The sequence below is a fragment of the Streptomyces sp. NPDC096193 genome, assembly GCF_040302905.1.
Lineage (GTDB): Bacteria > Actinomycetota > Actinomycetes > Streptomycetales > Streptomycetaceae > Streptomyces.
Window position 1 is genome coordinate 1 of the sequence record NZ_JBEOSJ010000019.1, and the last position, 113,400, is coordinate 113,400.

Sequence of the window (113,400 nt, forward strand, 5' to 3'; positions counted from 1 at the left end):
CCCTTTCCCCAGGCGCCTGACTCCATCGCCTATGAAACGGCAGTGACCCACACCCCTCAAGCTTCGCTGAGAAACGCTCAGCCTGTACTGCAACGTGGCCTGCAGGGCCACACCCGCCGCGATCTGGGTGGTGTCCGGGCCGATGCCGCGGCCGAGACCTGTCCGTCCGTGCCCGCCAGGCCCGCCACGGAGCCCGACCACCACGTCACCGACGCCGTGGCCGCTCCCCAGGGTCCCGGCCGACGTCCCGGTGGCACCGGTGCCTATGAGGGCGGCTGCCGGCGCGAGGCCGGTCAGCAGGCGGGCGGCGATACGCATGGGGTTCCTCCGGGAAGCACGGTGCGACGGGGGTCGTCTTCTTCGAGGTAAGGCGCAGCGCGCGTCCCACGCCTGCTGATGCGGCATCAGATATGGGGCCATTCCCGGCGTGTCGCGCTGGACAGTGGCGGTTGTCGCAGGTCAGGGCGGGCCGTGGTGAATCGCGGTCGCCCGGACTGAATGGGTGACGCGGACGGGCCCGTGCCGCCGGTCGCTTGCTGCGGGCTGCGCGCCCCGGGGCCGCTCGTCTCCGGCGGCGGACTCGGGCGCGTGCGCTGTCCGGGGCCGATTCCGCCCGCGACCGGCATGGAAGAATCTACCCAGTGCTCGCCCGCGACGGCCTGAGTGCCCCGCCGGAGGGCCGGTCCCTCGCCGACGAACTGCGCGCCCTCGCTCCCGTCGCTCGTGGTTGCTCGCGTCCGGCCCGCGTGCCACGTCCCCGACGCCCCGTCGCGGCAGGCCCGAGCACCCCCGCCACACCCCCCGGCGCGCCCGCCGCCCCCGCCCGCTTGACCTCAAGCAAGCTTGAGGTACCACGCTCGTGGCATGGACCTCATCACGCAGCAGAATCCGCAGGCAGCCACGTACACGGACGCCTCCCGCGCCGTCCCCCTCCGGCTCGCCGTCATCCTCGCCAGCAACCGGCAGGGGCGCTTCGGGCCCGTCATCGCCGAGTGGTTCCTGGCCAACGCACGGCAGCGGGAGGACTTCGCCGCCGAGCTCGTCGATCTCGGCGAGGTGGACCTCCCCACCGCCATCTCCCACGATCCCTCGCCCGCCGTCCGCGCCGAGCTCGCCAAGGTCTCGCCTGTCCTGGCCGGCGCCGACGCCGTCGTCGTCCTCACACCCGAGTACAACCACTCCTTCCCCGCGTCCCTGAAAGCGCTCGTCGACTGGCACTTCACCGAATGGCAGGCCAAGCCCGTCGGCTTCGTCTCGTACGGCGGCATGTCCGGCGGGCTGCGCGCCGTCGAGCAGCTGCGGCAGGTCTTCGCCGAGATGCACGCCGTGACCGTCCGCGACACGGTCTCCTTCCACAACGCTCGCGGCCACTTCGACGACGAGGGCCGGCACCGGGACCCGGCGGCCCCCGACGCCGCCGCAAAGGCGATGCTGGACCAGCTCGCGTGGTGGGGCCGCGCTCTGCGGACGGCCAAGTCGGCACACCCGTACACGGGCTGACCCCGGCGGGTGGCGGTGCGCGGGCGGGGCTCCCGTACCGTGGGCCGCACCGGCCCGGCAGGGGCCGTGAGGCCCCGCCCGTGAGTACCCCCGAAGCGATCGGAGTCCGCCTGTGGCCCTGGCACTCACCGTTCTGACCACCACCGACAGCGCCGCCAAGGCGGAGGAGCTGGCGCGCGGAGCCGTGGCGGCACGGCTCGCCGCCTGCGCGCAGATCTCCGCGCCGGTCACCTCCGTCTACCGCTGGCAGGACGCGATCGAGACCGCGCAGGAGTGGCAGATCCTGTTCAAGACGTCCGAGGAGCGCTACCCGGCGCTGGAAGCACATCTGCGGGCGTCCCACGACTACGAGACGCCGGAGATCATCGCCACCCCGGTGGTGGCCGGCAGCGCTGCCTACCTGTCGTGGATCGACGCGGAGACCTCGGTTCGATGAACGGCCAGGGCCTGCCCTTCTTCGTCTACGGCACCCTCCGGCCGGGGGAGTGCAACCACCATCTGTTTCTGCACGGCCCCACCGCCGCCGAGGAACCGGCACGGCTCCCCGGAGCGGTGCTCTACGACGGCCCCGGCTACCCGTACGCGGTCGAGTCGTCCTCCGCCCTCGGTGCCTCCGGCGTCGTGGGCGACCTGCTGACGGCCGGGCGGGGGGAGTACGGGGATCTGCTCACCGTGCTCGACCGGCTGGAGGAGTACGTCTCACCCGGCCACCCGCGCAATCTGTACGAACGGGTCGCGCTCGACGTGCTGCGCCCGGACGGCACGGCGGTACGGGCGTGGGTGTACGTAGCGGCACGGGACGTGGCAGGCAGGCTCCGCGCGCACGGCACCGCCATCCCCGGCGGCGACTGGTGCGTCCGCGCGGTCGGCTGACGACGGCCCCCGGCCGCTTCGTCCGCGAGGGCGGCTGCTCCCCGGCCCTCGGCCCCCGGGCCGCCCCGCTCGGCTGACCCGCCCCTCGGCCCCCGGGCCGTCCGGTCGGCTGACCCCGCCCCGGGCCCGCCCGGTCGGCTGACACCCCGGTGGACGCTGCCCCGGCCGAGGGCGCTACCCCGCTTCCGGCGCCCCGGGCCCGGCCACTTCCCCGGCGCCCACCTGCTCCACCTGCTCCACCCGCTCCAGCCGTACCGCGCACACCTTGAACTCCGGCATCCGGGACGTCGGGTCGAGCGCCGGGTTCGTCACCGAGTTGACCCGGCCCTCGCCCGGCCAGTGGAACGGCATGAACACGGTGTCCGGCCGGATGCCCGTGGTGATCCGCGCCGGCCCGACCGCCCGCCCCCGTCGCGAGACGACGGCGATCCGGTCGCCCTCGACCGCCTCCAGGCGTTCTGCGAGCAGCGGATGCAGCTCCACGAAGGGCCCCGGCGCCGCCGTGTTGAGCTCGTCGACCCGCCGGGTCTGGGCCCCGGACTGGTACTGGGAGACGACCCGGCCGGTTGTCAGCAGCACCGGGTAGTCGTCGTCCGGCTCCTCCGCCGCGGCCCGGTGCGTGACCGGTACGAACCGGGCCCGCCCGTCGGGGGTGGCGAACCGGTCGAGGAACAGCCGGGGCGTGCCCGGGTGACGCATCTCCGCCGAGTCCTCCGGACAGGGCCAGAACACCCCGTCCTCCTCCGCGATCCGGCGGTACGTGATGCCCGAGTAGTCCGCGGGTCCGCCTGCGGACGCCCGCCGCAGCTCCTCGAACACCTCCTCGGGGTCCGCCGGGAAGCCCTTCTCGTGGCCGAGCAGCGCGGCCAGTGCGCCGAGGATCTCGAGATCGCTGCGAACGCCCGGCGGCGCGGACACCGCGCGGCGGCGGAGCAGCACCCGACCCTCCAGGTTCGTCGTCGTCCCCGTCTCCTCGGCCCACTGCGTCACCGGAAGCACGACGTCCGCCAGCGCGGCCGTCTCGGAGAGCACCACGTCCGCGACCGCGAGGAAGTCCAGCGACCGCAGCCGCTCCTCCACATGGGCGGCCCGGGGCGCCGACACCACCGGGTTGGAGCCCATCACCAGCAGCGACCTCACCTCGGTGCCGAGCGCGTCGAGGAGTTCGTACGCGCTGCGGCCCGGCCCCGGCAGCGACTCGGGCGCCACACCCCACACCTCGGCCACATGCGCGCGGGCCGCCGGGTCGTCCAGCTTGCGGTAGCCGGGCAACTGGTCGGCCTTCTGGCCGTGTTCACGGCCGCCCTGGCCGTTGCCCTGCCCGGTCAGACAGCCGTAGCCGGACAGCGGACGCCCGGCCCGGCCCGTCGCGAGGCACAGGTTGATCCAGGCGCTCACCGTGTCGGTGCCCTTGGACTGCTGCTCCGGGCCGCGGGCGGTGAGGACCATCGACGACGAGGCGTCACAGAACAGGGCGGCCGCCGCGCGCAGTTGCGGCACCCCCACCCCCGTGATCCGTTCCACCAGCTCCGGCCAGTACGCCATCGCCGCGGACCTGGCCTCCTCCCAGCCGCTCGTGCGGTCCGCGATGAACGCCTCGTCCGTGCGCCCCTCGGCCACCACCAGATGCAGCAGGCCGAGCGCCAGCGCCAGATCCGTGCCGGGCCGGGGCGCGAGATGGAGGTCCGCCTGCTCGGCCGTGCGCGTGCGGCGCGGGTCGATGACGATCAACGTGCCGCCGTTCTCCCGCAGTTCCGTCAGGAAGCGCAGGGCCGGGGGCATGGTCTCGGCCGGATTGGAGCCGACGAGCACCACACAGCCCGTCCGCGGAATGTCCTCCAGCGGGAACGGCAGTCCCCGGTCCAGTCCGAACGCCCGCTGATGCGCGGCAGCGGCCGACGACATGCAAAAGCGCCCGTTGTAGTCGATCTGCGAGGTGCCGAGCACCACCCGGGCGAACTTCCCGAGCGTGTACGCCTTCTCGTTGGTGAGCCCGCCGCCGCCGAACACACCGACCGCGTCCCGGCCGTGGGCGGCCCCGGTCCCCAGCAGCCCTTCCGCGACCCGCTCCAGTGCCTCCTCCCAGGTAGCCGGTTCGAGCCTGCCGGTGGCAGGGGACCTGACCAGGGGCCCGGTCAGGCGCACCCGGGAGGAGAGCAGTGCGGGGGCGGTCCGGCCCTTGCCGCACAGCGCGCCCCGGTTCACGGGGAAGTCCGGCCGCTCCACCACCCGCACCGTCTCCTCGCCGGCCCCGGGGGCGCGCAGATTCATGCCGCACTGGAGGGCGCAGTACGGACAGTGCGTCGCGGTGAGCGGGGCGGCGGGGGCGGTGAGCTCGGACATACGCCCAGCGTGCGCGGCCTCTGTTACACCAGCCCTCGTGCCCCATTACAGCCGGGGTACGCGGCCCTCCGCATGCCCTGCCGCGTCCTGTGAGGCGCCCCTGTCGCCGCGGCCGATCAGGCGCGGCGGCCCAGCAGCGCGAGCAGTCTGGCCTGGTGGCTGTGGGCCGGCGGCGGCTCGATCGGCGGGGCGAACAGTCCGGACGCCTCCAGCTCGGACGCGTACGGACTCACCTCGTCGAGAGCGAAGGCCACCAGCGCGTCCGGCAGCTGCTCGGACGCGCCGATCGCACGGGACAGGTCCCAGCTGTGCACGATCGCGTCCGTGGTCATCTGCGCACAGTAGGCCACCGCGGGCGTCTCGCCGTAGGAGAGCCGTACCGTCCGCTCCAGCGCGCCGGGCTCCGCGAACGCCTCCCGGGCGGCGCGCGCCGCCGCGTCCCAGCTCCGGCGCGGATGTGCGCCGAGGACATCGCCCTCGTACGCGTCGCCCACATCGTCGAGGTCCGCTTCCTCGACCACCAGATGGGGCACCCACAACTGTTCCGCGGTCAGATGGTTCACGAGATCGCGCACCGACCACTCGGTGCAGGGTGTCGGATCGTCCCACTGCTCCTGGCGCACCGCGTGCACCCGGTCGGAGAAGAGCGCGAGCGCCTCGGTGTGCCGGCTGAGCAGGGTCGCCACGTCGTTTTCCATACCGATCACTGTTGCGCGCCGCGCATCCCGAAGCGAGCGGCCCGCCGTGTGTCACCCGCAGACGATCACCGTCCGGACGCGGCCAGCGCCTCGTGCACACCCTTCTCCTCGGCGCCCAGGAACCGCGGATCGGGCTCGACCGCCGCGTCCAGCGCCGCCTTCCCCGACGCGGCCAGCTCGCGGACTCCGCCGTAGTACCAGGTCACGTCGTGCGGTTCGGAGACCCCGACGCCGTACGACTCGACCCCCGCCGAACGGCACAGCGCGACGGCCCGCCGGATGTGGAAGCCCTGCGTCACGAGCACCGCCCGGTCCACACCGAAGATCTTCTTGGCGCGCACACAGGAGTCCCAGGTGTCGAACCCGGCGTAGTCGCTGACGATCCGCCCGTCCGGCACGCCCCGGGCGGTCAGATAGGTGCGCATGGCGTCGGGCTCGTCGTACTCCGCCCTGCTGTTGTCCCCGGTGACCAGCACGACCCGTACCTTGCCCGCCCGGTACAACCCGGCGGCCGCGTCCAGCCGGTGCGCGAGATAGGGCGTGGGCCGGCCCTCCCACAGGCCCGCCCCGAAGACCACGGCCACATCCTGGGCGGGCACCTCCGCGACGGTCCTCACCCGGCTGTCGGCCACGGCGTGCATCCAGGTCGCCGGGGCGAGAGCGAGCACACAGCCGAGCATCGCCGCCTGCACGAGGCGCCGCCGTGAGCGGCGCGAGCGGGGCGGTCCGGGCAGGCGAGGCATGAGTCGTGATCCCTTCACACCCGGTCAGACGCGGAACGGACCGGATCGGTTCGTTCGGCTGAGGGCTGTCCCGTCTTCCGCGGCGGATCGGCCCACGGCTCGGTACGACGGTCCTGACACCGGCCGCGGAAGGGCGGTGAGGCCGCGGAAAACAGCTGTCACGGCCGTGCAACGGCCCCGCAATGTCGGCCCGTCAGGATCTGTTCATGACGGAGCAGCCACAGCTACCAGACGGCCGGCCACTGCCCCTCGACACCACCGCTCAGCTGCTCTCACGGATCACCGACCAGCTGGGCACCCAACTCGGCCATGTCCGACTGAACGGAACCCGCAGGCTCATGCCCCCGAACGAACGGCCCACCCTCGTCGCCGTCGCCCACGGCAGCCGCGAGCCCCGTGCCCTCCACACCGTCCTCGAGCTTCTCGACCGCGTCCGTGAACTGCGTCCCGGCCTCGACGTACGACTCGGCCACATCGAGCTGAACGAGCCGCTGCTCGGCGACACCCTCGCCGGCCTCGCCCCCGCACCGCACGCCCGGGGCGGCGCGGCCGTCCTCGTACCGCTGCTGCTCGGCCGCGGGTACCACGTCAAGCACGACCTGCCGCAGGCAGCGGCCGCCGTGCCCGGTGCGGACATCCGCGTCGCCGCACCGCTCGGCCCGCACCCCCTGCTGGTGGAGGCGCTCTGCTCCCGGCTCGCCGACGCGGGCTGGCAGCCCGGCGACGGCACCAGCCGCAGCGCCGGTGTCGTCCTGGCGGCCGCCGGATCCCGTGATCCCGATTCGGCGGCCGACGCCCGCAGCACGGCGGAGATGCTCAGCGAACGCCTCGGCGGGGTGCCGGTCGTCGCCGCGTACGCCTCGGCCGCGTCCCCGACGGTCCCCGCCGCCGTCCGCGCGCTCACCGCCCGCGGCCGACACCGCATCGCCGTCGCCTCCTACTTCGCCGCCCCCGGCCTGTTCGCCGCCCGCAGCGCCGCCGCCACACCGTGGATCGCCGCCGCCCCGCTCGGCGCGCACCCCGCCCTCGCCCGGCTGCTGCTCCAGCGCTACGACGAGGCGCTGACCGTCCGGTACGCGGCTCAGCGGCGCGAACTCGCCTCCGTGTAGCCCACCGGGTCGACCGTCCTCCGGCCACTCCGGTTACCTTCGGTGCATGGCAGGCACCACCAGCACCACTCCGCCCGGGCCCGGAACCTACGACGGAAACGGCCTCCACGACGACGGCTACGACGACGCGGCCTCCGCGCGCTGGGCGCCCGAGCCCGACAAGCGTCCGGGGCGCACCGCGTTCCAGCGCGACCGTGCGCGCGTGCTGCACTCCTCCGCGCTGCGCCGTCTCGCCGGCAAGACCCAGGTCGTCACCCCGGGCACCCGCAACCAGGCGTGGGACGCCAGCCCGCGCACCCGGCTGACCCACTCCCTGGAGTGCGCCCAGGTCGGCCGCGAGCTGGGCGCCGCGCTCGGCTGCGACCCCGACCTCGTCGAGGCCGCCTGCCTCGCCCACGACATGGGCCATCCGCCCTTCGGGCACAACGGCGAGCAGGCGCTCAACACGTTCGCCAAGGACTGCGGCGGCTTCGAGGGCAACGCCCAGTCGCTGCGCCTGCTGACCCGTATCGAGCCCAAGAGGTTCGTCCCCACCGACGGCGGCGGTGTCGTCAGTGTCGGCCTGAACCTCACCCGCGCCACGCTGGACGCCGCCACCAAGTACCCCTGGCCGCGCGGCGGTCACCCCACCGACCCCGCCTCGGTCAAGTTCGGCGTGTACGAGGACGACCTGCCCGTCTTCGCGTGGGTCCGCGAAGGCGCGCCGGAACACCGCAAGTGTTTCGAGGCCCAGGTCATGGACTGGGCCGACGACGTCGCCTACTCGGTGCACGACTTCGAGGACGGACTGCACGCCGGCCACCTCGACCCCGGCCTCCTGCTCGCCGAACCGGAGCGCAGCGACATCTGGCAGGTGGCGATCGGCCGGTACGTGCCCTCCGACACCGACCCCGAGGAGCTCGCCGAGGCCCTGGACCGGCTCCTGGAACAGGAATGGTGGCCACATCACTACGACGGTTCGGCCGTCGCGCAGGCCCGCCTCAAGGACGCCACCAGCCAGCTCATCGGCCGTTTCGCCCTCGCGGCCGAGGGCGCGACCCGCCAGGCGTACGGCACCGGCCGGCTCACCCGCTACGCCGCCGAACTCGTCGTCCCCCGCGAGGCGCGCAACGAGTGCGCCGTTCTCAAGGCGGTCGCCGACCGCTATGTGATGCAGCGCGCCGAGCAGGAGACCCTCCGGGCCGACCAGCGCATCGTGCTCGCCGAACTGGCCGAGGCCCTCACCTCCCGCGCGCCCGACACCCTCGACCCGCAGTTCCGCGCCCTGTTCGCCGCGGCCGGCGACGACCGGGCCCGTGCCCGGGTCGTCGTCGACCAGCTCGCGTCACTCACCGACGCGACCGCCCGCAGTCTGCACGCGCAGCTCACGGCCCGCCGCTGAGCGGCCGGAGCGGCCCGCGCGGGATGTCCGGGATGACACGCTCGAAGGTCACCCCCTCTTCCGCCATCACGCTGCGTGCGGGACGCTCGCTGAAGGCTGCGCAGCGTACAAGCAAAAAGGAGGCATCAAGTGGTCGACGCACATCGGACGTTCGTCATCGTCGGTGGTGGTCTGGCCGGGGCCAAGGCCGCCGAGACCCTCCGTGCGGAGGGCTTCACCGGACGCGTGATCCTCATCGGTGACGAGCGCGACCACCCCTACGAGCGCCCGCCCCTGTCCAAGGGCTATCTCTCCGGCAAGGAGGAGCGCGACAGCGTCTTCGTCCACGAGCCCGGCTGGTACGCGCAGGCCGATGTGGAGCTGCATCTCGGCCAGACCGTCGTCGCCGTCGACCGTGAGGCCAAGTCGGTCCGGCTGGGCGACGGCGCCGTCCTCCACTACGACAAGCTGCTGCTGGCCACCGGCTCCGAGCCGCGCCGGCTGGACATCCCCGGCACCGAGCTCGCCGGCGTCCACCATCTGCGCCGCCTCGCCCACGCCGACCGGCTGCGCCGGGTTCTCGCCGCGCTCGGCCGCGACAACGGCCATCTGGTCATCGCGGGCGCCGGCTGGATCGGTCTGGAGGTCGCCGCCGCGGCCCGCGGCTACGGCGCCGAGGTCACCGTCGTCGAACCCGAGGCCACCCCGTTGCACCAGGTCATCGGCCCCGAACTCGGGCAGGTCTTCACCGAGCTGCACAAGGAGCACGGCGTCCGCTTTCACTTCGGCGCCCGCCTCACCGAGATCACCGGCCAGGACGGCGTCGTCCTCGCGGCCCGCACCGACGACGGCGAGGAGCACCCGGCCCACGACGTGCTCGCCGCCATCGGCGCGGCACCCCGCGCCGCCCTCGCTGAAGCCGCCGGCCTCGCCCTCGCCGACCGTTCACACGGCGGCGGCATCGCGGTCGACGCGCAGCTGCGCACCTCCGATCCGGACATCTACGCCGCGGGCGACGTCGCCGCCGCGCACCACCCGCTGCTCGGCTCCCGGCTGCGGGTCGAGCACTGGGCGAACGCGCTGAACGGCGGCCCGGCGGCCGCGCGCTCCATGCTCGGCCAGGACGTCAGCTACGACCGCGTCCCGTACTTCTTCTCCGACCAGTACGACCTGGGCCTGGAGTACTCCGGCTGGGCACCGCCCGGCAGCTACGACCAGGTGGTGCTGCGCGGGGACGCCGGCAAGCGGCAGTTCATCGCCTTCTGGCTGAAGGACCGCCGGGTGCTCGCCGGGATGAACGTCAATGTGTGGGACGTCACCGGACCCGTCCAGGACCTCATCCGCTCCGGTGCCCAGGTGGACCCGGACGCTCTCGGCGACCCGGGCGTCCCCCTCACCACGCTCACGGGATGACGGGAGCAGACAGGAGTGTCACCGCGCCACCGTAGACTTCACGCGTGGCAGGCAGGATCAACGATGACGACGTGAAGGCGGTGCGGGACGCCGTCCCGATCGACGCCGTCGTGTCCGAGTACCTCCAGCTGCGCAATGCCGGCGGCGGCAATCTCAAGGGGCTCTGCCCCTTCCACGACGAGAAGTCCCCCTCCTTCCAGGTCAGCCCGAGCAAGGGCCTGTTCCACTGCTTCGGCTGCCAGGAGGGCGGCGACACCATCGCCTTCGTGATGAAGATCGACCATCTCACCTTCTCGGAGACGGTCGAGCGGCTCGCCGCGACGGCGGGCATCACCCTGCGGTACGAGGAGGGCGGGTACAACCCGAGCCACCAGCGGGGCGAGCGGATCCGGCTGGTGGAGGCGCACAAGATCGCGGCGCAGTTCTACATCGAGCAGCTGGAGAACAGCCCCGAGGCGGAGACCGGCCGCGCCTTCCTCGCCGAGCGCGGCTTCGACCAGGGTGCCGCCCAGCACTTCGGCGTCGGCTACAGCCCGCAGGGCTGGGACCACCTCACGCGCTTTCTGCGCGGCAAGGGCTTCAGCGACAAGGAGCTGATCCTCTCCGGCCTCTCCCAGGACGGCCGCCGCGGCCCCATCGACCGCTTCCGCGGCCGGCTGATGTGGCCCATCCGCGAGATCTCCGGCGACGTCGTCGGATTCGGCGCCCGCAAGCTGTACGAGAGCGACAACGGCCCGAAGTACCTCAACACACCCGAGACGGGGATCTACAAGAAGTCCCAGGTGCTGTACGGCATCGATCTGGCCAAGAAGGAGATCGCCAAGGCCAGCCGCGCGGTCGTCGTCGAGGGCTACACCGATGTGATGGCCTGCCATCTCGCGGGCGTGACCACCGCGATCGCGACCTGTGGCACGGCGTTCGGCGGTGACCACATCAAGATCCTGCGCCGGCTGCTGATGGACAACGCCACCGCCGAGGTGATCTTCACCTTCGACGGGGACGCGGCCGGCCAGAAGGCCGCGCTGCGCGCCTTCGAGGACGACCAGAAGTTCGCCGCCGAGACGTCGATCGCGATCACACCGGACGGGATGGACCCCTGCGAGCTGCGGCTCGCCCAGGGCGACGACGCGGTGCAGAAGCTCGTCGAGACCCGCACCCCGCTCTTCGAGTTCGCGATCCGCCAGGTCGTGCAGCGCCACAACCTGGAGACCCCGGCCGGCCGCGCCGCCGCGCTCGACGAGGCCGCCCCCATCGTCGCGGGCATCAAGAACGTCGCGATCCAGCACGAGTCGGCCGTGCAGCTCGCCGGCATCCTCGGCATCCTCGACACCCAGTTCGTCGTCAAGCGCGTGGCCCAGCTGGCCCGTTGGGCCCGGGACCGGGGCGGCCGCGGCCCGGCTCCCACGCGCCCCTCCGCCCGGCAGCAGGAGCCCCAGGCCCCCGCGGCCCCGTCCGGCCCCGCACTCAACCTCCGCAGCCCGGCCCACCGCACCGAGCGGGAACTGCTCAAGCTGGCGCTCCAGCACCCGGGCCTGGTGTCCCCGGCGTTCGACGCGTACGGCGTGGACGAGTTCACCGCCCCTCCGTACGCCGCGGTCCGCCAGACCATCGCCGAGGCGGGCGGCGCCGAACAGGGCACACAGGACAGCTCCGGCTATCTCGCCCGCGTCCGCGACGCCGCCTCCAACGACACGGTGCGCGCGCTGGTCACCGAACTGGCCGTCGAGGCCGTGCACTCGAAAATCGTCGACGAGACGTACGCGGGCGTCCAGCTCGTCTCGGTCCGGCTGCGCGCCGTGGACCGCCGCATCAGCGAGGTGCAGGGCACGCTCGCCCGCCTCGGCCCGCACGCCGACCCCGAGCAGCACACCGCCGTGGCGAACGAACTGTGGGTCCTCCAGCAGTACGCCCGCTCCCTGCGCAACCGCGGCGCCGACGCCCTCTAGAGCCCGCCGCCCACAGCTGCCGGGCACCGTCCCGGTAACCGTCCGGTCACGCACGGGACTCAAAAAGTCGTCGCACGCCCCTCGTGGCAGCTGTGTGTCGTACCCCACACTGGGGGCGGTGCCTGAGTCCTCGGAGCGCGGCCGGTCCACACCGAGTGGGCCTCTCGACCCCGCGGATCCGCTCATCGTGTACGGGACGGAAAGCGGCCCGGCCGCCCCCGTCCCGCTGCCGTACGCCCCCGATCCGGCAGCGATCACCCTGGAGGTCGCCCCCGTGCAGACCCAGACCCTGACCGAGACCGAGGCTGCCGCCGAGGTCTCCGCGCAGGTCCCCGCCCAGAGCCTGCCCGCACACCATCCCGAGGCCGTTCCCGAAACGGTCGCGGAGACCGTCGTCGAGGACGCAGTGGAAGTACCCGACCCGCCCGAACCCGCCCCCGCCGCCCGAGCGGACTCCAGCGGGCCGTCCTCCGACCTGTTCCGCCAGTACCTGCGGGAGATCGGCAGAATACCGCTGCTCACGGCGGTGGAAGAGGTGGAGCTCGCGCGCCGGGTCGAAGCGGGCCTGTTCGCCGAGGAGCGGCTCGCGGGCACCCCCGACATCGACGACTCCCAGCTCGCCGTCGACCTCGACAAACTGGTCGTGATGGGCCGGATGGCCAAGCGCCGGCTGATCGAGGCGAATCTGCGGCTCGTCGTCTCGGTCGCCAAGCGCTACGTCGGCCGCGGGCTGACCATGCTCGACCTGGTCCAGGAGGGAAACCTCGGCCTGATCAGGGCGGTCGAGAAGTTCGACTACGCCCGCGGCTACAAGTTCTCGACGTACGCGACCTGGTGGATCCGCCAGGCCATGTCGCGCGCGCTGGCCGACCAGGCCCGCACCATCCGCGTCCCGGTGCATGTCGTCGAACTGATCAACCGTGTCGTGCGGGTCCAGCGCCGGCTGCTCCAGGAGCGCGGCTACGAACCCACCGCCGAAGAGGTCGCCGCCCAGCTCGACCTGGCGCCCGAGCGGGTCGGCGAGGTGCTGCGGCTCGCCCAGGAACCGGTCTCGCTGCACGCGCCGGTGGGGGAGGAGGACGACGTCGCCCTGGGCGACCTCATCGAGGACGGCGACGCCGCGTCTCCCGTGGAGTCCGCGGCCTTCCTGCTGCTGCGCGAACACCTCGAAGCGGTGCTCTCCACCCTCGGCGAGCGCGAACGCAAGGTCGTGCAACTGCGGTACGGGCTGGTCGACGGCCGGCCGCGCACCCTGGAGGAGATCGGCCGGATCTTCGGCGTGACGCGCGAACGCATCCGCCAGATCGAGTCCAAGACCCTCAACAAGCTGCGCGACCACGCCTTCGCCGACCAGCTCCGCGGCTACCTGGACTGACACCCCGGACCTCCGGGCAACCGCGGGGCTCCCGCTCTCACTCCACCTCGACGACCGCCTGCGCGAACTGTGCCGCATACAGCCGCGCATAGGCGCCCTCTGCCGCCAACAGGCCGTCGTGAGTGCCCTGTTCGACGATCGAGCCGTTTTCCATGACCAGGATCACGTCCGCGTCCCGGATGGTGGAGAGCCGGTGGGCGATCACAAAGCTCGTACGGCCGTGGGCGAGACGCGCCATCGCCTTCTGGATCAGGACCTCCGTACGCGTGTCGACCGAACTCGTCGCCTCGTCGAGCACCAGGATCACCGGGTCGGACAGGAACGCCCGCGCGATGGTGATCAGCTGCTTCTCGCCCGCGCTCACGCCCGCGCCCTCGGCCCCGTCGTCGCCGAGCACCGTGTCGTAGCCCTCGGGCAGCGTACGGATGAAGCGGTCGGCGTGCGCGGCGCGCGCGGCCTCCTCGATCTCCGCCCGCGTCACGTCCCGCGCGGCGCCGTAGGCGATGTTGTCCGCGATGGTGCCGCCGAACAGCCAGGTGTCCTGGAGCACCATGCCGATACCGGACCGCAGTTCCTCCCGCGACATGTCCGCTATGTCGACGCCGTCGAGGCTGATCCGCCCCGCCGTCACCTCGTAGAACCGCATCAGCAGATTGACCAGCGTGGTCTTGCCGGCGCCGGTCGGGCCGACGATCGCGACCGTGTGGCCCGGCTCCACCGTCAGCGACAAGTCCTCGATGAGCGGCTTGTCCGGGTCGTAGCGGAAGGCGACCTTCTCCAGGGCGACACGGCCGAGGCGCTCCTCGGGACGCCCGGCCGACGGTGCGTCGGCCTCCTGCTCCTCGGCGTCCAGCAGCTCGAAGACCCGCTCGGCGGAGGCGACGCCCGACTGGATCAGATTCGCCATGGAGGCGACCTGGGTCAGCGGCATCGAGAACTGCCGGGAGTACTGGATGAAGGCCTGCACCTCGCCGATCGACAGGGCCCCGGAGGCGACCCGCAGTCCGCCGACGACCGCCACCAGCACGTAGTTGAGGTTCGAGACGAAGAACATCAGCGGCTGCATCACACCGCTGTTGAACTGCGCCTTGAATCCGGCCTCGTACAACGCCTCGTTCTGCTCGGCGAAGTCCCTGGCCGACTCCTCCTGCCGTCCGAAGACCTTCACCAGGGCGTGGCCGGTGTACATCTCCTCGATGTGGGCGTTGAGCGTGCCGGTGGATTTCCACTGCTGCACGAAGTGCGGCTGCGACCGCTTGCCCACCTTCGTCGCCACGAACACCGACACGGGCACGGTCACCAGGGCGACCAGCGCCAGCAGCGGGGAGATCCAGAACATCATCGCCAGCACACCGACGATGGTCAGCAGCGAGTTGATGAGCTGGCCCATCGACTGCTGAAGGGTCTGCGAGATGTTGTCGATGTCGTTGGTGGCCCGGCTCAGCACCTCGCCGCGCTTGGCCCGGTCGAAGTACGACAGCGGCAGCCGGGACAGCTTCGCCTGGACGTCCTCACGCATCCGGTACACGGACCGGTTGATCACCCGGATCGACAGCCGGGTGGAGACCAGCGCCAGCAGCCCGGAGATCACGTACAGCGCGAGCGCCACCAGCAGCACATGACCGACCGCGGTGAAGTCGATGCCCTCGCCCGGCGTGAAGTCCACCCCGGACAGCATGTCCGCGAGTCCGTCCTGGTCCTTGTCCCGCAGAGCGTCGATCGCCTGGGACTTGGTCGTCCCCTCCGGCATGTCCCGGCCGACGACACCCGCGAAGACGAGGTCGGTCGCGCGGCCCAGCACCAGCGGCCCGACCACCGAGAACGCGACGCTCAGCACACCCGCCGCGAGCATCACCCACAGCAGTTTCCGGTCGGGCGCGAGCCGCTTCAGCAGCCGTTTGCCCGAGCCCTTGAAGTTCATGGACCGCTCGGCCGGGCCCATCATCATGCGTCCACCCGGCCCGCTCATGCGGCCTCAGCCTCCGTCAGCTGCGAGAGCACGATCTCCCGGTAGGTCTCGTTTCCCGCCATCAGCTCGCGGTGGGTTCCCGTCCCCACGACCTGCCCCTCGTCCAGGACCACGATCCGGTCCGCGTCACGGATGGTGGACACCCGCTGGGCGACGATGATGACCGTCGCCTCCGAGGTCTCGAGCGTCAGCGCGGAACGCAGCGCCGCGTCGGTCGCGTAGTCCAGCGCCGAGAACGAGTCGTCGAACAGATAGATCTCCGGGCGCTGCACCAGCGTCCGGGCGATGGCGAGCCGCTGGCGCTGACCGCCGGAGACGTTCGTGCCGCCCTGCGCGATCGGTGCGTCGAGCCCGCCGTCCAGTTCGCGTACGAAGTCGGCCGCCTGCGCGACCTCCAGCGCCTGCCACAGGTCTTCGTCGCTCGCGTCGGGCCGTCCGTACCGCAGGTTCGTCGCCACCGTGCCGGAGAAGAGGAACGGCTTCTGCGGCACGAGCCCCACGGTCCGTGCCATCAGCGACGGTTCGAGTTCGCGGACGTCCACCCCGTCGACGAGCACCTCGCCGCCGGTCACGTCGAACAGCCGCGGCACCAGACCGAGCAGCGTCGATTTCCCGCTGCCGGTGGAGCCGATGATCGCGGTCGTCTCGCCCGGACGCGCCGAGAGCGAGACATCGCGCAGCACCGGTTCCTCGGCCCCGGGGTAGCGGAACTCGGCGCTGCGTACCTCCAAAGACCCCCGCCGGTGCAGCTGTCGTACCGGCGCGGTGGGCGGCACCACGCTCGACTCCGTCGACAGGACCTCGTCGATGCGTTCGGCACAGACCTCGGCGCGCGGCACCATCATGAACATGAAAGTGGCCATCATCACGGCCATCACGATCTGCATGAGATACGCGAGGAACGCGGTCAGCGCGCCGATCTGGATGGCGCCGCTGTCGACGCGGTGCGCGCCGAACCAGACCACGGCGACGGAGGAGACGTTCACGACGGTCAGGACGGTCGGGAACATCAGCGCCATCAGCCGGCCGGTGGCCAGGGACACATCGGTCAGTTCCGTGTTCGCCCCGCGGAAGCGGTCCTTCTCGTAGCCGTCGCGGACGAAGGCGCGGATCACGCGGTTGCCGGTGATCTGCTCCCGCAACACCCGGTTCACCGTGTCCAGCCGCTCCTGCATGGTCCGGAACAGCGGCCGCATCTTCTTGACGATCAGCGACACGGCGATACCGAGCACCGGCACCACCGCCAGCAGCACGGCGGACAGGGGCACGTCCTGGCCGAGCGCCAGCACGATGCCGCCGACGCACATGATCGGAGCCGACACCATCAGGGTGAACGCCATCAGGACCAGCATCTGCACCTGCTGGACGTCGTTGGTCGTCCGAGTGATCAGCGACGGTGCTCCGAAGCGACCGACCTCCCGGGCCGAGAAGCTCTGCACCCGGTCGAAGACGGCCGCCCGCACGTCCCGTCCGAGGGCGGAAGCGGTCCGCGCCCCGTAATAGACGGCGCCGATGTTGCAGATGACCTGCACGAGGCTGATGCCGATCATGAGTGCGCCGAGCCGCAGAATGTAGCCCGTGTCACCCTTCACGACACCGTTGTCGATGATGTCGGCATTGAGCGTGGGCAGATACAGAGTGGCGCTGGTCTGCAGCAACTGCAGCGCCACCAGCAGGGCGATGGGTCGTGTGTACGGACTCAGATGGGTCCGCAGCAGTCGTATCAGCACGCGCTGTCTCTCGGGCTCGGTAAGATCGGGGGTCACCCCATCTTGCGGCACTCCACCCCCGAACCCCACGGGTTTGTTTCAAGGAGGGGTCAAGATGTCGGGCCGAAGGCCCCGGGGTGCAACTGCTCCCGCGTCGCGCTGTACTGCTGGCGCACCGCCTGACCGACCGCCAGTTCGTCGCCCGGCTCGAAGAGCTGCGCCGCGGCGTCCTGCCAGACGGGCGGGGACGCGGGGGACAGCATCCCCTGCGAGGCCCCGAGCGCCCAGGCCGCCTGGCGTGCCGCGCCGAGCGCCGCGTAGTCGGCGGGCTGCGGCACGACCACCTGCGCGCCGAAGATCCCGGGGGCCGCGGACTGCACGGCCGGCAACCCGGCGCTCGCGCCCAGCAGAAAGACCCGGCGCACCTCGACGCCGCGGGCGCGCAGCACGTCCATCGCGTCGGCCAGGGAGCAGAGCATGCCTTCGAAGGACGCCCGGGCCAGATGCTCGGGCCGCATCGACTCCCGGCGCAGACCGGTCAGGGTGCCCGCGGTGTGCGGCAGTTGGGGGGTCCGCTCGCCCTCCAGATACGGCAGCAGGACCAGCCCGGAGGAGCCGGGCGTGGACTTCATGGCCAGCGCGGAGAGTTCCTCGAGGCCGTCGAGCCCCAGCAGCTCGGCGGTGCCGCGCAGCGCCCGTACGGCGTTGGAGGTGTGCACCACCGGCAGATGCATGCCGGTCGCGTCCGCGTACGACGTGATCATTCCGCTGGGATCGGCCAGCGCCTCGTGGTGCACCGCCATCACGGAGCCGGAGGCCCCGAGCGAGACCACGGCGTCGCCGACGCCGACGCCCAGACCGAAGGCGGCGGCCATCGTCTCGCCGGTGCCGGCGGAGATCAGCAGACCTTCGGGGGTGGTGCCCGCGGCTTCGGCCGGGCCGAGCACCTCGGGGAGCGCGCACTGATGGCCGAGAGCCAGCTCGACCAGGTCGGGACGGTAGGAACCGGTGCCCGCCGACCAGTACCCGGTGCCGGATGCGCCGCCGCGGTCGGTGGTCCTGCGGACCGGGCGGCCGAGCAGCTGCCACACCAGCCAGTCGTGCGGCTGGAGCACCGCGGCCACGCGCTGAGCCGCCTCCGGTTCGGAACGCGCCATCCAGCGCAGCTTCGCCACCGGGTGAGCGGCCTGCGGCACCGAGCCGACCGCCTCGGCCCAGGGCTGCCGCCCACCGAGTGCGTCGATCAGGTCCGCCGCGGCGACCTGGGCACGCTTGTCGTTGCCGAGGAGTGCGGGCCGGACGAGTCCGCCCTGACGGTCCAGCGGGACCATGCCATGCTGCTGCGCGGAGACGCCGATGGCCTGCACACCTTCGAGCAGGCCACCGGCCGCCGCCTCGCCGAGCGAGAGCAGCCACGCCTGCGGATCGGCTTCGGTGGCCTTGGGCTCCACCGGGTGCGGGGCATAGCCCTGCCGCAACACGGCACCCGTGTCCGCGTCACAGACGACGATGCGGGTGAATGCAGACGAACTGTCCAGACCGGCGACTATCCCCATGGGGGAAGATTCTGCCGCACATGTGGAGCGGCGGCGTCACGTGTTGGTCGTTCCCCATTCGTCCTCCCTGGTGGAGCTGCGCTCCCGCAGGGACCTGACCCGCTCGGAGACCGAATCCGGCATCCGGTCCCCGACCTTGTCGCTCACCGCGTGAAAGGCCTTGCCGGCCACCTCGCGGCCGTTGTGCGCCGCCGACTCCGCGGCATTGCGCACGGCGGGGTTCTGCGACAGCTGGCGCATGGACTTCTTCAGTTGTTCGTAGCGCTCACGGCCGGCCCGTGTGCCGATCACAAAGCCGACAGCCAGTCCGACGACGAACGTGACCTTGTACCGCATGTCTGCCACCCTTCCCTTACGTCGGTGCTGGGCGCCTACCCGTGATCGCCCCTGATCACCCGGGCGCATACCGATTGGCGGAGCACCCCCCTGCTTGCGCTAATGTATGTGTCGCAGCGAGCGCACGCCCTCCGGGACGCTCCGGGTTGGGTACGTTCGGTGCACACGCAGCAATCCCCTGTAGCTCAATTGGCAGAGCAGCCGGCTGTTAACCGGCAGGTTACTGGTTCGAGTCCAGTCGGGGGAGCGCGATCCCCTGTAGCTCAATTGGCAGAGCATTCGGCTGTTAACCGGAGGGTTGCTGGTTCGAGTCCAGCCGGGGGAGCGGATACCGGAACAGGGCCCCGTCGAGGGGTCCTTTTTCGTGTGCCCGAAGGCTTGTCGACGGCTCCTGGAACCGGGCAGCAGGCAGCGCAGTCCTCATGATTGGGCGTTGCCGACCATCCGAGGCAGGAGATCGTATGAGCGGCTATGCTGCGGCAGACGGCGCGCACATTTGTGCGCGACGCGCCGTTAGGGGCGGTAGCTCAGCCGGTTAGAGCAGCGGACTCATAATCCGTCGGCCGTGGGTTCGAGTCCCACCCGCCCCACCCAGGCAGGTCGCTGACCTGCAGAAACGTCTCTCCTTGGAGGGGCGTCGCGAACTCTGACCCAAGTGGTCCGCCGGTCAGAGGGGCTTTCGAGCCGCCGGGCCCAGTTGGTCCCACCCCGGAAAGGCTCTGGGCCGTAGCGACGTAGGTGACGTGTCGCGCCGCACGTCGGGTCACGACGCTGTGGGACAAGGTCCCGCCCCGTCCGAATCCCCGAAGGGGATACGTACGGATGCCGATCCGGAGGCCTCGTCAAAGACTTCCTGGCCCTTCGCGATCGGCGGCATGGGACAGTCCGGCCGGGTGCGGGCCCCAGGGGGTGGGCCCGGGAATCCTCCTTTATATTGCGGATGACACCGATACGGCCTTTCTCCCGGCGAGGCTGCGCCCTACGGCGGAGCCGAGAAAGTCGGACACATGCCTGCCCAGGACAGTCGGCCCGCTGATCTCGTCGTCCGTGATTCCGCCGTTTATACCCTCGACCCCCGCCCGGCCGTGGGCGGAGGCCTTCGCCGTACGCGACGGGAACATCGTCGTGGTGGGCGACGACGCCGACGTCGCGGCCGTGACCGGCTCGCAGACCCGGCTCGTCAACGCCGCGGGCGGCATGGTGATGCCGGGCCTGATCGACGTGCATTCCCATGTCGGCTTCGGCGGTCAGGCGGCTGCCTGGGAGCTCGGGCTTTCGCCGGTGTTCGGGGTGGAGGAGATCCTCGGGGCGGTACGGGACCGGGCCGGCACGCTCGGGCCGGATGAATGGGTGGTCGGTGGCATCGTCATCAGTCCGGTGTTCCAGGCGCTGGGCAACCGGGAGATTGCTGGCGGCGTTGGACGAGGCGAGTCTGGGCAGGCCGGTGATGCTGCGCGACGACTCGCTGCACAACCGGTGGGTGAATTCCCGCGCCCTGGCCATCCTCGGCATCGACTCGTCATCGCCGGATCCGGCGAGCGGGAGTTACGTCCGTGACGACGTGGGCCGCCCGGTCGGACTGCTGCTGGGCCGGCCTTCCACCGATGCCGAACTGGCGGCCCGGCGGAGCTCGGGTGATCCGCACGAGCGGGATCTGCGGTCGGCCCGCACAGCCGTGTCGATCTTCAACTCGGTGGGTGTCACCGCGACGCAGGACGCGGCGACGATGGGGCCTGGCTGGACGTGTTCACCGAACTCGACCGGGCGGGAGAGCTGAATGCCTGGATCGTGGGATCCATGCCGGCCAGGGAGTTCGTCGAGTCCGGGCCGGTGGGCACCGAGTTTGTTCGACACCGCTTCCGCGCGTCGCTCCGCCCATGTCCTGCCGGACTTCGTCAAGGGCGTCCTCGACGGTGTGCCGATGACCCGGACATCGAAGTTCCTCGACGCCTACAAGCCCGACCCCTTCGCTCCCGCAGGCGCCACCGGCGGTCATGTGTGCCCGTTCCACGGCGAGGGGCTGTTCAGCGACGAGGAACTCCTGCAGTTGCTGGAGGCGGCGCTCTCCCGCGGGTTGCACGCCAAGCTGCACGCCACCGCGGACGCAACGGTGCGTCAGGCGCTCGAAGCGGTGGCGGTCATGCGCGAGCGGTACGGCGACGGGCCCGTGTTCCACGTCGCGCATCCGGAGTTCGTCCACCCCGATGACGTGGCACGCTTCGCCGAACTGAGTGTCGTGGCCGACGCCTCGCCTGTGCTGTGGTTGCCCAACCCGATGAACAGCGTGATTGCCCAGCAGGTGCAGGACCACTACATGGAACGCATCTGGCCTCTGCGCGACCTGCACGACGCGGGCACCCTCGTGGCGGCAGGATCCGACTGGCCTGTCGCCATGGAGGTGCCGAATCCGTGGCTGAGCATCGAGACCATGGTCACTCGCCGCAGCCCCGACCCGGTCTTTCCCGGCTCCCTGGCCGCCGACCAGGCCCTGGACCTCGACACCGCGATCCGGGCCCATACCGTCAACGCCGCCCGGGCCATGGGGCTGGCCGAGAGGACCGGGCGTCTCTCACCGGGCATGTCCGCCGACTTCATCGTCCTGGACCGCAATGTCTTCGACGTCCCTGTCGAGCACGTTCACAACACCGAGGTCCGGCAGACCTGGTTCGCCGGTCGTCTCGTCCACACCGCGGCAGCCGACTGAGCATCCGCTGACGGACCGGGGCCGTCGCCGGGACGGTCGCGGCCGGCCTCAAGGCGGTCTTGCTGATCACTTCCAGCTGTCGGAGCCGGGATTCCCGCCCGCCGCGAGAGTCGCGAGCCGGTCCACGTAGTGCGCCCACCCCTCCTTGTGCGCGGCGCATGCCTCGGGGGTCGGCAGACCACTGTGGACGAGGCGGAGCAGGGTGCCGTCGGGCACCGGTTCGAGTGTGATGTCGACCGTCGTGGAGCCGGGCGGGATGGACAGCGTGCCCTCGGTCCAGCCCCATGTGAAGACGAGCCGTTCGGGCGGGTCGATCTCGACGAAGCGGCCCTCGGCGACGTTGTCGCCGGCGATGTTCGTCCGGTAGGCGCCGCCGGGCTCGAAGCTGAACCGGCCGTCCTTGCCCATCCAGAGCAGCCACTTGTTCCGGTCGGTGAAGAAGGAGAACACCGTCTCGGGCCGGGCGGCGATCGGCAGTTCCAGGGTGACCACGTCAGTACTCACGGCCTCGTCCCCTCGGACGTGTCGGACATATGCCGTATTGGCGCAGCGTAGCCAGCCACCGGCCCCCGGGCACCTTCGGGCGACGTGGGGCGGCAGTGCTCCCGTACCCCTTGGGGCATCCTCCAAGGAGGCTGGCATTTGCTACGGAAATAGCCCCCGTGCCTTGTAGATGCGGCCTCATGGTGCCTAACGTGGCGCACATGCAGTCCTACACCATCGGCCAGGCGGCCCGTCTGCTGGGCGTCAGCCCTGACACCGCGCGCCGCTGGGCGGACGCGGGAAGGGTCGCGACCCATCGCGACGACAGCGGCCGCCGCCTCATCGACGGCCGGGACCTGGCCGCGTTCTCGATCGAGGTCGCCCAGAGCGGCGCCGGCGAGGAGGACGTCTCCTACACCTCGGCGCGCAACTCCTTCCCCGGCATCGTCACCGCGGTCAAACTCGGCGACGTCGCCGCCCAGGTCGACATCCAGGCCGGGCCGCACCGGCTCGTCTCCCTGCTGACCAGGGAGGCCGTCGAGGAGCTGGGACTCGAGGTCGGCATGCAGGCCACCGCCCGCGTGAAGTCGACCAGCGTGCACATCGACCGTGCCTGACACGCCTGACCGCTCTCCCGCTCGTCCGGTATCTCCCCCCTTCTTCCCGCAGCGGCGTCGCCCGTCACCGGCGCGGACTGCTCCGAACGCATCACCAGGAGTGTCACCGCATGACTGCCTCGTCCTTCTCCCTCACCCGACGCCGTACCGCGGCCGCGCTGCTGACGGCGGCCCTTCTCGTACCGCTCGCCGCCTGTGGCAGCGACGACAAGAAGGACAGTCCGGCCGCCAAGGACACGTCCGGCTCCACGACCCCCGCCGCGGATCTGACCGTGCTCGCCGCCTCCTCGCTCAGTGACGTCTTCAAGAAGGCCGGGGAGGCGTACGAGAAGTCCCACCCCGGGACGAAGATCACCTTCTCCTTCGCCGGCTCCCAGGAGCTGGCCGCCCAGGTCCAGCAGGGTGTGCCCGCCGACGCCCTGGTCACCGCCGACACCAAGACCATGGACGGCCTGAGGGCCGACACCGGGAAGCCTGCCGTCATCGCCAGGAACCGGCTGGTCATCGCGACCCGTGAAGGGAACCCGGAGAAGGTCGACGAGCTGAAGGACCTGGCCGACAGCAGGCTGAAGGTCGTGCTGGCCGCGCCCGAGGTGCCGGTCGGCCGCTACAGCAAGAAGATCCTGGACGCCCAGAAGATCACGGTGAAGCCCGTCTCCCAGGAACCCAACGTCCGGGCGGTGCTGAGCAAGGTCGAGCTCGGTGAGGCCGACGCCGGGCTCGTCTACAGGACGGACGCCTCCACCGCGGAGGACAAGGTCAACGCGATCGAGATCCCGGACGCGCAGAACGCCGTCGCCGCGTACCCGGCGGCGACGCTGAAGTCCTCCGAGCACGCGGAGGCCGCGGCGGCGTTCGTGCGGTGGCTGAGCACGCCCGAGGCGCAGAAGATCCTTCAGGAGGCGGGCTTCCAGCAGCCGTGACCGTCGCACGCGGCTGCCCCGGCGTGGGGCCGGGCAGCCGCGTGACCGGCCACGGAAGGCCCTGAGGACACGACCAGCACCCCAGGAACCCCGATGAAACGCTTTCGCATCCGCGCCGCCGACGGTGACGCACCCGGCCCGGACGGGCGCTCCGCCGCGGCCGCCTCCCCGACGCCCGGCGGGCGCCCCTCCGTCTCGCGCACGCGCTCCTCCGGCATGCGCACCCCCGTCGCGCTCGCCGTGCCCGCGCTGCTGGCCATCGCCTTTCTTCTGATGCCGCTGATCGGCATCCTCGCGCGTACCGAATGGGCGGGCCTCGTCACGCACCTGACCAGCCCGGGGGTCACCGAGGCGCTCCGGCTGTCGCTGTTCGTCTCCTTCTGGGCGCTCGGCCTGTCCCTGGTCCTCGGCGTGCCGCTGGCCTGGCTGCTGGCGCGGGCCGAGTTCCGGGGAAAGGCGCTCGTACGCTCCCTGGTGCTGCTGCCGATGGTGCTCCCGCCCACCGTGGGCGGTGTGGCCCTGCTGCTCGGGTTCGGGCGCCGCGGACTGCTCGGGCCCTGGCTGGAGGGCACCTTCGGCATCACTCTGCCCTTCCACACCTCGGGCGCGGTGGTCGCCGCGACCTTCGTCGCGATGCCCTTCCTCGTCATCAGCCTCGAAGGCGCGCTCGGCGGACTGCGCCCGGCCTACGAGGAGACGGCCGCCTCGCTCGGGGCTTCTCCGGTACGGGTGTTCTTCACCGTCACGCTGCCGATGGTGGCTCCCGGCCTGATCGCCGGAGCCGCCCTCACCTGGGCCCGCGCGCTCGGCGAGTTCGGCGCGACCATCACCTTCGCCGGGAACCTGCCCGGTTCCACACAGACGCTGCCGCTCCAGGTGTATCTGCTGCTCCAGGACCGGCCGGAGGCCGCGACCTCCGTGTCCCTGCTGCTGCTGGCCATCGCCATGGCCGTGCTGATCGCTCTGCGGGGTCGGTGGACCGGCGGCGCCACGGCGGTCCGCTCCCCGGGCCGTTCGGCGGGCCGGCCCAGTGCCGCCGACGTGGCCGGCACCGCGGTGCGGGTGGACGCCGGCGCCGACCCCGTTCTCCTGGCGAAGGAACTCCCGCCGGAGATCCCGCAGAGGCGGGAGGACTGCTCGCTGGAGGCCGAGGTCAGCGGTTTCGTCGAGCTCGCGCTGAACGCCGGACCCGGCACCACCCTCGCCGTCGTCGGCCCGAACGGCGCGGGCAAGACCACCCTGCTGCGCGCCCTGCTCGGGCTCACCCCGCGTGCCCATGCCGTGCTCCGGCTCGGCGGCGTGGACGTGACCGGGCTGCCTCCGCACCGGCGGGGCGTCGCCTGGGTGCCGCAGAACGGCGCGCTGTTCCCGCATCTGAGCGCGCTCGGCAACACGGCGTACGGGCTGCGCGCCCACGGCGTCCCGCGCGCCGAGGCGCGCCGCAGCGCCCAGGCCTGGCTGGACCGGCTGGGCGTGGGCGGACTCGCACACCGCCGGCCCGCCCAGCTCTCCGGAGGGCAGGCACAACGGGTCGCCCTGGCAAGGGCGTTGGCGGCCAGGCCGCGGCTGCTGCTGCTCGACGAGCCGCTGGCCGCGCTCGACCAGACCACGCGCGCCCAGGTGCGGCACACCCTGCGCCGGCATCTCGACGGTTTCGGCGGTGTCTGTCTGATGGTGACCCACGACCCGGTCGAGGCCGTCTCGCTCGCCGACCGGGTGCTCGTCCTGGAGGAGGGGCGGGCCCTCCAGGACGCCCCGCCCGCGGAGGTCACCCGGCACCCCCGCTCCCCGTGGGTGGCCCGGATGCTGGGCCGCAACGCCTGGACCGGTACCGCCGACGGCAACGGTCTGCGACTGACCGGCGGCGGTTTCCTCGTGATCGCGGAGCCGCTGCCGGCCGGTACCGAGGCACTGGCCGTCATCGCTCCCGAGGCTGTTTCCGTGCACCGCGAAAAGCCGGGCGGCAGTCCCCGGAACGTGTGGCCCGGCACGGTCCGGGAAATCACCGCGACAGGCAGCCGCTTGCGCATTCTCGTCACTTCTTCTCGGGCCCCTGACCTGGTGGCGGAGATCACGCCCCAGGCGGCCGCCGAACTCGGGCTGGCGGACGGCACTTCCGTGTGGACAAGCGTCAAGGCGACTGAGGCAGTCGTCGTCACTTTGTGACCATCCCGATCTGCCGAGCCACATCCCCCACCACGCTGATTTCGCCCGAACGGCCAGTAGTAACAGGGGAGTTGGCGGGAAGCCGACGCGCTGTCGGTATTCGACAACTCGATGCTCGAACGAGAGGTCCGCTGCACTCTTGTCATCGGGGAACCAGTCAACTCCGCGCAAGACCGAAGCAGTTCTTTTCATTGTCGCGGGGCCCCGAATGGCCGCGGTTCGGGAACTCTTGTTCACTGCCCGGCGGTTGTGCCAAGGTGAGCTTCCTCACGTCCGAACGTGGCAGTTTTTGTTCAACCGTTCGAATGGACCGCGGTACAGACCAAGTAGACGCGCACCACCTTTCACCAACCGGAATCCCCGGCCGATTACGGGCCGGGGACGGCACTGCTCAACCCCCCACCGCATTGCCCTGGATGGAAAGACGTCTCATGCAGAAGCCCCGCACTCAGGGTCCCGTCCCACCTGCCCACACCGGTCTCGACCCCGGGGGCTCCGACGAAGGCCTCGCGGCCGCGCTGCGGACCGGCGACGGCGATGCCGAGACCCGCACGGTGGCCGTGCTGCTCGCGAGGCACTGGCAACCCGTCTTCGACTACGCGTCGATCGGCACCCCTTCGGCCAAAGCGGCTTCCATGCTGGCCACGGCGGCGTCCGACAAGGTGCTGGAGAATCTGCGGCACGCGCGAACGACCGCCGCTCTACGGCCCCTTCTGCTGCTCACGGCGCGGCAGACCGCCAAGGCGTGGGCGGCCGACGAGCGGGTCACCGCTCTGCCCGAACTCCAGAATCCCGAGACGGGCCGCACCGTACCGGTCGACATGTTCACTCTGGCCGAAAACCGGGCCCTGGTCGCCAGGTCATTCCAGGCAATGCCCGGCCCCGCCCAATGCCTCCTGTGGCATGTCGAGGTGGAGGCCGAGGGCATATCCGTACCGGCCGGTTTACTGGCAACAGATCCGCGTACCGCGGCCGGGCAACTCGATCAGGCGCGGGAAATCTTCCGGGTGGGCATCCTGCGGTCCCATCTCGAACTCGCGCAGGACAAGGAATGCCGCCACTACAACCGGCTGCTCGATGTATCCCTGCGCCGCGGCGGCACGCTGATACCCGACATCCAGGCGCATCTGGCCACGTGCCGGCACTGCCGGTTCGCCGCCGAACAGCTCGACCACGGCGGCGGCCGGCTCGCCCTTCTGCTGGCCGAGGGACTGCTCGGCTGGGCCGCCCAGCCCTATCTCGATTCCCGGCCCGCCCGGAACAACGCCCGCTACCAGGCCCGGGCCGCCGCCGTGCACGGGCCGGTACGCGGCCCCGGCCGGCACTCGCGCGGCGGACATGCCCGCACGCTGTTCCCCCTCACCTTCCGTGGCCGCCGGATCGCCCTGCCGCAGCGTGGCCGGCGGATCACCCTGCCGGAGCGCGGCCGGGGTGCGGTCCTCACCGGGCTCGGCGTCGTCGCCGGTCTGCTCGTCGTCGCGACCCTCGTCAGCCGGCTGTGGGCGGACGACGGCAGCACCGCGGGTCCGCCGGCCCCGGGCGGCTCCGTCTCCGCGCCGCCCGTGACGGGAGGCAGCGACCAGGCCACCCCGGGACCCCAGCCGTCGACGACGTCGGCCGCCCACCCGACCGGGCCCTTCAGCACACGGCTGCGCAACACCGTGGCCGGTCTGTGCCTCGACATCCGCGACCGGCGCGCGCAGTTCGGCACCGAGGCCACGATGGCCGCCTGCACCACCTCGGTCACCCAGCAGTGGGTCTACGAGAACGACGGACTGCTGCGCAGCGGCGCGGCCCTCGAACTGTGCCTGAATTCCCATGAGCTCGACGGTGTGCTCGTCCTCGGCTCCTGCCCCGAGACCTCGGCTCCCGACGCGTCCGACGTCCGGTACGACCTGACCATCCAGGGCCATGTGGTCCCCCGCTGGAACGAGTCGCTGGCGGTCGTCCCCAGCTCGACCGAGGCGGGGGCCCCGGTCGTGGTCAAGGTCCGCGACGGTTCGGCTGCGCAGCAGTGGGCGACGGACAACGTTGCCGTCGGCACGCCCAGGATGCGCCCGAGCGCCGACGCGCCGAAAACCCAGGAGGTCAACGGCCCCTCGGGGCACGGTCGTTCGTCCTCGCCCGCGGAAGGCGAGCAGCGCACCTCGGAAGGGCGGACGCGTCAGGGCGTGCCGGACGCCGATCTGCGCGGTGTCAGCGACGACGGGGGAGCGGCGGCACCGGAGGGCACCGCCCAGGACGCCACTCTCCCGCACCTGGAACCCGCCCTCCATCAGCTGCCCGCCGCCGTGGGAAGCCTCGTCGAAGCGGTGGACCGCGACCTTCTCGAACCGGCCGGATCCCTCCTCCGTACGGAGGAGGCCACTCCTGCCGGCGGATGACGAGCGGCGGGTCCCGGCCGGGCAGAGTGGTCCCCGCAGGTACCGGGGGAATGCGCGAGCCGGGGCCCCACCTCGGGGGCGGGGCCCCGGCCCGCGCATCCACACCGGGTGACGGCTGGGCGCTGACGGCGGGCCCGGCGCGAGGAGCATTGCGTGACGGCCGGACGGTGACAGCGGGCCTGGCCCGCGCGTCCACACCGGGTGACGGCCGGACGGTGACAGCGGGCCCGGTCAGGAGAACGTGGGCATCTCGCCCTTGGTGTTCTGCAGGTCGATGACCGAGAACACCGCGCCCTGCGGGTCCGCGACCGTCGCCGAGCGGCCGAAGGGGCTGTCCGCCGGTCCGCTCAGCAGCCGTCCGCCGAGCTCGACCGCCCTGGTCGCCGCCGTGTCGCAGTCGGACACGGCGAAATAGACGTCGGCGAACGGCGGCAGCCCGTCGGACGTGCCCTCCTCCGTCTTCTGCCGTCCCGCCACCGGCTCACCGCTGATGCTCCAGAGATGGAAGTCCACGTCGTCGTCCATGCGCTGGACCTCGAAGGGGAAGACGGACGGGAAGAAGGAGTCCGCCTTGCGCGCGTCACGGGTGCGGACGTCGACCCAGGCGTAGGCCCCGGGCTCCCCGGTCTTCTCGAAGCCCTCGTGGGCGGCCGCCTGCCAGGCGCTGAAGAACACACCGCTCGGGTCCTGGGCGCTCACCATGGTGCCGAAACCGCCGACCTCCATGGGCTCCATCATCAGGGTGCCGCCGTACTCCCGGATCCTCGCGGCGGTCGCGGCCGCGTCCGGGGTGGCGAAGTAGAGGTTCCAGGCGGCGGGACTGTCCATGCCCGGCATCTGCGGGGAGAGCGCGGCCACCGCCTTCCCGTCGGAGTAGGCCTGGGTGTAGTTGCCGTACTCCTCCTGACCCTCGCCGAAGGTCCAGCCGAGGAGCTCGGCGTAGAAGTTCTTCGCGGCCTCCAGGTCGAGGAACATCGCGTCCGCCCAGCAGGGCGTGCCTTCCGGTCGTACGGCCATGGGATCCCGGCCTCCCGTCGACGGGCGTGCTTTCCCCTCACGCTATTCGTCCCCGAACACCGCCGCGCGCCGAAGCGGGCACTCCGCACCCGAGGGCCTGTAAGGGGCCCTGAGGCCCGCGGTCATAGACTTCCCGCCATGCCGCAGCCCAGCCCCGCCTCCTCCGCGCGCCCGCGCATACTCGCCGACCTCACCCCGCTGCGCACCTCCGTCCACTACCGTCGGCTCTGGTTCGGCAACACGATCTCCTGGATCGGACAGGGGATGACCACCCTCGCGATCTCGCTCCAGGTGTATGACATAACCCACTCCACCTTCGCGGTGGGTCTGGTCGGGCTGTGCTCGCTCGTGCCGCTGCTGGCCTTCGGGCTGTACGGCGGCGCGATCGCGGACACCGTGGACCGGCGACGGCTCGGGCTCATCAGCGCGAGCGGCTCCGCGGTCCTCTCGGCGGCGCTGGCCGCCGCGGCGTTCGCGGAATTCCACCATGTCTGGTTCCTGTACGGCGTGGTCGCCTTCCAGTCCGTGTGCGCCGCCGTCAACTCCCCGGCGCGCAGCGCGATGATCCCCCGGCTGCTGCCGGTCGAGCAGCTGCCCGCGGCCAACGCCCTCACCTCGATGACCATGACGTCCGGGACACTCGTCGGGCCGATGCTCGGCGGGCTCGTCGTCGGGTTCGCCGGCTACCAGACCGCGTACGCCATCGATGCCGTCGCCTTCTCCGCGTCCCTGTACGCGATGTGGCGGCTGCCCTCGATGCTGCCGGACCGTGCCGAGGGCGCGAAGAAGGCCTCCGTCCTGGAGGGGCTGCGGTTTCTGGCGACCCGGCCGAATCTGCGGATGACGTTCTTCTCCGACTTCTGCGCCATGATCCTCGCCCATCCGCGTGCGCTGTTCCCCGCCGTCGCCGTCATCTGGTACGACGGCGACGCCCGCACCGCCGGTCTGCTGGTCGCGGCCCCGGCCCTCGGCGCGGTGCTCGGCGGGGTGTTCTCCGGCTGGCAGGGGCGGATCCGGCGGCAGGGCCTCGCGATCCTGCTCGCCGTCGGGGCCTGGGGCGCGGCCATCACGGTCTTCGGGCTCACCCGCAATCTGTGGCTCGGACTGCTCTTCCTCGGCCTCGCCGGGTTCGCGGACGCCATCTCGATGGCGTTCCGCAGCACCATGCTCCAGGCGGCCGTGCCCGACGAGTTGCGCGGCCGGCTCCAGGGCGTCTTCCTCGTGGTGGTCGTGGGCGGGCCGCGGCTCGGCGACTTCCTCGCGGGCAGCGCCGCGGATCTCACCTCCCCGTCGGTGACGGTCACCGGCGGCGGCATCGCCTGTGTGCTGGCGGTCTCGCTGCTGGCCCTGCGCTGGCGCGGCTTCGCCCGGTACGACGCACGGGACCCTCAGCCGTAGGCGCGGCCCCGGACCGTGGGGCGGGGCTCATTCCTGCGGGGCGACGATCCCGCGGACGACGCCGAGTTCGACCAGGTCCTGCGGGCGCAAACGCAACTGGTCGGCGGTCCCGGGGACCTGCTCGGGGCGCCGCTTGAGGATCGCGGCGGCGAGCTCGGGTGCGATGACGGAGAAGTAACTGTCGGGCGTGGCCCAGGTGTTGCCGGGCGCGGCGAGCGCGAGGGCGCCGCCCGAACCGCCTTCACCGATGAGGAGGCTGGTGACCGGCGTCCCGGCGCCCGCGACCGCGGCGAACAGTTCGGCGATGGCGGCGCCCGCTCCGGAGCGCTCGGCCGCGGCGTCGTTGGCGGCGCCCGGTGTGTCGATGAGGGTGAGCACGGGGAGCCCGAGCCGGCCGGCCAGGCGCACGACGCGTGCGGCGGTGCGGTAGCCGGCCGGCAGCGTGGCGGTGCCGCACTGCGCGACGAAGGCGACGGCCCGCCCCTCGCGCATCCCCACCCCGCAGAGCATCCCGGGGTCGACCCCGCCGCACCGGTCGCCGCTGAGGGTCCTGCGCGGGCCGAAGTACGCGTCGAGATAGGCCCGGGCGTGGGGCCGTCCCGGTGCGCGGGCCTGGGTGACGGCGTCCCACCCGGTGCGGGGGAGGGACGGCGTCCCGAGCGCGAACGGCGGAGGCACGGGGCCGGACGGCGAGGCCGCACTCCGCGCCTCCGTGCTCCCACCGGTCGTGTCGAAGCGGGCCCCCGCATTCCCGCCGGCCGCCACCGCCCAGAACGACACCGCCTCCCGCAGGTCCTCCGGCGCCACGATCTCGTCGATCTGGCCCGCGGCAAGCTGCGCCTCCGCGGTGTACGCCGACGGGTCCGCGTCCGGGGGCCGCACCCGCGATCCCGCGAAACCGACCTGGGCCGACGGGAGGGCCAGGATCACATCCGCTCCCGCGCCCAGCGTCGCCCAGCCGCCGCCCGTCGTCGGGTCGCGCAGGACCGCGATCTGCGCCACTCCCGCGGCGCGCAGCCGCACCGACGCGGCCGCCACCCGCTGGAGCTGGGTCAGCGCGATCATGCCCTCCTGCATCCGGCTGCCGCCCGTCGCGATCAGCGACACCAGCGGTCGGCCCAGCTCGCGGGCCCTGTCGTACGCCGCCTCCAGCCGGTCGCCGGCCCGGCTGCTCAACGAGCCGCCGAGGAAGCCGAATTCGAAGGAGATCACCACACACGCACGGCCGCCCACCGTGGCCTCGCCGTACACCACGGACTCGGTGGACCCCGTGCGCCGGGCCGCCGCCGCGCGCTGGTCGCCGTACCCCTCCCAGCCGATCGGGCCGTCGGGCGCCTCCCGCTGTCCGTCGAGCGCGCCCTGCCCGTCGACCGGCACCGCCTCGGTGAAGTCGTCGCAGATCAGCGCGATCGCCGCGGGCGCGCTCAGCCGGTCAGCCATGCAGCGCCCGCTTCATGATCTTGCCCATGTCGTTGCGCGGCAGCGCGTCGAGGAACCGCACCGTCCGCGGCCTCTTGTGCGGAGCGAGCTGGGCCGCCACATGATCGGCCAACTCGCCCTCGGTCGGCGGCGACTGGCCGTCCACCGGAACGATCCACGCCACCACCCGCTCGCCCAGATCGGCGTCGGCCTCTCCGGTGACGGCGGCCTCGCGGACGCCCGGGTGCTCCAGCAGCGCGTTCTCGATCTCGCCCGCTCCGATCTTGTAACCGCCGCTCTTGATCAGGTCCGTGGCCTTGCGGCCGACGATCCGCACATACCCGTCCGGGTCGCGCACGGCCATGTCCCCGGTGCGGAACCAGTCGCCGTCGAAGGCCGCCGCCGTGGCGTCCGGCCGGTTCAGGTACTCCGTGAACAGGTTCTCCCCGCGCACCTGGATCTCGCCGATGCTCGCGCCGTCGTACGCCGTGACCGGCGAGCCGTCCTCCTCGACGAGCCGCAGCTCCACGCCCCTCAACGGCACCCCGACCGACCCCGGCCGCGGCTCGCCGTCGACCCGGACGCTCGTGTTCATCAGGGTCTCGGTCATGCCGTACCGCTCGATCACCGGGCGGCCGGTCGCCGTACGGATGCGTGTCTGGTCGTGCACGGGCAGCGCGGCCGAGCCGGACACGAGCAGCCGCGCGCCCGCGAGAACCTTCGCCAACTCCCGGTCGCCGTCGAGCGATTCGGCCAGCCGGTGGTACATCGTCGGCACCCCGAAGAGCATCGTGCCGCCGTCCGTCAGCTCCCGGGTGACGCCCTCGACCGAGAACCGGCCCAGGTGGCGTACCTGTCCGCCCCGGCGCAGCGGGCCGAGGACGCCGAGGATCAGCCCGTGCACATGGAACAGCGGCAGCCCGTGCACCAGCACATCGGCGTCCGTCCACGCCCAGGCGTCCTCCAAAGCGTCCAGGCTCGCCGCGATCGCCCGGCGCGGGAGCACGGCGCCCTTCGGCGCGCCCGTGGTCCCCGAGGTGTAGACGATCAGGGCCGGGTCCGCGGGGGACGGCACCGCGGGCGGCGGTCCCGCGTCGCCCGTCACCGGGATGTCGATACGCTGCAACCGGCCCAGCTCGTCCGGCAGTTGCTCTCCCGCGGCCGCCAGAACAGCCGCCGGTGCGCTGTCCGCGAGGATGTGCGCCAGCTCGCGCTCTCCCGTTCTCGGGTTCAGCGGCACGACGGGCACACCGGCCAGCAGCGCGGCGACCACTCCCACCGCCGTCTCCAGCGTCGGCGTGGCCCACAGCGCGACCCGGGACGCCCCGCCGATTCGTACGGCGAGCGAGCCCGCCGCGCCGGCGAGTTCTCCGTAGGTCAGAGCGCGTTCGCCGAAGCGCAGGGCGGGCCGGTCCGAGCCGGCGGTCAGCGCCGGGAAGAGGTCAGTCACTCGTCGTCCTCCGTCTGATGCAGCGTGTCTGTGCCGCGCTGTGCCGCGTGCCGTCCTGATATCCGCCGTCGCACGCGCCCCGCACACACGGGCCGGTCCTCGCACACACCATTGTCCCCCGCCGGATCACGGCACGGGCTGCGGGACGCCACCCCTGACCGGGACGGTCGACCGGCCCGAGGAGGGTGCCGCGGACTCCCGTACCCCGGATTCCGCCGCCTACCGGGGCGCCTGCCAGGTGACCCGCGTACCGTGCCCGTCGTCCTCGCCGTCATCGGGCCGCCCGTCGTCCGCGACCACCAGCCGCACCCCGGGCCGGCCGTCCGGCAACAGCACGGTCGCGTCCACCTCCACGTCGATCGCGGTGACGTCCGGCCGCCGGTGCGCAGCCGCCAGCGCGCCGCGCAGAGCCGCCAGCAGTTGCTGGTCGGCCGGCTCCCGCACAAGGGCGTCGACCGCGCCCCGGAACTGCACGGACGGCGGGAAACCGAGCAGCGCGGACGCCCCCGCGGTCTCCCGCAGCACCCGGTCGCGGAAGCCCGCCGGGGCCTCGGCGGGCGGTTGCTGGAGCGCGAAGATCGTGGTCCGTACCTCCTGGATCGTGGAGTCCAGCTCGTCCACGGCCCGGCCGAGCAGCTCGTCGCTCCCGTCGCCCGGTGCGCGTCGCCGCGTCGACTCCAGCATCATCTCGGTGGCGAACAGCCGTTGGACGACCAGATCGTGCAGGTCCCGGGCGATACGGTCGCGGTCCTCGTAGACCGCGAGCTGCTTGCGGTTGTGCTGGGCGTCGGCCAGCACCAGCGCCAGGGCGGCGTGCGAGGCGAAGCGGGTCGCCAGCCGCCGTTCGGCCGCGGTGTACGGAGGGCCGTGCCGCCGCCGCGGCAGCGCGAGGGTGCCGATCAGCCGCCCGCCGCTCTGCAACGGCAGCATCATCGACGGTCCGAACCGGCTGCGCACATGGGTGGTCATCCGCGGGTCGGTCGCCGAGTCGTCGATGAACACCGGTTCTCCGCCGAGTAGTTGGACGAGTACCGGCGACCCGGGCGCGATGGTGGTGCCGACGATGTCACCCGGGTCCCCGGCCGTGGAGGCGGCGACGATCTCCATCCCGCCGTCCTCGGTGGGCTGGAGCACGACACCCGCGGAGGCGTCGGCGAGGACGCGGGCCTGTTCGGCGACCGTCTCCAGGGCGTCCTGGGCGCTCTCGCCGGTGAGCAGCGCGGTCGTGACGGCGGCCGCACCTTCGATCCAGCGCTCCCGCTGCCGTGCGCTCGCGTACAGCCGGGCGTTGCCGATCGCGATGCCCGCCTGTGCGGCGAGCATCCGCAGCAGCGCGACGTCGTCCTCGGTGAAGGAGCCGTCACGCCGGTCGGTCAGGCACAGGAGCCCGAAGTCCTGGGTGTGCACCCGGATCGGAACCCGGAGATACGTGTACGTGCCGGGACGGCCGCCGGGAGCGCCGGGGGAGGGCGCCTCGGCGGGGTCGTCGGGGATCGGCAGCCGTGGATCGCGCATGAAGGCGCTGATGAGGCCGTCGTCCCCGGCCGCCAAGGGGTCGGCCCGGCCGTTGTCGGACGACAGGCAGTCCACGTCGTCCCCCGGCCGGGCGGCCGCGCCGACGGTGTAGAGCTCGGTGATCGTCCCGCTCTCGGGGTCGAGGACCCCGAGAGCGCCGTGGCCCGCCCGGGTGAGACGGGCCGCGGAGTCGACGATGTGCTGAAGGGTCGTGTGCAGTTCGAGGTCGGTACCGACACCGAGCACGGCCTCCAGCAGCATCGTCAGACGTCGTGCCGGCTCCGCCTCGCCCACAGCGGGCCGCCTCTCGTCCCGCTCCGCCTCAGGTGGCTTCGGCCCCGGCCAGCGGGTTGAGCACCAACGGCTGGATCTTGCCCTCCAGCATCGCGCCGAGGCCCAGTACGGCACAGATGTCGGGGCGTTCGGCGATCTGCACCGGCATATGGGTGGCCTCGTGCAGCATTTCGTCCAGGCCCGGCAGCAGCGCCGAGCCGCCGACCATCATGATGCCCCGCTCCGCGAGGTCGGCGACCAGGTCGGGCGGGCAGTCCCGCAGGACCTTGCCGATTCCGTCGAGTACCGAGGTCAGCGGGGTGTGGATGGCGTCCCGCACGGCGGCGGTGTCGACCCGCACGGAACGCGCGAGGCCGGTGGCCACGTCGCGCCCGTGGATCTCGGTCGAAGCCGGCCCCTGAGGGGTGAGTCCGTTGCCGCGCAGGGCGAGTTGCAGAGGGCGTACCGACTGGCTCGGCAGCATCAGCTCGTGCTGGTGGCGCAGGTGCTGGATCACCGCGTAGTCGATGGCGTTGCCGCCCACGGGGATCCGCTCGGCGGTGACGATCGCGCCGAGCGAGAGCACGGCGATCTGGGTGGTCGCCGCGCCGCACACGATGATCATGCTCGCGGTCGGCTGCTCCACGGGCAGTCCGCAGCCGACGGCGGCGGCGATCAGGGTGTCGACGAGCTCCACCCGGCGGGCGCCGAGGCCGACCAGGGTCTCGACCGCGGCGCGCTGCGCCAGCGGGTCGCTGTCGTGCGGTGTGCAGGCGGCGGCGCGCAGCCGCGGCTTGCGGCGCAGCTGCCGGCGCAGCTTCTCGCCCAGAAGGTGACGGAGCATCCGCTGGGCCATCTCGATGTCGACGACCGTGCCGCCGGAGACGGGCCGGACGACGCGGATGTAGTCGGGCGTACGGCCCGTCATCTTCTCGGCGAGCGCGCCGACCGCGATCAGCGCGCCCGTACGGGTGTTCACGGCGGCGACGCTCGGCTCGTCGACGACGAGTCCGGCGCCCTTCACGAAGACCCTGGTCCGTGCGGCTCCCAGGTCGACGGCGACATGGCAACGGCGCAACTGCTCAAGACTGACGGTCACGGCAGATCCTCCCGAGTGCGGTTCGTGATGGCATCGTGCGATCGCCGGGTGCGGTGCGCGCGCTGGGTGAGCCGGTCGGGGGTACGAAGCTGACGATCCGCCAGATCTGTGCGGCCATTCGGGGGGTGGGCGTTGTCGGGCCGGGCGGCGTCCGAGCGCCCATGTCGTCGGGTGGCCGGGCCGGTACACCGACCCCCGGGACAGCCCTCACAGCAACCGCTGGAACAACCCCCAGCAGAACTCCGCCACACATGTCTGCCCGTCAGGAAGCGTCAGCCGCAGCTGCCGGCGGGTCGGGGCCGACCCCTCCATCGGGAAGGCCGGGGGAAACGCGCGGGCCGCCTCGTCCACCGTGCACGACCAGGGCTTGAGGTCCTCCGGGGTCCGCAGCTCGGGGCCCGGGACGCCGGGGGCGCGGACCAGCCACTCGTTCCACACCGCTCCGCCGTCCCCGGCCATCACCTCGAAGCGCAGGTCCGGCCAGAGGGGTACGGGCCACTGGACGGCGTCGTACTCCAGGTCGCCGATCCGGCGGCGTTCGGTGCGCTCGGCAGGTCCGAGCACCGAGCGGTAGCGGGCGAGGGCGCCCCGTCCGCGCGGTGCGCGCACCATCGCCTGCCAGCGGCGGTTCGCCTCGCGCATGTCGGCGATCGACGCGCCCATTTCCCGGCGCGCGGCCTCCACCAACTCCGGCTGGTGGTCCCCCATCCGGCGCAGAAGGACCAGTTGGAAGTCGTGAGGTCCGAAGGGTGCGGCTGCGGTCATGTCCGACATCCTGCCCCGCGGACCGGACGCGACGCGTCGTCAACCGGGCGACCGGACGCGCCGCGGAAGTGAAGATTCCACACAAGATCCTCACAGTCTCATTCACCTGCGGCCCACCCCCGCCGCATAATCTGCGGGCGCCATGGATTACTGCTACCAGTGTCGACGGCACCTCAACGGCGCCCTGGCCTGTGCAGGCTGCGGCACTCCCGTCGAGGAGCTCAGGCATCGAAGCCCCAGCGCCCCCGCGGCGGACCACGTCCTCGAGTTGGACGAGGTGTCCGCTCCCGCGGGGCATCGGCGTTCGCGCCGCCAGGCCCCTCCGCGTCCGAAATCCTCGGGTCGGCGGGGGCGCAAGCGGCGTGGCCGCAAGGTGCTCATCGGTGTCGTCGGACTGGTGCTCGCGGCCGGTGCGCTGAGCCTCGCCGAACTGGCCCTGGAGGACCCGGGCGACCAGGGAGCGGCGACGGCCGTGAAGGAGGCGGACAGCGAGGAGACGGAGTTCGCTCCGCAGCCTCCGGAGGCGAACGAGACCCCGGAGGGTCCCGACGGCGTCACCGAGAAGCCGGTCGAGGCCTCGGCCACGTCCGCACGACCCACCTCCACCGTCACCGTCACGGGGACCGCCGGCACCGGCAGTCCGGCCGCGGAGGATCCGGACGAGGGGAACGGTCCGAGGCCTTCGTCGCGCGCCGACGAGCCGTCCGAGCCCGACGAGTCGCCCTCGTCCTCCGCGCAGCCCAGCGAGCCGTCCGGCCCCGGCGACGGGACGCCCACGAACCCCCCGCCCGCTGCCCCCCCGTCGTCGCCGACCCCCACGCCGACCTGCGAACGTTTCCTGTTCTGGTGCGTGTGAGCCGTGTTCGGGTCCCGGTGAGCTGTTCCGGCGGCTGGACCTGTTGCCCGTCCGCGCGCCGAGGTTGCGGGCGGCGCGCTCCCGCGCCCCGGGTTTTCTGTTCCGTGGTATCGGTGCCCCGGGTTCCATGACCCGCGAATCCCCGCCCCGGGACCCCGCCCGGCGCGCGCTCAGCCCGTCGCCGCGGCGTCTTCGCCCAGCATCCGCCTGAGCAGGTCCCGCAGGACGGTCCGCTCCTCGTCCGTCAGCTGCGCCAGCGGCTCGCGGGCGAAGTCCAGCGACTCCCGCAGCCGCCGCGCCGTCTCGAGACCCTCGTCGGTGGGCGCGGCGAGCTTGACCCGGCGGTCGTGCGCGTCCGGCCGGCGCTCCACCAGCCCGCGGCTCTCCAGCCGGTCGACGATGCCGGTGATGTTCGACGGCTCGCACTTCAGCTTCACGGCGATACGCCGCATCGGCATGGGCTCCAGCGTGAGCAGGCCGAGGACGCGCGCCTGCGCGCCGGTCAGCGAGTGCTGGGCCGCGACCTGCTCGTACTCCGTGTAGTACCGGGCCACGACGGAGCCGATGAGGTCGACGACCTCGACGGTCAGGGGGTCGGTACGTGGGGTGGCCATACACGCCAGCGTACCCGCTTACTTGACAACATGAAATATCGGTGCGCATGGTTGTTTCAGGTAGTGAAGCTTTTCTAGGAGGAACGCAGCATGTCCGCACTTCCGGAGACCAGCCGTGAATGGCACCTCGTCGCCCGCCCGCACGGCTGGCCCAAGGCGGAGGACTTCGCCCTGCGTGAGGTACCGGTGTCGGCGCCGGGCGAGGGCCGCGTCCTCGTCCGCAACCTGTACTTCTCGGTCGACCCGTACATGCGCGGCCGGATGAACGACGTGAAGTCGTACACCCCGCCCTTCCAGCTCGACCGGCCCATGGACGGCGGCGCCGTCGGCGAGGTCATCGCCTCGAACGCCGACGGCTTCTCCGTCGGCGACCACGTCCTGCACGGCCTCGGCTGGCGCGAGTACGCGGATGTCCCCGCGAAGCACGCCACCAAGGTCGACGCCTCCGTCGCCCCGCTCTCGGCCTACCTCGGCGTCCTCGGCATGCCCGGCCTCACCGCCTACGCCGGCCTCTTCGACGTCGCCTCCTTCAAGGAGGGCGACGCCGTCTTCGTCTCCGGCGCGGCCGGAGCGGTCGGCAGCCAGGTCGGCCAGATGGCCCGGATCAAGGGCGCCTCCCGTGTCATCGGCTCGGCGGGCTCCGACGAGAAGGTCAAGCTCCTCGTCGAGGAGTACGGCTTCGACGCCGCGTTCAACTACAAGAAGGGCCCTGTCGCCCAGCAGCTGAAGGAAGCCGCCCCCGACGGCATCGACGTGTACTTCGACAACGTCGGCGGCGAGCACCTCGAAGCCGCGCTGTCCTCGTTCAACGTGCACGGCCGCGCCACCATCTGCGGCATGATCGCCCAGTACAACGACACCGAGGCGGCCCCCGGCCCGCGCAACCTGGCCCTGGTCATCGGCAAGCGCCTGCGCCTGCAGGGCATGCTCGTCAGCGACCACAACGACCTCGCGCCGCAGTTCGTGCAGGACGTCGCCGGCTGGATCGCCTCCGGCGAGCTCAAGTACAACGAGACCGTCGTCGAGGGCATCGAGCACGGTTACGACGCCTTCGTCGGACTGCTCCGCGGTGAGAACACGGGCAAGATGGTCGTTTCCCTCAGCCACCAGTGACGCGACCGGCCGTGTTCGCCCGCTGGGGAGCATGCCGGGTGAGGCACTAGGCTCGTACCGAGCCGTCGCGGTCGTGGGCGCGAGTCGCGGCGAACCACAGGAGGAAACCTCTTCATGTCCATTCAGCAGTCCGACGTCCTGTACACCGCTTCCGCCACCGCGGAGAACGGCCGTGACGGCCGCGTCTCCACCGATGACGGCAAGCTCGACGTGGTCGTCAACCCGCCGAAGGAAATGGGTGGTTCCGGGTCCGGCACCAACCCGGAGCAGCTCTTCGCCGCCGGTTACAGCGCCTGCTTCCAGGGTGCGCTGGGCGTTGTCGCCCGCCAGGAGAAGGCCGACATCACCGGCTCGACGGTCACCGCCGAGGTCGGCATCGGCAAGAACGACGAGGGCTTCGGGATCATCGTCAAGATCACGGCGTCCATCCCGAACGTCGACGCCGCCACGGCCAGGGACCTGATCGAGAAGGCCCACCAGGTCTGCCCGTACTCCAAGGCGACCCGCGGCAACATCACGGTCGACCTCGCGGTCTGAGGTCGCGCTTCAGGCACGGCCGAGGCAGTACGCAACGGCCGAAGCAGCACGCACCACCGCGGCCGCACACGAGTGGGTCCGCACGCACGGCTGAGGGCCGCACCCCGTCCGGGGTGCGGCCCTCGGTGCGTGGTCAGCGCGTCAGCAGTGCCCGGCCGACCTGCGCGAACACACCCTTCGGGTGGTCACGGAACAACGGCTCCGTGCCGAACAGCACGACGGGCGCGCCCTTCGCCGTCGTACCGCTGACGACGGATGCCCGGCCCGCGGCCGCCTGCGGTCCGCCGCTGCCGTCCTCCGCCGCCCCCCAGTGGCCGGCCACCAGTGGATTGCCGGTGCCGTACGACTGCTCCGCCCGGACGCCTGCGCCGAGGCCGGTGAACCAGAGCGGGGAGTAGACGAAGGTGTGGGCCGGGGCGCCGCCGGTGAGCGCGCCGCCCCTGTTGGTCACCCGCACCACGCCGTTGGCGTCGCCGTTGCCCTCGACCGCCGTCGCCGGGATCAGCCCGGCCGCCGCGTTGAAGGCCGCACCGGCCGACCCGAGGCCGACCACGCCGACACCGCTCTCGGCGAACGCCTCCCGCGCGGCCGGCGTCAGCCGGCCGTGGTCGACGCCCGTCGACACGTACAGGACATCGGCACGGGACCAGTCGAAGCCCGCGTTCAGGGTGGCGGTCGACACCGGCACCACGTCGAAGCCCATCTCGCGCAGCGCGAACTGCTCGCCCGCCGTCACGGCGGCCGCGACCCGGGTGGGGGCGAGAGGCGCGGTCCCGCGCTCCTTCGTCGCCGAGAAGACGACGCCGAACCGGTCGGCGAGCACGGCCGCCGCCTTGCGCGCCGCCCCCGGCACGATCGCCGCACCGTCGGACGTCCGGCGCACCGCGACCCCCTGGGCCAGCAGCGTGTTGACGGCCGCGAGCTCCTTCGGGTCGTCCAGCCGCAGCTTCAGATCACCGCGCGGCGCGACATAGCCGGTCGGCGCGGCGGCGGCGACCGGACGCGAGACCACGTGCAGATCGCCCCGGGCGACCTTGTCCACCGTCGCGCCCCACAGCAGCCCGAGGCTCCAGCCCGAGATGTCGTACATGGTGGAGACGTCGGCGCTGATGTCCCGCCCCTCGGCCAGGATCACATTGGCCATCCCGCGCTTGGGCTGCCGCAGGTCGACGACGTACGACCCCGCCGGATAGGCCCGGCCCGCCAGCCGGAACGGGCGGACGGCACGCTCCACCCGGACGTCGTTGGCGACCAGGTGGTCCACCAGACGACCCGCGGCGACCGCAGAACGCTGTCCGCGTCCCGCCGGGATCACATACGCCCGCGGGAACGTCGTCGTGTAGACGTCCTCCGGCCCGATACCGGGCACCCCGGGCACGGTCTCGGAGGAGACCGGACGCTGGGCCTCTCCGGCCGCGCCGCGCCGGAACGTCTCGATCTGGTCGGCGATCACCGAGGCGCGGTGGCTGTTCGTGTACTCCAGGGTCGCCCGCATCGCCGCACCCGCGATCGCCGTGTTGATCGCCGCGCGACGGCGCAGCTCGGCGACCGGCAGGCTGTCGTACTGGGCGTTGTTGACGGTCATCGGGAACTCGATGGTGTGCGAGGCGACCGCGCCCTGGAAGGGCATGTACTGCGGTGTGAAGATGGGCGGCCAGTCGTCCCAGCCCTCCTTCTCGTCCCGGAAGGGGATCACGGCGGGCCGCACGCCGTCGGCGGGGGTGTAGCCGAGGCCGTTGACGGCCTTCTCCATGCCGAGCGCGTTGGCGTACGCGTTCTTCAGGAACAGGTCGTACTCGTAGTTCTCGCCGTGCGGCGGTGTCGTCGGCTCGATCAGCGTGCCGTTGACATAGCCGTGCAGGTCCAGCATCACGGCGGGCTGCTTGTCGATGGCGATCCGCCGGATCGCCCGCGACTCCGGCTGGGTCGCGGTGATGAAGTCGCGGTTCAGGTCGAAGCCGTTGGCGTTGGCGCGGGTTCCCGCGATCCGGCCGTCCGGGTTGGCGGTGACGTTCAGATGAACACGGTTCTTCGCGAGCAGCCCCGCGGTCTTCGCGTCCTTGGCCTTAGCCAGCTCCTCGATGAGCTTCAGGGCCGCGTCCGTGCCCTCCCACTCATTGCCGTGGATGTTGTTGTTGATGAACAGGGGAGTCTTGTACGAGGCCTTGATGTGCTTGTCCCGGGCGGCCGCGGCCGGGTTGTTCTCGATCCGTTCCCGCATGCGTTCCTGGTCGCGGGCCTGCCCGGAGCTCTCCGGCGCGGTGACGGTCACCAGATAGAGCTCGTGCCCGCCGGCGGAGTGTCCGGCGACCTCCACGCTCACCCGGTTGCCCAGCTTCTGGAGGGCGTTGAGCCGTGGCGCGAGCGAGTGGTACGGGGCGAGCCCCAATTTGATCGACTTGTCGGCGGGGTTGACGGGCGGCGCGTCGAGGACGGTCCGCCGCGGGTAGCCGGCGTCCTTCCGCAGCCCCGGCGTCGCGCGCTCCAGCGCTCGCAGCGCCCCGGCTCCCACGGGCGTGGAGTCCCGCGCGGTGTCCCGCCCGGCCCCTTCGCGTACGGGGTGCGGCCGCGGTTCGTCGCGTCCCGGCGCCGCGGACGCGGACAGGGGGCTGAGAAGCAGGGCTCCGAGGACGGCTGTACTGGTGGTGAACAGGACTGGTCTGAGGAGTGCCATGAACGGAGGGTCTACCGTGTCGCCGTGCCGGGGGCAACAGATGTCCGGAAGGTGATCGGCCGTTCGCCCCCTCCGCCGCGCGCCGTTCGCCCTCTCCGCCGCGCGCCGGGCGCCCGGCCTGTCCCTCCGGCGGACCGTTAGGCTGGACGTATGCGTGATCTGGTGGTCGGCTTCGGCTATTTGATGAAGGGCCAGCGCTGGGTCGCCGGACACGGCCGCTGGTTGGGCTTCGGGCTGCTGCCCGGCCTGGTGACCCTCGTGCTGTACGCGGGCGCCCTCGTCGGCCTCGGCTACGGCGCCGACGATCTGGTGGGCTGGGCGACACCGTTCGCCGACGGCTGGTCCTCGCCGTGGCTCGGGCTGCTGCGCGGCTTTCTGACCGCCCTCGTCTTCGCCTTCGGCCTGTTCGTCGCGGTGATCACCTTCACGGCCGTGACCCTGCTGGTGGGCCAGCCCTTCTACGAGTCGCTCTCCGAACAGGTCGACCGGAGCGAGGGCGGCCGGGTTCCCGAGTCGGGGCTGCCGCTGTGGCGTGAACTGTGGATCTCCGCCCGTGATTCGCTGCGGGTCGTGGCGCGTGTGGTGTTCTACGGGATTCTGCTGTTCGCGGCCGGCTTCCTCCCGGTCGTCGGGCAGACCGTCGTCCCGGTGCTCGGCTTCGCGGTCTCCGGGTTCTTCCTCGCCGAGGAACTCACCGCCGTGGCCCTCCAGCGCCGCGGCGTCGAACTGAAGGAGCGGCTGGTCCTGCTGCGGGGACGCCGGATGATGGTCCTCGGCTTCGGTGTGCCGCTCACGCTGGCGTTCATCGTGCCGCTCGTCGCGGTGTTCCTGATGCCTGGCGCGGTGGCGGGCGCGACGCTGATGGTGCGCGACCTGACGGGCACGGAGTCCGACGAGCCGTCACCGCGGTCCCCGGCCCCGTACAGCCTCGACAAGGACCGGGGTCTGAACGACGCCGGACGGGGCGGGTTCCGCGCCTGACGGCTGTGGGCCCCCAGGGTTCCGCTGCTGACCCTTTCGGGCTCTCAGGTCTTCGGCTGGGTGAAGCGGATGCTGTTGCCGAACGGGTCACGCAGGCCGCAGTCGATGCCGTACGGGCGTTCGGTCGGTTCCTCGGTGAACTCGACGCCCCTGTCCCGCAGCGTCTTGTACGTCCCGCGGCAGTCGTCCGTGCTGAGGATGAGGGAGCCGCCCATGGCGCCCTTGGCAACCAGCTCGCGGACCTGCTGAGCCGTCTCCTGCGACATCGCCGGAGGGCCGGGCCGCTCCAGCAGGATCTGCCGCTCCGGGTGGCCGGGGACGCTGACGGTCAGCCAGCGCATGAAGCCGAGGTCGACATCGGCGGCGACCTCCAGGCCGAGCGTGCCGACATAGAAGTCGAGGGCCTCGTCCTGGTCGAGGACGTAGATCTGTGAGTGCGTGATGGCGTTGAACATGTCCCTCACGCTACGGGCCGAGGCGGGCGAGAACTTATCCAGAACTGCTCGGTCCGGGGCGTACGCGCATGCCTGCCGGCCCGGGGCCGCCGCTCAGAGGACCGGCCGCGTCCACACCTTCGTGAAGCACGTCGGTACGTCCGCTGGCGCGGCCTCCTTGCGGTACGCCCTCGGCGACCGGCCGACGATGGCACGGAACGTGCGGCTGAAGGTTCCCGGGCTGCCGAAGCCGACCTCGAAGCAGATGTCCGTCACCCTGCGGTCGGTCTCCCGCAGCAGGTACATCGCCCGCTCCACGCGGCGCCGCTGGAGGTAGCGGTGCGGTGTCTCGCCGAACGTGGCCCGGAAGGTGCGCGCGAAGTGCGCCGGGGACACATGGGCGATCCGGGCCAGGGCGGGCACGTCCAGCGGCTGCGCGTACGCGCGGTCCATCGCGTCCCGTGCCCGCAGCAAGCGGCGGTTGGTCTCCTCCGCGGCGCGGCTCACGGCACCCTCACCCCGCTCACCGCGGTCAGCCGCAGGGCACACGAGCGGGGCGGGACCGGTACGGCACTCATGGTGCCACCGTCCGCAGCGACAGCTCGGCGAGCGCGAGCCCGGGAGCGCTCGACGCCGCCGTGGACAGCAGCGCGCCGTCCGGCCCCCACACCGCACTGTCGCCCGGGCACTCCCCGACGCCGCAGCGTCCCACCGCGTTGGCGAGCACCACATACAGACCGTTGTCCCGGGCGCGGACCGGATAGACCGTCGCGAACGAGTCGTTGCCCCTCTCCAGCGCCGAACTGGCCACATACACCTGACAGCCGTCCGCCCGCGCCCGCTCGGCGAGTTCCGGGAAGCGGTTGTCGTAGCAGATGGCCGTCGCGAAGCCGATGCCGTCCAGGGTGAACCGGCCGTCCTCCGAGCCCGCGTCGAAGACATCGTTCTCCGTGCCGTGCACCCGCTGCTTGTCGTAGCGCGTGAGCAGCTCGCCGTCCGGCCCGAGGACGAGCGAGGTGATGGCGGGCCTGCCGCCGGTCGTACGGACCGCCGCGTTGAGGACGGCGGCCGTGCCCCCCGTCCGGCACGCCTCCCGCACGGGGTCGAGCCGCGCGTCGTCCTCCGCGAGCACCAGAGAGGGGTCGGCGGCGAGGAGGTCGGGCTCGTACCCCGTCACCGCCAGCTCGGCGAAGACGACCAGCCGTGCGCCCTGCCCGGACGCCGTGTGGACGAGGTCCCGCACGGCGCGCACATTCGCGCCGATGTCACTGGGGACGGAGCGGAACTGCGCGGCGGCAATCTTCATACGGCCATCATCACCGCCCGGCGGCAGCCCGCACCACGCCTTTCCCGCACCCGGGCGGCCCCGGGTGACGCCCCGCCGGGCCGGGGCGGGGGAGGGGGCCCCTTCAGGAGGACATCAGGAGGCGCCGGCCGCGACCCGGATGATCTCCCGCACCTGCGCGATGATCTCCAGCCGGTTCTTCACGAACACCGGGTCCGTGATCTCCGTCGTGTTGCCCGCGTCGAACTGGAGGACCGGGGTGTGCACATGCCCGCCGGGGATCTTCAGCCCCAGCCTGTCCCGCAGCAGCGTCGCCCGGTAGGCGATCTCGTTCGAGAGGTAGTCGCCGCCGCCGCCCGCCCGCGCGGTCGAGCCCGGTGTCGGGCCGTCCGGCCGGGCCACGGGCGTCGTGGAGCCGGCCGGGATCTCGGTGACCGCCGTGTTGTCGAAGACCGGGAAGGGTCCGGTCTTCGCGGCCACGATCGCCGTGTACGGCAGGGTCGTCGTCGTCCACTGCGGCTGCGTCGCCGGATCGCTCACCGGCACCGTCTCGGTGCGCGAGACGTTCAGGTTGTCGCCGAAGCCTCCCCGCCACGCCCCGTTGGTCCGCTCGATGTCGATCCGGCCCACGCGCCCCTGGCTGACCGTGGTGAACAGGTCCGCCTTCGGCAGCTGCGCGCGCAGGGTGCGCTCGACCGTGCCGTCCGCGAAGTCCTGCCAGCGCACCGGGTAGACCGCCGTCTCGATACGGGCCGGGCCGTCCGCCGTACGGATCCACGTCCCGTCCAGCGCGAGCGCCGTCGCCCCGGACGGGTTGCTGATGCGGATGTCCCGGTCGAGCGTGAAGGGGTCGAAGCCCGTCATCACGATGCGCTTGACGTTCTTGGCCGCCGGGAGGTTCATCGAGTCCTGGCCGCGCGAGGAGCGCTCCAACCGGTCGAGGAGCCGGTCTCGCTGAGCCGTCGTCAGCCCGAAGTCGGGCTCCCACTGCCCGAGTTCCCGTGTCATCGCGAGCCGCGCCCAGTACAGCGGCCGGTCGTCGTCCCGGCTCAGGTCGCCGCGCACCGGACCCCGCCCCTGCGCCCGGTCGACTGCGCGGTCCCACAGCGAGGAGGCGTGCCGTACGACGGCCCGCTCGGCCTGCCGGTACGACCGCGCGTGGCCGAGCGCCCCGGCGAACTGCGGTGCCACCGTGTCGAATCCGCTGCGCCGCAGAATCTCCTGCGGCACCGCCCGGTCCAGCCGGGCCTCCTCCACGGTGACCGCCGCGGGAGCGGGTTCGGCGGCGACGAGCGGCGGAGCCGCGAGGGCGAGGGTCAGGGCGGCGGCGCCAACTATGGTCACTCGCGCACGTATCCGGGACACGGCATTCCTTCCGGCGGGGGTCGCGGAAATACCACCACAGGAGTGCTGCCCTGGCTACCGCCTCATTCCGGCCGCACCGGCCCCAACAGTCGCAGAGACTCCCGAACGCCCCCGGCCCGTCCTTGCGACCTCGCCCGCCGAAGCCCGGCTGCCGGCCGCTCAGGACATGCGGCCGCTCCCCGGTCCCCGGACGATCGGGCCGAGGTGCGGGCCGGGCAGCGGACGGGCCGCTCCGGTACGGGTCCGGCGCAGGTCCGTCCGTCCATCGTGTCCGCCAACACCAACGACACGGTCCACGCGATCGCCGAACGAGCGGCAGAAATGGTCCGGGCAGGTGCGTGACCGGGCCGGCGCGTGCGGGCCCGGCCGGGGAGTTCGCCGTCGACGCCCGCCGTAAGGAACGTGCTCGGCGGCCCCCGCGCGCAGTCCGGCCGTCCTCCGCGAGGCCGGGGTCCCCGACCGGTCAGACCGGCGGACGCACCGCGGTGATGTTGCGGTACGCGATCTCGGCGAGCCGCTCCTGACCGTTCTTGCTCGGGTGGAACCAGTCCCACCGGCTCAACTGGTCGCCGCTGAACCGGTAGTCGAAGACGGCCCCGCCGTCGTAACGGCAGCGCCTGTCCTTGGCGCACACGTCCCTCAGCACGCCGTTGTACGCCTTCACCCGGTCCTGTACCTCGGTCCGACGCTGCTGCGCCTGCACACTCTCGTCCTCGGCGTCGCCCAGCATCGTGGCGCAGATCCCCAGCTTCCAGATCTGCCGGCCCAGCGGATTGGCCCGCCCGGTCGACCACAGCCGCTTCAGGTCGGGCACGCTGGAGACGTAGACCTGGGACTTGGGCGCGGAGCGCCGCAGTTCCCGCAGCGCTCCGGTGAAGGACGTACGGAACTCCTCGACCGGCGTCATGCTCGCCGTGGTGTCCGCGCAGGCGTCGTTCGCGCCGACCATCACCGTCACCAGTTCCGGCTTCCTGGCCGCCGCCCGGGTCATCTGCGCGGGCAGATCGGAGACCTCCGCGCCGGAACGGGCGTAGTTCCAGGCGCGCTCGGCGACGGCGGGCGCGCCCATCAGCCGCAGCGCGAGGCTGTTCACCGTGGCGTCGGAGCCGGTCGCCCAGGACACCTCGGGACAGTCGGAGAGCACCACACAGGCGTCGAAGCCCCGGGTGATGGAGTCGCCCACGGCGGCGATCGAGTCCGGGCTGCGGTCCCACACAGGGGTGGGTGAGGGCCGCCGTTTGGCGGGTGAGCCGTTCGCCCGATTGTCCGACGAGGAGTCACATCCGGTCAGGACGCCGGTCGACAGGAGCACGACGGCCGTCAGTGCCGCCGCCGCTGTACGCACACGGCGGCCTCGTACGGTCTCGCGCATCCCCGTTTCCCCTCCGTATCACCCGTACATGGCGTCCTCGCGGGTGAAAGCTTGGTGCGTACGGCCCCCAGGACCGACATTACGTCACCCCTCGGCCGCCCGCTCGCGGTAGCTTTTCCCCGTCGACCAGAGGCCGCGTGCCCATCGGCCCCGGTAAATTACATCACGTCACATGGTGTCCCTTTTGTGGAGATTAACTCCTGATGCTGTTTACTGAGGCCGCTGGGAATGGCGATCCTCGTCCCACTCTGGAGGTCCCGGTGACGACACGTGGCGTTCTGTACGTTCACTCAAGCCCCCGTGCACTGTGCCCGCACGTCGAATGGGCGGTCGCGGGTGTACTCGGTGTACGGGTCCAGCTCGACTGGATCAGACAGCCCGCATCCCCCGGCACCTGGAGAGCCGAGTTCTCCTGGCGGGGCGAGGTGGGAACCGCCTCGAAGCTGGCGTCCGCGCTGCGGGGCTGGCAGCTGCTGCGCTTCGAGGTGACGGCCGAGCCGTGCGCGAAGGCGGAGGGCGAGCGGTACAGCGCCACGCCCGACCTCGGCATCTTCCACGCCGTCACCGGCATGCACGGCGACATCCTGATCCCCGAGGACCGGCTGCGGGCGGCGCTCGCGCGATCCGTCCAGGGTGAGACGGATCTGGAGGCGGAGATCGCGAAGCTGCTGGGCAAGCCGTGGGACGACGAGCTGGAGCCGTTCCGGTACGCGGGCGAGGGCGCCCCGGTCCGCTGGCTGCACCAGGTGGTCTGAGCCCGCAGCGCACCCGTCCGCGCGGGAGAGCGCCCCGCGCAACCGTCCGCGCACGAGAACGACCGAGGCCCGGCCCCCCGAGGGGGGCCGGGCCTCTTGGTTGTGACGGGCGGTCAGACCGTACGGAACGCCAGGACCACGTTGTGGCCGCCGAAGCCGAACGAGTTGTTGATCGCCGCGATCGTGCCCTCCGGGAGCGCACGCGGCTCGCCGCGCACGATGTCCGCGTCCACCGCCTCGTCCAGGTCGTCGACGTTGATCGTCGGCGGGGCCGTGCGGTGGTACAGCGCCAGGACCGTCGCGACGGTCTCGATGCCGCCGGCGCCGCCCAGCAGGTGACCGGTCATCGACTTCGTGGCGGACACCGCCACATGGTCGAGGTCCGCGCCGAGGACCTGGCGCAGCGCCTTGACCTCGGCCACGTCGCCCTGCGGCGTCGAGGTGGCGTGCGCGTTCAGGTGCACGACCTCCGCGGGCTTGAGGTCCGTCGTCTCCAGCAGGTTGCGCATGGCGGCGGCGATACCGCGGCCCGTCGGCTCCGGCTGCGCGATGTGGTGGCTGTCCGCGGATAGACCCTGGCCCAGCACCTCGCAGTAGACCTTGGCGCCACGCTTCGCGGCGTGCTCCGCCGATTCGAGGATGACGACGCCGGCGCCCTCACCGAGGACGAAGCCGTCGCGGGCCGTGTCGTACGGACGCGACGCCTTCTCCGGCTCGTCGTTGTTCTTGGACATCGCCATCATGTTGGCGAACGCGGCGACCGGCAGCGGGTGGATCGCCGCCTCGGTGCCGCCGGCCACGACCACGTCGGCGCGGCCGGTGCGGATCATCTCCACCGCGTAGCCGATCGCCTCGGCGCCGGACGCACACGCGGACACCGGGGTGTGCACGCCCGCCTGGGCGTTCACCTCCAGGCCGACGTTGGCGGAGGGCCCGTTGGGCATGAGCATGGGCACGGTGTGCGGGGAGACGCGGCGTACGCCCTTCTCCTTGAGCACGTCGTACTGGTCCAGCAGAGTCGTTACGCCGCCGATGCCGGAGGCGATCACGGTGCCCAGCCTGGCGGGGGCGATGCTCTCGTCCTCGCCCGCCTGAGCGGTGAAGCCGGCGTCCGCCCATGCCTCGCGGGCCGCGATCACCGCGAACTGCGCGGAGCGGTCCAGCTTGCGGGCGAGCGGGCGCGGCAGGACCTCGCCGGGGTCGACTGCCGCGGGCGCGGCGATCCGGACCGGGAGTTCGGCGAAGCGTTCGCCTTCGAGCGGCTTCACTCCGGAGCGCCCGGCGAGCAGACCTTCCCAGGTCGATGCGCTGTCGCCACCCAACGGTGTGGTTGCGCCGATACCGGTGACGACCACGGTGCGATTGGTCGAGCTCACAGGAATTCTTTCTCCACGTGTAGGGGGTGCTGAATGTTCACGACGCCACGGTCAGGTGGCGACAGGCGCGTCTCAGGCTCAGGCCTGGTGCTTCGCGATGTAGTCCGCGGCGTCGCCGACGGTCTTCAGGTTCTTGACGTCGTCGTCCGGGATCTTGACGTCGAAGCGCTCTTCGGCGGCGACGACGACCTCGACCATGGACAGCGAGTCGACGTCCAGGTCGTCGGTGAAGGACTTGTCCAGCTGGACGTCCTCGACCGGGATGCCGGCGATCTCGTTGACGATCTCCGCGAGACCGGTGACGATCTCGTCCTGAGTGGCGGCCATGTGGCGCTCCTTCGGTGTGAATCAGAGGGTTGATCTGGGCGGTGCCCGGAAGATCCGGTTGCCTAGGGGAGGGTAACGACCGTGGCTGCGTAGACGAGACCCGCCCCGAAGCCGATGACGAGCGCCGTGTCGCCGCTCTTGGCCTGCCCGGTCGCCAAAAGCCGCTCCATGGCGAGCGGGATCGAGGCGGCCGAGGTGTTGCCGGTGGTCTCCACATCACGGGCGACCGTGACGTGCTCCGGCAGCTTGAGGGTCTTCACCATCGAATCGATGATCCGCATATTGGCCTGGTGCGGGATGAAGACGTCCAGGTCGGCCGAGGTGATCCCGGCCGCGTCCAGCGCCTGCTGGGCGACCTTCGCCATCTCGAACACGGCCCAGCGGAAGACCGCCTGGCCCTCCTGCGTGATGGCGGGGAACTTGATCTCGCCCTTGGAGTCGAGCGGCAGCTGCGACACGTCACCGATACGGAAACGGTCCCACGACACGGTCTGCTTGATCGTCCCGGCCTTGTCGCCCTCGGAACCCCAGACCGTCGGACCGATCTCCGGCTCCTCGGAAGGGCCCACGACGACCGCGCCCGCGCCGTCACCGAACAGGAAGGCCGTCGCGCGGTCCTCCAGGTCGGTCAGGTCGCTGAGCCGCTCCACGCCGATCACCAGGACGTACTGGGCGGAGCCTTCCACGACCATGCCCTTGGCGAGGGTCAGTCCGTAGCCGAAGCCGGCGCAGCCCGCGGAGATGTCGAAGGCCGCGGCCTTCGCCGTGCCGAGCCGGTCGGCGATCTCGGTGGCGATGGCCGGGGTCTGGCTGAAGTGCGAGACGGTCGAGACGACCACCGCGCCGACCTGCTCGGCGGTGATCCCCGCTTCCGCGATCGCCTTGCCGGACGCCTCGATCGACATCGCGGCGACGGTCTCCTCGTCGGAGGCCCAGTGCCGGGTCGCGATGCCGGAGCGGGAGCGGATCCACTCGTCGGAGGAGTCGATCGTCTCGAGGATCACCTCGTTCGGCACGATCCGGATGGGGCGGTAGCCGCCGACACCCATGATCCGCGCGTACGGGGCGCCCTTGCTGGGCTTGATCTTCGACATGCTCTACGGCTCCTTGTCAGGCTGCTGAGTGCTCGGCGACGAGCGTGCGGGCCGCGTCGAGATCGTCGGGGGTCTTGAGGGCAAGCGTCCGCACGCCCGGCAGCGCGCGCTTGGCCAGACCGGTGAGCGTGCCGCCGGGGCACACCTCGATCAGCGCCGTCACACCGCGCTCCTTGAACGTCTCCATGCACAGGTCCCAGCGGACCGGGTTGGCCACCTGGCCGACCAGCCGCTCGACGACCTCGCCGCCCGTGGTGACGACCGCGCCGTCGCGGTTGGAGACGTACGGCAGGGTCGGGTCGGAGACCGTGAGCGACTTCGCGGCCTCGGCGAGCTTGTCGACCGCAGGCGCCATGTGGAGCGTGTGGAAGGCGCCGGCGACCTGGAGGGCCACGACGCGGCGAACGCCCTCGGGCTTGTCCGCCTCGAGCGCGGCGAGTTGCTCCATCGTGCCGGCGGCCACGATCTGACCACCGCCGTTGACGTTCGCCGGGGTCAGTCCGAGCTTCTCCAGGTGCGGCACGGTGACCTCGGGGTCGCCCCCGAGCAGTGCCGACATACCGGTCTTGGTGATGGCCGCGGCATCCGCCATCGCCAGGCCGCGTGTCCGTACGAAACCGAGCGCGGCCGCGTCGTCGATGACGCCGGCGAACGCGGCAGCGGTGATCTCGCCGACGCTGTGGCCCGCGACGGCGCCGGGCGACACGTCACCGAGCGCGGACGCCGACAGCAGACCTGCGGCGACCAGCAGCGGCTGGGCGACGGCGGTGTCGCGGATCTCGTCCGCGTCGGCCTTCGTGCCGTAGTGGGCGAGGTCGAGTCCGATGGCCTCCGACCAGGCCGCGATGCGGTCGGCGGCGCCGGGGAGTTCGAGCCAGGGGGTCAGAAAGCCGGGCGTCTGAGCGCCTTGGCCGGGAGCGACGAGTACGAGCACCCTCACACTCTCTCTTGTATACGGCTCCGGACGCCCGTGGGGACAGGGACGAAGAACCGTCAGGGGAATTGTCGGTGTCCCACAAAAGTCTAGGACTGGGTATCCCCGTCGGCCAGACGCCCCAGGATGAGGGCGATCCGCAGTGTGAAAGCGGAGCGTACATCGGAGGGCGACCAGCCGGTGACGTCTGTCACACGTCGCAGCCGGTAGCGGACGGTGTTGGGGTGGACGAACAGCATCCGCGCCGCGCCTTCGAGGCTACTCGCCTGCTCCAGATAGACACTCAGAGTTTCCAGAAGTGCCGAGCCCGCTTCTTCCAGCGGTCTGTAGATCTCCTCCACCAACTGCACGCGAGCGGCGGGGTCGGAGGCGATCGCGCGCTCCGGCAGGAGATCGTCCGCGAGCACCGGGCGCGGCGCGTCCTGCCAGGCGGAACACGCCTTGAGGCCCGCGGCGGCGGCCTGGGCGGATCTGGTCGCGGCCAGCAGGTCGGGCACGACGGGCCCGGCGACCACCGGACCGGCGGCATAAGGCCCGATCAGAGCCTTGGCGACCTGGAGCGGGTTGTCGCTGCCGCCCGCGATGACGACGAGCCGGTCACCGAGCACGCCGGTCAGGACCTGGAGCTTGGCGTGCCGGGCCGCCCGGCGGATGGCCTCCACGGTCAGTTCGCTGTCACCGTCCGGCGCGGTGCCGAGGATGACGCACACATGCTCGGGCGAGTTCCAGCCGAGCGCCGCCGCGCGGGAGACGGCGCCCTCGTCGGCCTCCCCGGACAGCACGGCGTTGACCACGAGGGACTCCAACCGGGCGTCCCACGCGCCACGGGCCTCGGCGGCCTGCGCGTACACCTGGGCCGTCGCGAAGGCGATCTCGCGGGCGTAGACGAGGAGCGCCTCGCGCAGCACGGACTCGTCGCCCGGCGCGGCGACCTCCTCGATCGCCGTCTCCATGACCTCGATGGTGGTGCGCACCATTTCGACGGTCTGGCGCAGCGTGATGGCCCGGGTCAGCTCGCGCGGGGCGGTGCCGAAGACGTCGGTGGAGATGGCCTGCGGGGTCTCCGGGTGCCGGAACCACTCGGTGAACGCGGCGATACCGGCCTGGGCGACCAGGCCGATCCACGACCGGTTCTCGGGCGGCATCGCCCGGTACCACGGCAGCGTCTCGTCCATGCGTGCGATGGCGTTCGCGGCCAGCCGGCCGGAGGACTGCTCCAGTCGGCGCAGGGTCGCGGTGTGCGGATGAGGGGCGTTCGCTGCAGGTTCGGGCACGGGACAAGACTGCCTTATCAGGACGCGGGCGCTGAGTGGCGGGGTTCGTTGTCCTGCGCCGGGGGCCTTGGGAGCGCGGCTACCGTGGATCCGTGATTGACGTACGGCGCTCCGCCGACCGCTACCGCGGCGGCGCACCCGGATCGGGCATCGAATCCCTGCACGCCTTCTCCTTCGGGCGCCATTACGACCCCGACAACCTCCGCTTCGGCGCGATACTCGCCTGCAACGAGGAGCGGCTGCGACCCGGCGCCGGCTTCGACGAGCATCCGCACAGTCACACCGAGATCGTCACCTGGGTCGTCACGGGCGAGCTGACCCACCGCGACTCGCAGGGACACGCGACGGTCGTACGCCCTGGGGACGTCCAGCGGCTCAGCGCGGCGGGCGGGGTGCGGCACGTCGAGCGCAACGACGGCGACGAGGACCTGGTCTTCGTGCAGATGTGGCTCGCGCCGCTGGCACCGGGAGGGGACCCGTCGTACGAGATCGTCCACGGCATCGCCGACTCGACGCCGTACGCGCTGCCCGAGGCGGGCGCGATGCTGCATGTCCGCCGGCTGTCCGCCGGTGAACGCAGCGCGGTTCCGGATGCGGCGGCGGTGTACGTGCACGTGGTGCGCGGTGAAGTGCGGCTGGAGAAGGCGGAGTTGGGCCCGGGTGATTCGGCGCGGGTCACGGACGCCGAGGACTTGGAGCTCACGGCGGGGGAGGGGGCGGCGGAGGTCCTGGTCTGGGAACTGGGCTGAGCGGCGGGTCCGGCGCCCCTGAGGGCGTGTTCCGCGGCCACGGGTCGGCGGTGAGCGTCGCCGGCTCCCGTACGGCCGCACGGTCGCGGAGCCTGCCGCGTGTCTGGTGGAACGCGTCGGGCATGCCGCGCGCACCCGCGCCCGGCCTGCGCGCACGGCCTGCGGGATCAGGGCCTCGATGTCTCGGCATCCGGGGATGCTACGGGCCCGTCACAGGCTGCTGATGAACGACCGCCAGGCGTCGGCGCCGAGGACAAGGACGGGGCCGGTGGGGTTCTTGCTGTCCCGGACGGGGACGGCGGCGGGGCAGCCGTCGGCGACCTCGACGCATTCGCCACCGGTGTTGCCGCTGTAGCTGGACTTACGCCAGGTGGCGCCGCCGGTGACGGTGCACTCGACGCATTCGCCGCCGTTGGTGCCGCTGTAAGACGACTTACGCCACTGCGCTCCGGTCAGATCATGACTGGTCCCCATAGCGTTCCTCCATCACACGAGCGATCAATACAGCCGAGTCCTCGGGGGAGAGGGCTGTGGCCTGCAAGCGAGCGTAACCGACCGAACGCTCCCTGATCACTGGCGGATTGGCAGTCATGTGCCCCTGCTGATAGCTGTCCACGTACAGCAGATCGGGATCGTCGTCGAACCTGAGCAGAGTGAACGTGCCCATCATTCCTGTGTGCTGGCCGACGGTGAAGGGGAGCACCTGGATTTGCACCCACGGGTTCTGTCGGAAGTCCAACATGCGCGCCAGTTGCTTGCGCATGACCTCACGCCCACCGACCTCCTGGAGCAGTGCGGCTTCGCTCATCACGACCCAGAGAGCGGGAGGCTCCTCACGCCGCAGGATCCGCTGGCGTTCCAACCGTGCGGCAACCAACTCATCGACTCGGCAGGGATGGTCGACGCCGAGCAGCGCCCGCGCGTACTCCTTCGTCTGCAACAACCCGTACACCAACTGCGCCTGGTAGGTGGAGATGTACGCCGCCTTCGCCTCCATCTCCGCGTACGGCTGGAACCAGTTGGGCAGCTGGCTGCGCAGGACCAGGCCGGCCAGGCGGGAGAACACCCCGTCCGTGCCGAGGGCCGCGTCCACCCGTTCGGAGAAGTCGCGGGTGGGGACCTTCTTCGTCGTCTCGATCTGGCCGATGAGCGAGCCCGTGCAGAAGATGATCTCACCCAACTGGCCCTGTTTGAGCCCATGGGCCTCGCGCTGGCGGCGCAGTTCCCAGCCGTAGTAGTCGAGCGGCGAAGCGCTGGGGTCGAGTGACTGGATGTTGGCCACGGGGGCACCTCCGGCCTGCAACGCCTCGCGGCGTTCGTTCGGTTCGTAGCCGAGCGTAACCGCCGCATCGCACGCTGGTGACATGAATCACGTAACCGATCCGCAGGCGACCGAGACCGCCGCCCGGTACCGCACCGACTTCGCCGTGGCCGAGCACTCGGCCCGGCATCTGCGGCGCATCCTGCGGTCCTACCTCGGCGGCTCCGGGCTGCTCGGCGTGGCCGACGCCGCCGAGTTGGCGCTCACCGAGCTGATCGCCAACGTCGTACGGCATGTCCCCGGCCGCCGCTGCCGCACCTGCATCCTTCTGCGGGCCGACGGCGTGCGCGTGGAGGTGTCCGACGACTGCCCGAAGCTGCCCGAGCCGGCCGTGCCCGACGAACTGGCCGACGGTGGACGGGGGTTACTGCTGGTCGAGGCGGTCACCGACCGGTGGGGCGTGCAGCCGCACGCCGGCGGACAGGGCAAGACCGTGTGGTTCGAGTGTCTCACCTCACCGGACGACCGGCCGGGCAGGCTCAGCCGCGCAACTCCGCCAGGACCGCGTCCGTGAACGGCGGCCATGCCTCGATCGCCCACGGCCCGAACGGGCGGTCCGTGAGGACCACGCACGCCGCCTGCGCGTCCGGGTCGATCCAAAGGAACGTGCCTGCCTGGCCGAAGTGGCCGAAGGTGCGGGGCGAGGACGAACTACCCGTCCAGTGCGGTGACTTGCCGTCGCGGATCTCGAAACCGAGACCCCAGTCGTTCGGCTTCTGGTTCCCGTAGCCGGGCAGAATGCCCGACAGGCCCGGATGGACGACCGTCATCGCCTCCAGCACGGTCCGCGCGTCCAACAGCCGGGGCGCCTGCACTTCGGCGGCGAAGCGCACCAGGTCGTCCACGGTCGAGGTGCCGTCCTTCGCCGGGGAACCGTCGAGCGTCGTCGCCGTCATCCCCAGCGGCTCCAGCACCGCCTGGCGCAGATACTCCGGGAAGGGGATCTCGGTGGCCTTGGCGACATGGTCGGCGAGCTGCTCGAAGCCGGCGTTGGAGTAGATCCGGCGTGTGCCGGGCGCCGAGGTCTGCTTGTGCTCGTCGAAGGCGAGCCCGGAGGTGTGGGCGAGCAGATGGCGCACCGTGGACCCCTCGGGCCCCGCAGGCTCGTCGAGTTCGACCGCGCCCTCCTCGTACGCCACGAGCACCGCATAGGCGGCGAGCGGCTTGGTGACCGACGCGAGCGGGAAGCGCTGCGCGACCGGGCCGTGCGAGCCGGCGACGGTTCCGTCCGCTCGGACGACGGAGGCCGCCGCGGTCGGTACGGGCCAGTTCTCGATCTTCGCCAGGCTCTGCATGTCTGCGAGCCTAGCCGCGTGTCCGCCGGGGCCGCCGGGCGGGCGTCACACCGACCGCCCGGCGACCGTTTCCGCGTCCCCGGGGGACAGCAGCAGACCGGAGGCCGCGATGAGCGCCACCACGCCCGACAGCACGAACAGCGCGCGCGAGGGACCCCAGGGCACCATCGCGTGCCGGCCAGCCCGCCCAGGAACATGCCCGCGACGGTGGCGACGGGCCGGACGAACCGGATCTCCCGCCCTCTCGACGCCGTCGTGCCGGGGACCAGCAGGGTGCCGATCAGGGTCACCAGCGGGATCTGGATGAGCAGCGTCGTCATCCCGGTGATCGGGGCCCGCACCACCCCGATGTTGCGGAGACCCATCGCCAGGGCGACCGGCCCGATCACGGCGTAGCGCTGCCCGGAGGACACGGAACCGTCCCCGGGCCAGCCGAGGGCCACCACCGCCGCCACGGCAAGCAGGACCGCTTCGGCCGCCAGCGTATGGGGGAGCCAGAACGGGCGACGCCGGCGGAGCAGTCTGATCAGCGCGCTGCCGCAGACCACACCGAGGACGAACGCGGCCGGCGACACGGTCGAGGGGACGGCCGACGGGATGTCGCTCGTGCCGCCGAGGGCGAAGGCAAGGAACAGCAGGTTCCCGGTCGCCAGCGCGGTGAAGACATGGCCGAGGACCAGGAAACTGAGGGCGTCGACCGCACCCGTCGTCATGGACAGGAGGGACAGGGCCCCCGAGCACGGCCCGCTCCCGGAAGTCCGTCAACGCGGACCGGGCCCGAGGAGCCGCCGCGGCATCGGATCATCGTGCACGGCTGGCTCCTGACGGGGTCTCCGGTCGCGCCCCGGCTCCTGTGCCGTGGCCTCCCGATCTTGCCCCGGCCGGGCCGTACCGCCGGGGACGACACCGTGTGCCCGCCCCCCCGGCAGCCCTAAAGGGTGAGCCGCATCGCGGGATCGGGGGTCCGGGCGAAGCCCAGCGAGGTGTAGAGCGGCTCGCCCTCGGAGGAGGCCCGCAGGTCGATCTTGCGTACGCCGCGCTCCTGGAACCAGGCCAGCAGCGCCTCCATACAGGCGCGGGAGTGGCCGCGCCTGCGCATGTCCGCGTCGGTGGCGACACTGAAGACGTAGCCGCTCACACCCTCCGGGTTGCCGGGTCCGCCGAGCCGGTGCTCAATGATGCCGACGGCGCAGGCCGCGAGCCCGTCCGGCCGGTCGACGACGAACGCCGTCAGATCGCCGTCCGGCTCGGCGAGCCGGGCCCGCAGGGTCGCGACGGCCGCGGGCTGCCAGCTGACGTCGGGGTTCGGGCCGTGGCACGAGTCCTGCATGACCTTGCGGAGGCGGACCAGCTCCAGGGCGTCTTCGGCGGTTGCGCGACGGGCGGCAGTCATGGGGCGACGCTAGTTCGGTCACCGGGAAATCTGCCATCGGATTCTGCTTGCCTGGAGTGCACTCGAAGGTTTTAGCGTGGAGGTATGACGCTGATCGAGAGCACTCCCGTACGGACGGATATCTGCAAAGCGGCTCCCCGCGCGCATCCGCGCCCCGAGGGGCAGGACCGCTACACGATCAGCGAGGTCGCCGCCTTCACCGGACTCACCGCGCACACCCTGCGCTGGTACGAGCGGATCGGGCTGATGCCGCATGTCGACAGGTCGCACACCGGACAGCGGCGCTTCAGCAATCGCGACCTCGACTGGCTCGCCTTCGTCGGCAAGCTGCGGCTGACGGGAATGCCGGTCGCGGACATGGTCCGGTACGCCGAGATGGTGCGGGCCGGCGAGGAGACCTTCGATGCCCGGCAGGAACTGCTGGAGCAGACCCGGCGCGACGTCCTCGCGCGGATCGCGGAACTCCAGGACACCCTCGCCGTGCTGGACCACAAGATCGAGTTCTACGCGGGCGCCCACCGGGCGCCGGAGAGGGGCTGAACCCTGATGAGCACCACCAAGATCGAACAGGTTCGCCTCGGGGCCGAGGGCCCGCTGGTCGGCGTGCAGGGCCTGGGCTGCATGGGCATGAGCGAGTTCTACGGCGACACCGACGAGACGGCCGCCCGCGACACCCTGGAAGCGGCGCTGGAAGGAGGTGTCACGCTCTTCGACACGGCCGATGTGTACGGGCGGGGCGCCAACGAGGAGTTCCTCGCGCCCTTCTTCGGCGCGCACCGCGACGAGATAACCCTGGCCACCAAGTTCGCCATCGAGCGGACCGACGACCCGCAGTACCGGGCTGTGCGCAATGACCCCGCGTACATCCGCCAGGCCGTCGACGCGAGCCTGACGCGGCTGAAGACCGAGGTGATCGACCTGTACTACATGCACCGCCGCGACCCGGGCGTACCGCTCGCCGAGTCCGTCGGCGCGATGGCCGAACTCGTCGCCGCGGGCAAGGTCAGGCACCTCGGACTGAGCGAGGTCACCGGACCCGAACTGCGCGAGGCGCATGCCGTGCACCCGATCGCCGCCCTCCAGTCGGAGTGGTCGCTGTTCAGCCGGGACGTGGAGCGCAGCGCGGTGGGTGCGGCGGCCGAGCTGGGTGTCGCGCTGGTGCCGTACTCGCCGCTCGGACGCGGATTCCTGACGGGCGCCTTCGCCGACGCCGCGAAGGAGCTGTCGCAGAGCGACTTCCGCCAGTACCAGCCCCGGTTCACCGGGGACAACGCCCGGAACAACGCGGCGCTGCTCGAACCGGTCCGCAAGATCGCCGAGGCGCGCGGCGCGACCCTCGGACAGGTGGCACTGGCCTGGGTGCAGCAGCAGTCCCGGGTGCACGGGCTGCCCGTGGTCCCGATCCCGGGCACCCGCAAGGCATCCCGGCTCCAGGAGAACCTCGGGGCGACACGGCTGACGCTCACCGACGAGGAACTGGCCCAGCTGGAGCCGATCGCCGGCCAGGTGGCGGGGGACCGCTACCCGGACATGTCGTCGACCTCGGCGGCGCGCGAGGTCTGACCCTCCTCGCGTGCGCCTTCGCCGGCTACGCGAGGCCCAGAGCGAACACGGCGAAGCCCGCCGCGAGCAGCCCCGCTGCCGCGCGGCGGGCTCTCGTCGTCTTGGTCCACGGCGCCTCGAACCGGCGCGCGTACCGGCCGATGAGGACCAGCAGACCGGCGAACAGCGGCAGCCAGGCAAGCCGGGCGAGGATCCAGCCGAGCGAGTCGGGCGTGGTCGTCAGACCGGGCACGGCACCGGCGAACGATGCCGGGACCGCCGCCGCTAGCATCGCCGTCTGGTGCCAGCACAGGATCGTCATCGCCGACAGGTTGACGACCACGACCGGGGCCCAGAGCGCGGGCCGCGTCAGCAGCCGGGCGATCCGGTCGCGCAGCAGGATCGCGGCGCCGCTCTGGGCCGAGGCCAGGGCGAGCACCAGCAACGACGGCGGATGGGAGTTGGTGCGGGTCTCGCCCGGCACACCGACCATCGACGCCGGGTAGTCGAAGACGAGCAGCAGCACGGTGAAGAGCGCCGCACCGCCGACGAGCAGGACCCGGGCGTGCCGGTGGCCCAGGCGTCCCTCGCCCCAGCTGACCCCGAGTTGGTACGCGAAGAGCCAGCCCGGAAGGATGTTGAGGACGCTCAGCCAGGACGGCACGGCGTCGGCGTACGGCCCGTAACGCAGGACGTCCACGACGGCGACACTCGCGAGCAGCGGGGCCGCCGCCCATGCGCCGAGGCGGCGGGCGAGGCGCACGCAGCACGGGGTCAGCGCCGTCACCACGGTGTAGACGCCGACGAACCACAGGGGTTGGACGACCAGCGTCGAGCCGGTGCGCAGTGTCGTGCCGGGCACGCCGAGCCCGTACAGGACGGGGATCATCGCGGCCCAGACGGCCGTGACTCCGAGCACCGGCCGTCCGAGGCGGGCGATGCGCTGCTTGAGCCACTGGGCGGTGGAGCCCGGGCGGCGGTGGTACGAGAGCACGGACGCGTAGCCGCCGACCAGGAAGAAGATGCCGAGCATCTGCAGCACCCAGCTGACCGGGGCGAAGAAGCCGAAGGCGGTGAGTGGGCTGGCGTTGTGCAGGGCGCCGTCGGCGTCGAGGGTGAAGCCGCCGAGCAGCCAGTGGCCGGTCGGCACGGCGAGCAGGGCGCACGCTCGCAGCCCGTCAACGGCACGGTCGCGGTGGGCGGGCGTGCGGGCCTCGATCTTCTCGGCGAGTCTCATCGGACGTCTCCTTCGTGCCCTGCGGACGCCGCACGGCCGGTGGCGATGGCGGCGAAGTGCCGGAGCGAGTCGGTGCCGGGGGCGAAGTAGCCGGTGTGCCCCTCGGCCCGCTCGGCGGGAACACGGCGTGCGCCGAAGGCGGGTGACGCGGGGTCGTTGCCGTGGCCGAGCCCGAGGAGTTCGACGTGGGGGACCTTGGAGATCCAGTCGGACGTGTCCTTGGCGGCCCACACCCGGGCGTCGGTGCGCAGTTCGCGGACGGAGTCGGCGCGCATCCCGGGGGAGCCGAGCACGACGATGTCGGCGGCGTGCAGATCACGCGCGGCGAGACCGCAGACGACGGAGCCGTAGCTGTGGCAGAACAGGCTCGGCCGCGGGGCGTGGACCGCCGCCAGCCCGTCGGCGAAGCGGGTCAGGCGTACGGCGCCGGCCTCGGCCAGCTCGCCGGTGGCGGCGTCCAGCCCGACACCGACGGGGGTGGTGTAGCCGGTCCACGCGATGACGGCGGTGCCGGGGTCCGTGGCCGCCCGGAGGGACGTGGCCATCCCGGCGGGCGTGCCGTACGGGTCCTTGGTGCGGTCGAAGGTCCCGGCGTCCGTGTCGGACCCGGGCACGATCACCGACACATGACGAGCGTGCTCCAGGTCGCCGTAGACCTCGGCGACCTGGCCGCGGCCGCGGGGGTCGAAGGCGAGTATCTGCCGCCCGGGTGCCGCCAGCCGTTCGAGTGGAGTGCCGCGCAGAGCACGGGAGTTGGCGGCGTAGCGCAGGGCGACGGGTGCGCCGTCCAGATTGCCGACGACGAGCGGGTGGCGGTGCGCGAGACGCTGCCGGGCGGCGGGGTCCACCGTGCGGAAGAAATCCGCCACTTGGGCGGGCTCGGAGGTGGCGGGGTCGGGCAGGGCGCGACCGAGGGAGCGGTCGGCGGTCCACGCGGCGGTCCCGGGCGGCGGACCGGTGACCGGCCGCTGCGCGCTCCCGGAGGCCCATCCGGCGGTCCCGGCGACGACGGTCGTCGTCAACGCAACAGCCACCAGGGTTCGTTTGTAGCGGCGCATGCTCCCGCCCTTCCTCTTGCTCGTCCGTCTGCGTGACGGAGGGAAGGTAGGAAGGGGATGGGTGAGGGGGCGTCACCCCGGGGAGCCAGGTCGAAGGTGCTACCGGGGTATGAGCGGGCGGAGACCGGCGGCGCGGCGGGCTGGTGCGGGAACAGGGCGACGCGCAGGCCCGGGAACGGGTGGATGCACATGCTCAGGAGCGGGCCGCAGGATGCACCTGCACGCGCAGGGCCCGGGAACGGGTGGATGCACAGGCTCCGAGCCGGTCACCGGAGACATGCGTGCGCGCAGGCCCGGACAGGCGGATGCCCGGGCTCAGGTGCCGGTCACCGGAGACATGCGTGCGCGCAGGCCCGGACAGGCGGATGCCCGGGCTCAGGTGCCGGCCACCGGAGACATGCGTGCGCGCAGGCCCGGACAGGCGGATGCCCGGGCTCAGGTGCCGGCCACCGGATGCACCTGCACGCGCAGGCCCGGCAACACGCAGACTCAGGAGCCGGCCGCGCCGGGCCGGACCAGGCCCGATTCGTACGCGAAGATCACTGCCTGCGCCCGGTCCCGCAGCGCCAGTTTCGACAGGACCCTGCCGATGTGCGTCTTCACCGTCTGCTCCGCCAGCACCAGATGCGCCGCGATCTCCTGGTTGGACAGACCGCGCGCGATCAGTTCCAGGACCTCCGTCTCGCGCGGGGTCAGACCGTTCAGCCGCAGGGAGGGGTCCTTCCGCGGCGCCTGCCGCTGGGAGGCGAACTCGGCGATCAGCCGGCGGGTGACCGAGGGAGCCAGCAGCGCCTCGCCCGCCGCCACCACCCGTACCGCAGCGATCAGATCGGCCGGGGGCGCGTCCTTCAGCAGGAATCCGGAGGCACCCGCGCGCAGCGCCTCGTACACATAGTCGTCCACGTCGAAGGTGGTCAGCATCAGCACCTTGGGCACATGCACCACTCCCACCGGCGGGTGGAGGATCGCGCGGGCCGCCGCCAGGCCGTCCATCCCCGGCATCCGGACGTCCATCAGCACCACGTCGGGGTGCGTGGAGCGCGCCACGTCCACCCCCGCGCGGCCGTCCGGCGCATCGCCGACCACGTCGATGTCGGACTGCGCGGCCAGCAGCGCGGCGAAGCCCGCCCGCACCATGGCCTGGTCGTCGACGATGATCACACGGATGGTCACGACGGGTCCTCCGAGGTGGGGGGAGCGGCCAGCGGAAGCCGCGCGGCCACCCGGAATCCGCCGTCCGGCAGGGGGCCGGTGTCCAGTGTGCCGCCGGTCAGCCGTACGCGTTCCCGCATGCCGACCAGACCGTGTCCAGTGCCGGTGGTCTCCAGCGGTGACGTGCGTTCCCTGGCCGGGAGGTTGACGACCAGCACGGTCAGATCCGTGCCGTCGGACGTCACCGAGACCCGCGTCGGCGCCCCGGGCGCGTGCCGCACCACATTGGCGAGTGCCTCCTGCACGATGCGGTACGCCGACAGGTCGACCGCCTGCGGCACCGGATCGCCCGGCACTTCGAGGGCCAACTCCACCGGTACGCCCGCCCGTACGGTCGCCTCGACCAGTTGCTGCACCCGGTCGAGCCCCGGCTGCGGCGTCAGTTCGCCCTCCGTACCCTCGCTGCGCAGCACCGTCAGCAGCCGGCGCATCTCCGTCAGCGACTCACGGGCGCCCGCGGCGATCGCCCCGAACTCCTCACGCGCCGCGTCGGTCAGGCCCTCGATGCGATACGGCGCGGAGTCGGCCTGCACCGTGATCAGCGACATGTGATGGGCGACGACGTCGTGCAGCTCACGTGCGATCCGGGCCCGCTCCTCCAGCACCGTGCGCTGCGCGCGTTCCGCCTCGCTGATGGTCTCCTGCGCGACCAGCCGGCGCTGTGCGTCGCCGCGTTCACGCAGCGCGCCCGTGACGACCAGCACCACCCCGCTCAGGACGAAGAGCAGCAGATGGATTCCGTCGCTGCGGTCCTGCGAGATCAGTTCGAACAGCCAGCCCACGGCTCCGGTCGTCAGCCAGACGGCCAGCAGCGTACGGCGCGGCTCCCGCAGCCCGAGGCAGGCCATCAGGACGAGGTAGCCGACGACCACCATCGGGGTCCACGGCCAGCTCCGGTCCACGGTCCCGGCGGGGCCCATCAGCGCGAACGCGCCGGCGACATCCGCCGCGGCCACGATCCACCACGCCTGGAGCGGGCGGGTGAGGGCCAGTAGCAGCGGCACGGTCTGGGCGGTGGCCAGCGCTCCGGCGACCGCTGCGTTCAGCCGGTAGTCGTTGACGAGCACATTGACCGTGACCGGCAGCAGGCTCACGACGAACGCGAGCACGACCACGTACGGGGTCAGCCGCAGCCACCGTTTCCCGACCGAGCCGAAGAGCGGGGCGGTGGACGACGACGGCGTACGGAGGTCGGCGGCGAGGAGACGAAGATTGTCCTGGGCGCCGCGCAACGCCCTGGAGCGTCGCGAGGCGGAGGACCGGGGAGACTGGGACATGGCCTGATCAGCGTAGGCAGACCGGCCGGCCGGCGGCGTCATACCCGGGGGCCGGGCGCGGTGTCATACCCCGGTATGACACCACCGCCCTCCGGCGCGCTTACAGCTCCGCCAGCAGCTGCGCCTTCTTCGAGCTGAACTCCTCGTCCGTCACCAGACCCGCCAGATGCAGTTCGCCCAGGTGCCGGATCCGCTCGGCGATGTCCGCGGGGTCGCGACGGCACGCCTGCATCGCCATCGCGGGAGGCGAGCCGGAGTTCTGCACGGATTCGAGGACCGCCGCCGCGAACGGCAGGGACTCGTGCACCTGCCCCTTGTTCAGCCCGAACATCAGCGCGCTGGGGTCCTTGTCGAGCGCAGGCCGCACCGTGTCGTCGACCGGCGGATTCGCGCGCCGGACGACCCGCAGATATCCGTCGAGGGCTTCGGGCGTGCGCCACTCGACCCCGCTCAGCTCGTCGACGGGGAAACTCTGGTCGCCCGCCTTCCACTTGGCGGACGACGCACCCGCCCACGACCAGCGGAAGTCGACTCGGGAGCCGTCGAAGGAGGCTTTGCCGTCGTACGCCTTGAAGTTCAGGGGCGCGCTGGGCGCGGCCACGGCGTACCGGTCGACGGGGCGGTCCGCGTCCGATGGCAGCACGGCCCGCAACTCGTCGGCGTAGTACTCGGCGAGGGTCTCGCGCTCGGCAGGCAGCACCAGACGGTACGGATCGCACGCTTCCTTCAACTGCCCGGCCGCTGCCTCCATCAGAGGATCGGCGCCGGGTCTGGGTGCCGCATGCAGCACCACCGTTCCCCGCTTGCCCGGGGAAAGTGTCACCGACGCCAGCGCTTCGTGAGGGATACGGCGTTCGCGGAGCGTCTGGAACAGCTTCGGCGCGCGGAGTCCCCGTTCGAAGCGGATGATCACGGAGTCGGTCTCGAACTCCCACGTGGCTTGAATTCCGGCCAGTTCGTCACCCATACGCCTCATCGTAGGCGGCGGGCGCCCGCACGTCTTCCCTCGGTGCCGAGCCCGATTGACGAAGTTCTACGCGCGTCAGACCGCTTTTTCACCGTAGATACCACTGCGGCATGTGTCATCGGCGCTCGCGCAGGTGACACCGTCGAACGAACCGACGCCGATCTCCGCGAAGTTGGTGATGCTCTCCGTGCCCGGCTCGAAATAGCCGGTGTGGCCGACAGCGTCCGCCGCCGACATCACGCGCGCCCCGAACGCCGGTGCCACCGGGTCCTCGCCGTGCCCCAGTCCGCCGACCGCCAGATGCGGCACGTCCTGGATCCAGTCGTCGCTGTCGCGCATCGCCCACACCCGGGCGCGGGTGTGCAGCGCCGCCGCGTTCTCGGCGCGCATGCCCGGGCTGCCGGCCACCGCGATGTCGGTGACGCGCTCGGGCAGTTGACGTGCGGCGACGCCGCAGACGACGGATCCGTAGCTGTGGCAGAAGAGGGCGACGCGGGCCGGGCCGGGCAGGGCTTCGGTGAGCGCCGTCAGCCGGACGGCACCGCTCTCCGCCAGCCTGCCTATGGCCGAGTCCACGCCGAGCCCGGCCGGGGCGGTGTAGTCGGCCCAGGCGATGACTGCCGTACGCGCCCGGGGAGAGGCCGCCCGCTCGGCGGCGTACAGCGACTTGGCCATGCCGACCGGCGCCGCGTACCTGCGGGCGGTCCGCTGGAAGGTGAGCAGATTGGTGTCCACGCCGGGGACGATCACGGACACGCGTTCGGCGCGGTTCAGATCACCGAACACCTCGGCGACCTTGCCGGGTCCGGACGGGTCGAAGGCGAGGATCTGCCGCTCGGGGTCCATGAGGGACTCGAAGCGGTTCACCCGGCGGGTGGCCGTGCGCCGGCCGTCCGCGGTGAGGTCGGCGGTGGCGACGCGTTTGCGTTCGACTTCCAGGGCGCGCGCCAGGCCCTTGCGGTTCGCCCGATAACGCAGAGCGACCGGAGCGCCGTTGAGATTGCCGACCACGTACGGGTACTCGTCGGCGAGCCGCATGCGCTCCGCACCCCGCAGCGAGGCGAAGAAGGCCGTGAGCTTCTTCGGTGACGAGTCGGTGCCGGGCAGGGCCCGGGCTCCTATACGCGCCTTGCCCCAGCCGCTGAGCTCGGCCTCGTAGATGTCACGAGGGCCGCCCTGATGCCGTACGGCCGTCCAGCCGGTGGTCGCCAGCATCAGGAACACGACCGTGAGCGCGAGGAAAGCGCGCACGGTGATGGGGGTGGGGGTGGCGTCGAAGGAAGTCACTGAGAGACACCCTAGGAGAAGCCGGCGGCGGCTCGCGAAGACCGTGAGGCAGATCACGTGTTCAAAACGTCATTACGGGGAAGAGCGGTGACTTGAGCCACGCCGGGGCGCGCACTCCGGCGTGTCAGCGACCCGCTTCACCACCCCGCGTCGACATGGCGACCCGTCACACGCCGTTGCCAGGCGCATGCGCGGTCCGCCTTGTCGCTCCTGCCCGCCTCGTCACTCCGCCTCGGCACCCCGTGCCGTCGCCTCCGGGGCCGGTTCCGTCCGCCAGTCGTCGGCCAGCGCCGGCTTCAGACGGTCCAGATAGGTCGCCGTGAGGCTGCGGATCGCCTCCGGGCTCCAGTCCTCGCCCTGGCCCCACAACCGCCCGGTGACGCGCATCACACCGCTGAGCGCCGCCACCGCCACCCGGGGGCGGGGGTCGGCGTCGACGTCCAGCCCCTCGCGCTCGGCGATCAGTTGGGCGATCGTCTCCTCCAGGTCCGCCGACCGGCGCAGATGCACCGCCAGCAGTGCGGGAGTCGACTCGATCATGAGATAGCCGCGCATGTGCAGTTCGACCGGGACGATCTCCGCGATCGCCTCGCCGATGGTGTTCCAGCCGTCGAGCACCGCGTTGCGCATCGCCTCGAACGGGCCTTCCTGCGCGGGCCGTTCGCGTACCGCCTCGATGAAGTGGGCCTCGACCACCTCCTGGACGGCGAAGGCGACCTCCTCCTTGCTGGTGAAGTACCGGAAGAAGGTGCGCTGGGAGACGTCGACGGTGTCCGCGATCTCGTCGACGGTCGTCTGCTCATACCCCTTCGTGGTGAACAGCTCCAGCGCGGCGCGCACCAGCGCGTCACGGGTGAGCTGCTTCTTGCGTGCGCGCAGTCCGGTCGGCTCGGCCGTCACTACCTGGGTCCTCTTTCCGACGCTTTCGACCAGCTCAGCCTACCTGTGAGCAACGTGACAGTTACCGACTTGTGAATTGGTTTGTCAACTGTCAGCGACTGACATTAGCCTCCCACGCATGACTAGTCAGACCACCGTCGAAAAGGCGCCGAAGGATCCCCAGGACCCCATACCGGCCCAGGTCAAGGGGCTTCGCGGCCACCCCTGGCTGACGCTGTTCGCCGTGGCCATCGGCGTGATGATGGTGGCGCTGGACGGCACCATCGTCGCGATCGCCAACCCCGCGATCCAGAAGGACCTCGGCGCCACCTTCGCCGACGTGCAGTGGATCACCAACGGCTACTTCCTCGCCCTCGCCGTGACGCTGATCACCGCGGGCAAGCTCGGTGACCGCTTCGGCCACCGGCAGACGTTCCTCATCGGAGTCGTCGGCTTCGCAGCGGCCTCGGCGGCCATCGGCCTCTCCGACAGCATCACCCTGGTGGTCACCTTCCGCGTGCTCCAGGGTCTGTTCGGCGCGCTCCTGATGCCCGCGGCGCTCGGACTGCTGCGCGCCACCTTCCCCGCCGACAAGCTGAACATGGCGATCGGCATCTGGGGCATGGTCATCGGCGCGTCCACCGCCGGCGGCCCGATCCTCGGCGGTCTGCTCGTCGAGCACGTGAGCTGGCAGTCGGTCTTCTTCATCAACGTCCCGGTCGGCGTCATCGCAGTCGTCCTCGGCGTGCTGATCCTCAGGGACCACCGCGCCGAGAACGCCCCGAGGTCCTTCGACACCCTCGGCATCCTGCTGTTGTCGACCGCGATGTTCTGCCTGGTCTGGGCGCTGATCAAGGCCCCCGAGTGGGGCTGGGGCGACGCCCGGACCTGGGGCTTCATCGCCGCGTCGGTGGTCTGCTTCGCGTTCTTCGCCTTCTGGGAGAACCGGGTCGCCGAGCCGCTGATTCCGCTGAAGCTGTTCCGCTCCGTCCCGCTCGCGGCCGGCACCGTCCTCATGGTGCTCATGGCCATCGCCTTCCTGGGCGGGCTGTTCTTCGTCACCTTCTTCCTCCAGAACGTGCACGGCATGAGCCCGGTCGACAGCGGACTCCACCTGCTGCCCCTCACCGGCATGATGATCGTCGGATCGCCGCTCGCCGGCGCCATGATCACCAAGACGGGTCCGCGCGTCCCGCTCGCGGGCGGCATGGTGCTCACCGCGGTCGCCATGTTCGGCATGTCGACCCTCGACACCGACACCGGCAGCCTGCCGATGTCCATCTGGTTCGCCCTTCTCGGTCTCGGCCTCGCGCCGGTCATGGTCGGCGCGACCGAGGTCATCGTCGGCAACGCGCCGATGGAGCTCTCCGGCGTCGCCGGTGGTCTCCAGCAGGCCGCCATGCAGATCGGCGGCAGCCTCGGCACGGCGGTGCTCGGCGCGGTCATGGCCTCCAAGGTCGACAGCGACCTGCCGGACAACTGGGCGGACGCGCAGCTTCCGCCGCTCAGCCCGGCCCAGTTGGACCAGGCGTCCGAAGCCGTTCAGGTGGGTGTGCCGCCGGTCGCCCCGGGAACGCCGCCGGAGCTGGCCGCGAAGATCGTCGGTGTCGCCCACGACACCTTCATCTCGGGCATGGGCCTGGCCTGCCTGGTCGCCGCCGGGGTCGCGGCCGTCGCGGTGTTCGTCGCCCTGCTCACCAAGCGCGGTACGAACGCCGACGCGGGTATGGGCGGCGCCCACATCTGACGCCGTCGCCGCCCTCGACGGGCGTCAACCTCGTGTGACCGACAGCCCCGCCGGACGCTTCCGGCGGGGCTGTCACCTATCCGGATGATCTCCGCCCGATCCCCTTCCCGGGGCGTCTTCGTGTGCTCCAGGCTCCCGGTCAAGTGATCAGTCACCACACGGTCATGCACCAGAGGGCCAGTCACCACACGGTCATGCACCACACGGTTATGCACCACACGATCAGTCACCACACGGGGGTTCACCGACATGCGTACGACACCACTCCTCGCCGCGGCCGCCCTGGCCGTCACCGCGCTCCTCCCGGGCCACGCCACGGCCGCCGGCCCGCCGCGCCTCGGAGGCTGCGGCGCCGGGCAGCTCTGCCTGTGGGCCAAGGCCGATTTCAAGGGGGCACGCCAGACGCACGAGCTCGCCGGTCTCGACATCGACAGCTGTGTGCCGCTGCCGACCGGCACCGCCGCCGAGTCCCTGGTCAACCGCACCGGACGGCCGGTGACGACGTATCAGAGCCAGGAGTGCGCCGAGACGGGCGAGTTCGAGACCTACCCCGGTTCGGGCACCTGGCTGCCCCAGTCCCCGTACCGCGTCAGGGCGTTCAAGGTCTGGGAGCGCTGAAGCGGGGTACCCGGGCCTGCGTAGCCCCGAATCGGCCTAACTCAGGGAGTGATGATGGCGGGCTTCGGACACACATCGCGCAGGCACCCTCGCTCACGCGGCCGGACGTGGTCTCGGAGCGGGCCGGACCGCGCGGCACTGGGAATCATCGGGCTGATCTGTGCGATCACCGGATTCTTCGTGCTGGGGATCATCCTCGGCCCGATCGCCGTCGTCTGCGGCTGGCTTGCCATGGGCCGCAGCTGGAACGGCACGCAGCACATACCGGCGCTCGTCGCGCTGGTCCTCGGTGCCATCGACACCGTCCTGGCCATCGTCTGGCTGGCGGGAGCCGCGTCTCCCGGCGGCGGGATGTGGTGATCAGCCTCGCACCGCAGGCTCGTCGGGCGGACCGGCCGGGGTGGGCACCGTGCCCACCCCGGCCGCGCCTGTTCCCCCGCCGACCGCTCCGGTCGGCACGGTCGCGCCTGTCACCACCGCCGCCCCGGGCGCCCCTGATCCCGAAGACGCCGGCGACTCCGAAGACGCCGAGGATTCCGACAGCGCGGTGACCTGTACGCGCAGCGCCTTCACCTCGGCCGTCAGCGCCTCCAGCAGAGCCGTCTGCCGGCGCTCCTCCGCGTCGTCCCGCTCGAAGCGGGAGATGAACCAGGCCGCGATGTTCGCCGTGACGACACCGAGCAGGGCGATACCGGAGATCATGAGCCCGACCGCGAGCAGCCGGCCGAGTCCCGTCGTCGGCGCGTGGTCCCCGTAGCCGACCGTCGTCATGGTCGTGAAGGACCACCACACCGCGTCGCCCAGCGTCTTGATGTTCCCGTCGGGCGCGTCCCGTTCGACGTGCAGCACGGCCAGCGAGCCGAACATCATGAGCCCGGCCACCGCGCCCGCGACATAGGTCGTGAGCGTGACCTGCGGCGCCATCCGCGCCCGCCGGCCCACCAGCAGCAGGGTGGAGACGACGCGGAGCAGACGCAGCGGCCGCAGCAGCGGCAGCACCACCGCGAGCAGATCGAGCGGATGGCTGCGGATGAAGAGCCGGCGGCTCGGCGCCAGTGCGAGCCGCACCAGATAGTCGACGGCGAACGCGCCCCAGACCACCCACTCGACGGCCGTGCACAGCCTGTGCACCCAGCCGTCGGCGCCGGGCGTCACGATCGGCACCGCGTACGCGAGCGCGAACGCGGCGGCGAGCACCAGCAGGGGCGTCTGCGTGCGCTCTTCCCACCGGACCTGTGCTGTTCGCTGCTTCATCCGCGCATCGTAGAACGGGCCCGGGAAACGAGTGCGGGGCGGCCGGATCAGCCCGGCCGCCCCGCCCCCTGCGACTGCTACGCGTCGCCGCCCGCGGGACCCGGGTCGGCCGCCGCGACATCCAGCAGCTGGTAGCGGTCCACGGCCTGCTTCAGCAGCGACCGGTCGACCTTGCCCTCACGGGCGAGCTCGGTGAGGACCCCCAGCACGATCGACTCGGCGTCGATGTGGAAGAACCGGCGGGCCGCACCGCGGGTGTCCGCGAAGCCGAAGCCGTCGGCGCCCAGCGACTGGTAGGTGCCGGGCACCCAGCGCGAGATCTGGTCGGGGACCGACCTCATCCAGTCCGACACGGCCACGAACGGCCCCTCGGAGCCCTGGAGTTTCTGCGTGACGTACGGGACGCGCTGCTCCTCCTCCGGGTGCAGGAGGTTGTGCCGCTCGACCTCGACGGCCTCACGGCGCAGCTCGTTCCAGGACGTCGCCGACCAGACGTCCGCCCTGACGTCCCAGTCCTCGGCGAGAATCCGCTGTGCCTCGACCGCCCACGGCACGGCCACACCGGACGCCATGATCTGCGCCGGGATCCGGCCCTGCTCGCCGCTCTTGAAGCGGTGGATGCCCTTGAGGATGCCTTCGACGTCGACGTTCTCCGGCTCGGCCGGGTGCTGGATCGGCTCGTTGTAGACGGTGAGGTAGTAGAAGACGTCCTCGCCGTGCGGGTGCTCCTCGTCGGAGCCGTACATCCGCCGCAGACCGTCCCGCACGATGTGTGCGATCTCGAAGCCGAAGGCCGGGTCGTAGGCGACACAGCCCGGGTTCGTCGATGCCAGCAGCTGCGAGTGGCCGTCCGCGTGCTGGAGGCCCTCACCGGTCAGCGTCGTGCGCCCGGCGGTGGCGCCGAGCACGAAGCCGCGCGCCAGCTGGTCGGCCATCTGCCAGAACTGGTCGCCGGTGCGCTGGAAGCCGAACATCGAGTAGAAGACGTACACCGGGATCAGCGGCTCGCCGTGCGTGGCGTAGGCCGAGCCGGCCGCGATCAGCGACGCCGTGCAGCCGGCCTCGGAGATGCCGTCGTGCAGCATCTGCCCGACCGGCGACTCCTTGTACGCGAGCAGCAGATCGCGGTCCACCGCCTGGTACTGCTGGCCCAGCGGGTTGTAGATCTTCGCGCTCGGGAAGAAGGAGTCCATACCGAAGGTGCGGTACTCGTCGGGCGCGATCAGCACGAACCGCTTGCCGATCTCCTTGTCCCGCATGAGGTCCTTGAGCAGCCGGACGAACGCCATGGTGGTGGCGATGGCCTGCTGGCCGGAGCCCTTCTTCACAGCCGCGTACGTCTTGTCGCCCGGGAGCTCCAGCGGCTTCGACCGCACGACCCGGGTCGGCACATAGCCGCCGAGGCCCTGCCGCCGGTCGTGCATGTACTGGATCTCCTCCGAGTCACGGCCCGGGTGGTAGTACGGCGGTGCGCCGTTCTCCAGCTGGTCGTCCGTGATCGGGATGTGCAGCCGGTCGCGGAAGCCCTTGAGGTCGTCGACCGTCAGCTTCTTCATCTGGTGGGTCGCGTTGCGTCCCTCGAAGTTCGGTCCGAGCGTCCAGCCCTTGACGGTCTGGGCGAGGACCACGGTCGGCTGGCCCTTGTGCGCCTTGGCCGCCGAGAAGGCCGCGTAGACCTTCTTGTGGTCGTGACCGCCACGGCCCAGGTGCAGGATCTGGTCGTCGGTCATGTTCTCGACCATGGCGCGCAGCCGGTGGTCGTGACCGAAGAAGTGGTCGCGGATGTACGCGCCGGTCTCGGTGGCGTACGTCTGGAACTGGCCGTCCGGCGTGATGTTGAGCTGGTTGACCAGCACACCGTCGCGGTCCTGGGCGAGCAGCGGGTCCCAGGAGCGGTCCCACACCAGCTTGATGACGTTCCAGCCGGCGCCGCGGAACTGCGACTCCAGCTCCTGGATGATCTTGCCGTTGCCGCGCACCGGTCCGTCGAGGCGCTGGAGGTTGCAGTTGACCACGAAGGTGAGGTTGTCGAGGCCCTCACGCGCGGCGATGGACAGCTGGCCGAGCGACTCGGGCTCGTCCATCTCGCCGTCGCCGAGGAACGCCCACACATGCGAGTCGGAGGTGTCGGCGATCCCGCGCGCCTTCATGTAGCGGTTCATCCGGGCCTGGTAGATCGCGCCGAGGGGGCCGAGACCCATCGACACGGTCGGGAACTCCCAGAAGTCCGGCATCAGCCGCGGGTGCGGGTAGCTGGACAGGCCGTTGGGCGCCTTGGACTTCTCCTGGCGGAAGGCGTCGAGCTGCGCCTCGTTCAGCCGGTCGAGCAGGAACGCGCGGGCGTAGATGCCGGGGGAGGCGTGGCCCTGGAAGAAGATCTGGTCTCCGCCCTTGCCGTCGTCCTTGCCGCGGAAGAAGTGGTTGAAGCCCACGTCGTACAGCGAGGCCGAGGAGGCGAAGGTCGCGATGTGGCCACCGACCCCGATCCCGGGGCGCTGGGCGCGGGAGACCATCACCGCGGCGTTCCAGCGGGTCGCGTTGAGGATCTTGCGCTCGATCTCCTCGTTGCCCGGGAAGAACGGCTCGTCCTTGGTGGCGATCGTGTTGACGTAGTCCGTGCTGCGCATCTCGGGCACGGCCACGCGCTTCTCGCGGGCCCGCTCGATCAGCCGGAGCATGAGGTAGCGGGCGCGCTCCCGGCCCCGCTCGTCGACGGCGGCGTCGAGGGAGTCCAGCCACTCCTGGGTCTCTTCGGGATCGAAGTCCGGGACCTGACTGGGAAGGCCGCCAATGATGATCGGGTTGCGATCTGATCCGGAAGCCACGCTATTCCTTCGCTGGTCGGTGAGTTCTGCCTCTACACAAGATGTCTGCGCGGTGTCGCACCGCCTCCATCGTGGACCGCGGGGCGGCAAACGTCATCTCTACTGAGGGGTAACCCCAGCTCTCGCTGACATCCTGACCGGACCTCGCCCCCGAACGGGCTCGGAACCCGTCCGGAGCCCCGTCGCGGTGCCTGGTCAAATCGCAACCTTACGCTCAAGGCGGCAAAGCGTTCCGTTTGGCTGTTCGGTTCCGATTGACCCAGCGAGTGGACGTATGGTGGCAAACATGGCGGAACGGGTTGGCGTCCTGTGCGGGCCCGGACCGAGCGTGTCCGGGCTTGCGTCGAGACGGACGCAAACGTCACCGTTTCGGCGGTCTGGACGGCCGGGTACTTGCGCGATCCGCCCCGCCCGTGTGGACTACGGCCAACGCCACGCGTACGCGCGCGGCTGCAGCACTTACCGAACATGATCAGGAGGCAAGCCGTGAGCGCGACCGCGGACCACGCGGAGGAGCGGACCAACCCGGCCACCAGGCTGGGGTTCGAGCCCGGACAGGTGGTCCAGGAGATCGGCTACGACGACGACGTCGAGCTGGAGCTCCGAGAAGCCATTGAGTCCGTGATCGGCCAGGAACTCGTGGACGAGGACTACGACGACGTCGCCGACGTCGTCATCCTCTGGTTCCGCGACGAGGACGGCGATCTGACGGACGCACTGGTGGACGCCATCGGGCTCATCGAGGAGGGCGGTGCCGTGTGGCTCATGACTCCCAAGACCGGCCGTGACGGCTACGTCGAGCCCAGCGACATCAACGAAGCCGCCCAGACCGCGGGTCTCTCCCAGACCAAGAGCATCAGTGCCGGCAAGGACTGGACCGGCAGCAGGCTGGTGACTCCGAAGGCGGCCAAGTCGAAGCGCTGAACCTCCAGCATCAGGCCCCGGCCCCCTCCGACCACGTCGGAGGGGGCCTTTTGCGTACCCGTGCCGTGAGTAGGGTGGGTGGACCCGTCACCCGAACGGGCTCAGCGAAGGGATCCACACGACATGGCGATCGAGGTCGGCACCAAGGCCCCGGAATTCGAGCTGAAGGACAACCACGGCCGCACCGTGACGCTCGCCGAATTCCGCGGCGAGAAGAACGTGGTGCTCCTCTTCTATCCGTTCGCCTTCACCGGGGTGTGCACCGGTGAACTGTGCGCGCTGCGCGACGAACTGCCCTCGTTCGTCAACGACGACACCCAGCTGCTCGCGGTCTCCAACGACTCCATCCACACCCTGCGCGTCTTCGGCGAGCAGGAGGGCCTCGAATACCCCCTGCTGTCGGACTTCTGGCCGCACGGTGAGGTCTCGCGCGCGTACGGCGTTCTCGACGAGGAGAAGGGGTGCGCCGTGCGCGGCACGTTCATCATTGACAAGGAGGGTGTCGTCCGCTGGACCGTCGTCAACGGCCTTCCGGACGCCCGTGACCTGAACGAGTACGTCAAGGCGCTGGAAACCCTCTGAGATACCCGGCCACACCCGGCGACCGACCGCGCGAAAGTCTGTTTTGCGCGGGAACCGGTCACTAGGATCCACTCGTTGATCCGACACCAACGCACGACGGGGGCGCTGCCCCTTATACCCAATGGAGGGACTCGTGGGAGTCAGCCTCAGCAAGGGCGGCAACGTCTCGCTGACCAAGGCCGCACCCAACCTGACGGCGGTCATCGTCGGTCTGGGCTGGGACGCTCGTACCACCACCGGTGGGGACTTCGACCTCGACGCCAGCGCCCTGCTGACCAACGCCGAGGGCAAGGTCGCCAATGATTCGAACTTCGTCTTCTTCAACAACCTGAAGAGCCCCGACGGCTCCGTGGAGCACACCGGTGACAACCTCACCGGTGAGGGCGAGGGCGACGACGAGCAGATCAAGGTCAATCTCGCCTCGGTCCCGGCCGACGTCGACAAGATCGTGTTCCCGGTCTCGATCTACGAGGCCGAGAGCCGTCAGCAGTCCTTCGGCCAGGTGCGCAACGCGTTCATCCGCGTGATCAATCAGGCGGACAACACCGAGCTCGCCCGTTACGACCTCAGCGAGGACGCGTCGACGGAGACCGCGATGGTCTTCGGCGAGCTGTACCGCAACGGCGCGGAGTGGAAGTTCCGTGCCATCGGCCAGGGCTACGCCTCGGGCCTGCGCGGCATCGCGCAGGACTTCGGCGTCAACGTCTGAGCAGGCCGCATTCCGTCCGGCGCCGCACTGCGAAGTGCGGCGCCGGACGCGCCTTGCACCACATCGTCAGCTGGGGAGGACCAGGATCATGGGCGTCACGCTCGCCAAGGGAGGCAATGTCTCCCTCTCCAAGGCCGCACCGAATCTCACGCAGGTGCTGGTGGGGCTCGGTTGGGACGCGCGTTCCACCACGGGAGCCGACTTCGACCTCGATGCGAGCGCGCTGCTCTGCAACGGCGGACGCGTTCTGGGCGACGAGTACTTCATCTTCTACAACAACCTCACGAGCCCCGACGGCTCCGTCGAGCACACCGGTGACAACCTCACGGGTGAGGGCGAGGGCGACGACGAGTCGCTGCTGGTGAACCTTCCCCAGGTGCCGGCCCATGTCGACAAGATCATCTTCCCGGTCTCGATCCATGAGGCCGACAACCGCGGCCAGACGTTCGGGCAGGTCAGCAACGCCTTCATCCGGGTGGTCAACCAGGCCGACGGTCAGGAGCTGGCGCGCTACGACCTCAGTGAGGACGCCTCCACCGAAACCGCGATGATCTTCGGCGAGCTGTACCGGTACGGCGGCGAGTGGAAGTTCAGGGCCGTAGGGCAGGGGTACGCGTCGGGCCTGCGAGGCATCGCTCTAGACTTCGGGGTCAACGTTTCGTAAAGCTGCGCACGGAGCAGGTAAAGCCTGTCCTTGGTGCGTGGGAGACCTCCCCCAAGGTTCGCCCGGGGGAACCCCCATTACACGATTGGGTACCAGTGGTTCTGAAAACCTTCGGCTGGTCGTTCGCGGTGACCGCGCTCGGCCTGGTCGCGGCGGTGCTCTACGGCGGGTGGACGGCCTTCGGTGTCGTAGCGATCCTGTCCGTCCTCGAGATCTCGCTGTCGTTCGACAACGCGGTGGTCAACGCCGGAATCCTGAAGAAGATGAGTGCCTTCTGGCAGAAGATCTTCCTCACCATCGGCATTCTCATCGCCGTCTTCGGCATGCGGCTCGTCTTCCCCGTCGTCATTGTCGCCGTCAGCGCGCAGCTCGGCCCCATCGAGGCGGTCGACCTCGCACTCAATGACAAGGACCAGTACCAGCAGCTGGTGACCGACGCACATCCGTCGATCGCCGCGTTCGGTGGCATGTTCCTGCTCATGATCTTCCTCGACTTCATCTTCGAGGACCGTGACATCAAGTGGCTCGGCTGGCTCGAGCGCCCGCTGGCCAAGCTCGGCAAGATCGACATGCTGTCGGTCTGCATCGCCCTGATCGTCCTCGCCATCAGCGCGGTGACCGTCGCCACCCACGCCCACCAGCACGGCGGCGCCCACGTCGACAAGGCGGACACGGTGCTGCTCTCCGGCGTCGCCGGACTCATCACCTACCTCATCGTGGGCGGACTCTCCGGCTTCTTCGAGGAAAGGCTCGAAGAGGAGGAGGAGCGCGAGCACGAGGAAGAGGAGAAGGCCAAGGCCAGCGGCAAGAAGCCGTCCGCCGTGGTTCTCGCGGGCAAGGCCGCGTTCTTCATGTTCCTCTACCTGGAGGTGCTGGACGCGTCGTTCTCCTTCGACGGCGTCATCGGCGCCTTCGCCATCACCAACGACATCGTGCTGATGGCGCTCGGCCTCGGTATCGGTGCCATGTACGTCCGGTCGCTGACCGTCTACCTGGTCCGCCAGGGCACGCTCGACGACTACGTCTACCTGGAGCACGGCGCGCACTACGCGATCGGCGCCCTCGCCGTGATCCTGCTCGTCACCATCCAGTACGAGATCAACGAGATCATCACCGGTCTCATCGGCGTCGTCCTGATCGGCGCGTCCTTCTGGTCCTCGGTGCGCCGCAACAAGGCGCTCGCTGCCCAGGAGGAAAAGGGCGAGCCGGTCGACGCCGGGGTGTGACCCGGCGGAGATTGAGGAACGCTCTCAACGGGGCGGCTTCGAGGCACGGGCCTCGGCGCCGCCCCGTTGTGTGTCACGCAGCGGGGGCACATCGATACGACTGGGGTGGGACGTATGGCCTTCTGGGACGGTCTGTGGCGGGGGAGGGCAGCGCAGTTCGACTCGGGCAGCGCCGCGTCCAACTCGATCGAACTCACCAAGCGGCACCCGTCGGTGTCACTCACCAAGCAGGGCGCCGCGACCGGCAATCTGCGGGTCAACCTGTCCTGGCGGATGCGGACGTCCGACATCGAGGGCCGGTCCCGGCAGAGCGGCCGCCTGCTGCGGCACCCCTTCAAGCTCTTCCAGCCCGATGTGGTCCAGGCCCACACCCAGGGCGTGGTCAATGTGGACCTCGACCTCGGCTGCCTCTACGAGCTGGTGGACGGCAGCAAGGGCGTGGTGCAGCCGCTGGGCAGCTTCTTCGGCGCCATCAACGAGGCGCCCTATGTGAAGCTCAGCGGCGACGACCGGTTCGGCTCCCCCTCGGGCGAGACCGTCTATGTGAACCTCGACCACCGCGAGTCCATCAAGCGGCTGCTGTTCTTCGTCTACATCTACGACCAGACGCCCGCCTTCGACCGCACGCACGCCCATGTGACGCTCTACCCGAGCAACGGGCCGCGGGTCGAGATAGAGCTCGACGAGCGGGCACCGCAGGCCCGCTCCTGCGCGGTGTTCTCCATGGAGAACGTCAAGGGCGACCTGATCGTGCGCCGCGAGGTGAAGTTCGTCTACGGCTTCCAGGCGGAGCTCGACCGGCTGTACGGCTGGGGACTCCAGTGGGGCCGCGGCTACAAGACGCGGGTGTAGGCCTTGTCGGCACGGGGCGCGTCGGCGCAGGGCCCGTCCGGGCAGGCCGCGTCCGCACAGCCCTGCTCTGCACATCCCTGGTCCGCACAGCTCTGGTCCGCGCAGCTCTGGTTCGCGCTGCCCTGGTCCGCGCTGCCCTGGTCCGCGCGGGGCCCGCCGAGCGCCGCCGGTCTCCCGTTCCGGGGGGTCCGCGTCAGGGACGGACGAACTGCGGCCCCATCGGAGGCAGCCGGAAGTTCGGATCCGGCGCGAAAGCGGCAGCGGGAGCCGGCTGCGGATAGCCGTACGCAGGCTGCGCCGGGCTTGCGGACGGCTGCGGGTAGCCGTAGGGGGGCTGGGCGCCCGCGGGCTGCGGGAATCCGTACGCGGGCGGGTGAGCCGGCGGCGCGGGATGGGCCGACGGGTCCGCCGCCGCCTCGGCCTCGTCCACCGAAATGCCGAATTCGGTGGCCAGGCCGACGAGCCCCGTCGGATAGCCCTGTCCCACCGCGCGGAACTTCCACCGTTCCCCGCGCCGGTACAGCTCACCGCAGATGATCGCGGTCTCCTCGCCGGTCTCCGGCTTCACATCGAAGACGGCGAGCGGCTCACCATCGGCCTGGGAGGCGTCGTAGAGCAGTATCCGCAGATCACGTACATGCTGGAAGGAGTCGCCGTCGGAGGAGGCGGCGAGCACCACCTGGTCGACCGACGCGTCGAGCGAGGAGAGGTCCGCCTCGACGGTGTCCGTCAAATGCTCGGCGACGCGCTTCTTCGGCAGTCGCCGCACCAGCCCCGAGGGATGGCGCGGCTGGTTGTAGAAGACGAAGTCCTCGTCGGAGCGCACACGGGCGTCCGGGCCGAGCAGCAGGGCCGAGGCGTCCACGTCGGGGACGCCGGCGCCCGGCGTCCAGCGGAGCACGGCCCGTACGGCCGTCGCATCGAGAGGGACGTTCGAACCCTTCAGCATCGCGTGCGTCATGCCCGTCATCCTGCCCTCCCGCGGGCATCCCGGACAACGCGGGGCCCCTTGTCCTCCGGCGTGGACATGGGCATGGTGCAAGCGGGTTACCTGGAGTTCATGGGCTGGGGGAACTCGTGACACACATTCATACGTACTATTACCGGCCATGCCAGAACGGCCGCCAGAGCAGTACGGGGGAAATCAATGCGTCATTTCGGGCACCTTCCGCCTGGCGTCCGCGACAGTCTGTTCCATCAGGAGCCGTGCGAATTCACCACCGCCGCTCCCGCCCGTACGCTCGCGGCCGCGCTGGGGGCGACGCTCTACAGCCCGGCCACCCGTCCGAACCTCGCCGACGACGTGATCAAGCTCGCGGGCAACGGCGTGGTCTCCATGGTCCTCTGCCTGGAGGATTCCATTGACGACGCCGATGTGCCGGCGGCCGAGGAGAACCTCGTCCGGCAGTTCGCCGCCCTCGACGAACGCGGCGTCGAGCTCCCGCTCCTGTTCATCCGGGTCCGGGAACCCGGTCAGATTCCCGATCTGGCGCAGCGCCTCGGCTCATCCGTCCGGCATCTGTCCGGATTCGTACTTCCCAAGTTCACGGACGAGCGGGGAGTGCCCTTCCTGGAGGCCCTCACCGACGCCGAGACGGCCACCGGACAGCGGCTCTTCGCCATGCCCGTCCTGGAATCCCCGGAACTTCTCCATCTGGAGACCCGCACCGAGACGCTCGCCGGGATCGCCCGCACCGTCGACAAGTACCGCGAGCGCGTCCTCGCGCTCCGGCTCGGCGTCACCGACTTCTGCTCGGCCTACGGGCTGCGCCGCGCACCCGCCATGACCGCCTACGACGTGCAGATCGTCGCCGCCGTCATCGCCGACGTGGTGAACGTCCTCGGAAGGGCCGACGGCACCGGCTTCACCGTGACCGGCCCCGTGTGGGAGTATTTCAGGCTCCAGGAGCGCATGTTCAAGCCGCAGCTGCGCCGCAGCCCCTTCCTGGAGGGCCGGGCGGAAGAGCTGCGCACCGCGCTGATCGAGCACGACCTGGACGGACTGCTGCGCGAGATCGAGCTGGACCGCGCCAACGGCCTCCAGGGCAAGACCTGCATCCACCCCTCGCACGTCCTGCCCGTACACGCTCTGTCGGTTGTCAGTCACGAGGAGTTCAGCGACGCGCGGGACATCCTTCGCCCGGACCGGGAAGGAGGCGGAGTGATGCGCTCCGCGTATACGAACAAGATGAACGAAGTGAAGCCGCACCGGGCCTGGGCCGAGCGCACCCTGCTGCGCGCCGAGGTCTTCGGGGTCGCCCGGGAAGAGGTCGGCTTCGTGGAACTGCTCGCGGCCGGGCTCGCCGGCTGAATGACGAGGAAAGAGAACGACGACGTGGTCTGGTCGGGAACGTGGGTCGCGGAGCGGCTGGGCGTCGGGCTCCGAGGAGACGAGCAGCTGCCCGCCCTGCTGGGACTGGCCCTGCGCCGCAACCCCAAGCGGGCACACCTGCTCGTGTCGAACGTGCTGGGCAAGCACGTGCCGCAGTCGCCCTCCGTCGTGTACGACGCGGGGCACGGACTCGGTGAGCGGGTGCGCAAGCTTCTCGGGGACGAGGACGCGGCCCGGGCGGTCGTCCTCGGCTACGCGGAGACGGCGACCGGCCTCGGTCACTCGGTGGCCGACGGGGTCGCCCTCGCGCCGTATCTGCACTCCACGCGGCGTCCGGTCGACGGCGTGGAGCGCGCCGGAGGCTTCGAGGAGTCCCACTCCCACGCCACCTCGCACCTGCTGCTGCCGGAGGACCCGGACCTGCTGGCGGGCGCGGGCCCGCTGATCCTCGTGGACGACGAGTTCTCCACGGGCAACACCGTCCTCAACACCATCCGTGACCTGCACGAACGCTATCCACGCGACCGCTATGTGATCGTGGCGCTGGTCGACATGCGTGCGGAGCAGGACAGGGACCGGCTGGAGTCCTTCGCGACGGAGATCGAGGCGCGGGTCGACCTCGTGTCGCTGGCCTCGGGGACGGTGAGCCTGCCGGAGGGCGTGCTGGAGAAGGGGCAGGCACTGGTGGCGCAGTACGAAACCCGGGCCGGCTCCGATGCGGCGCAGGGTCCTTCCGTGGCTTCTCCCGAGGCCACGCAGAGCTCTCCCGCGACTTCGCCCGATGCCGCGCCGAGCTCTCCCGCGGTCTCTCCCCAGGGGCCGGCGGGCCGGGTGCGGCGCGTCGAACTGGAGTGGCCGGCGGGCGTGCCCGACGGCGGACGGCACGGCTTCACCCCCGAGCACCGCGACCGGCTGGACGCCGAGGCTCCTGCGATGGCGCGCCGTATCGCGGAGGCCCTGGACCTCCCGTCGGCGACCGCGACCCGGGACGCCGACGCCCGCCCGCGCATTCTGGTCCTCGGGTTCGAGGAGCTCATGTACGCGCCCCTGCGCCTCGGCACCGCCCTGGAGCGGATCGCCGACGCCGACGTGCGCTACTCCACCACCACCCGCTCGCCCGTCCTTGCCGTCGACGACCCCGGCTACGCGATCCGCACCCGGCTCGTGTTCCCCGCCCACGACGACCCGGCCGACGGCCCCGGCGAGCGGTACGCCTACAACGTCGCCGGCGGCGGCTTCGACGCCGTCGTCGCGGTCGTGGACTCCGTGGCCGACACCCCCCGACTGCACGCTCCCGACGGCCTGCTCGCGCAGCTGGCCGCCCACACGCCGCAGGTCGTGCTGGCCGTCATACCCTCATACACCCCGCACACCCCCGAAAGGGTGTCCATGCTGCCCGAGCCCCTGCGCGGACCCGCGTTCTCCTCCTACGCCCCCGATGAGGTCGGCTGGTTGCTCCAGGACCTCTCGGACGCCGAACTGGAGGCGCCGACCGAGGAGCGCGAGGAGGCCATCCAGAGCGGGGGAGCGCACTACGCCGAGTCGCTGCCGGTGGAGTACCAGCCGAGCGCCGAGTACCAGCAGCTGTTCAAGGCCGCTCTGGACACCTCCGCGGCCCGCATCGCCCGCGCGGTCGGCACCGTCACCGAGACCGTCCTCGCCGAGGTCCCCCTGCGCCGTGGCCGGCGTGGGACGGACCCCCACCCGCGGCCGGTCCTGGTGTCGCTGGCCCGCGCCGGCACCCCCGTCGGAGTGCTGATGCGCCGCTGGGCCCAGCACCGGCACGGCATCGATCTGCCGCACTACGCCGTCTCCATCGTGCGGGGCCGCGGTATCGACGCCAACGCCCTGCGCTGGCTCCAGCAGCACCACGACCCCGCCGACGTCGTGTTCGTCGACGGCTGGACCGGCAAGGGCGCGATCACCCGCGAACTGGCCGCCGCGGTCGCCGAGTTCGAGGGCTTCGACCCGGAGATCGCCGTGCTCGCCGACCCGGGTGGGTGCGTGCGCACCTACGGCACCCGCGAGGACTTCCTCATACCTTCCGCGTGCCTCAACTCCACGGTCTCCGGCCTGATATCGCGCACCGTCCTGCGCTCCGACCTGGTCGGTCCGGACGACTTCCACGGCGCGAAGTTCTACCGCGAACTCGCGGACGCCGACGTCTCGAACCACTTCCTCGACACCGTGGCCGCCCGCTTCGACGAGGTCGCCGTCGCGGTCGACGCCGAGGTGAAGGAGCTGCTGGCCGCCGACCGCGCCCCGACCTGGGAGGGCTGGGCCGCCGTCGAGCGCATCAGCGAGGAGTACGGCATCCACGACGTGAACCTGGTCAAGCCGGGCGTGGGCGAGACGACCCGCGTGCTGCTGCGGCGCGTCCCCTGGAAGATCCTCGCCAAGCGCGGCGCGGGCGCCGACCTGGACCATGTACGGCTGCTGGCCGAGCACCGCGGCGTACCGGTCGAGGAGGTCGACGAACTGCCGTACACCTGCGTCGGGTTGATCCACCCCCAGTACACGCGCGGCGCGACCGGCGCCGACGGCAGGGCGGTGACGACGCCGTGAGCACCGCGCCCACCCTCGTCGCCAGCGACCTCGACCGCACCCTCATCTACTCCAGCGCGGCACTCCAGCTCACGATGCCCGACGCGGACGCCCCGCGGCTGCTCTGCGTCGAGGTGTACGGCGGCAAGCCGCTGTCGTACATCACCGAGACGGCCGCCGGGCTGCTGCCCGAACTCGCCGCGGCCGGCATCTTCGTGCCGACCACGACGCGCACCCGCGAGCAGTACGGCCGGATTCATCTTCCCGGCCCGACACCGCAGTTCGCCATCTGCGCCAACGGCGGACACATCCTCGTCGACGGCGTCTCCGACCCCGACTGGCAGCGGCAGGTGGCCGCCCGCCTCGGTGACGAGTGCGCCTCGCTGGACGAGGTCCGTGCCCATCTCGTCGCCGCCGCCGACCCGGCCTGGCTGCTCAAGGAACGCGTCGCCGAGGACCTCTTCGCCTATCTGGTCGTCGAGCGTGCCCTGTTGCCCGACGGCTGGGTCAAGGAGCTCGCCGAATGGGCGGCGCCCCACGGCTGGGCCGTCTCCCTCCAGGGCCGCAAGATCTACGCCGTACCGCAGCCGCTCACCAAGAGCGCGGCGGTTCGTGAGGTCGCCCGACGCACCGGCGCCGAGCAGATCCTCGCCGCCGGGGACTCCCTCCTCGACGCCGACCTGCTGCACGCCGCGGACCGCGGCTGGCGGCCCGGCCACGGCGAACTCGCCGACAGCGGCTGGCGCGCCGCGAACGTCGAGGTGCTGGAGGAGACGGGCATCGCGGCGGGCGAGGAGATCCTGCGGCGGCTGCTCGGCGGGATCGGTCCGGTGGCGTCGCTGCCGGCGGCCTGACCGGGACGGCGGGGCGCGGCTCGTTTTCCGGCAGCCCGCCGCCTCCGTGCCCCCCGCCTCGGGGCGCGGGGGTCGGCGGCGCCGGCCGCCCCGCCGCCCTGCGTCCTGGCCGTCAGCGTCGCCGTACCCCCTTGCCCCGCTTGTTCAGGCGTACGCCGATGAAGGCCACCACCCCGAGCACCGCGGCCACCAGCACGACCGTCGAGTAGGTCGAGACATAGCCGGTGACGTCCTGCCAGTTCTCGCCGAGCAGGTAGCCGGCAAGAATGAAGACGGTGTTCCAGATCGCGCTGCCCAGCGTCGTCAGCCCCAGGAACAGCGGCAGCGACATCCGTTCCACGCCCGCCGGCACCGAGATCAGCGACCGGAAGATCGGGATCATCCTCCCGAAGAACACCGCCTTCGCGCCGTGCCGCGCGAACCACGCCTCCGTCCGCTCGATGTCGGCGACCTTCAGCAACGGCAGCTTCGCGGCGATGGCGACCGTACGGTCCCGGCCGAGCAGCGCGCCGACCCCGTACAGCGCGAGCGCCCCGATCACCGAGCCCGCCGTCGTCCACAGGAGGGCCGCGATCAGGTTCATCTGCCCGGTGCTCGCCGAGAAGCCCGCCAGCGGCAGGATCACCTCGCTGGGCAGCGGAGGGAAGAGGTTCTCCAGGGCGATGGCGATGCCCGCCCCCGGGGCGCCCAGGGTGTCCATCAGGCCGTTGACCCAGCCCGGAGCGCTGCTTTCGATCGCGGTTTCCATGCGAGCCACGCTAGGCAGCCGAAGCTGAAGAGAAACTGAAGGCCGCCGCACACCATCCTGCGGTTTTCCCCAGTGTGCGAGCCGTGCCGGACCGGCTAGCGTGGCCGATCATGAGGGCGGTCACGGTACGGGGAGCGTGGTACGCGGCGGGGCTGGCTCTCGGGGCCGCGACCGCCGTCGCCGAACTGCTCCTCACCCTGCTGGCGGGCCTGTCCCTGCTGCTCGTCCTCGCCTGGCCGCGCGGTCGCCGCGCCGTGCTGCGACGGCTCGGTGCGATCGCGGCCGGGATCGCGGACGCCGAACGTCGCAGGCTGAGCCGCTTTCTCGGTGTGCGGATCTCCGACACCTACGACGACGTGCGCGCCCTGCGCTACGTCGTGGCCCGCTGGCCCCTCGGGCTGCTCGGCGGTCTCGTGCTGTTCTGCATGGCGACCGGCATCCTCTATGTCGGATTCGGTCTGTTCGGCTGGTTCTTCCGCGGTATCGACCACCCCTGGGCGGTCGTCGCCACCGGTCTGGCCGGATTCTTCCTCGTCTTCCTCACCGTCCAGGCCGTCTTCGGCACGGCCCTGCTGGAAGGGCAGCTGGCGGGGCGTCTCCTCGGCCCCAGCCACCAGGACGAGTTGGAGCGGCGGATCACCCAACTCGCGACCAGCCGGGCCGAGATGATGGACGCCGTCCACGACGAACGCCGGCGCATCGAGCGCGACCTCCACGACGGCGTCCAGCAACGCCTCGTCGCCCTCGGCATGCTCATCGGCCGCGCCCGGCGCAGCCGCGACACCGAACGCGCCGGCCAACTCCTGCTCCAGGCCCACGAGGAGAGCCGCCGCGCCCTGGCCGAGCTGCGCGAGGTCGCCTGGCGCATCTACCCGACCGTGCTGGACGAGGCGGGACTGCGCGCCGCCCTGGAGACCGTCGCGGAACGCACCCCGCTGCCCGTGCTCCTGAACTACGCCGTCGACGAACCTCCCGGCCGCCAGGTGCAGACCGTCGCCTACTTCGTCGTCTCCGAAGCCGTCACCAACGTGGTCAAGCACTCCGGCGCCACGCGTATCGCCGTCACCCTGCGGCGCGAGCCCGGAGCACGGACGCTGCGCCTGCACGTCGAGGACGACGGATCGGGCGGCGCCGACCCGACGGGCGGCGGACTGCTCGGCCTCGCGGGCCGGGTCGCCGCGCTGGACGGCCGGTTCGCGGTGCACAGCCCGGCCGGAGGACCCACCGAGATCATTGCGGAGCTGCCGTGCGCGTAATCCTGGCCGAGGACTCGACCCTGTTGCGGGAGGGCCTCGTGCGTCTGCTCGCGGAGGAGGGGCACGAGGTCCTCGCTGCGGTCGGCGACGCGGAACAACTGCTCGCGGCCGTCGAGGCGCACACGCCGGACGTGGTCGTCACGGACGTCCGGATGCCACCGACCCACACCGACGAGGGCCTGCGCGCCGCCCTGGAGATCCGCCGCCGGCGGCCTGAGGTGGGTGTTCTGGTGCTGTCGCAGTACGTCGAGAAGCGGTACGCGACCGAGCTGCTGACCCCGGACCCGGAGGTCCCCGGTCCTCAGAACGCTGGTCGCCAGGGCGCTGGTCACCAGGGCGCGGGCCAAGGGGCCGGTCATCAGGGCGTCGGCTACCTCCTCAAGGACCGCGTGGTCCAAGTGGACGAGTTCCTGGAGGCGTTGGAGCGGGTGGGCCGGGGGAGGGCGGCATTCGACCCCGAGGTGGTCCGCCGGCTTCTGGCCCGCAGCAGCCGTACGGATCCGCTCTCCCGGCTGACGGCGAGGGAGCGAGACGTGCTGGGGGAGATGGCACAGGGGCACACCAACGGGTCGATCGCCGCGCACCTCCATGTCTCGCAGAGCGCGGTGGAGAAACACATCAACGCGATCTTCGACAAGCTCGGCCTGACGGGCACGACGGGCTACTCACGCCGGGTGCTGGCCGTGCTGAGGTATCTGGGTTCGTGAGGTGCGCGGGCGGTGCTTGTGGGCCGGTGTATGCAGGCAGCGCGTGTCATGCCGGTGCTCGGTGCTCGGTGTGCGCCGGGTGCTGAGGGGCGTGCGGGGCGCCCGCGGGTGTGGTCCGCGGGCGCGTCCGGGGTGTCGTCCGTCAGCCGCAGCAGCCGCCACCGCAGCAGCCGCCGCCCCCGCCACCACCGCTGGGAGCGGACGCGGGCGAGGACTTCGTACCGCCGACGGCGACGGTGGACAGCAGCTTCACGGTGTCCTCGTGCCCGGCCGGGCAGCTCGCCGGATCGGCGGAGCGGGCCATCGGCCGGCTGACCTCGAAGGTGTCGCCGCAGCTGCGGCAGCGGTATTCGTAACGGGGCATGGCCTCAGGCTACGCGGTCGGCCGCGGGCCGGGCGGGTCCCGCCGGGACTCGGAGGCTCCGGGAGCGGCGTCCTGCGCGCCGCCCTGCGTACCGGTGGTGCCGGTGGTTCCGGGCGGGCTGGTGGTTCCGGGACCATCGGTGGTGGTGCCGGGAGTGCTGGTGGTGCCGAGGGCGCCCGATCCCTGCCGGGTGCCGCTGCCGCTGCCGCTGCCGCTGCCGCTGCCGCTGCCGGTGGCGAGGCCGGCCGGCTCCCGCTCCGACCCGGACCCCTGCACGGCCTTCGCCTCGGCCCGGCGACTGGCGTGGAGCTCCTGCGCGGCCTCCTCGGGATGGCGGGCGCGCCAGTACGGGTTGTCGTGCGGCAACGTCGAACTGACCCTGCCGTACATCCCGAACGTCATCAGCATCAGCCCCACCACAAAGCTGAACAGCACGTTCTGGATCTCGAAGGCGAGCGGGTTGAAGCCGGTGTCCAGCAGGGCGAGATTGACGAAGCCGCTCGCGACGAAGAGCACGCCGAGGACCATGTTCATCGTCGAGGCGACATTGCCACCCATGACCATGCCGACGAGGAGCAGCGCTCCCACACAGATGGACAGGACGCTCAGCGCGCCGTTCGTGCTCAGACCGGCGACCGTGTCGCCCTCGGTGTCGAAGAAGCCGATCTTGTCGATCAGTCCGAGGATGCCGAAGGCGATCAGGATCAGCCCCATCAGTCCGGCACCGACGCGGTAGACGCGGCTGAGGCGGTGGTCGACGGGAAGGTGGTCGTCGAACCGGAGGCGCTTGCCTTCGGCGGCGTTCCGGCTTCTGCCGTGCAGCACGTGAGCGGCCATGTCCGGCCTCCTTGGGGACGTACGCGTCCTTCCAGCATCCGCCTGCGGCCGGACGGCTTCAACTCAGTGGCCGGGAGGGCGGGCCCGGCGGGCGGCGGCGGCCGGCACGAGGCGCACGGGGCCGGTCGGGGGCGTGGCGGCCGGCGGGGGCACGCCGACGGGGGCACGCCCGTACGGAGAGTCACGCGTCCCACCGGTAGGGGGACGCGCGTCCACCGGTACGGAAAGGCACCCGTCCTACCGGTACGGGATGGCACCCGTCCTACCGGTACAGGTGCGGATTCGGCGGTCAGCTGCCGTGGGCGCCCCGGTCCTCCCGGATCTGCTCGACCACGCGGGCCGCCGTACGCCGTACCGCTTCCGTCTCCATCAGGAAGTGCCAGTAGTCGGGGTGACGCCCTTCGAGGGCGGTGACGGCCCGGTCCAGCCGGGCGACCGCGTCGTCCAGCGGCCGGGCATGACGGGGATCGGGCGTGTTGCGCCCGGCCATCGCGAGCCGCTGGGCATCACGGATGGCGAAGCGCGTGCGGTCGATCTCGTGCTGCGGGTCCTTGGACACGGCGTTCAGCCGCTGGAGCCGGTCGCCGGCCGCCGAGACCGCCTCGTCGGTGCTGTTCAGCAGTGCGCGGACGGTGCTGAGCAGGGCGGTCGCGTCCGGCCAGCGCTGCTCCTCGCGCGCCTTGGCCGCCTCGCGGAGCCTCTCCTCGGCCTGCCGAACACTGTTCGCGGCCTGGTCGGGCACCGGCTGGAGGTCCTGCCAGCAGGCGGCGGAGAAACGGCGCCGCAGCTCGCTGAGGACGGGGTCGACGGTGCCGGCACGGTTGGTGAGGGCCTGGGCGCGCGTACGCAGCGACACCAGGCGCTTGTCGATCTCCGCGGCGAGCTCGGGCAGCCGCTCGGCCTCCGCCCGTACGGCCTCGGCGTCGCGCATCACCCGGTCGGCGCGCTGGAGGGTCTCGGCGACGCCGTGACGCCCGGCGCCCTGGTTGAGCATGGTGAGCTCGGGAGCGAGGGCGGCGAGACGGGCGGCCAGGTCCTCCGCTCGCAGACCGGAGCTGCGCACCGAATCGAGAGCATTGCTCGCAGAGAGGAGCGCCTGTCGCGCCCGCTCCACGGCGGGGGCGAGCCGGGCCAACTGGGTCTCGGCCTTGTCCAGCAGCGGCCCGAGCCCCGCGGCGAAGCGGTCGAGATCGGCCTTGACCCGTACGAGCTCGTCCTTCGCACGGTTCAGCTCACCGCGCGCCTGCGAGGCGACGGAGGGTTCGAGATCGTCCCGGTCGAGGTCATGGGCGTCGACGGCGGTGATGTAGAGCTGACTCACCTCATCGATACGCCGCCCGAGGGCGGCGAAGTCGTCCACCGTGCGACGAGCCCCGGGGGAACTGTCCACGGCCGTGATCGTCTCGATGGAGATCCGCAGATCGCGCTGCGCGGTGTCCAGCTCGTAGAAAGCTGCGGCTGCTGCGTCCTTCGCGGCCTGCGCGTCGGCCCGCTGACTCTCCCCGCGCCCGCCGAACCAGCGCCGCGTACCCCCGCCGGCGAACGATCCCGACATGACACCCGACAGCGCCACGGCCACCATCGGCACAGGCAGCAGCACCAGAGCGAGGACATCCCGGACGGCACTCGCTTTCGCTCTTTCGTGCGGCTGCGCGTGTGTCGCCGTCACATCCCTCTCCCGTGCCGTGTCGCCGTACCCGGTTCATTCTCCCACCAGGTAGTGACGAACACACGGGTCGGTTAGTTCGCGCTTCGCACCGTCACTTTGCCGTTGTCGCTGCGAGCCTTCACGACGTGGGAGCTGCCGTCGTCGGTGGGCACGTCCACATCGACCCTGCCGTTCTCGCTCTTGGCGGTCACGGCGTACGGCCCCCCGGAGCGCGGCAGCTCGATGACGACCTGCCCGTTGTCACTGACGGTCTCCACGGTGTCCGGCACGGCGGCGAGCCCGAGCTCCACCCTCCCGTTCTCCGACCGCGCCTTCACGGTCCGCGCGGTGACGTCCTGCGCGACGACCTTGCCGTTGTGGCTCACCAGATCCAGCGCCCCACTGGAGTCCCGCACCTCGACGGCCCCGTTGTCGGACCGGATGGTGAGCGGCGCACGGAACCCGCCGGCGTTGACACCCCCGTTGTCGTTCTCCACGGTCACGGCGACATCCCGCGGCACCTTCACGGTGTGCCGGGCCTCGCAGTCACTCGCAACGGCAGCGCACTTGACCCGCAGAGTGAGCCGTTCCCCCTTCATTTTCCACGTCGCCTCGGGCCCGCTCCCGAGAAACACCCACCCGTCGACCTGCCGGGTCACCTCGACGTCCTTCACATCGGCGGCGACGAGCTCGATACGGGAGTCGCCGCTGTCCACGGTGAGGGTCTTGCCGGCGAGGGGAAACTTCCTGCTCTCGACGGGAGCATCCTCAGCCTCGGCACCCCCACACCCGGCCAGCACGACGACCAACCCCGCGACCCCACCCACCACGCCGACGCCCCGAAGAACACGCTGCGCGACGGAACGCCCGGTGGTGACGCGCGTACCGGTGTGAGCGGTCATGGTGATCATTCCCCCTGCGGATGAAGTGCGGTGCTGCCGACTGCGCCGACGGGTCTCACGGTAGGAGCGAGGGCCCGTCGCCTACGATCCGGCCGACCACCGGATCGGGGGTGGGGGTAGCCCCAGGGGGGAGCGGGGCCGCCGCTCCAGGGGAGCGGGCTGGGGCGGGGCCCTGGCCGCGGGGAAAAGGTGTTTGCGGGGCGGGCCAGTGGGCCATGTACGCTGTTCACTCATCCACGGGTGCGTAGCTCAGGGGTAGAGCGCTGCTCTTACAAAGCAGATGTCGGCGGTTCGAAACCGTCCGCGCCCACCAGCCAGGACGCCCTCGCAGCGATTCGCTGCGAGGGCGTTGACGGTAGCAGTTGACGGCAGTGGCCAGCCCCCCGTCTAGATCCCCGCGCAACTGCACCCTGCGTTGCGTGCTCCGCTGCATCGGAGCCACGTCTGCTCGGCTTCGGACTGGCCCACGGGCCGGTCCAGGCCCCTCGGGCCCCGGTGCGGTTCAGCCGCACCCTCCGCAGGTCCACACTGCCGCAGCTCAGTAGGCATTCGCGTACGGGGCCTTCCAAACGGGGCCGGTCATCCGCGCAACCGCCACCTGAGAGACATCCATTCGAAGGCACCTTGAGGCTCCCTGCGCGCACCACCGATTTCCTGCTGCTGGACGCGCTGGGTCTAGATGGCGGTCTGGTGGGCTCGGGAGCGTCAACCCGCCCAGGCTTCGAGACCGGGTCGGAGGAAGCCGCGGGTCGTCTGCGCGATGGCGGTTCTGATCTTGCCGTGCTGTCGACCGCCTAGAGGACGAAGGCGCGTCAGTGGTGGCGGCCGTGCCAGCCGAGGGCCGACACGGGGTCGCCCTGGGGCGGGTCCACTGTGCCACGGACCGACTGGTCGGGCCCCAGGTGGCAGACCCCGCCGGCGTCCGAGCGCCCGTACCAGTAGGCATGGCAGCCCTCGGAGGGATACCTGTCGATAACACGTTATGACGCTTAGCGAAAGAGGATGGGGCCACTGCGGTGCGAGGTCATCCGCCAGCTGCTAGCTGGTGGTGGGGTGTCCCGGAGCTTTCGTACACCCACACCTGAGGTAACGGCGTGCCTTCCGCATGACCGCACCAGCGGGGATTCGCGGGGGCCGATGGCAACCTACGGCGACGAGGTAGTGCGGATTACTGGATGAGGGCCAAAGTCTTGGCCTTGGCCGCACCTTGGCGGAATCATCCTGCTATGAGCTTTAAGGGGCGATGGGGAGTACGGGCTGCGGGCGTGGTGTGTTCGGCTGCTGTTGTCTGGCTGTGTGCAACAGCGGTGAGGGACGGGTGGGGTGACGCTGATCCCGTCGCCAGTGTCTTCGGGGGTTTGGCAGGTGTTTTTGCCTTAGGCATCGCCGTGCGCGTCGAGAACCGCACCACTGCAGCGGCGGGTCTGCCGGTGTCGGAGGCGCCAGTGGTGCCGGAGTGGGTGCAGGGCCGGCCCGAGGCCGAGGAAGTGATCGCCATGGTGTCCCGCCGAAGATGGGGAGCAGGAGATGCGGTGGGGATCACCACGGGACTGCACGGTGCGGGCGGGTTCGGGAAGACGACGCTGGCAAGGGTGGTGTGCGCGGACCGCAGGATCCGGCGGCGTTTCGGCGGCCGCGTCTATCTAGTGACGATCGGCCGGGATGTGCGGGGGAGGGCAGCAGTTGCAGCGAAGGTTGCCGAGGTGACCCGATACCTGACTGGCGACACCCGCGAAACGGGCTCCGACCCCGATCTGGCTGGGGCTCACTTGGGCGGACTGCTATCGCAGCGGCCGCGGATGCTGCTCGTACTGGACGATGTGTGGGAGGCCGAGCAACTCGAACCCTTCCTCCAAGGAGCCGAGGGGCGTTGTGTACGGCTGGTGACCACGCGCAGGCCAGAGGCGCTGCCGATTGGAGCGGCGCGGGTAATGGTCGACCGAATGACCCGAGAACAGGCGCAGGCTGTCCTTACTCACAACCTGCCGCCCCTGCCGGAGGCATTGGTACGGGCGCTCGTAGCGGCGACAGGACAATGGGCGCTGCTGCTGCGTATGGCCAACCAGCGCATCGCCGCTCAGACAGCCACCGGCGCGGATGTGGCTGTCGCCGCACAGCAGTTGTTAGAACAGCTGCGCGCGGGTGGACCAGCCAGCGCGGACGACCCCGATACACCGCTGGATCTGGACGACCCGGTGCGCCGGAGCCTCGCAGTGCAAGCGAGCATCAAGGCGGCCACCACCCTGCTGCCCGCCGACGGCGCTCGCCGGTTCTCGGAGCTGGGCATCTTTGCTGAGGACGAAGCGATCTCTCTGCACTTGATCGCCCGGCTTTGGCAAGCCGCCGACAACCTGACCGAGTCGCAGGCCAGGACTTTGTGCAAGCAGATGGCTGACCTTTCGCTGCTCACCCTCGACACCACTGTGCCAGGCGGTGCAGCCCGTTTGCATGACGTCGTGCGCGATTACCTGCGCGCTGAACTCGCCGACGACCTGGCAACGGTGAACGGCTTACTGGTCGACGCCCTCGTAGCCGATCTTCCAAATGCCCCTTCATTCTGCACCGCCTATGAAGATCTGCGTGCCTGGTGGCAGATCCCCGAGGGCTACTTACGAGATCATCTCATCGAGCACCTCATGGACGCTGGCCGTACCAATCTGGCGGAAGCCGTAGCCAGCGACTTGCGCTGGATACGAGCCCGGCTGGACCAGCGCGGATTGACCGCCCCCCGCCGCGACTTGAACCGCGTGGGTACATCAACCGCCCGCGCTCTCGCGGAAGAGCTCGTTAACGCCCACGGCATACTCTCTAGAACCGACCCTCCGCACGTTGTGGAATCCGTCCTGCGCAGCAGGCTGCTCGTCGTACCGCACTGGGCATCTCAGACCGATGCTTTCCCGCTGGCTTTCCCTTCCCTTACTGACAGGTGGGCACCTCCAGACTCTTGGGAGCCTGCGCCTCTTGCCGGGGCCACCGCCGAGGTGAACGGAGTCGCAGTCGGCCCGGACGGGACTTGGCTTGTCACAGGCGACCGTGACGGCAAGGTGCGAATCTGGGACGCCTCTGGAACCCTGACGCGCACCCTCGACGGTCACACCGGTGCGGTGAATGTGGTAGCTATCAGTGCAGACGGGACCTGGTTCGCCACCGGCGGCCGTGACGGGCGCATACGAATTTGGGACCCCGAGAGCGGGTCCCTGCGCCATACCATGACCAGCTATGCGGGTGCGGTGAAGGCGGTAGCTATCAGCCCAGACGGGACCTGGTTCGCCACCAGCAGCCGTGACGGACGGGTGCGAATCTGGGACCCGACCACCGGCGTCTGCCGACACACCTTCAATAGCCGTTTCGACGGAGCGGTCGCGGTCAGCCCAGACGGGAGCTGGCTCGTCACCGGCGACGTTCGCGCGGTCCAGATTTGGACCTCAGATGGAAACCTGCGCCAGACCATATACAACCAGCACGGTGCGGTGAACGCGGTTGCGATCAGCCCGGACGGAGCCTGGTTCGCCACCGGGGGACATGACGGGATGGTGCGGGTCTGGGACCCCGCCGGGACCCTGATTCACACCTTCGCCGGTCACGTCAGTGCGGTGAATGCGGTTGCAATCAGCCCGGACGGAGCCTGGTTCGCCACCGGCGGACACGACCGGGCGGTGCGGGTCTGGGACCCCGCCGGGACCCTGATTCACACCTTCGCCGGTCACATCAGTGCGGTGAACGCGGTTGCGATCAGCCCGGACGGAGCCTGGTTCGCCACCGGCGGACACGACGGGATGGTCCGGGTCTGGGACCCCGCCGAGATCCTGCGCCGAGACGTTACTCGCCAACCAGGTGTAGCGGACGCAGTCGTTGTCAGGCCGGAAAGAATCTGGCTGGCCACCGGAGGCGACGACCGGACAGTGCGGATCCTGGACCCCGTGGCCGAGTCGAGGCGTACCCCCTGCCCAGACCACATTGGAAATCAACGCGCGGTGGCAGTTAGTCAGGACGGCACCTGGCTCGCCACCGGGAGCCACGATGGGGCAGTGCAGGTTTGGACCCTTCCCGCTGGAACCCTACGCCGCACCCTCGTCGGCCATTCCAGCAAGGTAAACGCGGTGGCAATAAGCCCGGATGGCGCGTGGATAGCCACCGGCGGCGACGACCGGGCGGTGCGGATCTGGGACCCTTCCACAGGGACCTGCACCCGTATCCCCGGATATCTCGATGGCGCCGTCTACGCGGTGGCAATCAACCCAGAGGCAGAGTGGATCGCCACTGGAAGCCGCGGCGGGACAGCATGTATCTGGGACTGCAACACGGGGACGCTGCGCCACTCCTTTACCGGTCACGATGGTGCTGTGTACGCAGTCGCGGTCAGCCCAGACGGCACGTGGCTCGCCACCGGCAGCCAGGGGGGGACAGTGCGGATTTGGGACTGCAACACGGGGACGCTGCATCGCACTCTCGCTGGCCACACCGGAGCTGTGACTGCAATCGCCGCCAGTCCAGACGGCACTTGGCTCGTCACCGGCAGCCGTGACGGGACAGCGCGGATCTGGCAATCCGACACCGGGACACTGCGCCACACCCTTGTCAACCACGAAGGACGAGTGAACGCGGTCGCGGTCAGTCCGCACGGCAACTGGCTCACCACCAGCAGCAAACATGTGGTGCGGATCTGGGACCCCACCACTGGAGAACCTCTGACGCTGATGCGCACCGAGGGCAATCTGTTCTCCTGCGCCTGGGGTCCCGACAATCGTTCGCTGTTCGCCGCAGGTGACCAGGGCCTGCACGGATACGACTTTCACCCGAGCACCCCTGGTCCCGTCCCGTGAATCCAGCCCCGACCACGGGTGAGTAGCACGCCTTCACCGTGGATCGAAGAGCTCAACATCACGGTGCCGAGCAGGACGGTCCCCGCTTGTCTTGAGCCCTGCGGGTCGGGTCCACATAGGCGAAAGGCGTTTCCCTTCCGACACGCTCGCGATGGGCCTTAACTAGGGCGCAGGCTCCTGGCACTGGAGAACCCTGCGACGGGCGTTAGTCGCAGGAGCATGACGTTCGAGACCGTCCGCGCCAACCAGCAACGCCCCCGCAGCGAATCCCTGCCGGGGCCTTGCTAGTCGGTACGGCTTGGGGTAGTTGCTCAGTTAGGTTTGCGTCTGCGCTGCAGTAGGCGGTCCATGTGTCCCATCGCTTCGCGCCTGTTGTCGTCGGAGACATGGGTATAGATGTTCATCGTGACGGCGATCTGAGAATGTCCCAAAATCTCCATCACGACTCGGGCCGGCACGCCTGCGGCGAATAGCAGCGTGGCGCACCCGTGGCGGGCGTCGTGCAGCCGGATGCGGGGGAGCCCTGCGTCATCCGTGACGCGTTCGAACGAGCGGCTGAGGTTCCTCGGCTCTACCGGACGGCCGGTGCGAGTCGTGAACACGTAGTCGCTGTCCTGCCAGGTCCCGCCAGCGACGTGGCGCTGAGCGAATTGACGGAGGCGCTGCCAACGCAGCGGAGCCACGCACATCAGCGGGATGGGAATGGCGCGAGTACGGCGGTTCTTGGTGGTGTCCGCGTAGAGCTCCTTCTGTACGCGCTGAAGCTGATTCCGCACCGTTAGAGTGCGGCGTTCCAGATCGATGTCCGACCACCGCAACCCAAGGATCTCCCCTCTGCGCAGCCCCAGCGACACGGCCAGTACGAAGGCCGTATACAGTGGATCCTTCCGTGCCACCTCCAAAAAGGCCATCGTCTGGTCCAGGTCCCACGGCTTGAGCTCCCGGGGCTGCACGCGGGGGGCGGGAACGAGTTTGACTACGTTCCTGCTGATGAGTTCCTCACGGCAAGCGGCTGTGAGCGCACTGCGTAGTACGCGATGCGATTCCTTAGCCGTGGCCGCCGACGCCTGTGCCGTTACGGCTGTGAGCAGGCGACGAACATCCGCTGCGCCCAAGGTCTCCAGGCGCTTGGAGCCGATGTGCGGGACGAGATAACGGCGCACGTGTGTCTCATATTTGGCGTACGTCGTCTTCTTGCGGTCGTTCCTGACGAACTCCTCCAGCCAGTAGGGCAGCCACTCGGAGAGTTTGGCGGAACGCGTCGGGGTTGGCACACCCTGCCGGTCCCGCAGAACCAACTCTTGCCGTTTGGTGTCGCATTCTTCCCAGGTGGCTCCGTAGACCGTCTTTCGCTTGCGGGTCCCGTCCGGCTGTGGGACGTAGACGCGGGCTTCGTATCGGCCGTCTTTGCGGCGCCAGATGCTGCCGGCGCCGTTGGGGTTCCTCTTCTTGGGCGCCATCAGGCTGATTCCTCCAGCTTGGTTTCCATGAAGGTGCGGAGAGACTCCGCGGGAATGCGGCGGCAGCGGCCGACGGTGTAGCTCTTGAGCTGCCCGGAGCGGATGAGGTTGTAGACCATGAAGCGGCTGAGCTTGAGGGCTTCCATGGCGTCGGGGACCATGAGCGCGGTGTGGGTCGGGGGCAGGGGCGTACTCACTGCGACCTCCAGAGCCGATGCGTTCGCTTCTTCTGAGGGATCCGCCACGTCCGCCACGCCGCCACATCGCAGGTCAGAGCCTTGATCATGTGGCGGTTAGCGGTTTTGTGGCGGATAGGTGCCGCCACACCCAGGGGTGTGGCGGCACCGAAGTGGCCGGGTTGGTTAGCCGGCGAGTACGGGCTGTGTGGCGGTTTCCGCGGACATGTGGCGGATGGCTGTGGCGCTATCCGCCACGGATGCACCCCTGCTGACCTGCGGTGTGGCGGCTGTGGCGGACGTGGCGGATTCTCCGGGGGGCGGAGGGCAGTACCTGACCCAGGCGTCTGCGAGGTCTTCCGCGTAGTAGCCCTTGGGGAACCCGGAGGGGGTGCGGATGCCACGCGACTTGATGGGCTTGTTGCTCGCGGTGACGTACTGCCCCAACAGCCGGCCGAGCGTGCGGGAGTTGATCGGCTTGTCGTCCAGATCGCCCCATGGACCGTCGTCCATGTGGAGCAGGCATTCGATGATGACGGCGGTGGGCATGCGGTCCGCGCCGCAGAACACCTTGTCCCGCAGATCGGTCAACAGACGGATACCGATGGAGGATTCGTCGTTGTCGTGGGCTGCGCTGATCAGCTCCACACAGGCAATCCGAGCCCTGGTCGGCCAGTCGCCTCCGGCAGCGTCCGCGACGGCGAGCAGGGGCTCCCACACGTCGGCGGGGCGGTCGGTGACGCCCTCGGGCATCTCGGGCCACGCGTTCGCCACGCGGTCCCGGACGGTGTCGGCCCACTCGGCGAGCCGGTCCCGCAAGGCGTGGCCTTGCTTCTCGTGGGTGCGCTGCCGGTAGGGCTCGACCTTCTCGTTCGGGGCGCGCTTGCGCATACGGACGATGACCGAGCGGGTCAGGACGGTGTCGGGCAGGGACCCGAGTCCGGCCATGGCGACCGCGCAGTAGGAGCCGAAGATCTGAGCGTTCTGGTTCGACCCGTCCCCGACGCACCGCAGGGCGCCGCCGCTGCGCCGGTAGCCGGCGTTCAGGAAGCCTCGCAGTGCTTCATCCGCCCCTGCTTTGGGGCCGAAGATGGTGTCCACCTCATCGAATAGAACCGTGGGCAGGCCGGCTGAGGAGTCGACGAGCCGATAGAGGGCGTTCGCGGAGGCGGACACTGTCGTCATGGGCCGGGGGGTGAGGAGTTCCACGATCTCCAGCGCCCGTGACTTGCCCGATCCGGGCTCTGGGGAGAGGAACGCGATCCGCGGGGTGGTCTCGAAGCACTCGATCAGGTGCGCGTGTGCGTCCCACAGGGTGACGGCGACGTATGCGGCTTCGCGGGGGAAGACGTTGAAGCGGCGGTGGAAGGCTTCCACCTCGTTGAGCACTGCGGCTCCGTCGATGGACGGGCCGGGAGCCTGGTTGCTGGTCATGCGGCGGTCCTCCCTTCCTGGGAGCTCCGGAGCGGGCAGATGTCTCGGTGGGTTTCGTGTTCGGTGATCAGGGCCAGCACCCGGGGTCGGCCCACAGCACTGCGGTCCCGGCCGCACAGGCATTTCGACGTGGCGGTGGGTACGGCGCCGCGTGGGGCGCAGATGTGCAGCCACGCGATCGGATATCGGCCGTCGCCCGGCTGCAGGTCAGGGCGAACAGCAGTGGGGACGCCTTCGGCGACGCCCTTCGGCGCGCCTACCGACCGCTGGCGCGTGGTCGGTTCGGCGTCCTGCGGGTGCGTCGTGGTGGCCGGTTGGCCTTCCAAGGGGGGATGGGGTGGGGTGCTCATGCCGCGTCCCGGGGCCGGGCTTTGCGGATGGAGCTGTCCAGTGCGCTGCGGATCGTGGCGCGGCACTCGGCAGCGGCGAGTCCCCGCGCCTCTCCCGCCGCTTGGAAGGCTTCCTCCACCACGTGACGGGGGATGTCGGCCCACGCGACGAAGCGGCCCACCTTGAAGGCGCTCCGGTTGAGCGTGATGTTGCCCGCCCCGTCCGGTGCGGCCATCACGGTCCGGCATTCGCGCTCTAGAGCGGCGGTGGCGGCGCGACTGCCGCTGATCGTGGGCCATGCGAACGGGATGACCGGCCGGGGCGTGGGTTTGTTCAGCAGGCCCACGATCCATGCGGGCAGCTCCGCGGGTGCCCTCTGGTCGGTGGCGGTGTAGAGGCCGGCCGGCGTAGTGGAGCTGGCCGCGACGACATAGCCGCCCCAGCCGCGGGTGTCGATCAGCGGGGCGAGGCTGCCCGCGGTGTTGCCCAGCCGACTGCCGGTCGGGGCGGTGAAGTATAGGTGCCATCCGCCGCTCGCGGTCCGGATCCGGTGGGTGGTGGGGATGGGCTGCCCGGTGCGCTCGCAGAGCGCTTCAAAGGTCGCCGCGCCGCAAGGCGCGTCCCCTTTGCTGTTGTCCTTCGGCTGGTCAAGGTCCACGACCAGCAGCCCTGAAGGGCCGGTAGCGATGCCGATGTTGAACGGTGCCCGTGCCCATGTGTCGTGGATGCGGTCGGGGTCGGTGGTGGCGCGTTGCTCCCATTTGCGGTGTCCGTCCGCGCACGCGCCGGTGCGCGTGCAGGATGCTTCTCCGTGCAGCGCGGGCCGCTTGGTGCCGGGGCGGAGGGGGAAGACGTGCCAGCCGCTTTGAGCGGCAGACAGTGCGGCGGTGAGTAAGGCCACTCGCCTACGGTCGGTGGGATGGGTCATGCTGGGAGACCTCCAGTTCGTGTGGCGTGCTGGTGGCAAGGGCGGCCCCATGTCATTGGCGTGAGAGGGGGCCGCCCTTGGCGTAGCTAGTGCCGCATCAGGCAAAGTTCGCCCTGTTGTCGGCGTGACGAGTTACGCGCATGGCTGCTTTCGGGTGATCGCACACAGAAGCCCGGCGCGGCGGCAGTGTCGCCCCGTGGCCGGGCGGGTCATGCTTCCGGTCGGCTACGCCGGTTCCTCCGGCGGTGCAACACCACGCGCAGAGGAGCCCGGTGTCGAGCGAAGAGAACAAGAGGTTGGTTCGCCGCTTCTACGCGGAGATCGACAAGGGCAACGTGGAGGCCATGGACGATCTCGTGGCCGAGGACTACGTGGACCACTCCCCGCCACCGTTTCCAGGACTCGGGGCCGGTCGCGAGGGGCTCAAACAGGCCTTCCGCCTCTTCTGGGAGGCCACTCCCGGGACCCATGAGATCGAAGACCAGATCGCGGAGGGCGACAAAGTGGTGACCCGGATGACGGCCCGTGGAGTGCATGAAAGGGATCTTCCCGGTATTTCCGCCACCGGTAACCAGCTCACGATGACGGCGACGGTGATGCACCGCATCGAAAACGGCAGGCTCGCCGAGAAGTGGTCGGACAAGGACCTTCTCGGATTCCTCCAGCAGCTCGGCGTCATCCCGCCACCCGGCGGGACGCCGGGATAGTCCTGGCGGCACCCTTGAGGACCCGCCAGGCAGGTTGCCGGATGGCGTCCGCCTCCGGGGCGTGGCGTCCGCCTCCAGGGCGAACCTTGCCTGATGCGGCACTAGGCCCGGTTGCGGGCGAGCTTGAGGGTGATGCCACCGACCCCGATGGGTCCGGCGGCGCCGGCGATGACGGTCGCGGTGTGGGCCGCGACGTCGAGGAGGAACGCGAGCGCGGTGACCAGTCCCCAGCCGCCCAGGACAGCGGCCCCGGCGATCGCGAACGGGACCAGGAGCCGCCGCACCGTGATGGCGTTGTGGGTCGTCGCCGCGGCGACGATGACGACCGGCTGACCGGTCGCCTGTGCGCGGTTCCAGATGTCGGCGGGTATGTGCGGGGCGATGATGCCGGGCGGGTCGTTGTGGCCCATGGCGAGCTCCTCGGGGTATGCCGCGGGCCCGCGGCAGAAGAGGCGCGGGCCCGGGCGGTGAGAGGGGTTGTCTTGTCGCGTTGCTTGTCGTGTGGCTTGTCGCTTGTCTTGTCTTGTCGCTTGTCGCCTCCCAGGTCAAAGCCCCTTTCGGCCCGCACAGAGCCGCATACGGTCCTTCTCGGGGGAGGCCCGACAAGCGACAACCGGTCAACTCTCGCCAGGCGTTTCGGGGGCGTGGCGCTGGTGGACGTAGCGGGCTTTGGTGCCGGTCCCGATCCGCACCGCGGTGCCGTCGTCGGTCCACGTCTTGAGCCAGCCGACGACGGTCTGCCGGGTGGTGCCGTGGACGTCGGCGAGCGCCCGAGCGATCGCGGACGCCCCCGTGCCGTCCGGTCCGGCGGCGAGCAGCAGCGCGAGCGCGTCCTGCCGCGCGGCGTTGTCCTCGCTCCGCAGCGCGGACAAGTTCAACCCCTGCCCGGTCGGGGCTTCCGACTCGTCGTCCGGCTCGCTGGTCGTGCCGAACTGGGCGTCGATCTGCTCCATGAACTTCCGCGCCAACGCGTCCTCATCGCTGCGGGACGGGCCGGTCGGCGGCTGCTCGCCTCGGAGTGCGGAGAGGTTCAGCCCGCCCGCGTTCCCCGGCTGCGCGTCGGTGTCCGTCGAGCGGTGGGCGGCCGTGTCGCGCATCCACGCGGTACGGTCCGGATCCCACCGCGACGTGTAGGCGTCGCCAGCCGCCTCTGCCGAGATCTTGTCCAGCTGCGGATGCAGGTCGGACGTCGCGGCGACGATGTCCCTGATCTGGTTCGGCAGGATGCGCCAGTTCTTGAACAGCGCGGCCCGGGACTGCGGGGTGCCCATGAACCCGGCCCCGGGGTAGGGGGCCTGTTCGACCTTGATGCCTTTGACGCCGGGGAAGATCTTCCCCAGGTCCATGCCTTCGACTTCGCCGCCGGTGAGGCAGACGCGGGTCTTGGCCTCGCGGCGGATCATCAGGTTCCCGAGCACGGATCCGGTGGCACCGAGCGCGGTCAGGACGGTGCGGATGCCCATGGCGCGCAGCAGCCGGATCACTTCGAGGATCTTCTTGGCGAGTTCCTTCATGTTCCGGTCGGTGCTGGTCAGGATCTCCGCGCCCTCGTCGATGACGAGCATGATCTGCGGGATCTTGGCGCTGATGGGGAGCTTGTCGTCGTTCCGCTCCGCCATCAGGTCCTGGTAGGCGACCTTGCGGTGGAGGCCGATGGCGAGCGCCGTGTCCAGCATCAGCAGCGCCTCGGCATGGGTGGAGGCGAGCCAGTCCACGCCGGGCCGCATGCCCTCCACGAACCCACCTTCGCTGCCGAGGGCGGATCGGACCCACGGCAGGCCGGCCGACCCGGCGTTGAGGTCGATGACCCAGGTGAGGGCGTCGGTGGTGCGGGCGAACCCGGCGAGGATGACGTGCACCATGTTCGACTTGCCCGACCCCGTCGGCCCGACGACGAGAGCGCACTGCTCGCGCAGGAACACGCAGATCTCTTCCGCGTTGGTGCGGTAGCCCCACGGGATCCCTGTGTAGATCGACAGCGGCCCGTACTCGTCCGGGTAGCTGCGCTCTTCCACCAGCACGTTCACGGTGGTCACGTCGATCAGGACGCGGCCCTGGTCGATGCCCTGCGATGCCGATGCGGTGCAGCCGTGCGGCAGCCTCGCGTCGGCCGACAGGCCGGGAGAGTATCCGGCGATCTTGTCCCAGGTCGTGCCACCGGCCGGGAGAGCTGCGTCGATGGTGAAACCCGTACCGGTGGGCCAGAACTCCACGGCGAGCACCCGCAGGGTCACCCCGCAGACACGCTGGACACGGTCGACCCACTCCGCAGCGATCGCCCGGCGCTCAGCGGAGAGTTCGGCGGCGATCTGGCGTTCGGCGGCGGCGATGGCCTCTTCCTCCCGCGCTTCCTCCCAGTGGGCTGAGTTGCGGGCGGCGGCGCCGATGCCGATGCCGATGGTGGCGAGCGATCCGATGGCGGCCCAGGTGAGGGGGCCGGTGGCCATGGCCCAGGTGGTCCACCCGCCGGCGACGAGCCAGGACGCGGCGCGGGAGGCGATGGTGCGGCCCATGCTGCGCACCTTGAGGGCGGCGACGGCGTGTCCGAGGGCTCCGGCGGTGCCGGCGGCGAGGGCCCAGCCGGGGGGCATGCCGGTGGCTGCTCCGGTGGTGGCGAGGGCGAAGGCTCCGGTGGTGGCAGACAGAGCGCCGGTCACGGGTCCGTGACCGGCGCTCCAGTCCCACACCGGCCCCGTTGAGGCGGTGTTGGCACTCATGATTAGACGTTCCATCCCTTCTCGGCCTCGGGCCCGTTGCGCGGGTCCTCGTGGCGGGCGATGTCCTGCTCGTGGGCCTGGCGGAACAGCGGCCCCATGTCCTCCGCGACCGCGACCGCGCTCATGACGGCGCCGAAGATGTCGTTGAAGCCGTCCGCGACTTCCTTCTCCAGCGGAAATTCCGAGTCCGAGCGCTCCGCCAAGACCCGCATCACGTTCGCCACGCTGGTGAGCGCGGCGGGGAGGCTTTCGACCATGGCCAGGATCTCCATGGCGCTCTCGGGGTCGTACTGCTGAGCTGCGGATTCCATCTCCGCAGCGGTCTCTTCGAAGTTGAACCCAGACACGGTGACTCCCTCACTGCTCGGGTGATCGGATGCTGTTGCCGGGACGAGACCGGCGGGACGCTCGGCCTGATCCTTGATCTCGTTCGCGTCTGTGCTGGTGGCTTCCGCGTCTGCGGCTGCCTCTTCGGTGTCCTGCGCCTGACGGATCGCCCCGTCACGCTCCGCCCGGTCCAACCGGGCCTGACCCATCAACTGCTGATACAGCCGCCGACCGGGGTGGATGAGGAACGGCAGACGGAACTTCCGCCCCAGCGGGCTGGTCAGCAGCCCGAGCAACCCGAGCGGCAGGGCGAGCAGCGCGGCGAGGAGCCGGCGGCCCTGGAACCGTGCTGTGGATCGGCGCAGTGCCTGCCGGGCGCGCTTGCGTGCCGGTGCCTTGCGCACCGCCGATCGGTTGTTCGCGATGTCCTTGCCGGTGCGCTGATCCTTCGCCGCACGGGCCTTGCGGAGCAGGGCATTGCGACCGGCCGTCGCCTTACCCAGCCCCTTAGCCAGAGCCTTCCCGGCCTTGCCCTTACTCCCCAGGCTGGCAGTGCGCTGTGCGGCCTTGGCAGACCTGCGGGCATCCGCCATGCCGCGGCGGGCAGCGGTGGTCTGCTGCCGGTTCGCGGCCCGCGTCGGCACCGCCTGCTTCTTCGCCGTACGCAGCGCACGCACCTGACCCAGGCGCCCCGAACCACCAAGGCTCTTGGCGGTGCTGGTGGCGCGCTTGCCCTGCCCGTGCTTGCCGCCCCGGGTACCGGATCCAACGGCGGGGCCTTTGCTGGCGTTGGGCTTGGTCCGGCCGCGACCAGCCGTCTTAGTGGTGCCGGCGTTCCCGTTACGGGACTGCTTCGGTATCCCGCCCTTGCGCAGCGAGCGGGCACTGGCGGTCGCTCCGGTCCGTGCGGCCGTACGGGCAGCAGCCTTGCGTTGCTTGCGCCGGTTGTCCTGGCGGCTGCGGACCGTTGCGGCCGTGCCGAGGACGACGGCACCGGTCATGGCGATGGCTGCGGCGATCGGCCCGCCCGCGAGAGCGGCGGTGGCGACCATGCCCGCGGTGCTGTTCGCCCCGACCGTGGCCAGCGGCAGTACGGGCCAGCCGCCGGGCGTGTGCTCAACCTCCGCGGCCGGTGCACTCGGCTGGGACTCGGGGGGCTGCGGGGGCGGTGATTCGGGTGCAGCCGCGGGGGCCGCTACCGCTTCGGTGCTGGTGTCGGTCATGCTGAAGGCACTCCTCGTGTGGAGTTAGGGGCCCGGCCGGATCTGTGGTGGAGAGGGCCGGGCCCTGCGAATGCGGGATAAGCGGCGCGCTGTTCCTCGGTGTTCGACGTGGCTTGGGACGTGGTTCAGGTCCAGCAGGAGGTGCTGTCGCAGCCCTCGTCGTCGTGGTCGAAGAGGGGCAGTTGGGTGCCGTACTTGAACAGCTCCTGCAGGGGGCGGCCGGCGCGGGTGAGGTAGACCGGCGGCTTGCCCTTGGCGGCGAGGTGGGTGTTGATCGTGTCTTCGACCTCACAGGCCCGGGCGAATCGCTCAGGCTCCTGCTCGTACATGGCCTGCCATTCGGGGATCTTCCGCATGGGGCAGAAGTCGCAGCTGCTCTTCGGCGGCATGGGCAGGCCGGCGGAGCGGATGATGCGCGGGCAGTCTGCCCGACGGATGCCGAGTTCCAGCAGCGGATAGACCAGCTGCTCATACGGCATGGCCCGATTGGGGTTGGCGCGGCTCATCTCATCCACGCTGATGCCCACCGCGACGGTGGCCTTGCTGCCGCGGGTCGCGCCATGCGCCTTCAGCCACGCCCCGGTGACCTCGATCTTGAACTCTCGAGTGCAGACCCGAGAACCCGGCTTGCCGTTGCTCAGGTAGACCGGGATGGTCTGCCGTCGCCCGCTACTGGTCATGATGCGCTGCCGGATCGTCTCCGTCTCACCGCGGCGTTCGCGGTGTAGCTCGATCAGATCCAGGCCGTGGGCAGCTGCATAGGGGGCGGCATGCTGTTCGACGTAGCGCAGAGTTCCGGGATTCTCGCTGTCGGAACCGACGTTGGCGAACAGGAAGGTGCGGAAGTCGAGCCGGCCGTGCGCGGCCAGGACCAGGGCGGCGTTGGACTGCCAACCGCCGCCGTAGCTGAACGTTCGCAGGGTCGTCATGCCGGCACCTCCACCGAGGTGGACGTCGACACGCCCTGGTCGCGCAGCTCCTGGTAGTGGCCGTTCACCCAGCCGATCGACCAGCCGCACAGATCGACAGCGGCCCGCACGGAGAGCCCTTCGACATAGGCGGCGTGCACGATGCGCCGGGCGTGGTCCTCGCCAAGCTTCTCGGTCACCGGGCCGTCGGACAGGAGCGCGGTGCGTTCACGAGCGGCCTGCTCCGCCCGCTCGCGCTGTTCACGACGGGCCGCCTGTTCGCGTGCCAGTCCCTCCGCCTCGCGGCGCTGCGTGGCCTCACGTTCACGGTGTTCACGTTCACGCTGCTGCTGTTCACGCTCGCGTTCACGGCGTTCATGCGCCTCCCGCTCAGCACGCTCCCGCGCCTCTGTCTGCTCGCGTTCCTCGCGGCGTGCCGCCTGCTCCCGCTCGGTCTGTTCACGGGCCAACCGGGCCTCGTGCTCACGCTGTTCACGCGCCAGGTTGGCGGCGTGCTCACGCTCCTCACGGGCCCGCTGCTCTGCAGCCTCGCGCCGCTTGCGGTCCGCCTTCTCGTGCTCCGCCCGTTCGGCCTTCTGCTGGGCATTGTGGGCGGCGAGTGCGGTGGTGATGGCGCGCCGGTAGGCGAGCCCGGTCTCTGCTGTGACGATCAGCAGCAGCGGTGCGACCGCGTGTACAGCGACCCCGACCAGGTCCTTTCGCAGGGCGGAGTCGGTGACGTTGAGGGCGAGGGTCATGCAGCCGGTCATCCACCGCAGCACGACCGGCCACCGGCCACCGTCCCCTCCCAGCCGTGCGAGAACGGAGTCGAGGCGGACCACGATGACCACCGCGGCGTCGACCACTAGGGGCAGAATCGGCGCGGTCCAGTCCCAGTCGTCCGGCGTGTGAGCGGCCATCAGCGGAGTGACGGTAAGGATGGAGTAGAGCATCGCGCCGGCCACGATCAGCCACGTGCCAACCGACAACGCGCGCTCCGCTGAACGGATCTGAACACTGTTCATTCCGTCGCCTCCCGCACCGTGGCCGACGCGATCAGCACCACCGCCGACGACGGGTCGCCCAGGATCGCGGAGTCCTCGGTCCACTCCCAGTCAGTGTCGTCCGTGAGCACGTAGCCGAGCGCGGCCACAGCCCGTGAACGCTGTTGAACGGTCGGTACCGCAGCCCAGCGACCGAGGTCCTGCTCGGGCCAGTGCGACTGCCCGTCGAGCCGCGCCACGTACAGCCGCCACCCGCCCGTGGCCGCACGGCGGGACATCTGTGCGGTGAACGTCGCGGCCATCAGGCCACCTCCGGCGAACCCGGTACGGCCCGGTTGGTCAGCTCACGGCGGGCGACCAGCACCCGCCGGCGGGCGCGGCGGATCCGGCGCATGTCCAGCGGCGACGGCGTTCGGTCCAGCACGGTGATCTGCGCGTCGAGCAGTTCCAGCTCCGCCGTGATGACGGGCATCTCCCGCTCGATCGCGTCGAGCTCCGCCGACGTCGGCTCGATCTCCAGGCTGGCGGCGGTGACAAGGGCCTGAAGTGCAACGATGGTCTTCATGGGTCGTGGTCTCCCTAGCAGTAGGCAACGGCCCAAACAGCACCCCCGGAGTAGCCGCTCCGGGGGTGCACGCCGTTGAAGTCGGAGAATCCGGCTCCCCTCAACCCCGCCCGTACGGCACATGGCCGGACGGGCGAGGGAGGCAACCGGCCGCGGCATCCGCCGCGCAGGTGGTCTGACTCCGAAAGTCACCGGCTATCTCGGTGCACTGTCGCGGCAGATCAGGAAGACGCGAGTGGGCGTTGCCGCTCTTTGCCGGTCCAGCACCGATGGCGCCCACGTACTTAACTGCTGCATTGAAACTCCTCTTCTCGCTGGTCATGACAGGGGTGGATCACTGCAAGGGGGAGCTGTGTCCCCACTCTCCGGCCGTTGCTCGCGGTCGCCGGGCCACCTCGCCAGTACGGGCCATATCCCTGTTCCACCTGGCCTTTAGCGGGATTGCAGCGTCCCCGCCCTCTCCTGATGAGCAGCCCAAAGAGGGCCCCTCAGGTGTTGCTGAAACCGCAGTCGCACCGATGGTCGATGCAGTACCTCTATTACAGGTACTGCATCGAGCTCCGTCAAGCTTGGCGGAGAACTCTCCGAACTTCGCGCCGAAACTTCTTGGCGCACCATCAGAATCTCTGCAGGTGGGGGGCGTTGTGCACCGCGCGTGTGGACACCTTGGGGTCATCTCGCTACGTTCAGGACGTCCCTAGACGTCCCACCGGGGGTTGAGATGTCCAACGAGCGCTTGAGATCTGCTCTCTTAGCGCAAGGCATGACCGTGCAGGACCTGGCCGAGTCAATCGAAGTCAACCCAAAGACGGTTGAGCGCTGGATCACGCAAGGGAAGGTCCCCTATCGGCGGCACCAGTACGCGACCGCATCCGTGCTTAAAGTCGAGGTGACGACCCTGTGGGAGGACGCCCGCACGGTGGACAGTGCGGTTGACCTGAGCAAAGCGGAGATTGTGACGGTCTATCCGCATCGGCACATGGTGCCCCCCGGCCTATGGCGGGAGATCTACGAGCGGGCGCAGTCGCACATCGACGTGCTCGTCTACTCCGGCCTGTGGCTATCGGAGGACCCGCTTTTTCACGGCCTGCTCAAGGCCAAGGTGCAGGGAAACGCCCAGGTGCGCATCCTGCTCGGAGACCCCAACTGCGCCGCAGTGCGGCAGCGCGGAATAGACGAGGGTCACCAGATCATGGACGGCAAGATTCGCAACGCATTGATGAACTATCGCCCGCTTTTCAAGAGCCACCCGGACATCGGCTTCCGGCTTCACGATGCGACGCTCTACAACTCACTGTTTCGAGCCGACGACGAGATGCTGGTGAACACTCACGTCTACGGCATCGGCGCGTATATGGCGCCTGTCCTCCACCTACGACGCCTGCCGGGCGGCGGTCTCTTCGAAACCTACGCGAATAGCATCGAACAAACCTGGGGACGCGCACGCCAGGTGACGGATCACGACCTCACGGGAGCTTGACCATGGGACGCATCGACTACCTTCACGACTCAGACGCCCCGCCGGCCAACTCGGTGGTGCCGTCCGTCGTGGCGTACGTGCAAAACGACGCAGGAGAAGTGCTGGTCATCCAGCGGTCCGACAACGGCCGTTGGGCGCTTCCAGGGGGCGGCCACGAGGTCGGAGAGTCGATCAGCGACACGGTCGTGCGCGAGGTGTGGGAAGAGACTGGTATCAAGGCTGAAGTCGTCGACATGTCCGGGATCTATACCGACCCGGGGCACGTGATGCTCTATGACGACGGCGAAGCGCGCCAGCAGTTCAGCATCTGCTTCCGTGCCCGGCCCATCGGCGGGGACGTGCGAACGAGCAATGAGACGACGCAGGTCCGGTGGGTTGCCCCAGCGGACCTGGCAGGGCTCGACATCCACCCCACGATGCGGCTCCGTATCAAGCACGCCATGGACCGGGGGCGAACGGCTCCCTACATCGGCTGACGCTTCACCGCGGCGACCCGCTCGAGCACGCGGACGGTGCAAGCCAGGATCTCCGGTTCCGCCCGCCGGATGAACGTGCCGATGAGGCTGTCTGTGCCGTACCGCCCCGCGATCTCGTTGACACGGTCGACAGGATTCGTCGGGGTTCCGTCCGGCGTCGTGTTCATGTCGCAGAAGCAGAGCGCGTCGGAGAGCTCCGCATGCTCCCGCGGGAACTCGGATTCCAACTCCTCGCGCAGCCCACGGGCCTCAGCCTCCATCCAGGCGCAGGAATGATGGGCCACGAGGCGGATCACGCGGACCTCGGCATTGGCGACGTCCCGCAGGTACCGGGCGCCGTCGAGCGGATGGAATCCGGTCTTGGCGAGGTCAGGGGAGTAGCCGATGTCGTGAAGCACTGCCGCGGCCTCCAGCAACTCGGCATCTTCGCCCAGGATCGGGGCGATGATTCGAGCGCGCTCGGCGACCCCGAGAGAGTGCGCCCACCGCTGCGGCAACGGCTCTGCGAGTAGAGACTCTGCGAGCGGATAGGCCCAGTCGGTCAGTCCCGTGCTGCTCACGCTACGAACGCTCCTCTCGGCCCGGCAGGGCTAGTACGGTTCGCTGCTTCCCCTGCTGGCTCGTCGACAGCACGCCGGCTGCTTCGAGCTTGTCGAGGGCCTTGGCCACCGTTGGCCGCGAGACGCTGAACCGCGTAGCCAGGGCACTTGTGCTGGGGAACTTGTCTCCCAGGTTGAGGTTGTCCGAACGAATCACCTCAGCGACCAGCTCGGCGAGTGGCCGACGGTCCCGTTCCTGCCCCGGACGAATGACACGCCACCGGCCGCCAGGTACCCGCTCTGCGCGGCCCTCCTTCTCGAGCACGCCAAAGACGCGCAGCGCGACTCCGCGTGAGACGCCGTGCTCGCGCATGAGCTCCGCCGCTGACGGCAGTTCGGCCATTTCTGGCTTGGCGTCGATCTCCGCCCTCATCACATCGGCGATCTTGAGGAAGGTTCCGCGAGGGCTGGCCTTCTGCGACACGCGCTCTCCCTTCTCGTGCTCGTCGTCAGGCACAAGCGTGCCATGGCATCCTTCCGTGCCTGGCGTCAGGCGTACCTGGTTCGCAAGCTTCGGCGGCTCAACTTTCCCTACTGCCTCAAGGCGGCTCGCTCCGCTCACCGCGCTCGGCCCGGCCCCGGCCGGGCCTGCACTCATGTCTCCGCCCCGCTCCAGCCCGGCCGGCGCCCGTGCCGCGCGCACAGTAATCAGCCGCTTGCTGTCAGAGAAGGGGTACGTCGTGGCTGGGGCTGGTGCCCGCACCACTCCTCAGCGCCAATCACGAGGACAATCACGGTTTGCGTTGATGACCTGAGCTACTCGACCGGATCAGGTCAGTCGGTTGACTCCGTCAGATGCGGTCTCCCCCTCAGACAGGGCCTGAGATTGAACAGTCTCGACGGCTGCCAACGACGGTCGATAGGTCCGAGCGTGTTCGTGGCACAACCAATATGTATGTCCCTCGGGAGTGGTGATCTTGTTTAGGCCACCCCAAATCTCGGCGGGGTCAAGCTGCTTAAGGAGCTGGTACATTCGGCGATATTCGGCATGATCTCCGGCCCTAACCATGGACTGAACCTGCCCATCACTCAGCCGCGCCCGCATTTCCTCTGGCAATCCGTCCAGCAAAGACTTCATCAACTCAATGTCATCTTTGAGGTAGTTGGCCATTTCTTCCGATGCCATTCCTAGCCCCGCACCGAAGACTGGAACTACGTACTTCAGTACCGAGAGCGTGCGCTGCACGTAGGGCAGCAGCACGGCGATAGTAAACTCAGACGCCGCCGGCAGCTCATATGGCTCCACATCAGCCAGCAAGTGCCACTCCCCTGGCGCTTCGCAGCACAAGTGCAACTGGAATACCTCGCCCGGCAACAATCCCGCAGCGCGACGACGGGTCATCCGTCGCACCCAAACTAGACTCGGAGCGAGCACCTCATTTCGCGACTGCTCACGCCTGATCGCTGCTAGGAATCCGCGCTGCTGCTCGGCGAGTACAGCAGAAACCTCTGCTCGAGTCCGCCCCAACTCCTGATCCAAGTGCGTGGCGGTCTGTTCAAAACGACCCCGGATTTCTTCGTGGCGCTGCCGCGCGGAAGCTTGCAACTGATCGAGTTTCGCGAGTGCTTCAGCTGCCATCGCCTCCGATCTGCGTGGAGTAGGAGGCTCGATGCCTTGCAGCAGCATACGCACGCCAAGATCTTCCAGGTGCTCTGGGCATTCGATGGTTTCGCGGGGGGGCTTACGAGCTAGCCGAGCCACCAGCTGCGCATGAGAGAACTCGTGAGAACAGGAGCCGCCATTTTCGTCCTTGTGTGGGCACGGAACTGACCTGGCGATCTCGAGGCCAGGGTAACGCTGCAAGGTCTGTTCGAATCCGTCCTTGAGTACCGCGAAAAAGTCATGCGGGTACGGGCCACGGACTCGCACCTCTGCTGTCTTGGCATGTCGATCCACCATGATTAAGCCGAAGTGCTCGCCATCCGGGTGCCTCAGCAAGGCGCCAGAACGCCAGCGTAGTCCAGTGGAGAAGCGATGCTCTCGTGCGATGAACCACGTAGGGATCCCAGGTGGAACGGTGTGCATCCTGTATCTCAGTCGCAACTCCCGCGGCTCTTGGCTCAGCAGCGCATCCCACCGCCCTTGATACGGCGGAGGATCCCACGGCAGAAGTTCCACTACCAGACTGCTCAGTCGATTCTCGGTGCGGTAGGACAGGTCAAAGTTCTCCATCATTCTGATGAAGTGCCGGCGCATGGCCCTTTCGACATCTTGCCAGATTTCGTTGCCTAGACTGTGATTAAAGAGTCCGCCGCTCTCGAGGACTTTCTCCGAGTCCAAGACTCGGCTGATATATGC

The 113,400-nt window shown here is 70.5% G+C and carries 102 protein-coding genes, 4 tRNA genes and 3 pseudogenes (1 of these 109 only partly in view); 47 read left to right on the plus strand and 62 right to left on the minus strand.

The features are described 5' to 3' along the window. Window positions 1–318 (minus strand): annotated as a pseudogene (locus ABTX78_RS24950) (hypothetical protein); the annotation flags it as partial. A 546-nt stretch (window positions 319–864) separates the two neighbouring features. On the opposite strand from ABTX78_RS24950, the gene ABTX78_RS24955 reads away from it, so the two are divergent. The 3 genes from ABTX78_RS24955 (at window position 865) to ABTX78_RS24965 (ending at window position 2,373) form a co-directional block, all read left to right on the plus strand. Continuing rightward, complete coding sequence (locus ABTX78_RS24955; RefSeq protein ID WP_352209023.1) at window positions 865–1,500, plus strand: NADPH-dependent FMN reductase; 636 nt, start codon at window positions 865–867, stop codon at window positions 1,498–1,500. Between the two features lie 112 nt (window positions 1,501–1,612). Continuing rightward, entirely contained in the window at window positions 1,613–1,936 is a 324-nt protein-coding gene (gene cutA / locus ABTX78_RS24960) for a divalent-cation tolerance protein CutA (RefSeq protein WP_352209024.1), read from the plus strand. Then, window positions 1,933–2,373 carry a gamma-glutamylcyclotransferase family protein gene (locus ABTX78_RS24965; RefSeq protein ID WP_352209145.1) on the plus strand — a complete coding sequence of 147 codons (441 nt, stop codon included), beginning with the start codon at window positions 1,933–1,935 and terminating at the stop codon, window positions 2,371–2,373. Before cutA ends, ABTX78_RS24965 begins: the two co-directional genes overlap by 4 nt. Window positions 2,374–2,547: 174 nt before the next feature. Here the strand turns inward: ABTX78_RS24965 and ABTX78_RS24970 are convergent, their stop codons facing one another. The 3 genes from ABTX78_RS24970 to ABTX78_RS24980 form a co-directional block, all read right to left on the minus strand. Then, on the minus strand, window positions 2,548–4,716 hold the full coding sequence (locus ABTX78_RS24970) for a molybdopterin oxidoreductase family protein (protein ID WP_352209025.1): 2,169 nt from the start codon (window positions 4,714–4,716) through the stop codon (window positions 2,548–2,550). A 116-nt stretch (window positions 4,717–4,832) separates the two neighbouring features. After that, the gene (locus ABTX78_RS24975; RefSeq protein WP_352209026.1) at window positions 4,833–5,414 is read right to left on the minus strand and encodes a TIGR03086 family metal-binding protein; all 582 of its coding nucleotides are present in this window, start codon (window positions 5,412–5,414) and stop codon (window positions 4,833–4,835) included. Window positions 5,415–5,479: 65 nt separating this feature from the next. Then, a complete protein-coding gene (locus tag ABTX78_RS24980) occupies window positions 5,480–6,157 on the minus strand; it encodes a SanA/YdcF family protein (RefSeq protein WP_352209027.1) in 678 nt (225 codons plus the stop codon). Between the two features lie 206 nt (window positions 6,158–6,363). On the opposite strand from ABTX78_RS24980, the gene ABTX78_RS24985 reads away from it, so the two are divergent. The 5 genes from ABTX78_RS24985 (at window position 6,364) to ABTX78_RS25005 (ending at window position 13,360) form a co-directional block, all read left to right on the plus strand. After that, window positions 6,364–7,266, plus strand: a complete 903-nt coding sequence (locus ABTX78_RS24985; RefSeq protein WP_352209028.1) for a sirohydrochlorin chelatase — start codon at window positions 6,364–6,366, stop codon at window positions 7,264–7,266. A gap of 46 nt (window positions 7,267–7,312) precedes the next feature. Then, window positions 7,313–8,647, plus strand: a complete 1,335-nt coding sequence (locus ABTX78_RS24990) for a deoxyguanosinetriphosphate triphosphohydrolase (RefSeq protein ID WP_352209029.1) — start codon at window positions 7,313–7,315, stop codon at window positions 8,645–8,647. A 129-nt stretch (window positions 8,648–8,776) separates the two neighbouring features. Next, window positions 8,777–10,039, plus strand: a complete 1,263-nt coding sequence (locus ABTX78_RS24995) for an NAD(P)/FAD-dependent oxidoreductase (RefSeq protein ID WP_352209030.1) — start codon at window positions 8,777–8,779, stop codon at window positions 10,037–10,039. Between the two features lie 44 nt (window positions 10,040–10,083). Next, window positions 10,084–11,985: a DNA primase gene (gene dnaG / locus ABTX78_RS25000; protein WP_352209031.1), complete on the plus strand. Its 1,902-nt coding sequence runs from the start codon at window positions 10,084–10,086 to the stop codon at window positions 11,983–11,985. Between the two features lie 118 nt (window positions 11,986–12,103). Then, window positions 12,104–13,360, plus strand: a complete 1,257-nt coding sequence (locus tag ABTX78_RS25005) for an RNA polymerase sigma factor (protein ID WP_352209032.1) — start codon at window positions 12,104–12,106, stop codon at window positions 13,358–13,360. A gap of 37 nt (window positions 13,361–13,397) precedes the next feature. On the opposite strand, the gene ABTX78_RS25010 is transcribed toward ABTX78_RS25005, so the two are convergent. From ABTX78_RS25010 to ABTX78_RS25025, 4 genes are all read right to left on the minus strand, one after another. Then, window positions 13,398–15,329 carry an ABC transporter ATP-binding protein gene (locus ABTX78_RS25010; protein ID WP_352209033.1) on the minus strand — a complete coding sequence of 644 codons (1,932 nt, stop codon included), beginning with the start codon at window positions 15,327–15,329 and terminating at the stop codon, window positions 13,398–13,400. Next, window positions 15,326–17,059 (minus strand): ABC transporter ATP-binding protein, encoded by a 1,734-nt coding sequence (locus ABTX78_RS25015; RefSeq protein ID WP_352209146.1) that lies wholly within the window; start codon window positions 17,057–17,059, stop codon window positions 15,326–15,328. The genes ABTX78_RS25010 and ABTX78_RS25015 overlap by 4 nt, the downstream gene beginning before the upstream one ends. A gap of 89 nt (window positions 17,060–17,148) precedes the next feature. Beyond that, window positions 17,149–18,594 (minus strand): FGGY family carbohydrate kinase, encoded by a 1,446-nt coding sequence (locus ABTX78_RS25020; protein WP_352209034.1) that lies wholly within the window; start codon window positions 18,592–18,594, stop codon window positions 17,149–17,151. A 36-nt stretch (window positions 18,595–18,630) separates the two neighbouring features. Beyond that, complete coding sequence (locus ABTX78_RS25025) at window positions 18,631–18,930, minus strand: YtxH domain-containing protein (RefSeq protein WP_352209035.1); 300 nt, start codon at window positions 18,928–18,930, stop codon at window positions 18,631–18,633. Between the two features lie 174 nt (window positions 18,931–19,104). On the opposite strand from ABTX78_RS25025, the gene ABTX78_RS25030 reads away from it, so the two are divergent. The 6 genes from ABTX78_RS25030 (at window position 19,105) to ABTX78_RS25055 (ending at window position 21,634) form a co-directional block, all read left to right on the plus strand. Next, window positions 19,105–19,177: transfer RNA gene (locus ABTX78_RS25030), tRNA-Asn, on the plus strand. 5 nt (window positions 19,178–19,182) lie between these two features. Continuing rightward, a tRNA-Asn gene (locus tag ABTX78_RS25035) sits at window positions 19,183–19,255 on the plus strand. A 191-nt stretch (window positions 19,256–19,446) separates the two neighbouring features. After that, window positions 19,447–19,520, plus strand: a tRNA-Ile gene (locus tag ABTX78_RS25040). Window positions 19,521–20,058: 538 nt separating this feature from the next. Further along, the gene (locus ABTX78_RS25045) at window positions 20,059–20,487 is read left to right on the plus strand and encodes an amidohydrolase family protein (protein WP_352209036.1); all 429 of its coding nucleotides are present in this window, start codon (window positions 20,059–20,061) and stop codon (window positions 20,485–20,487) included. Next, the gene (locus tag ABTX78_RS25050) at window positions 20,378–20,707 is read left to right on the plus strand and encodes an amidohydrolase family protein (RefSeq protein ID WP_352209037.1); all 330 of its coding nucleotides are present in this window, start codon (window positions 20,378–20,380) and stop codon (window positions 20,705–20,707) included. The genes ABTX78_RS25045 and ABTX78_RS25050 overlap by 110 nt, the downstream gene beginning before the upstream one ends. Window positions 20,708–20,773: 66 nt before the next feature. Then, window positions 20,774–21,634 (plus strand): amidohydrolase family protein, encoded by an 861-nt coding sequence (locus ABTX78_RS25055; RefSeq protein ID WP_352209038.1) that lies wholly within the window; start codon window positions 20,774–20,776, stop codon window positions 21,632–21,634. Between the two features lie 66 nt (window positions 21,635–21,700). Here the strand turns inward: ABTX78_RS25055 and ABTX78_RS25060 are convergent, their stop codons facing one another. Then, a complete protein-coding gene (locus ABTX78_RS25060) occupies window positions 21,701–22,138 on the minus strand; it encodes an SRPBCC family protein (protein WP_352209039.1) in 438 nt (145 codons plus the stop codon). Window positions 22,139–22,338: 200 nt separating this feature from the next. Here ABTX78_RS25060 and ABTX78_RS25065 point away from each other — a divergent pair, with 200 nt between their 5' ends. The 4 genes from ABTX78_RS25065 (at window position 22,339) to ABTX78_RS25080 (ending at window position 28,207) form a co-directional block, all read left to right on the plus strand. Beyond that, window positions 22,339–22,734 carry a TOBE domain-containing protein gene (locus tag ABTX78_RS25065; protein WP_352209040.1) on the plus strand — a complete coding sequence of 132 codons (396 nt, stop codon included), beginning with the start codon at window positions 22,339–22,341 and terminating at the stop codon, window positions 22,732–22,734. A 110-nt stretch (window positions 22,735–22,844) separates the two neighbouring features. Further along, on the plus strand, window positions 22,845–23,657 hold the full coding sequence (modA, locus tag ABTX78_RS25070; RefSeq protein ID WP_352209041.1) for a molybdate ABC transporter substrate-binding protein: 813 nt from the start codon (window positions 22,845–22,847) through the stop codon (window positions 23,655–23,657). A gap of 216 nt (window positions 23,658–23,873) precedes the next feature. Next, on the plus strand, window positions 23,874–25,823 hold the full coding sequence (locus ABTX78_RS25075; RefSeq protein WP_352209147.1) for an ABC transporter permease: 1,950 nt from the start codon (window positions 23,874–23,876) through the stop codon (window positions 25,821–25,823). 431 nt (window positions 25,824–26,254) lie between these two features. Continuing rightward, window positions 26,255–28,207, plus strand: coding sequence for an RICIN domain-containing protein (locus ABTX78_RS25080; RefSeq protein WP_352209042.1), 1,953 nt, complete (start codon window positions 26,255–26,257; stop codon window positions 28,205–28,207). A 231-nt stretch (window positions 28,208–28,438) separates the two neighbouring features. Here the strand turns inward: ABTX78_RS25080 and ABTX78_RS25085 are convergent, their stop codons facing one another. Then, complete coding sequence (locus ABTX78_RS25085; RefSeq protein WP_352209043.1) at window positions 28,439–29,224, minus strand: VOC family protein; 786 nt, start codon at window positions 29,222–29,224, stop codon at window positions 28,439–28,441. Between the two features lie 138 nt (window positions 29,225–29,362). Here ABTX78_RS25085 and ABTX78_RS25090 point away from each other — a divergent pair, with 138 nt between their 5' ends. Further along, the gene (locus ABTX78_RS25090) at window positions 29,363–30,622 is read left to right on the plus strand and encodes an MFS transporter (protein WP_352209044.1); all 1,260 of its coding nucleotides are present in this window, start codon (window positions 29,363–29,365) and stop codon (window positions 30,620–30,622) included. A 27-nt stretch (window positions 30,623–30,649) separates the two neighbouring features. Here the strand turns inward: ABTX78_RS25090 and ABTX78_RS25095 are convergent, their stop codons facing one another. From ABTX78_RS25095 to ABTX78_RS25115, 5 genes are all read right to left on the minus strand, one after another. Continuing rightward, a complete protein-coding gene (locus ABTX78_RS25095; RefSeq protein WP_352209045.1) occupies window positions 30,650–32,062 on the minus strand; it encodes a carboxyl transferase domain-containing protein in 1,413 nt (470 codons plus the stop codon). After that, on the minus strand, window positions 32,055–33,491 hold the full coding sequence (locus tag ABTX78_RS25100; protein WP_352209046.1) for an acyl-CoA synthetase: 1,437 nt from the start codon (window positions 33,489–33,491) through the stop codon (window positions 32,055–32,057). Before ABTX78_RS25100 ends, ABTX78_RS25095 begins: the two co-directional genes overlap by 8 nt. 219 nt (window positions 33,492–33,710) lie before the next feature. Beyond that, window positions 33,711–35,267, minus strand: coding sequence for a GAF domain-containing sensor histidine kinase (locus ABTX78_RS25105; RefSeq protein WP_352209148.1), 1,557 nt, complete (start codon window positions 35,265–35,267; stop codon window positions 33,711–33,713). 61 nt (window positions 35,268–35,328) lie between these two features. Beyond that, window positions 35,329–36,378 carry a rod shape-determining protein gene (locus ABTX78_RS25110; protein WP_352209047.1) on the minus strand — a complete coding sequence of 350 codons (1,050 nt, stop codon included), beginning with the start codon at window positions 36,376–36,378 and terminating at the stop codon, window positions 35,329–35,331. A gap of 207 nt (window positions 36,379–36,585) precedes the next feature. After that, the gene (locus ABTX78_RS25115; RefSeq protein ID WP_352209048.1) at window positions 36,586–37,152 is read right to left on the minus strand and encodes a hypothetical protein; all 567 of its coding nucleotides are present in this window, start codon (window positions 37,150–37,152) and stop codon (window positions 36,586–36,588) included. A 133-nt stretch (window positions 37,153–37,285) separates the two neighbouring features. On the opposite strand from ABTX78_RS25115, the gene ABTX78_RS25120 reads away from it, so the two are divergent. Next, window positions 37,286–37,999: an SCO2400 family protein gene (locus ABTX78_RS25120; RefSeq protein WP_502993955.1), complete on the plus strand. Its 714-nt coding sequence runs from the start codon at window positions 37,286–37,288 to the stop codon at window positions 37,997–37,999. A 170-nt stretch (window positions 38,000–38,169) separates the two neighbouring features. On the opposite strand, the gene ABTX78_RS25125 is transcribed toward ABTX78_RS25120, so the two are convergent. Further along, window positions 38,170–38,613 carry a MarR family winged helix-turn-helix transcriptional regulator gene (locus tag ABTX78_RS25125; RefSeq protein WP_352209050.1) on the minus strand — a complete coding sequence of 148 codons (444 nt, stop codon included), beginning with the start codon at window positions 38,611–38,613 and terminating at the stop codon, window positions 38,170–38,172. Between the two features lie 90 nt (window positions 38,614–38,703). On the opposite strand from ABTX78_RS25125, the gene ABTX78_RS25130 reads away from it, so the two are divergent. After that, the gene (locus ABTX78_RS25130) at window positions 38,704–39,726 is read left to right on the plus strand and encodes an NADP-dependent oxidoreductase (protein WP_352209051.1); all 1,023 of its coding nucleotides are present in this window, start codon (window positions 38,704–38,706) and stop codon (window positions 39,724–39,726) included. A 114-nt stretch (window positions 39,727–39,840) separates the two neighbouring features. After that, complete coding sequence (locus ABTX78_RS25135) at window positions 39,841–40,263, plus strand: organic hydroperoxide resistance protein (protein ID WP_352209052.1); 423 nt, start codon at window positions 39,841–39,843, stop codon at window positions 40,261–40,263. Between the two features lie 133 nt (window positions 40,264–40,396). On the opposite strand, the gene ABTX78_RS25140 is transcribed toward ABTX78_RS25135, so the two are convergent. Continuing rightward, on the minus strand, window positions 40,397–42,937 hold the full coding sequence (locus ABTX78_RS25140; protein ID WP_352209053.1) for a M14 family zinc carboxypeptidase: 2,541 nt from the start codon (window positions 42,935–42,937) through the stop codon (window positions 40,397–40,399). A 150-nt stretch (window positions 42,938–43,087) separates the two neighbouring features. On the opposite strand from ABTX78_RS25140, the gene ABTX78_RS25145 reads away from it, so the two are divergent. After that, window positions 43,088–43,918 carry an EI24 domain-containing protein gene (locus tag ABTX78_RS25145; protein ID WP_352209054.1) on the plus strand — a complete coding sequence of 277 codons (831 nt, stop codon included), beginning with the start codon at window positions 43,088–43,090 and terminating at the stop codon, window positions 43,916–43,918. A gap of 44 nt (window positions 43,919–43,962) precedes the next feature. Here ABTX78_RS25145 and ABTX78_RS25150 read toward each other — a convergent pair whose 3' ends face one another. From ABTX78_RS25150 to ABTX78_RS25170, 5 genes are all read right to left on the minus strand, one after another. Continuing rightward, window positions 43,963–44,373, minus strand: a complete 411-nt coding sequence (locus ABTX78_RS25150; RefSeq protein WP_352209055.1) for a VOC family protein — start codon at window positions 44,371–44,373, stop codon at window positions 43,963–43,965. A 93-nt stretch (window positions 44,374–44,466) separates the two neighbouring features. Beyond that, entirely contained in the window at window positions 44,467–44,859 is a 393-nt protein-coding gene (locus ABTX78_RS25155; RefSeq protein WP_352209056.1) for a helix-turn-helix domain-containing protein, read from the minus strand. 67 nt (window positions 44,860–44,926) lie between these two features. Next, complete coding sequence (locus tag ABTX78_RS25160; RefSeq protein ID WP_352209057.1) at window positions 44,927–45,658, minus strand: carbon-nitrogen hydrolase family protein; 732 nt, start codon at window positions 45,656–45,658, stop codon at window positions 44,927–44,929. 114 nt (window positions 45,659–45,772) lie between these two features. Further along, window positions 45,773–47,002 carry a pyroglutamyl-peptidase I gene (locus ABTX78_RS25165; RefSeq protein ID WP_502993956.1) on the minus strand — a complete coding sequence of 410 codons (1,230 nt, stop codon included), beginning with the start codon at window positions 47,000–47,002 and terminating at the stop codon, window positions 45,773–45,775. Window positions 47,003–47,465: 463 nt separating this feature from the next. Next, window positions 47,466–48,374, minus strand: coding sequence for an SGNH/GDSL hydrolase family protein (locus ABTX78_RS25170; protein WP_352209059.1), 909 nt, complete (start codon window positions 48,372–48,374; stop codon window positions 47,466–47,468). Between the two features lie 260 nt (window positions 48,375–48,634). On the opposite strand from ABTX78_RS25170, the gene ABTX78_RS25175 reads away from it, so the two are divergent. After that, entirely contained in the window at window positions 48,635–49,129 is a 495-nt protein-coding gene (locus ABTX78_RS25175) for a DUF3145 domain-containing protein (RefSeq protein WP_352209060.1), read from the plus strand. Window positions 49,130–49,242: 113 nt separating this feature from the next. Here the strand turns inward: ABTX78_RS25175 and ABTX78_RS25180 are convergent, their stop codons facing one another. The 5 genes from ABTX78_RS25180 to ABTX78_RS25200 all read right to left on the minus strand — a co-directional run bounded on the left by ABTX78_RS25180 (window position 49,243) and on the right by ABTX78_RS25200 (window position 54,134). Then, window positions 49,243–50,505, minus strand: coding sequence for a beta-ketoacyl-[acyl-carrier-protein] synthase family protein (locus ABTX78_RS25180; RefSeq protein WP_352209061.1), 1,263 nt, complete (start codon window positions 50,503–50,505; stop codon window positions 49,243–49,245). Between the two features lie 78 nt (window positions 50,506–50,583). Beyond that, window positions 50,584–50,832, minus strand: coding sequence for an acyl carrier protein (locus ABTX78_RS25185; RefSeq protein WP_352209062.1), 249 nt, complete (start codon window positions 50,830–50,832; stop codon window positions 50,584–50,586). Window positions 50,833–50,894: 62 nt separating this feature from the next. Next, window positions 50,895–51,926, minus strand: a complete 1,032-nt coding sequence (locus ABTX78_RS25190; RefSeq protein WP_352209063.1) for a ketoacyl-ACP synthase III — start codon at window positions 51,924–51,926, stop codon at window positions 50,895–50,897. A 16-nt stretch (window positions 51,927–51,942) separates the two neighbouring features. After that, a complete protein-coding gene (locus ABTX78_RS25195; RefSeq protein ID WP_352209149.1) occupies window positions 51,943–52,860 on the minus strand; it encodes an ACP S-malonyltransferase in 918 nt (305 codons plus the stop codon). Window positions 52,861–52,949: 89 nt separating this feature from the next. After that, window positions 52,950–54,134, minus strand: coding sequence for a PucR family transcriptional regulator (locus tag ABTX78_RS25200; RefSeq protein WP_352209064.1), 1,185 nt, complete (start codon window positions 54,132–54,134; stop codon window positions 52,950–52,952). A 92-nt stretch (window positions 54,135–54,226) separates the two neighbouring features. Between ABTX78_RS25200 and ABTX78_RS25205 the strand changes: the two genes are divergently transcribed. After that, on the plus strand, window positions 54,227–54,883 hold the full coding sequence (locus tag ABTX78_RS25205) for a pirin family protein (RefSeq protein WP_352209065.1): 657 nt from the start codon (window positions 54,227–54,229) through the stop codon (window positions 54,881–54,883). A gap of 210 nt (window positions 54,884–55,093) precedes the next feature. Here ABTX78_RS25205 and ABTX78_RS25210 read toward each other — a convergent pair whose 3' ends face one another. Both ABTX78_RS25210 and ABTX78_RS25215 read right to left on the minus strand, forming a co-directional pair. After that, window positions 55,094–55,357 carry a DUF397 domain-containing protein gene (locus ABTX78_RS25210; protein ID WP_352209066.1) on the minus strand — a complete coding sequence of 88 codons (264 nt, stop codon included), beginning with the start codon at window positions 55,355–55,357 and terminating at the stop codon, window positions 55,094–55,096. Beyond that, on the minus strand, window positions 55,341–56,165 hold the full coding sequence (locus ABTX78_RS25215; protein WP_352209067.1) for a helix-turn-helix domain-containing protein: 825 nt from the start codon (window positions 56,163–56,165) through the stop codon (window positions 55,341–55,343). Before ABTX78_RS25215 ends, ABTX78_RS25210 begins: the two co-directional genes overlap by 17 nt. Window positions 56,166–56,247: 82 nt before the next feature. On the opposite strand from ABTX78_RS25215, the gene ABTX78_RS25220 reads away from it, so the two are divergent. Beyond that, the gene (locus ABTX78_RS25220; protein ID WP_352209068.1) at window positions 56,248–56,718 is read left to right on the plus strand and encodes an ATP-binding protein; all 471 of its coding nucleotides are present in this window, start codon (window positions 56,248–56,250) and stop codon (window positions 56,716–56,718) included. Here ABTX78_RS25220 and ABTX78_RS25225 read toward each other — a convergent pair. The 4 genes and pseudogenes from ABTX78_RS25225 to ABTX78_RS25240 form a co-directional block, all read right to left on the minus strand. Continuing rightward, on the minus strand, window positions 56,684–57,499 hold the full coding sequence (locus tag ABTX78_RS25225) for a serine hydrolase domain-containing protein (protein WP_352209069.1): 816 nt from the start codon (window positions 57,497–57,499) through the stop codon (window positions 56,684–56,686). The genes ABTX78_RS25220 and ABTX78_RS25225 overlap by 35 nt on opposite strands. 45 nt (window positions 57,500–57,544) lie before the next feature. Continuing rightward, complete coding sequence (locus ABTX78_RS25230) at window positions 57,545–57,667, minus strand: hypothetical protein (protein WP_352209070.1); 123 nt, start codon at window positions 57,665–57,667, stop codon at window positions 57,545–57,547. Between the two features lie 59 nt (window positions 57,668–57,726). Next, window positions 57,727–58,212 (minus strand): annotated as a pseudogene (locus ABTX78_RS25235) (DUF1275 family protein); the annotation flags it as partial. A gap of 218 nt (window positions 58,213–58,430) precedes the next feature. Then, window positions 58,431–58,892 carry a GNAT family N-acetyltransferase gene (locus tag ABTX78_RS25240; RefSeq protein WP_352209071.1) on the minus strand — a complete coding sequence of 154 codons (462 nt, stop codon included), beginning with the start codon at window positions 58,890–58,892 and terminating at the stop codon, window positions 58,431–58,433. 84 nt (window positions 58,893–58,976) lie between these two features. Between ABTX78_RS25240 and ABTX78_RS25245 the strand changes: the two genes are divergently transcribed. Together ABTX78_RS25245 and ABTX78_RS25250 are read left to right on the plus strand one after the other, a co-directional pair. Then, window positions 58,977–59,432 carry a MerR family transcriptional regulator gene (locus tag ABTX78_RS25245; RefSeq protein ID WP_352209072.1) on the plus strand — a complete coding sequence of 152 codons (456 nt, stop codon included), beginning with the start codon at window positions 58,977–58,979 and terminating at the stop codon, window positions 59,430–59,432. 6 nt (window positions 59,433–59,438) lie between these two features. Continuing rightward, window positions 59,439–60,455, plus strand: coding sequence for an aldo/keto reductase (locus ABTX78_RS25250; RefSeq protein ID WP_352209073.1), 1,017 nt, complete (start codon window positions 59,439–59,441; stop codon window positions 60,453–60,455). A gap of 25 nt (window positions 60,456–60,480) precedes the next feature. Here the strand turns inward: ABTX78_RS25250 and ABTX78_RS25255 are convergent, their stop codons facing one another. The 7 genes from ABTX78_RS25255 to ABTX78_RS25285 form a co-directional block, all read right to left on the minus strand. Further along, window positions 60,481–61,671: an acyltransferase family protein gene (locus ABTX78_RS25255; protein WP_352209074.1), complete on the minus strand. Its 1,191-nt coding sequence runs from the start codon at window positions 61,669–61,671 to the stop codon at window positions 60,481–60,483. Then, window positions 61,668–62,729, minus strand: coding sequence for an alpha/beta hydrolase (locus ABTX78_RS25260; protein WP_352209075.1), 1,062 nt, complete (start codon window positions 62,727–62,729; stop codon window positions 61,668–61,670). The genes ABTX78_RS25255 and ABTX78_RS25260 overlap by 4 nt, the downstream gene beginning before the upstream one ends. 489 nt (window positions 62,730–63,218) lie before the next feature. Beyond that, complete coding sequence (locus ABTX78_RS25265) at window positions 63,219–63,902, minus strand: response regulator (protein ID WP_352209076.1); 684 nt, start codon at window positions 63,900–63,902, stop codon at window positions 63,219–63,221. Then, window positions 63,899–65,218 carry a sensor histidine kinase gene (locus ABTX78_RS25270; protein WP_352209077.1) on the minus strand — a complete coding sequence of 440 codons (1,320 nt, stop codon included), beginning with the start codon at window positions 65,216–65,218 and terminating at the stop codon, window positions 63,899–63,901. The genes ABTX78_RS25265 and ABTX78_RS25270 overlap by 4 nt, the downstream gene beginning before the upstream one ends. A 100-nt stretch (window positions 65,219–65,318) precedes the next feature. Further along, window positions 65,319–66,185, minus strand: coding sequence for a DUF4429 domain-containing protein (locus ABTX78_RS25275; protein ID WP_352209078.1), 867 nt, complete (start codon window positions 66,183–66,185; stop codon window positions 65,319–65,321). Window positions 66,186–66,260: 75 nt separating this feature from the next. Next, window positions 66,261–67,472, minus strand: coding sequence for an alpha/beta hydrolase (locus ABTX78_RS25280; RefSeq protein ID WP_352209079.1), 1,212 nt, complete (start codon window positions 67,470–67,472; stop codon window positions 66,261–66,263). A gap of 222 nt (window positions 67,473–67,694) precedes the next feature. Next, the gene (locus tag ABTX78_RS25285) at window positions 67,695–68,372 is read right to left on the minus strand and encodes a TetR family transcriptional regulator (RefSeq protein ID WP_352209080.1); all 678 of its coding nucleotides are present in this window, start codon (window positions 68,370–68,372) and stop codon (window positions 67,695–67,697) included. Window positions 68,373–68,490: 118 nt separating this feature from the next. Between ABTX78_RS25285 and ABTX78_RS25290 the strand changes: the two genes are divergently transcribed. The 3 genes from ABTX78_RS25290 to ABTX78_RS25300 all read left to right on the plus strand — a co-directional run bounded on the left by ABTX78_RS25290 (window position 68,491) and on the right by ABTX78_RS25300 (window position 71,076). Continuing rightward, window positions 68,491–70,098: an MFS transporter gene (locus ABTX78_RS25290; RefSeq protein ID WP_352209081.1), complete on the plus strand. Its 1,608-nt coding sequence runs from the start codon at window positions 68,491–68,493 to the stop codon at window positions 70,096–70,098. Between the two features lie 249 nt (window positions 70,099–70,347). Further along, on the plus strand, window positions 70,348–70,716 hold the full coding sequence (locus tag ABTX78_RS25295; RefSeq protein ID WP_352209082.1) for a peptidase inhibitor family I36 protein: 369 nt from the start codon (window positions 70,348–70,350) through the stop codon (window positions 70,714–70,716). Window positions 70,717–70,767: 51 nt separating this feature from the next. Further along, window positions 70,768–71,076, plus strand: a complete 309-nt coding sequence (locus ABTX78_RS25300) for a small hydrophobic protein (RefSeq protein WP_352209083.1) — start codon at window positions 70,768–70,770, stop codon at window positions 71,074–71,076. Here the strand turns inward: ABTX78_RS25300 and ABTX78_RS25305 are convergent, their stop codons facing one another. Next, complete coding sequence (locus ABTX78_RS25305; protein WP_352209084.1) at window positions 71,077–71,970, minus strand: potassium channel family protein; 894 nt, start codon at window positions 71,968–71,970, stop codon at window positions 71,077–71,079. A gap of 77 nt (window positions 71,971–72,047) precedes the next feature. Beyond that, window positions 72,048–74,795 (minus strand): pyruvate dehydrogenase (acetyl-transferring), homodimeric type, encoded by a 2,748-nt coding sequence (aceE, locus tag ABTX78_RS25310; protein ID WP_352209085.1) that lies wholly within the window; start codon window positions 74,793–74,795, stop codon window positions 72,048–72,050. A gap of 486 nt (window positions 74,796–75,281) precedes the next feature. Between aceE and ABTX78_RS25315 the strand changes: the two genes are divergently transcribed. The 6 genes from ABTX78_RS25315 to ABTX78_RS25340 all read left to right on the plus strand — a co-directional run bounded on the left by ABTX78_RS25315 (window position 75,282) and on the right by ABTX78_RS25340 (window position 79,752). Continuing rightward, a complete protein-coding gene (locus ABTX78_RS25315; RefSeq protein WP_352209086.1) occupies window positions 75,282–75,719 on the plus strand; it encodes a DUF3052 domain-containing protein in 438 nt (145 codons plus the stop codon). Window positions 75,720–75,842: 123 nt separating this feature from the next. After that, window positions 75,843–76,301 (plus strand): peroxiredoxin, encoded by a 459-nt coding sequence (locus ABTX78_RS25320; protein WP_352209087.1) that lies wholly within the window; start codon window positions 75,843–75,845, stop codon window positions 76,299–76,301. Window positions 76,302–76,434: 133 nt separating this feature from the next. Then, window positions 76,435–77,010 (plus strand): TerD family protein, encoded by a 576-nt coding sequence (locus tag ABTX78_RS25325; protein ID WP_352209088.1) that lies wholly within the window; start codon window positions 76,435–76,437, stop codon window positions 77,008–77,010. A gap of 88 nt (window positions 77,011–77,098) precedes the next feature. Next, window positions 77,099–77,674: a TerD family protein gene (locus tag ABTX78_RS25330; RefSeq protein WP_352209089.1), complete on the plus strand. Its 576-nt coding sequence runs from the start codon at window positions 77,099–77,101 to the stop codon at window positions 77,672–77,674. A 95-nt stretch (window positions 77,675–77,769) separates the two neighbouring features. After that, entirely contained in the window at window positions 77,770–78,900 is a 1,131-nt protein-coding gene (locus ABTX78_RS25335) for a DUF475 domain-containing protein (protein WP_352209090.1), read from the plus strand. Window positions 78,901–79,014: 114 nt separating this feature from the next. Then, complete coding sequence (locus tag ABTX78_RS25340) at window positions 79,015–79,752, plus strand: TerD family protein (RefSeq protein ID WP_352209091.1); 738 nt, start codon at window positions 79,015–79,017, stop codon at window positions 79,750–79,752. 193 nt (window positions 79,753–79,945) lie between these two features. Here ABTX78_RS25340 and ABTX78_RS25345 read toward each other — a convergent pair whose 3' ends face one another. Then, window positions 79,946–80,722, minus strand: a complete 777-nt coding sequence (locus ABTX78_RS25345; RefSeq protein WP_352209092.1) for a TerD family protein — start codon at window positions 80,720–80,722, stop codon at window positions 79,946–79,948. A gap of 177 nt (window positions 80,723–80,899) precedes the next feature. Here ABTX78_RS25345 and ABTX78_RS25350 point away from each other — a divergent pair, with 177 nt between their 5' ends. From ABTX78_RS25350 to ABTX78_RS25360, 3 genes are read left to right on the plus strand one after another with little or no spacing between them, the layout of a single operon-like run. Then, the gene (locus tag ABTX78_RS25350) at window positions 80,900–82,063 is read left to right on the plus strand and encodes an HpcH/HpaI aldolase/citrate lyase family protein (protein ID WP_352209093.1); all 1,164 of its coding nucleotides are present in this window, start codon (window positions 80,900–80,902) and stop codon (window positions 82,061–82,063) included. After that, window positions 82,064–84,649 carry a phosphoribosyltransferase gene (locus ABTX78_RS25355; RefSeq protein ID WP_352209094.1) on the plus strand — a complete coding sequence of 862 codons (2,586 nt, stop codon included), beginning with the start codon at window positions 82,064–82,066 and terminating at the stop codon, window positions 84,647–84,649. It begins immediately after the preceding gene. Further along, the gene (locus ABTX78_RS25360) at window positions 84,646–85,482 is read left to right on the plus strand and encodes an HAD family hydrolase (protein ID WP_352209095.1); all 837 of its coding nucleotides are present in this window, start codon (window positions 84,646–84,648) and stop codon (window positions 85,480–85,482) included. Before ABTX78_RS25355 ends, ABTX78_RS25360 begins: the two co-directional genes overlap by 4 nt. A 112-nt stretch (window positions 85,483–85,594) precedes the next feature. Here the strand turns inward: ABTX78_RS25360 and ABTX78_RS25365 are convergent, their stop codons facing one another. Beyond that, a complete protein-coding gene (locus tag ABTX78_RS25365; RefSeq protein WP_352209096.1) occupies window positions 85,595–86,230 on the minus strand; it encodes a DedA family protein in 636 nt (211 codons plus the stop codon). Window positions 86,231–86,340: 110 nt separating this feature from the next. Between ABTX78_RS25365 and ABTX78_RS25370 the strand changes: the two genes are divergently transcribed. Both ABTX78_RS25370 and ABTX78_RS25375 read left to right on the plus strand, forming a co-directional pair. Further along, a complete protein-coding gene (locus ABTX78_RS25370; RefSeq protein ID WP_352209097.1) occupies window positions 86,341–87,486 on the plus strand; it encodes a sensor histidine kinase in 1,146 nt (381 codons plus the stop codon). Then, the gene (locus ABTX78_RS25375) at window positions 87,477–88,193 is read left to right on the plus strand and encodes a response regulator (protein ID WP_352209098.1); all 717 of its coding nucleotides are present in this window, start codon (window positions 87,477–87,479) and stop codon (window positions 88,191–88,193) included. Before ABTX78_RS25370 ends, ABTX78_RS25375 begins: the two co-directional genes overlap by 10 nt. A gap of 142 nt (window positions 88,194–88,335) precedes the next feature. On the opposite strand, the gene ABTX78_RS25380 is transcribed toward ABTX78_RS25375, so the two are convergent. The 4 genes and pseudogenes from ABTX78_RS25380 to ABTX78_RS25395 all read right to left on the minus strand — a co-directional run bounded on the left by ABTX78_RS25380 (window position 88,336) and on the right by ABTX78_RS25395 (window position 91,944). After that, entirely contained in the window at window positions 88,336–88,557 is a 222-nt protein-coding gene (locus ABTX78_RS25380) for an FmdB family zinc ribbon protein (RefSeq protein ID WP_352209099.1), read from the minus strand. Between the two features lie 282 nt (window positions 88,558–88,839). Continuing rightward, window positions 88,840–89,394: pseudogene (locus ABTX78_RS25385) on the minus strand (DUF4383 domain-containing protein); the annotation flags it as partial. 289 nt (window positions 89,395–89,683) lie between these two features. After that, window positions 89,684–91,063, minus strand: a complete 1,380-nt coding sequence (locus ABTX78_RS25390; protein WP_352209100.1) for a hypothetical protein — start codon at window positions 91,061–91,063, stop codon at window positions 89,684–89,686. A gap of 71 nt (window positions 91,064–91,134) precedes the next feature. Further along, window positions 91,135–91,944, minus strand: coding sequence for a DUF4097 family beta strand repeat-containing protein (locus ABTX78_RS25395; RefSeq protein WP_352209101.1), 810 nt, complete (start codon window positions 91,942–91,944; stop codon window positions 91,135–91,137). Between the two features lie 238 nt (window positions 91,945–92,182). Between ABTX78_RS25395 and ABTX78_RS25400 the strand changes: the two genes are divergently transcribed. Continuing rightward, window positions 92,183–92,257, plus strand: a tRNA-Val gene (locus tag ABTX78_RS25400). A gap of 1,045 nt (window positions 92,258–93,302) precedes the next feature. Then, window positions 93,303–96,767, plus strand: coding sequence for an NB-ARC domain-containing protein (locus ABTX78_RS25410; RefSeq protein ID WP_352209102.1), 3,465 nt, complete (start codon window positions 93,303–93,305; stop codon window positions 96,765–96,767). 311 nt (window positions 96,768–97,078) lie between these two features. Here the strand turns inward: ABTX78_RS25410 and ABTX78_RS25415 are convergent, their stop codons facing one another. The 4 genes from ABTX78_RS25415 to ABTX78_RS25430 all read right to left on the minus strand — a co-directional run bounded on the left by ABTX78_RS25415 (window position 97,079) and on the right by ABTX78_RS25430 (window position 101,095). Beyond that, entirely contained in the window at window positions 97,079–98,227 is a 1,149-nt protein-coding gene (locus tag ABTX78_RS25415) for a site-specific integrase (protein ID WP_352209103.1), read from the minus strand. Continuing rightward, the gene (locus tag ABTX78_RS25420) at window positions 98,227–98,424 is read right to left on the minus strand and encodes a helix-turn-helix domain-containing protein (RefSeq protein WP_352209104.1); all 198 of its coding nucleotides are present in this window, start codon (window positions 98,422–98,424) and stop codon (window positions 98,227–98,229) included. The genes ABTX78_RS25415 and ABTX78_RS25420 overlap by 1 nt, the downstream gene beginning before the upstream one ends. 165 nt (window positions 98,425–98,589) lie before the next feature. Further along, on the minus strand, window positions 98,590–99,837 hold the full coding sequence (locus ABTX78_RS25425; protein WP_352209105.1) for a DUF3631 domain-containing protein: 1,248 nt from the start codon (window positions 99,835–99,837) through the stop codon (window positions 98,590–98,592). 346 nt (window positions 99,838–100,183) lie between these two features. Further along, window positions 100,184–101,095, minus strand: coding sequence for a bifunctional DNA primase/polymerase (locus ABTX78_RS25430; protein ID WP_352209106.1), 912 nt, complete (start codon window positions 101,093–101,095; stop codon window positions 100,184–100,186). Between the two features lie 272 nt (window positions 101,096–101,367). Here ABTX78_RS25430 and ABTX78_RS25435 point away from each other — a divergent pair, with 272 nt between their 5' ends. Next, the gene (locus ABTX78_RS25435) at window positions 101,368–101,802 is read left to right on the plus strand and encodes an ester cyclase (protein WP_352209107.1); all 435 of its coding nucleotides are present in this window, start codon (window positions 101,368–101,370) and stop codon (window positions 101,800–101,802) included. Window positions 101,803–101,903: 101 nt separating this feature from the next. Here the strand turns inward: ABTX78_RS25435 and ABTX78_RS25440 are convergent, their stop codons facing one another. From ABTX78_RS25440 to ABTX78_RS25470, 7 genes are all read right to left on the minus strand, one after another. Further along, window positions 101,904–102,212: a hypothetical protein gene (locus ABTX78_RS25440; protein ID WP_352209108.1), complete on the minus strand. Its 309-nt coding sequence runs from the start codon at window positions 102,210–102,212 to the stop codon at window positions 101,904–101,906. 207 nt (window positions 102,213–102,419) lie between these two features. Continuing rightward, on the minus strand, window positions 102,420–104,519 hold the full coding sequence (locus ABTX78_RS25445) for a hypothetical protein (protein WP_352209109.1): 2,100 nt from the start codon (window positions 104,517–104,519) through the stop codon (window positions 102,420–102,422). A 2-nt stretch (window positions 104,520–104,521) separates the two neighbouring features. Further along, window positions 104,522–106,069: a hypothetical protein gene (locus tag ABTX78_RS25450; RefSeq protein ID WP_352209110.1), complete on the minus strand. Its 1,548-nt coding sequence runs from the start codon at window positions 106,067–106,069 to the stop codon at window positions 104,522–104,524. A 125-nt stretch (window positions 106,070–106,194) separates the two neighbouring features. Next, on the minus strand, window positions 106,195–106,998 hold the full coding sequence (locus tag ABTX78_RS25455; protein ID WP_352209111.1) for a phosphoadenosine phosphosulfate reductase: 804 nt from the start codon (window positions 106,996–106,998) through the stop codon (window positions 106,195–106,197). Then, window positions 106,995–108,002 (minus strand): DUF2637 domain-containing protein, encoded by a 1,008-nt coding sequence (locus ABTX78_RS25460; RefSeq protein ID WP_352209112.1) that lies wholly within the window; start codon window positions 108,000–108,002, stop codon window positions 106,995–106,997. Before ABTX78_RS25460 ends, ABTX78_RS25455 begins: the two co-directional genes overlap by 4 nt. Next, window positions 107,999–108,283, minus strand: coding sequence for a DUF6303 family protein (locus ABTX78_RS25465; protein ID WP_352209113.1), 285 nt, complete (start codon window positions 108,281–108,283; stop codon window positions 107,999–108,001). Before ABTX78_RS25465 ends, ABTX78_RS25460 begins: the two co-directional genes overlap by 4 nt. After that, window positions 108,283–108,546 carry a DUF6284 family protein gene (locus tag ABTX78_RS25470; protein WP_352209114.1) on the minus strand — a complete coding sequence of 88 codons (264 nt, stop codon included), beginning with the start codon at window positions 108,544–108,546 and terminating at the stop codon, window positions 108,283–108,285. The genes ABTX78_RS25465 and ABTX78_RS25470 overlap by 1 nt, the downstream gene beginning before the upstream one ends. Before the next feature lie 763 nt (window positions 108,547–109,309). On the opposite strand from ABTX78_RS25470, the gene ABTX78_RS25475 reads away from it, so the two are divergent. Together ABTX78_RS25475 and ABTX78_RS25480 are read left to right on the plus strand one after the other, a co-directional pair. Then, on the plus strand, window positions 109,310–110,026 hold the full coding sequence (locus ABTX78_RS25475) for an XRE family transcriptional regulator (RefSeq protein WP_352209115.1): 717 nt from the start codon (window positions 109,310–109,312) through the stop codon (window positions 110,024–110,026). Window positions 110,027–110,028: 2 nt separating this feature from the next. After that, entirely contained in the window at window positions 110,029–110,502 is a 474-nt protein-coding gene (locus ABTX78_RS25480; protein ID WP_352209116.1) for an NUDIX domain-containing protein, read from the plus strand. On the opposite strand, the gene ABTX78_RS25485 is transcribed toward ABTX78_RS25480, so the two are convergent. The 3 genes from ABTX78_RS25485 to ABTX78_RS25495 form a co-directional block, all read right to left on the minus strand. Beyond that, window positions 110,490–111,062 (minus strand): HD domain-containing protein, encoded by a 573-nt coding sequence (locus ABTX78_RS25485; protein WP_352209117.1) that lies wholly within the window; start codon window positions 111,060–111,062, stop codon window positions 110,490–110,492. The genes ABTX78_RS25480 and ABTX78_RS25485 overlap by 13 nt on opposite strands. Window position 111,063: 1 nt before the next feature. Beyond that, window positions 111,064–111,558 carry a GntR family transcriptional regulator gene (locus ABTX78_RS25490; RefSeq protein ID WP_502993958.1) on the minus strand — a complete coding sequence of 165 codons (495 nt, stop codon included), beginning with the start codon at window positions 111,556–111,558 and terminating at the stop codon, window positions 111,064–111,066. Window positions 111,559–111,870: 312 nt separating this feature from the next. After that, window positions 111,871–113,400, minus strand: partial view of a leucine-rich repeat domain-containing protein gene (locus ABTX78_RS25495; RefSeq protein WP_502993959.1) — the end only. Its footprint extends 2,658 nt past the window's final position; 1,530 of the gene's 4,188 nt are visible here — the last part of the coding sequence; the start codon falls outside the window, past its right edge; it ends in the stop codon at window positions 111,871–111,873.

Bases quoted from the DNA above. Each gene is read 5' to 3' on its own strand.
- ABTX78_RS24955 (WP_352209023.1), top strand. From the start codon at position 865: ATGGACCTCATCACGCAGCAGAATCCGCAGGCAGCCACGTACACGGAC.
- ABTX78_RS24965 (WP_352209145.1), top strand. From the start codon at position 1,933: ATGAACGGCCAGGGCCTGCCCTTCTTCGTCTACGGCACCCTCCGGCCG.
- ABTX78_RS24970 (WP_352209025.1), bottom strand. From the start codon at position 4,716: ATGTCCGAGCTCACCGCCCCCGCCGCCCCGCTCACCGCGACGCACTGT.
- ABTX78_RS24975 (WP_352209026.1), bottom strand. From the start codon at position 5,414: ATGGAAAACGACGTGGCGACCCTGCTCAGCCGGCACACCGAGGCGCTC.
- ABTX78_RS24980 (WP_352209027.1), bottom strand. From the start codon at position 6,157: ATGCCTCGCCTGCCCGGACCGCCCCGCTCGCGCCGCTCACGGCGGCGC.
- ABTX78_RS24985 (WP_352209028.1), top strand. From the start codon at position 6,364: ATGACGGAGCAGCCACAGCTACCAGACGGCCGGCCACTGCCCCTCGAC.
- ABTX78_RS24990 (WP_352209029.1), top strand. From the start codon at position 7,313: ATGGCAGGCACCACCAGCACCACTCCGCCCGGGCCCGGAACCTACGAC.
- ABTX78_RS25010 (WP_352209033.1), bottom strand. From the start codon at position 15,329: ATGAGCGGGCCGGGTGGACGCATGATGATGGGCCCGGCCGAGCGGTCC.
- ABTX78_RS25020 (WP_352209034.1), bottom strand. From the start codon at position 18,594: ATGGGGATAGTCGCCGGTCTGGACAGTTCGTCTGCATTCACCCGCATC.
- ABTX78_RS25025 (WP_352209035.1), bottom strand. From the start codon at position 18,930: ATGCGGTACAAGGTCACGTTCGTCGTCGGACTGGCTGTCGGCTTTGTG.
- ABTX78_RS25050 (WP_352209037.1), top strand. From the start codon at position 20,378: ATGCTGCGCGACGACTCGCTGCACAACCGGTGGGTGAATTCCCGCGCC.
- ABTX78_RS25065 (WP_352209040.1), top strand. From the start codon at position 22,339: ATGCAGTCCTACACCATCGGCCAGGCGGCCCGTCTGCTGGGCGTCAGC.
- modA (WP_352209041.1), top strand. From the start codon at position 22,845: ATGACTGCCTCGTCCTTCTCCCTCACCCGACGCCGTACCGCGGCCGCG.
- ABTX78_RS25075 (WP_352209147.1), top strand. From the start codon at position 23,874: ATGCGCACCCCCGTCGCGCTCGCCGTGCCCGCGCTGCTGGCCATCGCC.
- ABTX78_RS25080 (WP_352209042.1), top strand. From the start codon at position 26,255: ATGCAGAAGCCCCGCACTCAGGGTCCCGTCCCACCTGCCCACACCGGT.
- ABTX78_RS25085 (WP_352209043.1), bottom strand. From the start codon at position 29,224: ATGGCCGTACGACCGGAAGGCACGCCCTGCTGGGCGGACGCGATGTTC.
- ABTX78_RS25090 (WP_352209044.1), top strand. From the start codon at position 29,363: ATGCCGCAGCCCAGCCCCGCCTCCTCCGCGCGCCCGCGCATACTCGCC.
- ABTX78_RS25095 (WP_352209045.1), bottom strand. From the start codon at position 32,062: ATGGCTGACCGGCTGAGCGCGCCCGCGGCGATCGCGCTGATCTGCGAC.
- ABTX78_RS25105 (WP_352209148.1), bottom strand. From the start codon at position 35,267: ATGCTGCTGGAGGCCGTGCTCGGTGTCGGTACCGACCTCGAACTGCAC.
- ABTX78_RS25115 (WP_352209048.1), bottom strand. From the start codon at position 37,152: ATGTCGGACATGACCGCAGCCGCACCCTTCGGACCTCACGACTTCCAA.
- ABTX78_RS25120 (WP_502993955.1), top strand. From the start codon at position 37,286: ATGGATTACTGCTACCAGTGTCGACGGCACCTCAACGGCGCCCTGGCC.
- ABTX78_RS25125 (WP_352209050.1), bottom strand. From the start codon at position 38,613: ATGGCCACCCCACGTACCGACCCCCTGACCGTCGAGGTCGTCGACCTC.
- ABTX78_RS25130 (WP_352209051.1), top strand. From the start codon at position 38,704: ATGTCCGCACTTCCGGAGACCAGCCGTGAATGGCACCTCGTCGCCCGC.
- ABTX78_RS25135 (WP_352209052.1), top strand. From the start codon at position 39,841: ATGTCCATTCAGCAGTCCGACGTCCTGTACACCGCTTCCGCCACCGCG.
- ABTX78_RS25140 (WP_352209053.1), bottom strand. From the start codon at position 42,937: ATGGCACTCCTCAGACCAGTCCTGTTCACCACCAGTACAGCCGTCCTC.
- ABTX78_RS25145 (WP_352209054.1), top strand. From the start codon at position 43,088: ATGCGTGATCTGGTGGTCGGCTTCGGCTATTTGATGAAGGGCCAGCGC.
- ABTX78_RS25150 (WP_352209055.1), bottom strand. From the start codon at position 44,373: ATGTTCAACGCCATCACGCACTCACAGATCTACGTCCTCGACCAGGAC.
- ABTX78_RS25160 (WP_352209057.1), bottom strand. From the start codon at position 45,658: ATGAAGATTGCCGCCGCGCAGTTCCGCTCCGTCCCCAGTGACATCGGC.
- ABTX78_RS25170 (WP_352209059.1), bottom strand. From the start codon at position 48,374: ATGCGCGAGACCGTACGAGGCCGCCGTGTGCGTACAGCGGCGGCGGCA.
- ABTX78_RS25185 (WP_352209062.1), bottom strand. From the start codon at position 50,832: ATGGCCGCCACTCAGGACGAGATCGTCACCGGTCTCGCGGAGATCGTC.
- ABTX78_RS25190 (WP_352209063.1), bottom strand. From the start codon at position 51,926: ATGTCGAAGATCAAGCCCAGCAAGGGCGCCCCGTACGCGCGGATCATG.
- ABTX78_RS25210 (WP_352209066.1), bottom strand. From the start codon at position 55,357: ATGGGGACCAGTCATGATCTGACCGGAGCGCAGTGGCGTAAGTCGTCT.
- ABTX78_RS25220 (WP_352209068.1), top strand. From the start codon at position 56,248: ATGAATCACGTAACCGATCCGCAGGCGACCGAGACCGCCGCCCGGTAC.
- ABTX78_RS25225 (WP_352209069.1), bottom strand. From the start codon at position 57,499: ATGCAGAGCCTGGCGAAGATCGAGAACTGGCCCGTACCGACCGCGGCG.
- ABTX78_RS25230 (WP_352209070.1), bottom strand. From the start codon at position 57,667: ATGGTGCCCTGGGGTCCCTCGCGCGCGCTGTTCGTGCTGTCGGGCGTG.
- ABTX78_RS25240 (WP_352209071.1), bottom strand. From the start codon at position 58,892: ATGACTGCCGCCCGTCGCGCAACCGCCGAAGACGCCCTGGAGCTGGTC.
- ABTX78_RS25245 (WP_352209072.1), top strand. From the start codon at position 58,977: ATGACGCTGATCGAGAGCACTCCCGTACGGACGGATATCTGCAAAGCG.
- ABTX78_RS25250 (WP_352209073.1), top strand. From the start codon at position 59,439: ATGAGCACCACCAAGATCGAACAGGTTCGCCTCGGGGCCGAGGGCCCG.
- ABTX78_RS25255 (WP_352209074.1), bottom strand. From the start codon at position 61,671: ATGAGACTCGCCGAGAAGATCGAGGCCCGCACGCCCGCCCACCGCGAC.
- ABTX78_RS25260 (WP_352209075.1), bottom strand. From the start codon at position 62,729: ATGCGCCGCTACAAACGAACCCTGGTGGCTGTTGCGTTGACGACGACC.
- ABTX78_RS25270 (WP_352209077.1), bottom strand. From the start codon at position 65,218: ATGTCCCAGTCTCCCCGGTCCTCCGCCTCGCGACGCTCCAGGGCGTTG.
- ABTX78_RS25275 (WP_352209078.1), bottom strand. From the start codon at position 66,185: ATGGGTGACGAACTGGCCGGAATTCAAGCCACGTGGGAGTTCGAGACC.
- ABTX78_RS25290 (WP_352209081.1), top strand. From the start codon at position 68,491: ATGACTAGTCAGACCACCGTCGAAAAGGCGCCGAAGGATCCCCAGGAC.
- ABTX78_RS25295 (WP_352209082.1), top strand. From the start codon at position 70,348: ATGCGTACGACACCACTCCTCGCCGCGGCCGCCCTGGCCGTCACCGCG.
- ABTX78_RS25300 (WP_352209083.1), top strand. From the start codon at position 70,768: ATGATGGCGGGCTTCGGACACACATCGCGCAGGCACCCTCGCTCACGC.
- ABTX78_RS25305 (WP_352209084.1), bottom strand. From the start codon at position 71,970: ATGAAGCAGCGAACAGCACAGGTCCGGTGGGAAGAGCGCACGCAGACG.
- ABTX78_RS25320 (WP_352209087.1), top strand. From the start codon at position 75,843: ATGGCGATCGAGGTCGGCACCAAGGCCCCGGAATTCGAGCTGAAGGAC.
- ABTX78_RS25330 (WP_352209089.1), top strand. From the start codon at position 77,099: ATGGGCGTCACGCTCGCCAAGGGAGGCAATGTCTCCCTCTCCAAGGCC.
- ABTX78_RS25340 (WP_352209091.1), top strand. From the start codon at position 79,015: ATGGCCTTCTGGGACGGTCTGTGGCGGGGGAGGGCAGCGCAGTTCGAC.
- ABTX78_RS25345 (WP_352209092.1), bottom strand. From the start codon at position 80,722: ATGACGGGCATGACGCACGCGATGCTGAAGGGTTCGAACGTCCCTCTC.
- ABTX78_RS25350 (WP_352209093.1), top strand. From the start codon at position 80,900: ATGCGTCATTTCGGGCACCTTCCGCCTGGCGTCCGCGACAGTCTGTTC.
- ABTX78_RS25355 (WP_352209094.1), top strand. From the start codon at position 82,064: ATGACGAGGAAAGAGAACGACGACGTGGTCTGGTCGGGAACGTGGGTC.
- ABTX78_RS25365 (WP_352209096.1), bottom strand. From the start codon at position 86,230: ATGGAAACCGCGATCGAAAGCAGCGCTCCGGGCTGGGTCAACGGCCTG.
- ABTX78_RS25370 (WP_352209097.1), top strand. From the start codon at position 86,341: ATGAGGGCGGTCACGGTACGGGGAGCGTGGTACGCGGCGGGGCTGGCT.
- ABTX78_RS25380 (WP_352209099.1), bottom strand. From the start codon at position 88,557: ATGCCCCGTTACGAATACCGCTGCCGCAGCTGCGGCGACACCTTCGAG.
- ABTX78_RS25395 (WP_352209101.1), bottom strand. From the start codon at position 91,944: ATGACCGCTCACACCGGTACGCGCGTCACCACCGGGCGTTCCGTCGCG.
- ABTX78_RS25415 (WP_352209103.1), bottom strand. From the start codon at position 98,227: ATGGCGCCCAAGAAGAGGAACCCCAACGGCGCCGGCAGCATCTGGCGC.
- ABTX78_RS25425 (WP_352209105.1), bottom strand. From the start codon at position 99,837: ATGACCAGCAACCAGGCTCCCGGCCCGTCCATCGACGGAGCCGCAGTG.
- ABTX78_RS25430 (WP_352209106.1), bottom strand. From the start codon at position 101,095: ATGACCCATCCCACCGACCGTAGGCGAGTGGCCTTACTCACCGCCGCA.
- ABTX78_RS25440 (WP_352209108.1), bottom strand. From the start codon at position 102,212: ATGGGCCACAACGACCCGCCCGGCATCATCGCCCCGCACATACCCGCC.
- ABTX78_RS25445 (WP_352209109.1), bottom strand. From the start codon at position 104,519: ATGAGTGCCAACACCGCCTCAACGGGGCCGGTGTGGGACTGGAGCGCC.
- ABTX78_RS25450 (WP_352209110.1), bottom strand. From the start codon at position 106,069: ATGACCGACACCAGCACCGAAGCGGTAGCGGCCCCCGCGGCTGCACCC.
- ABTX78_RS25455 (WP_352209111.1), bottom strand. From the start codon at position 106,998: ATGACGACCCTGCGAACGTTCAGCTACGGCGGCGGTTGGCAGTCCAAC.
- ABTX78_RS25460 (WP_352209112.1), bottom strand. From the start codon at position 108,002: ATGAACAGTGTTCAGATCCGTTCAGCGGAGCGCGCGTTGTCGGTTGGC.
- ABTX78_RS25465 (WP_352209113.1), bottom strand. From the start codon at position 108,283: ATGGCCGCGACGTTCACCGCACAGATGTCCCGCCGTGCGGCCACGGGC.
- ABTX78_RS25470 (WP_352209114.1), bottom strand. From the start codon at position 108,546: ATGAAGACCATCGTTGCACTTCAGGCCCTTGTCACCGCCGCCAGCCTG.
- ABTX78_RS25475 (WP_352209115.1), top strand. From the start codon at position 109,310: ATGACCGTGCAGGACCTGGCCGAGTCAATCGAAGTCAACCCAAAGACG.
- ABTX78_RS25480 (WP_352209116.1), top strand. From the start codon at position 110,029: ATGGGACGCATCGACTACCTTCACGACTCAGACGCCCCGCCGGCCAAC.